The sequence below is a fragment of the Streptomyces sp. UC4497 genome, assembly GCF_054871485.1.
This window is the reverse complement of the sequence record NZ_JBTYHB010000037.1, coordinates 1-82822: the sequence shown is the minus strand read 5'-3', so window position 1 is coordinate 82822 and position 82822 is coordinate 1. Positions and strand designations below refer to the sequence as shown.

Below are 82822 nucleotides of genomic sequence, written 5' to 3'. Positions count from 1 at the left end.
GGGACCGGGGCGCCCTTGAGGCGGGCGAGGGCCGCCGCGGCGGAACGGGGGTCGCCGTGTCGGCCCTCGTGGGCGATCAGGAGGTTCTCGGCGGCCTCGATGTCGTAGCAACGGTCGACGCGGACGCCGGCGGCGAGCAGGTGCGGGTAGACGGCGTGCGTGTCGCGCCAGACCCAGCGGGTGACCTCCGGTCGGGTGCGGACGGCCTCGGCGAGGTCCGGTTCCCGGACGACGGGTCCTGCGGGCAGCCCGTCCGGGCCCAGCGGGGCGAGGTCCGCTCCGCCGTGCTCGGTGGGGGCGAGAGCCCATCGTTCGGTCACGTAGCCGAGTGTCACATTCAGCACTGACAACGATGGGTGACCATCATCAAGCCCCTGCGGCGATTGAGCAGCGGGGTCCGGGGCAGAGCCCCGAGACCGCAACGCCTTCGCGGCGAGTCAGCTGTCGCCGCCCTCGTCGATCAGACGCCTGACCTCGCGGTCGATCAACCCCAGCCGCGCCTCCGCCACCAAGGGGACCGCCCTGCGCTGGCGGCGGGCCTCGTGGATGTCGATGTCGACCGTCACGAGGCCCGGCTCCCACTGCGGCGCCTGCGCCACCGCCGTGCCGCGCGGGCTGATGACTCGGGAGCCGCCCCAGAAGGACGCCCCGTTCTCGTTGCCGACGCGGTTCACGAAGACGACCCAGCACTGGAGCATCTTCGCCGTGTAGGAGAGGAGGGTGTCCCAGTAGAGGGTGGTGTCCATGGCCTCCGGGTCGAGCGTCGCCGCGCTGTTCGCGGGGACGAACAGGACCTCCGCGCCGTCCTGCACCGCCAGCCACGGAAGCACCGGCTGCCACGCGTCGTTGCAGACCAGCGTCGCGGCCCGGCCGTGGTCGCCGGGCAGGTCGTACGCGCGGGAGTGCTGGCCGGGGCTGACGTGCTTGCGCTCCTCCCAGGCCAGGTAGTTCGGGAGGTACAGCTTGCGGTGGGCGTGCAGCAGGGCGCCGCCCGAGTAGTACGCGGAGGTGTTGTACGCGCGCAGGCTGGTGTGTTCGTGCAGGCCCACCATGACGTCGGGGCCGTCCGGCGTCGTGAGGCCGAGCAGGCGCGGGTCGTTCGTGGCGATCGACGTGTCGGACTTCAGGCCGCCCAGGTGGTAGCCGTGCAGGCTCAGTTCGGGGAAGACGACCAGGTCCGCTCCCTGGTCCCCGGCCTGCGCGATCTGTTCGCGGGCCGTGTCCAGGTTGGCGTCCACATCGCCGAGTTCGCAGTCGGTCTGCGCCAGTGCCACTCTCATGCCCCCGAGCCTGTCATGTCACGGTGACCCCCGGCATCTCGGCCGTCCCGGCAAGGCCGCAACCATGGGGACGGGCAAGATCGTCGTCGTACAGGTACAGGTCGAACAGACCGTCGTCGCGCTGAAGGGACCAACTCCTGCCGTGTCCACCACTCGCCGCGCTCTACTGACCACCGCGACCGCCCTCGGCGTCACCGCGCTCACCGGTACCACCGTCGCCCACGCGGCGACCGGCACCGCCCACCCCGCCGGCGGCCGCTTCACCGCCCTGGAGCGCCGGCACGGCGCCCGCCTCGGCGTGTTCGCGCACGACGTCCGCACCGGGCGCACCGTCCGGCACCGCGCCGACGAACGCTTCCCGATGTGCTCCACGTTCAAGACGCTCGCCGTCGCCGCCGTGCTGCGCGACCTCGACAAGAACGGCGAGTTCCTGGCCCGCCGCATCCACTACACGCAGGCCGACATCGACCGCGCGGGCGGCGCCCCGGAAACCGGCAAGGCGGAGAACCTCGCGAACGGGATGACCGTCGACGAGCTGTGCGGCGCCGCGATCTCGTACAGCGACAACACCGCGGCCAACCTCCTCATGGAGCACCTCGGCGGCCCCACCGCCGTCACCCGCTTCTGCCGCTCGGTCGGCGACCGCACGACCCGCCTCGACCGCTGGGAGCCCGAGCTGAACTCGGCCGAACCGGGCCGCGTCACCGACACCACCACGCCCCGCGCGATCGGCACGACGTACGCCCGCCTCGTCCTCGGCCGCGCCCTCGCCCCCGCCGACCGCGACCGGCTGACGAAGTGGCTGCTCGCCAACACCACCAGCGCCGAACGTTTCCGCAAGGCCCTGCCCGCGGACTGGGTGCTCGGCGACAAGACCGGCACCGGCTCGTACGGCACCGCCAACGACGTCGGCATCGCCTGGACGCCGGACGGGGCGCCGGTGATCCTCTCCGTTCTGTCGACCAAGCCGGACAAGGACGCCGAGGGCGACAGTCCGCTCGTGGCGCGGGCCGCCGAGCTGATCGTGGAGTCGCTCGGCTCCTGACCTGTTCCGCGGGGCTGAGATCATGGGCGTATGAGCGGTACGAGCATTGACAGCACGGTCGAGCGGGCCTTCGCCGCCGCCCTCCACGACGGCGGCGATCTCGACACCGGCGCGTCCCTGCTCGCCGCCGACCCCTCCTCCGACACGGAACTCGCCCTGCGGGGGCGGGAGTTCGTGCGGCGGGCGTGGGAGCGCGGCTGGCAGCCGGCCGACGTGCTGCGGATGGTCGTACGGGCGGAGGGTCTTGACGCGGCCCACGAACGGCTCGCGGCCCGCCTGATCCGCACCGAGACCGAGCGGTACGAGCACCTGCCGCCGCGCTGGGCCGCCCAGCTCGCCGAGCTGCCGGCCGAGGAGCCCGCGCGCACGGACCGGTTCACGGGCGCCACCACCGCCCTGGAGCTGTACCGGCTGCTTGCGCGGCTGCCCGCCATCGAGCCGGTCGGCCCGGTGCCGGGGGAGTCGATCACCGTCCCCGTGGCGGGCGAGCCGCGTGCCCTGGCGAAGATCCGTGCGCTGCTCGCCAAGGCGGAGCGGACCGGGTACCCGCCGGAGGCGGAGGCGCTGTCGGCGAAGGCGCAGGAGCTGATGGCCCGGCACTCGGTCGACGAGGCGCTGCTCGCCTCCCGTACGCACGCGAAGGACGCGCCCAGCGCCTGCCGGATCGGTGTCGACGCCCCCTACGAGACGGCGAAGGCGGTCCTCCTCGACGCGGTGGCGGGCGCCAATCGCTGTCGCGCGGTGTGGAACTCCGCGTTCGGGTTCTCGACCGTGGTCGGCTTCGAGCCTGATCTGGAGGTCGTCGAGGTCCTCCATACGTCGCTGCTCGTGCAGGCCACCGCCGCGATGACGCGCGCGGAGGCCGAGCAGCGGGCGGGCGGCAGGAAGCGTACGAAGACCTTCCGGCAGTCGTTCCTCGCCGCGTACGCGCACCGGATCGGGGACCGGCTCGCCGCCGTCGCCGAGCGGGTGACGGGTGAGGCGGGCGAGGCGGGTGAGGTGCTGCCGGTGCTCGCCGCGCGGGACGTCGCGGTCACGGGGCGGGCCGAGGAGATGTTCCCCGAGACCGTGACGACGCGGATGAGGGGCGTCACCGACGGGGCGGGCTGGGAGGAGGGCGTCGCCGCGGCGCAGCGGGCCCGCCTCGAAGGGTGAGCCGTCAGGCTGCCGCGCGCTCGACGCGGTCGAGCAGTCGGTGGTGCCGGACGGCGTGCGCGAAGTCGGGGACGACGGACGTGCCGTCGGCCAGGTCGCGGTGGAGCTGGGCGTAGGCGGCGCCGACGTTGTACGCCTCCGTGCCGCGCAGTTCCGCGAGCTCGGGCTCGAAGTAGCGCTCGGGGACGGCGATTTCGGTGCGCTCGGTGGCGGAGCCGCGTGCCCCGGTGAGGGTGTAGTCGCCCATCTGGAGGTGGCCGTGGTCGCCGGTCACGACCAGGTCGCCCTCGGTGCCGTTGATCTCCCAGAGGAAGTCGGTGCCGCGCGACGTGCCGCCCCGGTAGTGCACGGAGGCCACCGCGCCGGAGGCGAGCACCCCGCCGAACACCACCTGGTCGGGGACGTCGGACCGGAGGATCTCGCCGGTACGCGGGTCCTTGAGCTCCCGGCGGCGGGTGGCGGTGACGGCGCCGATCCGCGCGGCCTCGTCGAAGTCGCCCAGCACCGAGATCAGTCCGTCCAGCGTGTGGCCGAACGGGATGGTCAGCATGTTCGCCCCGGTGGACCGGTCCAGGAGATACGCGCTGCCCTCCGGCACCTCCGCTCCCCAGCCGCGCCCGGACGCCACCAGGCTGGTGGACAGCACCTCGCCCACGTAGCCGTCCGCGATCAGGTCGCGCAGGTGGCGTACGAGCGGGGCGGAGCGTGCCTGGAGGCCGGTGAAGGTGCGCAGTCCGCGCTCCGCGGCGAGGGCTGCGAGCTCCTCGGCCTCGGCGAGATCGACGCCCAGCGGCCACTCGGAGAACACCGCCTTCCCCGCGGCGAGGGCGGACTCGATGATCTCCCGGTGGTCCGGCACCTTGACGGTGACCACGACGAGGTCGACCTCGTCGGACGCGGCCAGCTCGGCGGCGGTGCCGAAGGAGTGGGCGATGCCGTACTTCTCGGCGGCCGCCCTCGCGGATTCGGCGCTGCTCGCGGAGAGCGCGCGCACATCGAAACCCTTGAGTCGGCGCAGCGCGGGCAGGTGGGCCCTGGCGGCCCAGCCTCGCTTGGCGGAGAGACCGACGATGCCCACGCGGACCGGGGGCTGCTGGGAGGAGGGCATGACGGAGCTCCTTCGTGAGGCACTAGAGTGTTCGACGAGTAACGAACGCTCGGAGTGTACGCAGATCATCGAACACTCGACAAGGGTGGACACCGGAAACGCAAGGGCGTGGGTGGGCACCGGGAACCGGGAGGACGACATGGTGGCCACGCGGCCAGCGGCAGACGGAACGGCGAGCCATCGGGCGGCGCCGGTGCATGTCGAACCGGCGGACGTCTCCCTGGAGGCCGCGCTCGTCGCGCTCGCCGACCCGGTGCGCCGCATGCTCGTGCGCGGGCTGGCCGGGGCCGCCGACTGGGAGCACACCTGCGGCACCTTCGACGTGCCGGTCACCAAGGCGACGCTGAGCCGGCACTTCTCCGTGCTCCGTGAGGCGGGCCTGCTCGAGCAGCGGGACGCCGGGCCCCGGCGCCTCAACCGGCTGCGCCGCGCCGAGTTCGACACCCGTTTTCCCGGCCTCCTGGACCTGGTGCTCCGCGAAGGGGACTAGGGGGCGGGTGGGCCTCGCCGTCCGGAACGGCTGATGCCCGTATTCTGGCGAAATGAGCTGGTTCCGGGCGTTGAAGGTGACCACGCGCTCGGGCCTGACCGTGGAGCGCAAGCGCCTCGAACCGCTGATCGCTCTGCGCGGTGCCGCGGGGCTCGCGATCGTGCTCGCGGTGAGCCTTACGTTGTTCGGTCCCGCGGTGGCGGCCGGTTCGGCCTTCGGTGCGTTCCAGGCGGCGATCGCCACGTTCCAGCGGAGCTGGCGGCCGCGTCCCGAGCTGGCGCTCGCCTCCGGCGCGAGCCTCGGCATCTCGACGTTCCTCGGCTATCTCACCGGCTCCCACCTCGTCTTCTTCCTGCCGCTGCTCGCGTTGTGGACGTATCTCGCCGGTCTCGCCTGGGCGGCGGGGCCGACCATCGGCATCATGGCCTCGTCGAACGTCGCGATGATGCTCGTGACCATCACCCTGCCGACGACGATCGCCGAGGCGGCGGGACACGCGGCGATGATGGCCTTCGGCGGCCTGGTCCAGGCGGCGCTGGTGATCCTCTTTCCCGTACGCAGATGGGGGGCGCACCGCGACGCGCTCGCCGACGCGCTCGCGGCTGAGGCCGATTACGCGCGGCGGTTGCGGCACGATCCCGTCGCCGCGTTCGATCCGGAGCCGCTGATGCTGGCGCGGAGCGCGGCCGCGCTCACGCCTCGGCAGGCCCGGACGCGGCCCGCGCAGCTGCACGGTGCGCGGGGGCTCGCGGAGCGGATCCGGCCGGTGCTGGCCTCCTTGGCGGATCCGGCGGTCGGGGTGCCGGAGGAGGGGGTGGAGCGGGACCGTGTGCGTGAGCTGCTTGCCGCGGCGGGGGCGATTCTTGACGCCGCGGCGAGGGCCATCCGGCACGGGTCGCCGGTGAAGATCCCGCCGGGGGCGATCGCGACGTTCCGGTCCCCGGATACCGGGGCGATCCTGTCGGGGCCGTCGCAGCGGGCCGCGAGTCGCCTCGGGTCCCTCCTGAAGGACGTCCTGGAAACGGCAGGCGGCGTCCGCCCGTCCGGCGCCGACGACCCCGCACCCACGCCACGGGGCTCCGCCCCGGACCCCGCTGCTCAATCGCCGCAGGGGCTTGAAAATGCCCATCCGCCGCAGGGGCGTGAGGGTGCCGCTCCGCCGCCGGGGGCTGATGATGCCGCTGCCCCCGCCTTGGGCAATCTGCCGCCTGGGGCGGCAGGGTGGGCAAGGCGGCCCACGGTGCCGCGCGCCGATGACGAGGGCGCCGACCCTGGCACGGCGTCCGCTCCCACGCCTCGGGGCTCTGCCCCCGACCCCGCTGCTCAATCGCCGCAGGGGCTTGAAAGTGCCCATCCGCCGCAGGGTGCCGAGAATGCTCAGCCCCCGCAAGGGCCTGGGAACGCCCAGCCTCCGCAGGGGCCTGGAAACGCCCAGCCCCCGCAGGGGCTAGAAAGCGCTCGGCCGCCGCAGGGTGCCGAGAATGCTCAGCCCCCGCAAGGGCCTGGGAATGCCCCTCCGCCGCAGGGACTTGAAAGCGCTCGGCCGCCGCAGAGGCCGGACGCGCCCGCACGGCCCCTGCGACGCCCCAGCATCTTCCAACTGCTCCCCGTCGCCGCGCGAGCGATCCGGCGGGAGGTGCGGCCCGGGTCGCCGATCTTGCGGCATGCGAACCGCGTGGCCGCGGTCGCCGTCGCCGGGTATCTCATCGGCGACGTCCTGCCGTACGGCCACGGCTACTGGGCGCCGATGTCCGCCGTGATGGTGATGCGCCCCGACTTCTCGCAGACGTACTCACGCGCGGTGGCCCGGTTCGGCGGCACGCTCGTCGGCGTCACCGTGGCGACCGCGATCCTGCAACTGGCGCACCCCGGCACGTATCTCTCCGCCGTGCTCGCCGTGGTGTGCGCGGGGCTCATGTACCTGCTGATGCGCACGGGGCAGCTCGCCGCCCAGGGCTGCGTCGCCATGTACGTCGTGTTCCTGCTCGGCATGGGCGGGCAGGAGTGGAGCCAGACCGTCCCGGAGCGTGTCGTCCTCACGCTCGTCGGCGGCGTCCTCGCCATGCTGTCGTACGCCCTGTACCCGGCCTGGGAGACCCCGCGCCTGCGCACCCGGCTCGCCGACTGGCTGGCCGCGCTCGGCGAGTACGCCGCCGCCGTCGTCGCCCACTACGCGAGCCCGGCGGGCAAGATCTGCCCGGACGTGCGCGAGGCCCTGCTGAAGGCCCGTGACGCGCACATCGCCTGGGAACAGGCCGCGGCCCGCGCCAAGACCGAACCCGTACGCCACCGCGGCCTTTCCAACGCCGCCGCCGACGAGGCCGCGCACGCCCTGCACCACATCGGCCGCGTCGTGATGCTGATGGAGGCGCACCTGCCGGAGCGCGGCGCGACCCCCGTGCCCGCCGCGGACGCGCTCGCCGACGCGCTGCGCACCGCGACCCGCGACGGCGCCCAGGCCATCCGCGAGCGCCGGATCCCGCGCTGGACGCCGGTCCGCGAGGCCCTCGACGCCTGGGACGGCGAGGGCGTCCCCGACCGGGTGGTGCGCCGCGGGGCGGGGCTGTTCCTCGAGACGCTGGAGGAGCTCTCCGACGCGCTCGACACCGACGTACCGCCGATGACCCGGGAGTCGACCGACCAGAGGTGACTCAGAACTGACTCTGAACCGACTCAGAGGTGACTCAGTTCGTTGGGAGGCCGCTGGGCAGGGAGGTCGGCAACTCGCCGTCCTTCGACTTCTTGAACGTGTCGCTCTGACCCGCGTCCCACGAGACCCGCATCGTGCTGCCGTCGTTGGACTCGACCGTGCCCTTCGTACGGTCGGTGTTCCCGTCCGCGCACCTGAGCGTGAGCGTCGGCTTGCCGGAGCCCGCCAGGGTCCCGGTGCACAGGTGCCCGTCGGAGGTGGTCAGCGCGGCCTGCTTCGCGCCGACGACCAGGACGACGGGCTTGCCGCCGGTGGACGCCTTCCAGATGCCCTCGGCGTCCTTCACGGAACTGCTCCCGGACCCGGCCGACGGACTCCCGGACGACGGGCCGTCGGACGGTGAACTCCCGCCCGACGAGGCGCTCTTACTCGGGTCGTCCGAGCCCGCGGCCTTCCCGCCGCCACCGTCGTCGTCACCGCCGCCGCTGCACCCGCCGAGTGCGAGCACCGCCACCACGGCGGCAGCGCCCACCCCGAACCGCACGGTCCTGCTGCGCACAACGTCTCCCAACCTCAGTAGGTCCTCAGAACGGGAACTGCGAGCGTCCCCGCTGCACCGAAATCCACTTCTGCGTGGTGAACGCCTCCAGCGTCGCCTCGCCGTTCAGCCGCCCGATCCCGGACTGCTTCTGCCCGCCGAAGGCGACGAGCGGCTCGTCGTGCACGGTCCCGTCGTTCACATGGAACATGCCGGTGTCGATCCGCTGCGCGAAGTCCACCCCGCGCTCCACGTCGCTCGTGTGCACGGCGCCGCTCAGCCCGTACGGGGTGTCGTTCACGATCCGCACCGCCTCCTCGTCCCCGTCGAACGGGATGAGCAGTGCGACAGGACCGAAGATCTCCTGCCGCAGGACGGGGGAGTCGGCGGGCAGCCCGGTGAGCACGACCGGTTCGACCATGTTCCCGTCCACACCCCCGCGTACGAGAGCGCTGGCGCCTTCGGCGACCGCGGTGGCGACGACGCTCGAAATCGCCTCCGCCTGCGTGGAGTTGATGACCGGGCCGATGACGGTCTCGGGGTCGCGCGGGTCGCCCGCCTTGAGGGAGGAGACCTTCGCCACGAACTTCTCCGTGAACTCCTTCTCCACCTTGCGGTCCACGAGGATCCGGTTCGCCGCCATGCAGACCTGGCCCTGGTGGACGTACCGGCTGAAGACCGCGGCGTCCACCGCGTAGTCGATGTCGGCGTCGTCGAGCACGGTCAGCGCGCTGTTGCCGCCGAGTTCGAGGATCGACTGCTTGAACTGCGCGGCGCAGACCGTCGCGACATGCCTGCCGACCTGGTCGGAGCCGGTGAAGGAGATGACCTTGGGCACCGGGTGGGTCAGGAACGCGTCGCCGATCTCGGCGATGTCGGTGATGACGACGTTGAGCAGACCGGCCGGCAGGCCCGCGTCCTCGAAGAGCTTCGCGATCAGCGAACCGCCGGTGACCGGGGTGTTCTGATGCGGCTTGAGGACCACGCCGTTGCCGAGCGCGAGCGCGGGCGCGACGGACTTCAGCGACAGCAGGAACGGGAAGTTGAACGGCGAGATGACCCCGACGACCCCGACCGGCACCCGGTAGAGCCGGTTCTCCTTGCCGTCCACGGGCGAGGGGATCACGCTGCACTGCGGGCGCAGCGCCAGCTGGACCGACTCGCGCAGGAACTCCTTGGCGAGGTGCAGCTCGAAGCCGGCCTTGACCCGCGTACCACCGAGCTCGTCGATGATCGCCTCGGTGATCGCCTCCTCGCGGTCCTCCAGGAGGCGCAGGGCGCGCTCGAAGACGGCGCGGCGCGCGTACGCGTTGGTGTCCGCCCAGTCCTTCTGGACCCGCTCGGCCGCGCGGTACGCCTCGTCGACCTCTTCGGCGGAGGCGACGGTGATGGAGGCGAGCTTGTCCCCGTTGTAGGGATTGAAGTCGATGATGTCCCACGCCCCGCGTCCGGGACGCCACGAGCCGTCGATGTACTGCCGGTCCAGTTCCGTGAAGTAGGACATGTAATCCCTTGCTGCAGCTCCGGGCACCACTGATGTGACGTCATCGTACGGCCCGGTAACCGCAGTTAAGGAAGGGAATTCATCAACTCACAGGCCACTCACGCCAATTCGGACAGCGCGTCACGCAGCAGTCGCACACTGTCCTCGGGCGAGGGGCACTGGTCCGAGAGTTCCGTCATCGCTTTCCCGTACTGCGCCACGTCCTCGCGCTTGTCCAAATACAGCGCGCTGGTGAGCTGTTCGAGGAAGACGACGTCCGAGAGATCGGATTCCGGGAACGTGAGAATGGTGAACGTGCCGGACTCGCCGGGGTGCCAGCCGTGGCTGAACGGCATGATCTGAAGCGTCAGATGGGGGAGCGAGGCCAGCTCGATCAGGTGCTCCAGCTGTCCGCGCATCACCTTGCGGCCGCCCTGTACGCGCCGCACCGTGGCCTCGTCGAGCACGATGTGCACCTCCGGCGCCCGCTCGTCGACCAGCAGCTTCTGCCGCTCGATGCGCAGGGCGACCCGCCGCTCGATGTCCTCGCGCGCGGCGCCCTTCATGCCCTGCTCGACGACCGCGTGTGCGTAGTCCTCGGTCTGCAGCAGACCGTGCACGAACTGGGCCTCGTAGCCACGGATCTGGGTCGCGGCGCCTTCGAGCCCGAGGTACGTCGGGAACCAGCCGGGCAGCACGTCGCTGTAACTGTGCCACCAGCCCGCGACGTTGGCCTCTTTCGCGAGCGAGAGCAGCGCAGAGCGCTCCGCCTCGTCATCGACTCCGTACAGCGTCAGCAGGTCGGCGACATCGCGCGTCTTGAAGCTCACCCGTCCCAACTCCATGCGGCTGATCTTCGATTCGGAGGCACGAATCGAGTAGCCGGCGGCCTCGCGGGTGATCCCGTGCGATTCCCGCAGGCGCCTCAGCTGTGAGCCCAGCAGGATGCGTCGCACCACCGAGCCTCCACCAGAGTTCAGCGCCTGGGGCGACCCCCATGCCTCCCCAGCGGTCACGTCTCTTCATCCTCCCCATTGGTCCACGGCCGAAGTCTGCCATTAAAACGCTCCCGTCTGTACTCGTTCGGTTACAGAAACGGAAAGATCACGAACTACCTGCGCAAGAAGTCGTAGGAAGAAATCCGCGAGAAGCGGTACGGGGGCCCTCAAGTCGGGCGCGTGCACGTGCATCTGCCCTTGCATCCGCTGTACGCATTCGGAACGATGGCGCCACCACCACCGCTCGCTGCGTACTGCGAAAATGGGGAGTACCTCGCATGGGGACGAACGGATCGACCATGCTTGAGCCTTTAGATGCATGGAGGCAGAGCCTGCCTCCGGTCGACCCCTCGGCCGTCTCCAGTACCGCGTCCTGCGCTCTGCCCGCCCGCTATGAAGCGGTGCGCTGCGCACGGGAGTTCAGCCGCAGAACGCTCGCCGACTGGGAGGCGTTGGAGCGCTTCGACGATATTTGTCTCGTCGTCTCCGAACTGGTCACCAATGCCCTGCGGCACGGCCTTCCCGCGGACACCCCGCGCAGCCACGATCCGCCCGTGCGGCTCCACTTGATGCATTGGTCTTCGCGCGTAGTGTGCGCGGTGCGTGATCCCAGTGACGAGAGTCCGGCCGCCCAAGAGGTGGACATCGACGCCGACTTCTCGGCGGAGTCGGGGCGCGGACTGTTCCTCGTCGACTCCTTCGCCGACAGCTGGGGCTGGCACCCCTTGGCCGGAACGCTGAGCGGAAAGGTCGTCTGGGCGCTCTTCAGGCTGTGAGAAAGGTCATTGACGCTCCGTCAGGCCCCGGCCGTCAGATGGTCGAATTCCCCGTCCTTCACGCCGAGGAGCATCGCCTCTATCTCCGCGGGCGTATAGACGAGCGCGGGCCCCTCCGGAAAGTTCGAGTTGCGCACGGCGATCCTTCCGCCGGGCAACTTCGCGAACTCCACGCAGGATCCCTGCGAGTTGCTGTGCCTGCTCTTCTGCCAGACCACTCCGTGCAACTCCGTGGCCGCCATGCCGTTGTACACGTGGTGCACGGTTCGCTCCCCGGTGGTGCTGTCAGTGCTGTAACAGTGAATGATTCTGCGGACAATGAGAAAGCCGGGACAGCGGTGATCAACTGCCCCAACTTCCCAGGATCATAGCTGCGTTCATATGCCCCTGCATGGGCAGATGCACGTGCACGCGGGGTGTTCTCGCAGTTACAGCTCGGAAAGCGCCTGCCCCGGCCCCCGCATTACATGCGAACGCCAACCACCGTCCATGATCTTTCGAGCCACCGGCAGGACCGGGTCGGCCGGATCGAATCCTTCATGAAGCAAGAAAAGGCGCCTCCCACGGCCTTCGGCGTACAGCACCCAAGGGGTCGTCCAGTCCGCGGGATTGGCCGAATCCCGATCCGCCCACCGCGGAGATCACTCAGCTTCTTCCGCCGGAACCGCCCGTAGGGATGCAGCCGGCCTCGCCGGAGAGGGTGGGTCGGGTCGCGTCGAAGCGGTTCGCCATGGCCCGGCCGGGTGGTGCGCGCGCCCCGGCGCTTGACCGGCGGCGGGCCACTGTGCCCCGGCGTCTACGCTGGAGCGCATGTCAGCGATCCGTCTGCTGGTTCTCGGGGCCGTACGCCAGCACGGCCGCGCGCACGGCTATCAAGTACGCAACGACCTGGAGTACTGGGGCGCCCACGAGTGGTCGAACGCCAAGCCGGGCTCGATCTACCACGCGCTCAAGCAGATGGCGAAGCAAGGGCTGCTGCGCGCCCATGAGGTCGCGCCCTCCACGGTCGGCGGCCCGCCGCGCACCGAGTACGAGCTCACGGATCAGGGGCAGGAGGAGTACCTCGCCCTGGTCCGCGCGTCCCTGACCTCGTACGACCAGCGGCCCGACATCCTCACGGCGGCGCTCGGCTGCATGGTGGACCTGCCGCGCGACGAGGTCGTGGGTCTGCTCAAGGAGCGGGTGCGCGGCATGGAGGAGTGGCGGCGCTCCGTCACGGAGTACTACACGCCCGAGGACGGCCCCGAGCAGCTGGGGCACATCGGCGAGATCATGAACCACTGGGTCTTCTCCGCCGACACCGGCGCGCAGTGGACCAAGGGCCTGATCGACCGCATCGAGGGCGGCGCCTACACCTTCGCGGGCGAGGGTGAACCCTTTGTCGGCGTGCTCGCGGAGGGGCAGGAGAACCCGTTCGCGGCGGGGGAACGACCCGCGGAGCGCGACGGCTAATCAAGTTTGACGAATGGGTCCGCCTCGGTTACCTTCGTCCATCTAGTCAAATTTGAATACGTGCGTGTGGCAACGAACGGAGGGAGCCGGATGACGGACGCGATCGTCGCCGAGGGAGTGCGGAAGCGGTACGGGGAGAAGGCGGCACTCGACGGCCTCGACCTGGTGGTGGGCCGGGGCACCGTGCACGGCGTGCTCGGGCCGAACGGGGCGGGCAAGACCACCGCCGTACGCGTCATGACGACGCTGCTGAGGGCCGACGAGGGCCGCGTCGAGGTGGCGGGCCACGATGTGCGGCGCACCCCGGACGCGGTCCGCCACCGCATCGGCCTGCTCGGCCAGCACGCGGCCCTCGACGAGGAGCTGAGCGGCCGGCAGAACCTGGAGATGTTCGGCCGGCTCCACCACCTGGGCGCCCGGCGCGCGGGCGTGCGGGCCGACGAACTCCTGGCCCGCTTCGGCCTCGGGGACACCGGCCGCAAGGCGGTCAAGGCGTACAGCGGCGGCATGCGGCGCCGCCTCGACCTCGCCGCGTCGCTCATCACGGAGCCGGAGGTCCTCTTCCTCGACGAGCCGACGACCGGCCTCGACCCGCGCGGCCGCGCCGAGGTCTGGGACGCGGTGCGCTCACTGGTCGGCGGCGGCACCACGGTGCTGCTGACCACGCAGTACCTGGAGGAGGCGGACCAGCTGGCCGACCGGGTCTCGGTGGTCGACCGGGGCCGGGTCGTGGCGGACGGCAGCCCGGACGAGCTGAAGGCGAAGCTGGGCGGCGACCGGATCGACGTCGTGGTCCGGGGCGCGGCGCAGCTGCCGCTCGTCGCCTCGATGCTGCCCCCGGGCGCCACGGTCGACGCCGACCGCCGCCTGGTGAGCGCCCCGGTGACCGACCGGATGGCCGCGCTCACCGACGTCGTACGAGCCCTTCAGGAGGCCGGTGTCGAGGCGGAGGACGTGGCGCTGCGCCGCCCCACGCTCGACGAGGTGTTCCTGCATCTGACGGAGGTCCCCGCATGAGTACACCCGCGGCCTTGGCGGTCACCGACTCCTGGACGATGACCCGGCGCGAACTCGCCCACTGGGCACGGCAGCCGGTCCAGATCGTGGTCGGCCTGGTCTTCCCCGTGATGCTGCTCGTGATGTTCGGCTACCTGATCGGGGGCGGCAAGGGCGTCGAGGGCGGCTCCGACGGCTATGTGGCCTTCCTCGTCCCCGGCATGCTCGCGCTGACCATGGCGTTCGGCCTGGAGTCGACGATGGTGGCGGTCACCCAGGACCTCAACAAGGGGGTGATCGACCGGTTCCGTTCCATGCCGATGACCAACGGGGCGGTCCTCGTGGGCCGTTCGGTGGCGGACATGCTGCAGTCGACGGCGTCGATCGTGGTCATGGCCGGCGTCGGCCTCGCCATCGGCTGGCGTGTGCACGGCTCGTTCGGCGCGGTGCTCGGGGCCTTCGGCCTGCTGCTCCTGCTGCGCTTCGCGATGCTGTGGATGGGGATCTACCTGGCCATGGTGGCGGGGAAGCCGGAGATGGTGCAGGCCGTGCAGATCCTGGTGTGGCCGGTCGGGTTCCTCTCCAACGCCTTTGCGGTGCCGTCCACCATGCCGGACTGGCTGGGCACGGTGGTGGAGTGGAACCCGATGTCGGCCACGGCCTCCTCGGTCCGCCACCTCTTCGGCAACCCAGGCGGCGCCGACGAGGTGCTGCTCGCGGTGGCGTGGCCGGTGGGGCTCGTGGCGGTCTTCTTCCCTCTGGCGGTACGGAGGTTCGCGCGGCTGAGCCACTGAGCTCAGTGGTGGAACCCGGTGGCCGCACCCTTGTCCGGAACGGTGGGGTGCGGCTGCTTGCGCAGCTCCGGCAGGAGCTGGCCGAGGTCCTCCAGCAGGAGTTCCGCCAGGTCGGACGAGAACCCGTTGCGGCACACCACCCGCAGCACCGCCAGATCCTCCCGGTGCGCCGGGAAGGTGTACGCCGGCACCAGCCACCCCCGCTCCCGAAGGCGGCGCGACACGTCGAACACGTCGTACGCCTTCACCTCCGGCGTCGTGGTGAACGCGAACACCGGCAACTCGTCGCCCCGCGTGAGGAGTCGGAAGTCGCCGAGCGCCTCGATCCGGTCGGCGAGCCCGCGCGCCACCTGCCGCGTCGCCTGCTGGACGGCCCGGAAGCCCTCCCTGCCGAGGCGTAGGAACGTGTAGTACTGCGCGACCACTTGGGCTCCCGGCCGCGAGAAGTTGAGCGCGAAGGTCGGCATGTCGCCGCCCAAGTAGTTGACCCGGAAGACGAGTTCCTCCGGAAGCGCCTCCGCGTCGCGCCACAGCGCCCACCCGACTCCCGGGTAGACGAGCCCGTACTTGTGCCCCGACGTGTTGATCGACGCCACCCGCGGCAGCCGGAAGTCCCACACCAGATCCGGGTCGAGGAACGGCGCGACCATCGCGCCCGACGCCCCGTCCACGTGCACGGGGATGTCGAGACCCGTCTTCGCCTGCAACTCGTCGAGCGCGGCGCACAGTTCGGCGATCGGCTCGTACGAGCCGTCGAAGGTGGAGCCGAGGATGCCGACGACGCCGATCGTGTTCTCGTCGCACAGCTCCGCCGCCGCGGCCGGATCGAGATGGAACCGGTCGCCCTCCATGGGCACCTGCCGCGCCTCCACCTCCCAGAAATTGCAGAACTTCTCCCAGCACACCTGCACGTTCACGCCCATGACGAGATTGGGGCGGGCCTCGCGCGAGGGGTAGCGGTCGGCGTTCCTGTGCGCCCAGCGCCGCTTGAGCGCCATCCCGGCCAGCATGCACGCCTCGCTCGACCCGGTGGTCGAGCACCCCACGGTGGCGGAGGGGTCGGGCGCGTTCCACAGGTCGGCGAGCATGGCGACGCAGCGCCGCTCCAGCTCCGCCGTCCGCGGGTACTCGTCCTTGTCGATCATGTTCTTGTCCCGGCACTCGTCCATGAGGACGCCCGCCTGGGGCTCCATCCACGTGGTGACGAAGGTGGCGAGGTTGAGCCGCGCGTTCCCGTCCAGCATCAGCTCGTCACGGACGAGTTGGTACGCGGTCATGGGCGCGAGCGGGCCGTTCGGCATCCGGTGCTTGGGCGGGGCGTCCGTCATCCCGGCCGTCGGATTCGCCTCCCCGTAGAAGGGGTTGACGGCGACGGGGCGCTCGTCGGGTTTGCCGTAGCGGTCGGCCGGGCTCTGATGCAGAGGTGACATGAGGGGCAACTCCTTTGCGAGCAACGGAAGTTGTACGGTTGTCAACGCTTCAGCGGATCGCCGATCCGTCCTCAGACAGTTGCATCTGGGGGCGTCCCGTCACCAGTAGCCAGGCGGGCAAAGATGCGATGCACATGAGGGCGATGATCGCGGGGGACGCGACCAGGACGGCCGCCGTGAAGAGGCTGACCCAGCCCTGCCGGGTGACCGCGAGCAGCACCCCGAGCACCCCGGCCGCGATGCCGACCGACGGATTCACGCCGGGTACGAGCGCGTGGGCGAAAAGACCGAAGGCCGCGCCCACGAAGACGGCGGGGAAGATCCGCCCGCCCCGGAACCCGCACGTGGCGGCGATGAGCAGCGCCGCCAGCTTCACCACGGTCATCAGGGCGAACTCCCCGGCCGACCAGCCGTCCGGCGACGCGGCGATCTCCTTGACCTCCGCGAGCCCCTTGAACAGCGTCAGTTCGCCGCCGAGCGCCCCGAGCAGGCCGAGCACGAGCCCGCCCAGCGGAAGCGTCAGCATCGGGTGGCCGAGGCGGCCGAAGGCGCGGTGCGCGTAGGGGAAGGCGTAGACGGCGGCCATCGCGAACACCGCGGCGGCGCACGCGATGACGATCGAGGCCAGGAGGTCGCGCCAGTCGGGATCGCTCAGGGCCGGCAGGCCCAGGTCGAAGGAGGGCGAGGCGATCAGGCCGGTGGTCATGGAGCCGGCTGCCGCCGCGAGCAGCGGCCCGAACATGTTGTCCCACAGCGAGCCCTTCATCGGCATCGCCTTCCCGGCCAGCGTCTCCGAGACGAGCAGCGCGGCCGCGATCGGCGTACCGAACAGGGCGCCGATGGTCCCCGCCGTCGCGAGGCTCACCCACATCGCCGCCTGCGAGTTCGGCACCAGCTTCTTGCCGAGCCAGAACGCGAGCCCCACGTTCACCGCGATGATCGGGTTCTCCGGGCCCAGGCTCGGCCCGCCGGCCAGCATCAGCGCCGCGGCGAGCGCGAGCCCCGGCAGCACGTACGGCGGCAGCGGGGCCTCGCCGCCGAGGCCCATCGTCGCGGGGTCGGGGCCCGCGTGCCCCGGCACCTTCCAGACCACGAGCCCGACGAGGACGCCCGTGACGGTGAGCATCACGATGATCCACAGCGAGGAGTAGCCGCCGATGCCGAGCGCGTCGGGCAGGTCCTCCCACACCAGGTCGGCCAGCTTCTCCGCGATCCAGTCGAGCGCGAGGAACAGCACGCTGCAGCCGACGCCCACCACCAGCGCGGGCAGGACGAGCGGCAGCAGGGCGCGAGCGGACACGGCGGGCGGGGGCGGCGATTCGATCTCGGTATGCGTGCTCACGGCGCCACCTTAGGCGGACATAAACGGCATAACACCCCGAAAACCCGCCGACGCAATCGACTTGCACCTCACGTCACGTGAGGCCCCAAGCTGAATCACGTACGAGAAAGGAGGTACGGCGGATGAGCCACTCCGTGGGTCAGGTCGCCCGTTTCGCCGGAGTCACGGTGCGCACCCTGCACCACTACGACGAGATCGGCCTGCTCGCCCCGAGCGAGCGCAGCACCGCGGGACACCGCCGGTACGGCGAGGCCGACCTCGACCGGCTCCAGCAGATCCTCTTCTACCGGGAGCTCGGCTTCCCGCTCGACGAGATCCAGGCCCTGCTGGACGACCCGGAATCCGACCCGCGCGAACACCTGCGGCGCCAGCACGACCTGCTGACCGCCCGCATCGAGAAGCTCCAGAAGATGGCAGAGGCCGTCGAACACGCCATGGAGGCACAGAAGATGGGCATCCAGCTCACACCGGAAGAGCGCTTCGAGGTCTTCGGGGACAAGGACCCCGAGGAGTACTCCGAGGAGACCGAGCAGCGCTGGGGCAACACGGCGGCGTACGCCGAGTCGCAGCGGCGGGTCGCGACGTACTCCAAGGAGGACTGGCTGCGCATGAAGGCCGAGAACGACGACTGGCTCGCGCGCTACGCGGCCCTCGTCGCGGCCGGCGAACCGGCGGACGGCGAGCGCGCCATGGACCTGGCCGAGGAGCACCGCGACCAGATCTCGCGCTGGTTCTACGACTGCCCGCACGAGATGCACGCCTGTCTCGGCGCCATGTACGTGGCCGACGAACGGTTCAAGGCGTACTACGACGCCCTCGGTGAGGGCCTCGCCGACCACCTGAGCGCGGCGATCCACGCCAACTCGGTGCGGAACGGCTGAACCACAGGTATGCCACAGTTTCCGCACAGTGCATCCTGAGGGGGCCACTGGAACCTGGCGAGGACGATCGGCGTTGATAACTTTGCACCGCCATTGCCTTGCCCTGCCTTAGCCACCGAAGCCCCTCAGGAGTCCGGACCCGTGATGACGCTTGCTCTAGGACCAAGCTGGCTGGACCCGGACTATCTGCTGAACACGTTCGGCATCTGGGGCCTGCTGCTCATCGTGTTCGCCGAGTCGGGCCTGCTGATCGGCTTCTTCCTGCCGGGCGACTCGCTGCTGTTCACCACGGGTCTGCTGATCACCTCGAAGCAGCTGGACTTCCCGCTGTGGGGTGCCATCGGGCTGATCTGCCTCGCCGCGATCCTGGGCGACCAGGCGGGCTACATGTTCGGCAAGAAGGTCGGACCCTCGCTCTTCAAGCGCGAGGACTCCCGGCTCTTCAAGCAGGAGAACGTCACCAAGGCGCACGAGTTCTTCGAGAAGCACGGGCCCAAGTCCCTGGTCCTGGCCCGCTTCGTGCCCATCGTCCGTACGTTCACGCCGATCATCGCGGGCGTCTCGGGCATGAAGTACCGCTCGTTCCTCACGTTCAACGTGATCGGCGGCGTGCTGTGGGGCGCGGGCGTGACGTTGCTCGGCTCCTGGCTCGGCAACATCGAGTTCGTGCACAAGAACATCGAGGCGATCCTGATCCTGATCGTCCTGGTCTCGGTGGTGCCGATCGCGATCGAGTTCCTGCGGGCCCGCGGCAAGTCGAAGAAGGAGGCCGCCCGGTCCGCACAGGCCGGAGAGGCCGCACCCGCGCCGACGCGCCGCCGGCACGCGAAGCGCTAGACCCGGCCGACGAGGGGCCCTAGAAGCCCCTGGTGCGCTTGGCCGCGCGCCGGCCCGCGGCGCCCGGCCCCTGCAGGAACAGGCGGGAGACCTCGCCACCGAGGTTCACGCCGATCGCGATGGCGAGGGCGAGCGCCGCCGCCTTGGACAGCGACAGCAGGCCGCCGTTCACGTCGCTGTGGGCGATCGCCAGCAGACCGAAGTACGTCGCCGAACCGGGCAGCAGCGGGCCGATCGCGGCCGTGACGTACGGCAGCGCCGACGCGAACTGGTACCGCGAGAAGAGCTGCCCGAACAGGCCGACGAGCCCCGCCGCCGCGGCCGTCGCGGCCACCGGCGAGATCCCGCCCTGGTAGTGCAGGGCCCCGAAGATCAGCCCCGCGACCCCGCCGTTGAGCGTCACGGCGAGCACGGTCGCCCGCTCCTGCTGCAACAGCACGGCGAACGCCAGCGACAGCGACATCGAGGCGACGATCTGCCAGACCGGCCGGTTGCCGGCCTGCAACGCCGCCTCCGGGTTGAGCGAGGCGTTCAGCTGCACGCCTACGTAGAGCATCAACAGGACACCGATGACGATGCCCACGAAGAAGTACATGACTTCCAGGAGGCGGGCGGCCGCCGTGATGTAGAAGCCGGTCAGACCGTCCTGCACACCGGCCACGAGCGCCCGCCCGGGCAGCAGTGCGAACAGTCCACCGGTGATCACCGCGGACGACTGCACGTCCACGTAGCCGTTCGCGAGGGTCAGCAGGATGCCGATCGCGGCGGGCGGCATCGCGGCCACCGTGAACTGGTAGAACTCCGGGAACCCGCGCCCCGCGCAGAGCCACGCGAGCCGGTCGCCGAGCATGGCGCCGATCGCGGCGACCAGGAACACCAGCAGGTCACCGCCGACCAGGATCGAGGCGGACCCGGCGAGCAGCCCGCTCGCCCCGGTGAGCGCCCAGCCCGGGTAGGGGTGCCGGTTACGGCGGATCTCGGCGAGGCGCCGGTAGGCCTCCTCCAGGGAGACCTCGGTCTCCTCGTCGCTGATGTCGTCGACGAGCCGGTACACGGCCGCGAGGCGCGTGTAGTCGGTGCCGCGGCGCCGCACGGTGCGCGAGGCCGTCACCGGGTCGTCCACCAGGGACGGCTGGAAGCTGATCGACAGCAGAGTGAACGTTACTGTCGGCTCGCAGCGGTCGAGCCCGTAGGACCGGCACACGGCGAACATCGCCGCCTCCACGTCCTCGGCGCCCTCACCACCGGCCAGCAGCAGCTCCCCGATACGCAGCGTCAGGTCGAGCACGCGCGGAACGGCCGGGCCGGTCTCGTCGTCGTGCTTCTGCACCAGCTCGGGGGCGGGCCGCTCGGCGACCGGCATCCGCAGCATGGTGCGCATCCGGTCCTGCCAGGGCGCCTCCTTGGTCAGCCTGACCATGGGGATGCCCTGCGGGGGAGTGAACGCGGGCGGCGACTCGCGGGCGCTGTACGTCCGCGGCGGCGTGAACGCCGAGCCCTCCGTGTCCACCGGCTCCGGTGCCTGCACGCTCAGCCCATTGGGCACCGCGAACTCCGAAGTCGTCGAAGAGTCCTCTTCGACCACTGGAGGCGGCGTGATGATCCCGATCGGCTGTGTGAACGCGCTGCGTGCCTCGTCGGACTGCGGCTTGCGATCCTCGGGGGCCTCGGACTCCCGCTCCGTCACCTCTGTCGTTCCTCGCCCTTCACATCGCTGCGTATCGCTGTACTCCCCGTAAGCCTCAGTATGCGCACAGACACGCGAACGGGCCGCCCCAGGGGGGCGGCCCGGATGTGAACGCTGGGGGCTCAGTGGCCGCCGTTGTCCTGCGCGCGCTTGTAGGAACGCTCGATCTCGGCCTCGGCCTCGGTACGGCCGACCCAGTCGGCGCCCTCGACGGACTTGCCGGGCTCCAGGTCCTTGTAGACCTCGAAGAAGTGCTGGATCTCCAGGCGGTCGAACTCCGAGACGTGCTGGATGTCGCGCAGGTGCTCCATCCGCGGGTCCGTCGCCGGGACGCACAGCAGCTTGTCGTCGCCGCCGGCCTCGTCCGTCATCCGGAACATGCCGATCGCGCGGCACTTGATGAGGCAGCCCGGGAACGTCGGCTCGTCCAGGATGACCAGGGCGTCCAGCGGGTCGCCGTCCTCGCCGAGGGTGTCCTCGACGTAGCCGTAGTCCGTCGGGTACGCGGTCGACGTGAACAGACGACGGTCGAGGCGGATACGACCGGACTCGTGGTCGACCTCGTACTTGTTCCGCGATCCCTTCGGAATCTCGATCAGGACGTCGAACTCCACCGGTGGCTCCTCAATGATCAACACAAACGTCTGGTGGTTAAGTGTCCCCTACGCAGATGTGTGATCGCGAAAGGGGCTGGTCCGCGGTGCCGGAGCCGAAGGCTTCGCAGCTCGTGAAGAGTGCGGCGAAGACTGTTGCCGGATCCAAGGCCAAGCACGTCACGGTGGGCGCGACGGCGGTGGGTCTCGCCCTCGCGGCCGTCGTGACGGTCGCGGCCGGTCCCTGGGACGCTTCCGGTCAGCGTAAGGCCGAGGCCGACCGGGCCGCCTCCTCGGAGACCGGAGGTGGCGCAGATCACGGCCGTGCGGCCGAGGCGGCGCCGCGCGCTCCCGTGGTCCTCGCGGCCCCCGGCGCGGCCGTGCCGGGCCCCACGAAGAGCGCCCTGGCCGATGTGCTCGACCCGCTCCTGAAGGGCTCCGCGCTGGGCGGCCGGCGCACGGCCGCGGTCGTCGACGCCGTCACCGGAAAGAGGCTCTACGGAAGGTCGCCGGGTGACACCCTCACCCCGGCGTCCACGACGAAGCTGGCCACGGCGGTGGCGGCCCTCTCGGCCGCGGGCCCCGACCACCGCATCGCCACCCGTACGGCCCTGGAGAAAGGCTCCAAGAAGCTGATTCTGGTGGGCGGCGGCGATCCGACCCTGACGGCCCGCGGGAAGAATCCTTACGGTGCCGCCGACCTGGGCACTCTCGCCGACGAGACCGCCAAGTCGTTGAAGAAGCGGGACACCACCGAGGTGGCCCTCACGTACGACACCTCGCTGTACTCGGGCCCCGACATCCACCCCATCGGCCCCAACGAGAACCTCGCCCGGGTCACGTCCCTGATGGCCGACGAGGCCCGCACCGACGACTCCGACAGCGGCCCGGCCACACGCGAGGTCGACCCGGCGGCGGCCGCGGCGAAGAAGTTCGCGGACCTGCTCGGCGACCGCGGCATCAAGATCAAGGGCGACCCGGCCTCCGGCAAGGCGTCCGGCAAGGCGTCCGGCAAGGCGGTGAAGCTCGCGAAGGTGTCCTCGCCGCCGCTCTCCGCGCTCGTCGAGCGGATGCTGACGCACAGCGACAACGACATCGCCGAGGCGCTCGCCCGGCAGACCGCGATCGCCGCGGGCACGAGCCACGACTTCGACGGCGCGGGCAAGGCCGTCGAGAAGCAGCTCGGAAAGCTCCGGCTGCCGCTCAAGGACACCCATTTCGCCGACGGCAGCGGCCTCGACCGCGCCGACAAGGTCTCCGCCGACCTGCTCACGGGACTGCTCGCCAAGGCCGCCGACCCGTCCCGCCCGGAGCTGCGCTCCGTCCTCACGGGCCTGCCGGTCGCCGGCTTCACGGGAACCCTCGCGAGCCGCTACGAGGACGCCGCCGACGCCTCCGGAACGGGCCTGGTCCGCGCCAAGACCGGCACCCTCACCGGCGTCAACACGCTCGCAGGGACGGTCGTCGACGCCGACGGACGCCTCCTCGTCTTCGCCTTCATGACGGAGGGCGCCACGGACCCCAAGGCCGCCCAGTCGGGCCTCGACCGCCTCGCCTCCTCGGTCGCCAACTGCGGCTGCAGGTGAACCCTTAAGGGTTTCCAGGGGCCGAAGTGGGGCGGCACTCCGGGGCCGACCCCTCTTCCCGTACGCGGGGGGTCACGTACCGTTGACGCATGACGAGCCTCGGCGGTGCTGCATCTTCGGGAATGGTCGACTGGAATCTCGCGGTGGCGACCGCGACCCGACTTGTACGACCAGGACCGGAGATCAGTCGTGACGAGGCCCGGGCCGTCGTCGCGGAGCTGCGCCGGCACGCCAAGGCCTCGGAGGAGCACGTGCGCGCGTACACGCGCATGGCCACCGACGCCGACCACGACACCCCGGTGCTCGTGGTCGACAGGCCCGGCTGGGTGAAGGCCAACGTCGCGGGCTTCCGCGAGGTGCTGCGGCCGCTGCTCGACAAGATGAACGAGCGGCGCGGTTCGGGCCCCGGGCCCGCGATGCTCGGCGCGGTCGGCGGCAAGGTCACGGGCGTCGAACTCGGCATGCTGCTCTCGTTCCTGTCCTCCCGCGTCCTCGGCCAGTACGAGACCTTCGCCCCCGCCACCCGCGACCTGCCCGCCGCGCCGAACGGCGGCGGAAGGCTCCTGCTCGTCGCGCCGAACATCGTGCACGTGGAGCGCGAACTCGACGTGGAACCACACGACTTCAGGCTCTGGGTCTGCCTCCACGAGGAGACGCACCGCACCCAGTTCACGGCCGTGCCCTGGCTGCGCGACCACCTCGAGGGCGAGATCCAGTCATTCCTGGAGGAGACCGAGGTCGACCCGACGACGTTCCTGGAGCGCGTCCGGGAGGCCGCCCAGTCGCTCGCCGGCGGGCGCCCCGAGGGCGAGGAGGACGACGGCGGCCGCTCGCTCGTCGAGCTGGTGCAGACCCCGGCGCAGCGCGAGATCCTCGCCCGCCTCACCGCCGTCATGTCGCTGCTCGAAGGGCACGCGGACTACGTGATGGACGGCGTCGGACCGGCCGTCGTGCCGTCCGTCGAGGAGATCCGCGAGAAGTTCCAACAGCGCAGGCAGAAGGGTGCCTCCCGGCTCGACCTGGCCCTGCGCAAGCTGCTCGGCCTCGATGCCAAGCTGCGCCAGTACCGCGACGGCGAGAAGTTCGTACGGGCCGTCGTCGAGGAGGTCGGCATGGACGGCTTCAACCGCGTGTGGACGTCTCCCAACACGCTTCCGACGAAGGCGGAGATCGCCAAACCGGCGGACTGGGTCGCGCGGGTGCACAACAAGTCGGACGGCGCTCACGAAGCCCCGTAAGGCACGCCCATAATTGCTCAGGATCACCCATCCGAGGGACCGTAGGCCGTGGGCTGGCGTGCAATGCTCGGGGAACCGCTCGGCTCTGTCACCATCGACACACTCTGCGTGACCGATCTCACCCGGTCACCGTTGAGCGAATGAGCCGGGTCAGCCGGCGCTGGTCCGGTTCGAGTTTCCCAGCAGCGCCCACTCCCCCCAGACAACGGAATGAAGGGAACCGGACATGGGTCCCCATCCTGCGGTCGCGGCGATACGCCTGGCGGTCCGCCGCGTCCTCCACGACATCCTCAACGACTCCGGCCCGGACGCCGAGCCCACGGTGCTCGTCGCCTGCTCCGGCGGAGCCGACTCCATGGCCCTCGCCTCCGCCCTCGCCTTCGAGGCCCCCAAACTCGGCATCCGCGCCGGTGGCATCACGGTCGACCACGGCCTGCAGCCCGGCTCCGACGCCCGCGCCGAGGACGTCGTCCTGCGCCTGACCGCCCTCGGTCTGGGGCCCGTCGAGTCCGTCGCCGTCGACGTGGGCCGTGACGGTGGCCCCGAGGCGGCCGCCCGCGACGCCCGCTACGCCGCCCTCGACGCCGCCGCCGAACGACACGGCGCCGCCGCCGTCCTGCTCGGCCACACCCGCGACGACCAGGCCGAGACGGTCCTGCTCGGCCTCGCCCGCGGCTCCGGCATCCGCTCCCTGTCCGGGATGGCCGCCATGTCCGGGACCGGCGGCCGCTACCGACGCCCCTTCCTCACGCTCGACCGGCAGACCGCCCGCAAGGCCTGCCTCGTCCAGCACCTGCCGGTCTGGGACGACCCGCACAACACCGACCCGGCGTACACCAGGTCCAGACTCCGCCACGAGGGTCTGCCCGCCCTGGAGAAGGCGCTCGGCAAGGGCGTCGTCGAGGCCCTCGCCCGTACGGCCCAGCTGTCGCGCGACGACGCCGACGCGCTCGACACCTGGGCCCGCGACGCCGCCGAGTCCGTACGGGACGCGGCCGGACTCCTCGAATGCGCCAAGCTGTACGCCCTGCCGCCCGCCGTCCGCCGCAGAATCCTGCGCCGCACGGCCATCGAGGCAGGCGCCCCCGCCGGTGCGCTGTTCGCCCGGCACATCGAGGAGGTCGACCGCCTGATCACGGGGTGGCGGGGCCAGGGAGAGATCAATCTGCCGGGCAAAGTTCTCGCTCAGCGGCAGGGTGGCAGACTGGTGATCCGGCAAGGCTGACTCGACTCTCACGTCGCGGCGGCCGGTGGGACGACCGAAAGTGATGCGGGTGGACGCGAAAGACATGGGCACCGACCTTCAGTCGGTGCTCATCACCAAGGAAGAGATCGACGCGAAGCTGGCCGAGCTGGCCGCGAAGGTCGACGCGGAGTACGCGGGCAAGGACCTGCTGATCGTCGGGGTGCTCAAGGGCGCCGTGATGGTCATGGCGGACCTGGCTCGCGCCCTGTCCACCCCGCTCACCATGGACTGGATGGCGGTGTCCTCGTACGGCTCGGGCACCCAGTCCTCCGGCGTCGTGCGGATCCTCAAGGACCTCGACACCGACATCAAGGACAAGCACGTCCTGATCGTCGAGGACATCATCGACTCCGGTCTGACGCTGTCCTGGCTGCTCACCAACCTCGGCTCGCGCGAGCCCGCCTCCCTCGAGGTGTGCACGCTGCTGCGCAAGCCGGAGGCGGCCAAGGTCGACATCGACGTGAAGTGGGTCGGCTTCGACATCCCGAACGAGTTCGTGGTCGGTTACGGCCTGGACTACGCGGAGAAGTACCGGAACCTGCCGTTCGTCGGCACCCTCGCGCCGCACGTCTACGGCGGCTGAGGAGTCGTCAGCCTGATCGCCGGGGACGGGAACCCTCGCGGGTCTCCCGCCGTTGGAGCATGCGAAGGGCAGATTCCCGGTCGTCCCCTGCGGCTTCGGGTGACAATGCTGGGGTACCGTCCGAAGAACAGTTCTTCAAACAGCTACAACAGCACCAAGAGCTCCAAACAGCCTTATCAAACTCACTATGGCAGGAGGGACGGGGCGGCACCGCTCCGTATGGATGGACGTGAAGCGATACTTCCGTGGGCCGGTCATGTGGATCGTGCTGGCCGTCCTTGCCGTGGTCGTGTTGATGCAGGTCGTCGGTTCGTCCGGCGGCTACAAGACGGTGGACACCGGCCAGGTAATTCAGGCCATCAACGACAACAAGGTGGAGTCGGCCAAGCTGACCACCGGCGATGAGAGCACGATCAAGGTCGAGCTGAAGGACGGCCAGAAGGTCGACGGCTCGAACAAGATCCAGGCCAGCTACATCGGCGACCAGGGCGTCGACGTGGCCAAGAGTCTCCAGGCCAAGTTCGAGGACAAGCAGATTCCGGACGGCTACACCGTCTCGCCGTCGAAGCAGAACCCCTTCGTGGGGATCCTGCTCTCGCTGCTGCCCTTCGTTCTCATCGTCGTCGTGTTCCTGTTCCTGATGAACCAGATGCAGGGCGGCGGCTCCCGAGTCATGCAGTTCGGGAAGTCCAAGGCCAAGCTCATCACCAAGGACACCCCCAAGACGACGTTCTCCGACGTCGCCGGCAGCGACGAGGCCGTCGAGGAGCTCCACGAGATCAAGGAGTTCCTCCAGGAGCCGGCCAAGTTCCAGGCTGTCGGCGCCAAGATTCCCAAGGGCGTACTCCTGTACGGCCCGCCCGGAACGGGCAAGACCCTGCTCGCGCGCGCTGTCGCGGGTGAGGCGGGCGTCCCGTTCTACTCGATCTCCGGTTCCGACTTCGTCGAGATGTTCGTCGGTGTCGGTGCCTCCCGTGTCCGTGACCTCTTCGAGCAGGCCAAGGCGAACGCTCCGGCGATCGTCTTCGTCGACGAGATCGACGCGGTCGGCCGGCACCGTGGTGCCGGACTCGGCGGTGGACACGACGAGCGCGAGCAGACGCTCAACCAGCTGCTCGTCGAGATGGACGGCTTCGACGTGAAGGGCGGCGTCATCCTGATCGCCGCCACGAACCGGCCGGACATCCTCGACCCGGCGCTGCTGCGTCCCGGCCGTTTCGACCGCCAGATCGCGGTCGACCGTCCGGACATGCAGGGCCGTCTGGAGATCCTCAAGGTTCACCAGAAGGGCAAGCCGGTCGCTCCGGACGTCGACCTGTCGGCCGTCGCCCGCCGTACGCCGGGCTTCACCGGTGCCGATCTCTCCAACGTGCTGAACGAGGCCGCGCTCCTTACGGCCCGCTCGGACCGGAAGCTGATCGACAACATGATGCTCGACGAGGCGATCGACCGTGTGGTCGCGGGCCCGCAGAAGCGGACCCGGATCATGTCGGACAAGGAAAAGAAGATCACCGCGTACCACGAGGGCGGTCACGCCCTGGTCGCGGCGGCCTCGCCGAACTCCGACCCGGTCCACAAGATCACGATCCTGTCCCGCGGCCGTGCGCTCGGGTACACGATGGTGCTCCCGGACGAGGACAAGTACTCGACCACGCGCAACGAGATGCTCGACCAGCTCGCCTACATGCTGGGCGGGCGCGCGGCCGAGGAGCTCGTCTTCCACGACCCGACCACGGGTGCCGCGAACGACATCGAGAAGGCCACCAGCACGGCCCGCGCGATGGTCACGCAGTACGGCATGACCGAGCGGCTCGGCGCGATCAAGTTCGGCGGCGACAACTCGGAGCCCTTCCTGGGCCGCGAGATGGGTCACCAGCGCGACTACTCGGAAGAGGTCGCCGCGCTCGTCGACGAAGAGGTCAAGAAGCTCATCGAGACGGCGCACAACGAGGCCTGGGAGATCCTGGTCGAGAACCGCGACGTTCTCGACAACCTGGTCCTCGCGCTGCTCGAGAAGGAGACGCTGAACAAGGAGCAGATCGCCGAGATCTTCGCTCCGATCGTGAAGCGCCCGGCCCGCCCCGCGTGGACCGGCTCCAACCGCCGCACCCCCTCGACCCGCCCGCCGGTGCTCTCCCCCAAGGAGCTCTCACTGACGAACGGGGCGAACGGAACGGCGCCCGCCATCGAGACCACCACCCCGGTGGACACGGTGAAGGAAGAGCGCCCCGAGAGCTGACCCGGCCCTCATTGGGCAGGCCAGACCCGGAATGCAGGCCGCGTCCCCCACGCTTTACGGTGTGGGGGACGCGGCCTTTGCGCTGCCGCGCGGGATGTAAGTAGAGAAAGAGGCACCTGATGACCGACCCGGTGACGCTGGACGGCGAGGGCTCGATCGGCGAGTTCGACGAGAAGCGGGCCGAGAACGCCGTGCGTGAGCTGCTCATCGCGGTCGGCGAGGACCCGGACCGCGAGGGCCTGCGGGAGACCCCGGGGCGGGTCGCCCGCGCGTACAGGGAGATATTCGCGGGCCTGTGGCAGCAGCCCGAGGACGTCCTGACGACGACGTTCGACCTGGGGCACGACGAGATGGTCCTGGTGAAGGACATCGAGGTGCAGAGCAGCTGCGAGCACCACCTGGTCCCCTTCGTCGGGGTCGCCCACGTCGGCTACATCCCGTCCGCCGACGGCAAGATCACGGGCCTGTCGAAGCTGGCCCGGCTGGTCGACGTGTACGCCCGCCGTCCGCAGGTCCAGGAGCGTCTGACGACGCAGATCGCGGACTCCCTGATGGAGATCCTGGAGCCGCGCGGCGTCATCGTCGTCGTGGAGTGCGAGCACATGTGCATGACGATGCGCGGGGTGCGCAAGCCCGGCGCGAAGACCATCACGTCGGCGGTGCGCGGTCAGCTGCGCGACCCCGCGACCCGCAGCGAGGCGATGAGCCTGATCATCGGGCGCTGATGCGCTGATGCGCTGATGCGCTGATGCGCTGATGCGCTGATGCGCTGATGCGCTGATGCCCGGTTCCGGGACGGCGGGCGGCGGGCCCTAGGTGGCCGGTGCCGCCTCTTCGGGGTCCTCGTCCTCCGGGAGCTTGCAGATGCGCTCCAGGAACATGGCCGCCGCGACGACGCCGATCCCGGCGAGCACCGAGAGCCCAGCGAAGATCGCCTGGTCGCGGCGGGCCGGGACGTCCAGGGACTCCAGCAGGAAGACGCCGGTGCCGCCGTACATGCCGGCCACGAGCGCCGCGACCAGCGCGCTGGCCTGGCCGAAGACCAGGGCGCGCGCCGCCATCATGGGGTCGACGCCCTTGGCCTCGGGGCGCCGCTCCCGCTGCGCGCGCAGCCGGGAGCGGATGGACAGGGCCGTCGCGAGCAGCACGACGGCGATCACGGCGAGCACGATGGGCGCGGCCAGCGGGACCTTCGGCAGCGTGCCGAGCGAGTCCCACAGGCGGGCGCCCGCCCAGGACAGCACTCCGGCGACGGCGAAGAGGCCGACCAGCGTCCTGATGCGCAGTTGCTTCATCCCGGTTGGTCGCCCCTCGTCCGTCATGGCCCTGTTGCCTGTGGCCGTAAACCGTGTCCGGTAGACCCTAACGATTACTCGGGGAGACGGAGTTCCAGGTCGGCGCGCGGCGCGACGCCCTCGCGGGTCACGGCGTCGAGCAGCTCGGAGACCGGGCCCCGGCCCGGAAGCTGCGCCTCCGGCTCCACGTCGTGCCAGGGGACGAGCACGAAGGCCCGCTCGTGGGCCCGCGGGTGGGGGAGCGTGAGGTACGGGTCGTCCGAGACCACATCGGCGTACGCGACGATGTCGACGTCGATGGTGCGGGCGCCCCAGCGCTCGTCCCGTACCCGGTGGAAGGCCTCCTCGACCGCGTGCGCGCGCTCCAGGAGCGAGGACGGCGGCAGCGTCGTCTTCAGGACGACGACGGCGTTGAAGTACGAGGGCTGGCTCTCCGGGTCGACGCCCCAGGGCTCCGTCTCGTAGACGGGCGAGACGGCTTTGACGCGGACGCCGGGGGTGTCCTCCAGGGCATCGACGGCGCCCTGGAGGGTCTCCAGGCGGTTGCCCAGGTTCGCGCCGAGGGAGATCACGGCGCGCTTGGGGTTCGAGAGCGTGGTGTCGGCGGCGTCGACCTGCTCCATCACGGAGGTCGGCACCGGCTGGACGGTCGGGTCGAACGGAGTTTGGTTCATACTCGGCTCCGGGTGATGGTGACGGTCACGTCGTCGAAGGGCACGGTGATCGGTGCGTCCGGCTTGTGGACGCAGACCTCGACCTCCTGGACGCCTTCGTGCTTCAGGCATGTCTGGGCGATGCGCTCGGCGAGTGTCTCGATGAGATCCACGGGGTCGCCCGCGACAACGGCCACGACCTCCTCCGCCACGATGCCGTAGTGCACGGTCTTCGCCAGGTCGTCGTCGGCCGCGGCCGCTCGCGTGTCCAGGCCGAGCACCAGGTCGACGATGAAGGTCTGGCCTTCCTCGCGTTCCTTCGGGAAGACGCCATGGTGCCCACGGGCCTTGAGGCCGCGCAGCGCGACACGATCCACGCGAATCACTCCTGCAGTCGTCGTTGAAGGCCGGGCCCATCGATGTGCGGTCGATGTCCCGGCCTCGATCGAATCTACCTGCGAGCACTGACACCACCGGCCCGCGGGGGCTATGACTGATCCCACCCGGCACACCCGCCCCACGGTGCGCTCGCTGCTGGTAGCCGCCCATACCCAAGGGGTCGGGAGCGCAACCTCGCATCGGGGTTTCGTGCTCTGTGAGGGCGCGTACCCACTCAGGCGGGTGATCCGCCGTCGTCGGCGTTGTTCATCTCGTCGGATTCGTCATCCGCGTCGGCGAGCACGGGGGAGGCGTGGTGCGACCAGATCTTCCAGCCCTCGCGGGTGCGCCGGAACACGTTGGTGGCGACGACGCGCTGGCCGACGAGCGGGCCGAGCTCGTCGCCGTCCTTGGGGGCGGGGCCGCCGCTGAGGATGTTCTCCGTGCAGGTCACCAGGGCGGTGTCGGCGACGACGCTGATCTGCACGTCGGTCAGGAAGAACTGGATGTACTCCGTGTTCGCCATGATCAGCGCGTACGAGCGGAGCACCTCGCCCCGGCCCGTGAGCACCGGCCAGCCGGGGTGCACGCAGCTGACGGAGGTGTCCTCGGCCTCGTCCGGGTCGGCGTCCTCGGCGTACTCGACGTCCTCGGGGGCGAGCCACAGGGCGGTGAGTTCCTCGAACGCGCCGCGTTCGACGGCTTCGTAGTAGGTGCGGTTGGCGGTGTCGACGGCTTGGACGTCGGCCTCGGTCACTGGGCTCCTTCGACCGCGCGTGCCACGCGGACGGCATCGGCGGTGGCCCGCACTTCGTGGACGCGGACGGCCCAGGCGCCCGCCTGCGCGGCGAGCGCGGAGACGGCGGCGGTGGCGGCGTCGCGCTCACGGGCGGGCGGCGGGGCGCCCTGCTCGCCGGCCAGGACGTGGCCGAGGAACCGCTTGCGGGAGGCCGCGACGAGGACCGGGTGGCCGAGCGCGTGCAGCCGGTCGAGGTGGGCGAGCAGGGAGAGGTCGTGCTCGGCGTTCTTGGAGAAGCCGAGGCCCGGGTCGATGACGATGCGGTCGGGGGCGATGCCGCCCTCGATGGCGGCCTCCACGCGCGCGTGGAGCTCGTTCACGACTTCGGAGACGACGTCCTCGTAGGTGCCGGGCACATTGGTGCCCTCCAGGAGGCCGCGCCAGTGCATCACGACGAAGGGCGCTCCCGTCGCGGCGACGACCGGGACCATCTCCGGGTCGGAGAGGCCGCCGCTCACGTCGTTGACCAGGGAGGCGCCTGCGGCGAGGGACTGCTCGGCGACGGAGGCGCGCATGGTGTCGACCGAGATCGTCACGCCTTCGGAGGCGAGCCCTCGTACGACGGGGATGACGCGCCTGAGCTCCTCGTCCTCGTCGACGCGGCTGGCGCCCGGACGGGTGGACTCGCCGCCGACGTCCACGAGGTCGGCGCCCTCGGCGACCAGGTCGAGGCCGTGCTTGATCGCGGCGGTCGTGTCGAACCAGCGGCCGCCGTCGGAGAACGAATCCGGCGTCACATTGACGACACCCATGACCGCGCAGCGGTCCCAAACGGGGAGGTTGGCTACGTGGCCCCGGCGGACCTGCGACGTGCTCATGGCCTCAAGCCTAGGCCCTTCGCGGCCTGCGGGATCTCGCGGCTTCGGCGGCCTGGGAAGGTGCCGCCGCTCTCGCGGCGGGGCCGCGCGGTGAGGCCGGTCTCGCGGGTCCAGACCGCGCACCCCGTCTCGGAGCAGTCCATGACGGCCGGTGTCCAGGAGTGGGTCCGCGCCTCGTCCATGAAGCGCTCCATGGCCCCCGGCCACGCCTCTACGTCGCCCATGGGGTCGCCCTTGGCCAGCATCACGCCCGACACGACCCGGTAGCGGACCGCCGCCTTGCCGCTGGGCGAGAACACGATCCCCTTGTCGCGGGCGGCCGGGCCCTCGGGGCGGAACGCGAGGTAGAGCGTGGTCAGCGCGGTGACCAGGCCGAGGGTGCCGAGCGAGAGGGCGACGGTGTGCGCCGTGCCGCCTACGTAGACGAGCGGACCCTCCATGCCGAGCAGACCGCACAGGACGTGCTCCAGGCGGTCCACGAGGCTCGGGGCGCCGACGAGCCGCTCCGGGTGCGCGCTGACGACGGCGAGGCCGATCAGCAGTGAACCGGCGCCCAGGAGCACGAAGTTGGACAGGGCGCGCCAGCGGCCGCGCGGGTCGGGCGGCGCGTCGAACCGCTTCCGGTCGCGTATCAGGAGCCACAGCGGCACCAGGGCCAGGGCGACGCCTACGACCCCCACGGGCGAGTCCCGGTACACGAACTGCCCGGCGGCGCCGAGCGGCAGCAGCACCAGGACCGCCCACCAGGCCCGCCGGTTGTGGCGCCGCAGCATGCGCGTGAGCAGGACGATCAGCACTCCGCTGCCGAGCGCGAGTGCCGCGGCGTACGGGCCGTACGTGCCCGGCAGCGCTTCCGTGACGCCGCCCGTACGGCTGCGTGCGAACCGTGGCAGGACGCCGGCCACGATGTCCGTGCAGCCGGCCAGGAGGCAGGCGCCCGCGATCCGCCGCATCCCCGCGCCTCCTGCCGCCGCTCGCACCGCGAGACATGTGAACACGGTGCGAATGCCGCATCCGTGACGTACGACCTGTAGGACGGAAGCGGAGCGACCGGGGTTCACTCGTGAACGGCGAACCCCGGTGGGGCTTTCCGATGGGGCTTCACCGGGACAGCCGGTGGGGCCTCACTGGGGGAGGAGCGGTTCCACCGTCTCCAGCTCGACCTCCGCGCGCGTGATGTCCCGCGCGTCCGCGGCCGTGGAGCGGCGCAGCGCCTCGTGCAGCCGGGCCGGGGTCAGCACGCCGAGGAAGCGCCCCTCGCTGTGTTCGTCGATGACGGCGATCCAGCCCGCGTCGTGCTGGAGCATCGTCGCGAACGCCTGCTTGAGCGGGGCGCCCACCGGCAGCCAGGCCTCCATGCGGCGCGCGTGGTCGCGCACGGTGTCGCCCTTGTTCGCGGCCACGCGCGCGTGCTCGGCGGAGATCCAGCCGTGCAGGTTGTTGTCGTTGTCCAGGACGACGGCCCAGCGGGCGTCGAGCTCCCTGGGTAGCGGGTCGTCGAGGTGGACGACGGGCGGTTGCTCCAGGTCGCCCTCCTCGATGGGCGTCACCGAGAGGCGCTTGAGGCCGCGGTCGGCGCCCACGAAGTCGGCCACGTAGTCGGTGGCGGGTGTGCCGAGGACCGCGGAGGGGGTGTCGTACTGCTCGATGCGACCGTCTCCGTAGACGGCGATCCGGTCGCCGAGGCGGACGGCCTCCTCTATGTCGTGCGTGACGAACAGGACGGTCTTGCCGAGCGTCTGCTGGAGGCGCAGGAACTCGTTCTGCAGGTGCTCGCGCACCACGGGGTCGACCGCTCCGAACGGCTCGTCCATCAGCAGCACGGGCGGGTCGGCCGCCAACGCCCTCGCCACGCCCACGCGTTGCCGCTGACCGCCGGAGAGCTGCTCGGGGTAGCGCTCGCCGAACACCTTCGGGTCGAGGCCCACCAGGTCGAGCAACTCCGCCGCCCGCTCGCGAGCCTTGGCGCGCTTGACGCCCAGCAGGTGCGGCACGGTCGCGGTGTTGTCGAGGACCGACTTGTGCGGGAACAGGCCGACCTGCTGGATCACATAGCCGATGCGGCGGCGCAGTTGGACCGGGTCGACCCCGGATATGTCGTCGCCGTCGAGGAATATCCGGCCCGCGGTGGGTTCGATGAGCCGGTTCACCATCTTCATCGTCGTGGTCTTGCCGCAGCCCGACGGGCCGACGAGCGTGACCAGTTCGCCCTCGTTCACCTCGAAGGACAGATCGTCGACGGCGGTGGTGCCGTCCGCGTACCGCTTGCTGACGTGCTCGAACCGGATCATGGGACCCCATTCTGCCGGGACGCGGCCGGGTTGGGGATGCCCCGGTGAGGCAGTCATGTGAACGCGGTGTTGCGCCTGGCGGCCGGGGCTCGGCCGTTGTCAGTGGGCCGGGCTAGGGTCATTGGCGGTCGAGAAACGTGCATGCGGGTGTGCGGCCGGCTGACATACGTTCGGGGAATCGGGGGAGGTGGCCGGCGTGAGCGAGCAGAACTGCCTGGTGGCCAATGACTGGGTGTGCGGGGAGTATGTGCGCACCCGCAGCCAGGAGTTGGTCGACGCGACCGTCCAGCACCTCGGCATCACGGTGGCGGCGGTGGTGATCGGCGTCATCGTCTCCCTCCCGCTCGCGCTCCTTGCCCGGCGCGCCCGCGTCTTCGCGGGGCCGGTGCTCGGCGTGACCACGGTGCTCTACTCGATCCCGTCGCTCGCGATGTTCTCGCTGCTGCTGCCCCTGTTCGGGCTCTCGGCCTCGCTGGTGGTCACGGGGCTCGTGCTGTACTCCCTGACGATCCTCGTGCGGAACATATTGGCGGGCCTTCAGGCGGTCCCGGAGGAGGCGCGGGAGGCCGCGCGCGGGATGGGGTACGGGCCGCTGCGGCTGCTGTGGGAGGTCGAACTGCCGCTGGCGCTCCCGGCGATGCTGGCCGGGGTGCGGATCGCGACGGTCTCCACGGTGGCGCTGACGACGGTCGGCTCGATCGTCGACTACGGCGGGCTCGGCACGCTGATCGTCGGGGGTCTGCAGAGCGACTTCAAGGCGCAGGTGCTCACGGCGTCCGTGCTGTGCGTACTGCTCGCGATCGTGGCTGACCTGCTGCTGCTCGGTGTGCAGCGGTGGTTGACGCCGTGGACGAGGGTGGGGGCGCCCGCCCGGGGCGGGTTCCGAATACGGGGGCTCCGCGGCCGCGACGACGTGGCGCGCGTCGAGCCGGAGAAGGTGGCATGAACGCGATATCGGGGGCCTACGACTGGCTGGCCACGGGTGCCAACTGGCAAGGGGAGAAGGGGGTGTGGCACCGCCTCGCCGAGCACCTGTACTTCTGCGGTGTCGCGCTCGCCGTCTCCTGCCTGATCGCCCTGCCGCTGGCCCTGTGGCTCGGGCACAAGGGCAAGGGCGGCGCGCTCGCGATCAACATCTCGAACGTGGGGCGCGCGATACCGACGCTGGCAGTCCTCGTGCTGCTCACGCTCACCCCGCTCGGCCGGCACGGCGATGTGCCGACGCTGATCGCGCTGGTGCTGTTCGCGGTGCCGCCGCTGCTCACCAACGCGTACGTGGGGATGCGCGAGGTCGACCGGTCGGTGGTGGAGGCCGCGCGCGGCATGGGCATGAGCGGCCGCCAGGTCTTCGCCCGCGTCGAACTGCCGCTGGCGTACCCGCTGGTGATGACCGGGCTGCGGTCCGCGACGGTGCAGGTGATCGCGACGGCGACGTTGGCGGCGATGGCCGGGGAGGGTGGGCTCGGGCGGATCATCACGGCGGGGTTCAGCCTTCAGAACACGCCGCAGGTGGTCGCGGGGGCGGTGCTCGTGGCCGCGCTCGCGCTGGCCGCGGAGGGCCTGTTCGTCGCGGCGGGGTGGGCCTTCGACCCCATGCGGAGGCGGGCGTGACCCAGTGGCCGGGGCCCGGTTCCGGGGCCTGGGTGCGAGGGCTTGTGTTTGTTGTCAGTTCCGGCAGTGCGACGAGGAGAGCGATGAACAGCAGAACGCGTCGAGTGGCCCTGGCGGCCGTGACCGTGGGTGCGCTGACCGCGGGGCTGACCGCGTGCGGTGGCGGCGACAGCCTCGAGAGCAAGGACGATGCGAGCGCGTCGGGTGGCGGCGGCGGGAAGGGCAAGGTCGTCATCGGCGCCGCGCGTTTCACCGAGGCCAAGGTGCTCGGTGAGCTGTACCGGCAGATATTGGCCGACGCCGGGTACGACGCGTCGGTCAAGACGGTGGAGAACCGCGAGATCTACGAGCCGCAGCTCGCCAAGGGAGCCATCGACGTGGTGCCCGAATACGCGGCGACGCTCGCCGAATTCCTCAACCTGAAGAAGAACGGGCCCAAGGCGAAGCCGGTCGCGTCGAGCGATGTCGATGCCACGGTGACCGCTCTGCGCAAGCTGGCCGAGCCGCAGGGGCTGAAGGTTCTGGACGCGGGAGAGGCCGTCGATCAGAACGCGTTCGCGGTGAGCAAGAGCTTTGCCGAGAAGCACAAGTTGAAGACTCTTTCGGATCTTGGCAAGTCGGGCGAGAAGGTGAAGATCGCGGCCGGTGACGAATGCGAGACCCGGCCGTTCTGCGCGCCGGGACTCAAGAAGTCGTACGGGATCGATGTCACGGGAATCGATCCCAAGGGTGTCGGCACCACGCAGTCGAAGCAGGCGGTGAAGAGCGGCACGGACCAGCTGGTCCTGACGACCACGACCGACGCGACGCTGGAGAACTTCGACCTCGTTCTTCTTGAGGACGACAAGAAGCTGCAGAACGCGGACAACATCGTTCCGGTTGTGAACGCCAAGGATGCGGGCGACAAGAAGATTGCCGATGTCCTCGGGAAGTTGACGAAGGCGCTCACGACGGATGATCTCGTCGAGCTGAACCGGAAGGTCGACGCCGAGCGGCAGAAGGAAGGCGATGTCGCGAAGGAGTATCTGGAGTCCAAGGACCTCATCGCTAAATGATCTTGATCGGCGCGTGTCGCCGGAGTGAGGGGCGATCGGTATCGGTCGCGGTAAGTGGCCTTGCCTGTACGGGGGTTAGGTGTTTTCTGTGACAGGTGTGTCCGAATTTTGCCGGGCGGGGCTTCGTGATTTGCCTACGCGCGGTAAGTTTCTGGCCATGCCACGTGGACGCCACCGCCATTCTCCGCCCCTGCACCGCCTCCTGCCTCCGACGGTGATCGCCGGTGTGCCTCTCGTCTGCGCGGGGGCCGCCTGGCTGTCCGAGGATCCGCTCGTTCTGCGGGGCGTCGCCGCTGCGGCCGCCGCGGCGGCGGTGATCGGCGCCGTGGTGATGCGCCGCTGGGACCGGCTCGCGGGCAAGCGGGTCGCCGAGCTGACGCGCGGCGCCGCGAGCGAGCGGTGGCGGCACGAGGAGGCCGTGGCGGAGCTGGAGGGCGACCTCGACGAGTCGCGTGAGCTGCGCACCCGCCTGGAGGGCAAGCTGCGGTCGAAGCGTGCCGAGCTCGCCGCGCTGCGGGGCGAGCACGCGGCGCTGCTGCGGCGGTACGCGAACGCGGAGACGGAGCGGGCCAGCGCGCTCGAGGGCCGGCGACGGCTCGCGATAGAGGCTGCCGCCCCGGCGAGGGCGCTGCCGCCCGTGCCCCCGGCCGTGCCGGGCCGGCCGACCCCGGAGATGTACCGGAAGGCCAATGTCGCGCTCAAGCGTCTCGCGCGGCCCGAGCCGGCGGCGCACGCGGCGGAGGAGGCCGATTCCCAGGGGAAGTCCGAGGCGGCGGCCGGTCACTTCACCGTGCCTGCCGCCGCGATGGTCGTACCCGCGGCACCCGCGCGGAAGGTCCCCCAGGGCGGTTTCGACTTCTTCGGCGCGGGGCGCTCCCTGCAGGGCGGGGAAGACCTGGCGGACGTCGTGGGCGAGGAGCTGGCGGCGGAGGTCGCGGCCGAGTCCCGGCCCGAGGCCGAGGGCAGCGACAACGTCTCCGAAGAAGACGCCGAGCGTGAGCAGCAGGTCATCGACCTGACCGCGCACGACGAGACGGAGCAGATCGACATGGGCGAGCTGAGGTCGGCACTTCAGGCATGACGCTTCAGGCGTGAGGCTTCAGGCGTGACACGTCAGGCATGAGATCGAGCGGGTGAGGGGCGAGTCGGCGGGCAGCCGGCTCGCCCCTCAGTCGTTCACCCGGCTCCCGGTCAAGGAACCCTCACGTCCCCGCCATCCACCGGTCCGGCCGCGCGTCGCGCCGACTCGTACGGGAGCGGTCCGCCTGGGCGCGCAGGAGGTCGGACGCCTCGTCCACGTCCCTCAGGCGGGCCGTCACCGTCTTGTTGGCGCCCGTGTCCAGGTGCAGATCGGCGACCCGCCAGTGCCGCTCCCAGGGCCCCTGAGTGACGCGCACGCTCTGTACCTTGGCGTGCGGGACGAGCGCGAGGCGGCGTTGCAGCAGCCCGTGGCGCGCGGCGAACACCGTCTCCGTGACCGCCACTCCGTAGCTCCGCCACCACACCGGCACGCACCAGCGCCCGCGCCGCGGCACCCCCGCGAAGTCGGCCGGCTTCGGCACCGTGACCCCCGGCAGGATCCGCGCGACGACGTCCTCGGCGTCCTCACGCGGCGCCACGGGGACGAGCGCGGTGTTCGAGGACCCGGCGACGTGCAGCTCGACGCGGACCCAGCCGCGGCGCCGCCACAGCAGCGGCTCGACGATCCGTACGGTCTGTACCCGTCCCGGCGGCACCGTCTCGTGCACCCGGTCGAGCAGCCCGTGGTCGATGTGCAGCCCGTCCTGGGACTCGCTGACCGTCCAGTCGTACTCCTTGATGAACCGGCCCGCGCTGTTGGTGAAGGCCCCGCCGACCAGCGGCACCGCGACCGCGATCACTGTCCACAGGTTGTGGGTGGCGAACCACAGGAGCACCGGGACGGCGACCGCGGCGAGCAGCATCGCCCAGGGTGCGCCCGTCAGGAGCAGCGCCACCGCGAGCATCCGCGGGGGCGTGTGCAGGATCGGCCGCGCCGGCGCCTCGCCCACGTCCTGCGCCGACTCGGGCGCGAATCCGGCGGCCCGGGCGAGGAGTTCGGCACGCAGCTTCCCGGCCTCGCGCTCTCCCAGGAAGGCGAGCTCGTCCTTCTTTTCGGCTCCTACTACGTCGAGTTTCAGTTTGGCCACGCCTACGAAGCGGGCCAGGAGCGGCTGCGTGACATCCACCGCCTGGAGGCGGTCGAGCCGGATGTGGGCGGTGCGGCGGAACAACAGGCCCGTACGGATGCGCAGTTCGGTGTCGGTCACGGCGAAGTGCGTGAACCACCAGGTGAGGAATCCGTACAGGGCGGCCGCCGGAACCAGTACACCGATGCCGATCAGGAGCACGGCGGTGCTGAGGTTGGCGAGCTGGCGCTGCGCCTGGTCCATGTCGTGGACGGCCCAGCCGAGCAGGATCGCGATGGGCGCCCACGCGCGGCGCAGCGGCGTGACGGGGTGCAGACGCCGCTCTCGCACGTCCTGAGCGGGCTGGTGGGCCGGGGCGTCGTCGGGGACGCGGGAGGCCGTCACAGGCCCGCCGATCGGGCCTCGCCGAGTTCGGTGAGGCGGTCGCGCAGCCGCTCGGCCTCCGCGGGCACGAGGCCGGGGATCGTCGCGTCGGTGGCCGCGGCGGCGGTGTGCAGTTGCAGGCTGGACAGGCCGAACTTCCGCTCCAGCGGCCCGGATGTCACCTCGACCAGCTGCATCCGCCCGTACGGCACGATCGTCTCCTGGTGCCACAGGATGCCGCGGCTGATCAGCAGGTCGTCGGCCCGCTCCGCGTACCGCCACGAGCGCCAGTTGCGGCCGAGCATCACCCAGCCCCACAGCAGCACCGCCAGGGGCAGCAGCCCGAACGCGGCCCAGGGCGGCCCCGCGAGGATCCACAGCAGCACCCCGACCGCCGCGGCCAGCGGCACCAGCCACAGCACGAGCAACAGGCGGCGCAGCTTCAACAGGCCGGGTGGCAGGCCCGTCCATGCGGGTTCGGCCTCAGGGGGAGTGCCCGCGACGCCCGAAGTCCCCGTTGCCCCTGTTTCCATGCGCCCACCCTACGTAGGAGACACTGTCGGCATGACGCCCACGACTCAGGCCACGGTCGGCATCGGTGGTGCCGCGGAGAGCACCGACATGGTGCTCAACATCGGTCCGCAGCACCCTTCCACCCATGGTGTGCTGCGCCTGCGTCTCGTGCTCGACGGCGAGCGCATCCAGCACGCGGAGCCGGTCATCGGCTACATGCACCGTGGTGCGGAGAAGCTCTTCGAAGCGCGCGACTACCGACAGATCGTGATGCTCGCCAACCGCCACGACTGGCTGTCCGCGTTCTCGAACGAGCTGGGCGTCGTGCTCGGCGTCGAGCGGATGCTGGGCATGGAGGTACCGGAGCGCGCCGTGTGGCTGCGGACGCTGCTCGCCGAGTTGAACCGGGTGCTCAACCATCTGATGTTCCTGGGTTCGTACCCGCTCGAACTAGGTGGAATCACGCCCGTCTTCCACGCCTTCCGGGAGCGCGAGGAACTCCAAAACGTCATGGAGGAGGTCTCCGGCGGGCGCATGCACTACATGTTCAACCGCGTCGGCGGCCTCAAGGAGGACCTGCCGCTCGGCTGGACGACCCGCGCGCGCGAGGCCGTCGCGTCCGTGCGCTCCCGCATGGACGTCTACGACAACCTCGTCCTCGGCAACGAGATCTTCCGGGGCCGTACGCGCGGGGTGGGCGTGCTGTCCGCCGAGGCCGCGCACGCCTACGGAGTCAGCGGACCGATCGCCCGCGCCTCAGGCGTCGACTTCGACCTCAGGCGCGACGAGCCGTACCTCGCCTACGGAGAGCTGCAGGACACCCTGAAGGTCGTCACGCGACAAGAAGGCGACTGCCTGGCCCGGTTCGAGTGCCTCCTGGAGCAGGCGCACAACGCGCTCGACCTCGCCGACGCCTGCCTCGACCGGATCGCGGACCTCCCGCAGGGCCCGGTCAACCAGCGCCTCCCGAAGGTCCTCAAGGCACCCGAGGGCCACACGTACGCGTGGACGGAGAACCCGCTCGGCATCAACGGCTACTACCTCGTCTCCAAGGGCGAGAAGACGCCGTACCGGCTCAAGCTGCGCTCCGCCTCGTACAACAACATCCAGGCGCTGACCGAGCTGCTTCCGGGGACGCTCGTCGCCGACATGGTGGCGATCCTCGGGTCACTGTTCTTCGTGGTCGGCGACATCGACAAGTAGGCCGTCGCTCGGCAGGCGCACGGGTTCGACCAGCCAGCCGAAGTCGCCGAGCCCGCCCCGCGCGGTCAGCTCCGCCGCCTCTCCCGCTCCCGCGAGCGCCCGGACGTACGCCGCCGGGTCCTGCGAGGCGAGGGCCAGCGGCGGGCGGCCGCCGGTGACGCCGAGGGCCCGGAGGGCGGCGCGCTGCGTGAGGAGGCGGGCGCCCGGGGTGGTCGCGCATGCGTCCAGCGCCACGTGCGCCGTGATGTCGCAGGAACCGTCCGGTACGGGAGGCGTCTCGCGGCCCTCGCGAAAGCCCGTGAGCGTGCCGAAGGGGGGCCGGGAGGCGCGGGTGTGCGCGTAGTCCACGGCGACCGCCAGGCCGCGCTCCAGGGTGCGTACGGCCGCCGCCCAGGCCTCGTCGCGGGTCCTGCCCACCTCCGCGCGCAGGCCCGGCTCCGGCGGCAGCGGCCACCACTGGCGCAGCCAGCCCGCCGACGCCTCGTCGAGCGGCGCCGCGTCGAGGGACTCCGTGCCGTCCTCGCGTACGAGGACCAGCCGGGCCGTGCCGTCGGCGTCCGCCTCGACGACCTCCAGGGGCACGTTGTCGAGCCACTCGTTCGCGAAGAGGAGTCCGGTGACACCGGTGGGCGGCTCGGCCCGCCACTCGATCCGGTGGTCGAGCCCGGCGGGAGGTTCCGCCTTCTCCACCGCGTAGGCACGCACGCGTAGCGCCACTTTTTCCGGCAGCACCTGTAGGACGCGCGAAACCAGCTCGCCGCGGCCCGCCGCCATGTCGACGAACGCCAACCCGTCGGGTTCGCCGAGAGCCGCGTCCACCCGGCACAACAGCTCGGCGACGGCCCCGGCGAACAGCGGCGACGCATGCACCGACGTGCGGAAATGCCCCGCAGGACCCTCGGGCCTGCGGTAGAAGCCGGCCGGTCCGTACAGCGCCTCTTCGGTGGCCGCGCGCCACCCGCGCGGTGCCCCCTGTTGTCCGTTCTCCACACCTGAAGGCTAAGTGCGCCGGGCGCACGCGCCGTGGGGGTCTCCACCTTCAGGAGTACGCGCGCCGGGTCCGGATCGACCCTCCGGTTGACCCCTGCGCGCTGCACGCATACCTACTCTGGGTTACGTGCAGCGCGTCTACGACTTCCTCCGCAGACATCCGACGTGGGTCGACGGCTTCTGGGCCGTGATTCTCTTCGGCATGTCCGTGACCATGGTGGGCGCGGGCGGGGCCGGCGGTGCGTCGTACGGGAACGAGACGGCGCTACTCGTCAGCGCCGGCCTGATGTCCGTGGTGGTCGCGCTGCGCCGCCGGATGCCGGACAAGATGCTGCTGCTCGCGGTGGTCACGGGCCTCGGCCAGCTGGTGTTCGACGCGAAGATCAATCCGTCGGACTTCGCGATGCTGGTCATCATCTACACCTGCGCGGTGAACGGCCCGCGCTGGGCGTCCCGCCTCGGTCTGATCGGCGGCCTGTTCGCGGCGCCGCTCTCCCAGCTCCGCTGGCCCACCGTCGGCGACATCAGCACCACCGGCCAGATCCTCATCACGGTCTTCCAGATGGTGCCGTTCGCCCTCGCCTGGGTGCTCGGCGACTCGCTGCGCACCAGGCGCGCGTATCTGGCACAGCTGGAGGAGCGCGCCAACCGCCTGGAGAAGGAGCGCGAGGCGCAGTCGAAGGTCGCGGTGGCGGCCGAACGGGCGCGTATCGCACGCGAGTTGCACGATGTCGTCGCGCACAACGTGTCGGTGATGGTGGTGCAGGCCGACGGCGCCGCCTACGTCCTCGACCAGGCGCCCGACCAGGCCAAGAAGGCCCTGGAGACCATCTCCGGCACCGGCAGGCAGGCGCTCGCGGAGATGCGCAGGCTGCTCGGCGTGCTGCGCACCGGCGAGCACGAGGAGGCCGGCGAGTACGTTCCGCAGCCCGACGTCGAGCAGATAGAGGAGCTCGTCGACGAGGTGCGCACGGCGGGCCTCCCGGTCGACTTCAGGGTGGAGGGCACCCCGCGCCCGCTGCCCAGCGGCGTCGAGCTGACCGCGTACCGCATCGTCCAGGAAGCCCTCACCAACACCCGCAAGCACGCCGGTCCGAACGCGGGCGCCAGCGTCCGCCTCGTCTACTTCGACGACGGCCTCGGCCTGCTCGTCGAGGACGACGGCAAGGGCGCCCCGCACGAGCTGTACGAGGACGGGGGCGCGGACGGCCGCGGCCACGGCCTCATCGGGATGCGCGAGCGCGTCGGTATGGTCGGCGGCACGCTGGACGCGGGACCACGGCCCGGCGGTGGCTTCCGTATCAGCGTGCTGCTGCCTCTCAAGCCCGCCCATTGACACGTACAAGTCCACCGATGACGCGTACAGATGACACGTACAAGTCCACCGACACGTACAAGTGAGGACCGCCCGATGTCGATCAAGGTCATGCTCGTCGACGACCAGGTGCTGCTGCGCACCGGCTTCCGGATGGTGCTCGCCGCGCAGCCGGACATGGAGGTCGTCGCCGAAGCGGGCGACGGCGTCGAGGCGCTGGAGGTGCTGCGCTCGACCTCCGTGGACGTGGTCCTCATGGACGTCCGCATGCCGAAGCTCGACGGGGTCGAGACGACGCGGCGGATCTGCGCGGAGGCCGACCCGCCCAAGGTCCTCATCCTGACCACCTTCGACCTCGACGAGTACGCGTTCTCGGGGCTCAGGGCGGGGGCCTCCGGCTTCATGCTCAAGGACGTGCCCCCGGGGGAGCTGCTCACCGCGATCCGCGCCGTGCACAGCGGCGACGCGGTGGTCGCCCCGTCCACGACCCGGCGGCTGCTCGACCGGTTCGCCCCGATGCTGCCCAGCGGTCCCGACCAGCCGCAGCACAAGCGGCTCCAGCGGCTCACCGAGCGCGAGCGCGAGGTCATGGTCCTGGTCGCCCAGGGGCACTCGAACGGTGAGATTGCCGCGCGCCTGGTGCTGTCCGAGGCCACGGTGAAGACCCATGTGGGCCGCATCCTGACCAAGCTCGACCTGCGCGACCGGGTCCAGGTCGTCGTCCTCGCCTACGAGACGGGGCTCGTCCGGGCGGGCGGCGCCGGGGCCTGAGCCCCGACCGACCGGGCCCGGGCGGTCAGCGCAGCACCCCCTCGATGAAGTCCCCGCCGAGGCGCGAGACCACGCTCAGGTCCAACTGGTGCTGCACATAGCGGCCGCGCCGCCGCGTCGTGATCAGCTCGGCCTTCTTCAGCACCGACAGGTGCCGGGATATCTCCGGCGCGGACATGCCGTGCGCGTCGGCCAGCTCGCTCGTCGTGTACGCGCCGCGGGCCAGGTGCCGGCACAGCCGCATGCGCGTGGGGTGGGCGAGCGCCGACATGCGCCGCGTCAGCTGCTCCACGGAGGGCGGTGTCGTGAGCCCGGGGGAGGCGATCGGGTACGTGATCATCGGCTGCCAGCCGCTGCGGTGCAGCACCCACAGATGCGGCCACCCCAGGCTGGTCGGCGTCAGGATCAGATTGCCACCGCCCGTCTCCGTACGCCCCACGGAGATCTTGTCGACGACGACCGTGCGACCCGCCTCGTCGAGCGCGACCGCGGAGGAGGTCGCCGCGAGCGCTTCCCCGAGGCCCTTGCGGCGCAGCACCTCCGTCTTGTGCCGCGCGTCGGCCGCCAACTGGTGCCGCACACGCGCCCATACGTCCGAGAAGAATGCCTCGTCGCAGTCCTGCAGCAGCTCGCGGAACCACGACCTGACGGCGGGCGGGTCCTCCAGCAGGCGCTGGGTGAAGCGGACTTGGGGCGCCCCGCGCGCGGCGGCGAGTTCGAGCGCGCGCTCGCGGGTGCCCGGATCAGCGAGCCGGTTCACCGCGCGCTCCGCGTACTGCGACTGGCACGTGAACTCCAGTGCGGCATCAACGAATTGCTCGTCGGAGAGCTTGTCGAGCAGGTCGAGCTCCTCGGCGAGCGTGGCGCCGGGCAGGGTGCGCCGCCCCGGCATTCCGGCGGACGGCGTGAAGACGTCCGAGAACGTCGTCCGCCACAGGAAGTCCGCCTCGCACATCCGGTCCGCGAGGCACGGGTCCAGGCACGCCGTCACGCTCGTCGTCCACCCCTGCAGCCCCGGGTGGTGGGCGGGCTCCGACAGCGCGTGCAGCGCCATGCCCAGCTCGGCCAGGGGTGAGGGCACGACATGGATCCGCTCGGGCGCCAGGCCCGTGATGTCGATGCTCACGCTCATGACCCCATGGTGCACGCCGCCACTGACAGTCGGGCCGTCGATTGACGACTCCCGTCAATCGACGTGACCGGGCGGCGGCGCCGGACGCAATCTCGTACCCATCGGCCCCGAACGGCAGCAAACAGGCTGATTCCGGGGCACAGCGCGACAATCGAGATGAAGGGCGAGGTGTTCGACATGAGCTTCACCCAGCAGTACGCCATCGACCTCTACCGGGCCGCCCAGCGCGGCGAAGCGGCTCCGCCGGCGCCCGGTCTGAACGACGTCGCCGCCCTCCGGGAGCTGCGCGACTACCGCCGGTTCAAGGCGGTCGTGGCCGGCCGCCCGGCCCGCGGCCGGATCCGGGCGGCCCTGACCCGCCGGCTGTCGGGACGCCGCGGCCACCCGGCCGGTTGCTGACCCCGCCCCCTACGCGGGGATCCGCCCCACGAAGTCCGCGACGGCCGCGCGGACGTCGTCCGGGCCCCACTCAAGACCGGCCCCGGCGACCGTGACCTCCGTGGTCGCGAACCCCGGCACCGAACCCTCCTGCGACCAGTGCGCGAACAACGCCGTCCGCGCCTCCTCCGCCTGCGCGATCCCGGCCTCCGTGAGCGCCTCGGCGTCGTAGGGCAGCCAGACCCGGAACTGGTGCGTGTGCGGCACCTCGGGGAACACCCGCGCCCCGGCGACACCGGCCTCGGCGAACCCCTCCCGCAGCGCCTGCGCGACCACGCGCGCGTGCGCCACGTACTCGGGAAGCCGCGGCAGCTCCCGCTCAAGACCCGCCAGCGCCGCGATCGCCTGCGGGAACTGCTGGAAGACCTGGCCTCCGTAGCGGTGCCGCCACGTCCTGGCCTCGCCGACGAACGACTCCGGGCCCGCGAGCACCGCGCCGCTGAGGCCGCCGAGCGACTTGTAGAACGACACGTAGACGCTGTCCGCGAGCTCCGCGATCTCGTCCAGCGGGCGCCCGAAGTGCACCGTGGTCTCCCACAGGCGGGCCCCGTCGAAGTGGATCACGGCGTCACGCGCGCGTGCCGCCTCGCAGACCTCCTCCAGCTCCTCCCAGGTGGGCAGCACGAACCCGGCGTCCCTGAGCGGCAGTTCGAGCATCAGCGTCCCGAACGGCTCGTCCAAGTCGTGCACGTCCTCGGCGTCGATCTGCCGCGCCGCGCGCGTGGGGTGCACGGTGCGCAGCCCCGTCACCGTGGTCAGCGCCTCGCGCTCGTGGACCTCCGGGTGCGCCAGCGGGTGCAGGGCCACCGTGGAATTGCCGGTACGCCCCGCCCAGCAGCGCAGCGCGACCTGCTGCGCCATGGTGCCGGTGGGGAAGAACGCGGCCGCCTCCTTGCCGAGCAGCGCGGCGACCCTCGCCTCCAGGTCGGCCACGACGCCGTCCCCGTAGATGTCGACGTCGCCCGACAGATCGGCCTCCGCCGCGGCGGCGGACAGGCTCTCCCACCGCTCACCCAGCGTGGCCTCCCGCGGCCCGCTGGCCAGCCTGCGCTTGGCGCCCCGCAACGCGGTGATCAGCCGTTCGTTCTGCGTCTTCTCGGGCGTGGCAGTGTTCTCGGCGGTTCCGTCCATCTGTCGATCATGGCGCACCCACGTGCGCTTGCCCACAGCCTGTGGACAGCCAGGGCCCGCGCCCACAGATAGCGTTAACATGACGAGAAATCGTCCGGTACCCCGAGCGGACTGGAACGGAAGGCCATCGCCTCGTGACGACACCCCCTCCTCCGAACCCACGATTCGAACCCATGGACCCGAAGGACCGCCCCGCCCGCCTCACCGTGGGCGTCGTCGGTGCGGGCCGCGTCGGACCCGCGCTCGCCGCGTCCCTGCAACTGGCCGGGCACCGCCCCGTCGCCGTCTCCGGAGTCTCCGACGCCTCCGTGCGCCGGGCGGCGACACTGCTGCCCGACGTGCCCCTGGTGCCGCCCGCCGAGGTCCTCGCGCAGGCCGACCTGGTGCTCCTCACCGTCCCCGACGACGTCCTGCCGGGCCTGGTCGAGGGGTTCGCCGAGACCGGCGCCGTACGCCCTGGTCAGCTGCTCGTGCACACCTCGGGACGGTACGGCGCGAAGGTCCTCGAACCGGCGCTGCGCGCGGGCGGGCTGCCGCTCGCGCTGCACCCCGCGATGACGTTCACCGGCACCGCCGTCGACGTCCAGCGGCTGGCAGGCTGCTCGTTCGGTGTCACCGCGCCCGAGGAGCTGCGGCTGGCCGCGGAGGCCCTGGTCATCGAGATGGGCGGCGAGCCCGAGTGGATCGCGGAGGAGAACCGCGCGCTCTACCACGCGGCCCTCGCGCTCGGGGCTAACCACCTGGTCACCCTGGTCGCCGAGTCCATGGAACTGCTCCGCGAGGCGGGCGTGGGCGCTCCCGACCGGATGCTGGGCCCGCTGCTCGGCGCGGCGCTCGACAACGCGCTCAGGTCCGGCGACTCGGCCCTCACGGGCCCGGTGGCGCGCGGCGACGCGGGCACCGTCGCCGCCCACATCACGGAGCTGCGCAAGCACGCCCCGCAGACCGTCGCCGGCTATCTCGCGATGGCCCGTGCGACCGCCGACCGCGCGCTCGCGCACGGACTGCTGAAGCCGGAGCTCGCCGAGGACCTGCTGGGCGTCCTCGCGACCGGTGCGGAGGAGACCCGATGAGCCCCACGAGCCCCACGGACTCCATACAGGCGAGCCCTACGAAGACGTCGCACACGCGGCTCGTCCACAAGGGCGAGGACATGCGGGCCCGCACGCGTCCCGGAAGGCGCGTCGTCGTCATGACGATGGGCGCCCTGCACGAGGGCCACGCCACCTTGATCCGCGCGGCCAGGGCCCGCGCGGGGACGGACGGCGAAGTGGTCGTCACGGTCTTCGTGAACCCGCTGCAGTTCGGCGCCGGCGAGGACCTCGACCGCTATCCGCGCACCCTGGAAGCGGACGTGAAGATCGCCGAACAGGCGGGCGCCGACGTCGTGTTCGCGCCGTCCGTCGACGAGGTCTACCCGGGCGGACAGCCCGAGGTCCGCATCACGGCGGGCCCCATGGGGGAGCGCCTCGAAGGCGCCTCGCGCCCCGGCCACTTCGACGGCATGCTCACCGTGGTCGCCAAGCTGCTGCACCTCACGCGCGCGGACGTGGCCCTCTTCGGCCAGAAGGACGCGCAGCAACTCGCCCTGGTGCGCCGCATGGTGCGCGATCTGAACTTCGACGTGGAGATCGTCGCCGTGCCCACGGTCCGCGAGGACGACGGGCTCGCGCTCTCCTCCCGCAACCGCTACCTGTCCCCGGCCGAGCGCCGCACCGCGCTGGCCCTCTCCGACGCCCTGTTCACGGGCCGCGACCGGCACGCGGCGCAGGAGGCCCTGCGCGCGCGTGCCGCCGAGAGCCCGACCCCGCGCGCGCGGGCCAAGGCGCTCGGGAAGATCGGCGAGGCCCGTGCCGCAGCCGACGCGCACGCCGTCGCCACGGCGTCCCCGGGCCGCCCCTCGGCCGTCCTCGCGGCGGCCCGCCTGATCCTCGACGAGGCCAAGCGGCTCCAGCCGCCGGTCGAGCTCGACTACGTGGCGCTCGTCGACCCGCGCGACTTCACCGACGTGACCGACGGCTTCGAGGGCGAGGCCGTGCTCGCGGTCGCCGCGCGGGTGGGCGCCACCCGCCTCATCGACAACCTGCCGCTGACCTTCGGAGGCCACTAGTGAGCAGCACCGGCATAAGGCTCCACGCCCCCACCCCCGGCTGGAACATCGAAGCGGACGTCGTGGTCGTCGGCTCCGGAGTCGCGGGCCTGACCGCGGCCCTGCGCTGCCACGCCGCGGGCCTGCGCACGGTCGTCGTCACCAAGGCCCGCCTCGACGACGGCTCCACGCGCTGGGCGCAGGGCGGCGTCGCGGCGGCGCTCGGCGAGGGCGACACCCCCGAGCAGCACTTGGACGACACCCTGGTCGCCGGCGCCGGACTCTGCGACGAGCAGGCGGTGCGCACTCTCGTCACCGAGGGCCCCGACGCCGTCCGCCGCCTCATCGAGACCGGCGCGCACTTCGACGAGTCCACCGAGGGCGACCTCCAGCTGACCCGCGAGGGCGGCCACCACCGGCGCCGCATCGTGCACGCGGGCGGCGACGCGACCGGGGCGGAGATCTCCCGCGCGCTCGTCGAAGCAGTACGCGCGCGCGGGCTGGAAACCGTCGAGAACGCCCTGGTGCTCGACCTGTTGACGGACACCGAGGGCCGCACGGCCGGCGTCTCCCTGCACGTCATGGGTGAGGGCCAGCACGACGGCGTCGGCGCGGTCCTGGCCCCCGCCGTCGTCCTCGCGACCGGCGGCATGGGCCAGGTCTTCTCCGCGACCACGAACCCGCACGTGTCCACGGGCGACGGCGTGGCCCTCGCCCTGCGCGCGGGCGCCGAGGTCAGCGACCTGGAATTCGTCCAGTTCCACCCGACCGTGCTGTTCCTGGGCGCGGACGCCGAGGGCCAGCAGCCGCTCGTCTCCGAGGCCGTACGCGGCGAGGGGGCGCACCTGGTGGACGCGGACGGCGTGCGCTTCATGGTGGGCCAGCACGAACTCGCCGAGCTGGCGCCCCGCGACATCGTCGCCAAGGGCATCACCCGGCGCATGCTGGAGCAGGGCACCGATCACATGTTCCTGGACGGGCGGCACTTCGGCGCCGACATGTGGGAGAACCGGTTCCCCACGATCCTGGCGGCCTGCCGCGCCCACGGCATCGACCCGGTCACCGAGCCCATCCCGGTCGCCCCCGCCGCGCACTACGCCTCCGGAGGCGTCCGCACCGACCTGTACGGGCGCACCACGGTGCCGGGCCTGTACGCGTGCGGGGAGGCCGCCTGCACGGGCGTCCACGGGGCGAACCGGCTGGCCTCCAACTCCCTTCTGGAAGGCCTCGTCTACGCCGAGCGCATCGCGGACGACATCGAGCGGCAGCACGCGGAGAACGGCCTCCACGCGCGCGTACCCGCGCCCGTCGAGCACCCGCGGACCCCGGAGCACCCCCTCCTGCCCCCGGAGGCCCGCTTCGCCATCCAGCGCGTGATGACGGAGGGGGCGGGCGTCCTGCGCTCCGCCGACTCCCTCGCCGAGGCCGCGGCCCAGCTCGGCCGCATCCACGCCGAAGCGGTCAACTCCCTTACGGAGAACGGCAAGACGTCCGAGCCGGGGGTCGACACCTGGGAGGCCACCAACCTCCTGTGCGTGGCCCGCGTCCTGGTCGCCGCCGCGCGCCGTCGCGAGGAGACCCGCGGCTGCCACTGGCGCGAGGACCACCCGGACCGCGACGATGCCACGTGGCGCCGCCACATCGTCGTACGCCTGAATCCGGACCGGACTCTGGCCACGTACACCACACCCACAGCAGACTTTCCGGCAACGGCAGAAAACCCTCAGGAGCAGTGACCGACGTGAGCGCCACCCCCGACCTCCCCCTCGCCGACAGCGGCGGCTGCGGCGACAACTGCGGCTGTGCGCAGGGCAACGACGAGAACGGCACCGACGTCATGGAGTGCGGCCTCGACCCGTCGCTCGCCCAGCTGCTGGTCGACGCGGGCCTGCACCCGGTCGAGATCGAGGACATCGCCCACATGGCGATCACCGAGGACCTGGACGGCGGCGTGGACGTCACGACCGTCGCCACGATCCCCGAAGAGGCCGTCGCCACCGCCGACTTCACGGCCCGCGAGGCGGGCGTCGTGGCGGGCCTGCGCGTCGCCGAAGCGGTCATCTCCGTAGTGGCCGCCGACGAGTTCGAGGTCGAGCGGCACGCGGAGGACGGCGACCGGGTCGAGGCGGGCCAGAAGCTGCTCTCCGTCACCACCCGCACCCGCGACCTGCTCACTGCCGAGCGCACGGCGCTCAACATCATGTGCCGCCTCTCCGGCATCGCGACCGCCACGCGCGCGTGGGCGGACGTTCTGGACGGCACGAAGGCGAAGGTCCGCGACACCCGCAAGACGACCCCCGGCCTGCGCTCCCTGGAGAAGTACGCGGTCCGCATGGGCGGCGGCGTCAACCACCGCATGTCCCTCTCGGACGCGGCCCTGGTCAAGGACAACCACGTAGTGGCGGCCGGCGGCGTCGCCCAGGCCTTCCAGGCCGTGCGTGACCGCTTCCCCGGTCTGCCGATCGAGGTCGAGGTCGACACCCTGCACCAGCTGCGCGAGGTCCTCGACGCGGGCGCCGACCTGATCCTCCTGGACAACTTCACGCCGGGCGAGACCGAGGAGGCGGTGGCGATCACGGACGGCCGCGCGCTCCTGGAGTCGTCGGGCCGCCTCACGCTGGAAAACGCTGCTACGTATGCGAAGACGGGCGTCGACTACCTCGCCGTGGGCGCGCTCACCCACTCCTCGCCGATCCTCGACATCGGCCTCGACCTGCGCGAGGCGGACGCCTGATGCTGCTCACCATCGACGTGGGCAACACCCACACCGTCCTCGGCCTGTTCGACGGCGAGGAGATCATCGAGCACTGGCGCATCTCCACGGACGCGCGCAAGACGGCCGACGAACTCGCCGTCCTGCTCAAGGGCCTGATGGGCATGCACCCGCTGCTCGGCGACGCCCTGGGCGACGGCATCGACGGCATCGCGATCTGCTCGACCGTCCCCTCGGTCCTGCACGAGCTGCGCGAGGTCACCCGCCGCTACTACGGCGACGTACCCGCCGTCCTGGTCGAACCCGGCATCAAGACCGGCGTGCCGATCCTCATGGACAACCCCAAGGAGGTCGGCGCCGACCGGATCATCAACGCGGTCGCGGCCGTCGAGATGTTCGGCGGCCCCGCGATCGTCGTGGACTTCGGCACGGCCACGACCTTCGACGCGGTGTCCGCGCGCGGCGAGTACGCGGGCGGCGTGATCGCGCCCGGCATCGAGATCTCCGTCGAGGCGCTCGGTATGCGCGGCGCCCAGCTGCGCAAGATCGAGCTGGCCAGGCCGCGCAGCGTCATCGGCAAGAACACGGTCGAGGCGATGCAGGCGGGCATCGTGTACGGGTTCGCGGGCCAGGTCGACGGGGTCGTGAACCGGATGGCGAAGGAACTCGCGGACGACCCGGACGACGTGACCGTCATCGCGACGGGCGGGCTCGCGCCGATGGTCCTCGGCGAGGCCACGGTCATCGACGAGCACGAGCCGTGGCTGACGCTGATCGGGCTGCGCCTGGTGTACGAGCGGAACGTCTCGCGGCTCTGAGAGGTGGCCCCGGGCGTGCCGCCAAAGCACCCCGGGCATTCCGTCGAGGCACGCCCGGAAATTGCCGGTTAAGCCGATTTGTCCGTAATAGGCCGTACCGTCATTTCATGCCCACGCCCTACGGAAACCGCGGCGGCCTGGCGTTCGGTGCAGAAGAGCTGCGTGTGCTCCGACGCGCCCTCGCCCTCGCCCTCCATCCCAGCCCCGCCTCGGACGAGGATGTCCGGGCCTGCCTGCGACTCGCGGAGTCGCTCGACGAAGCGAGCCGGGAAGGCATCCGCATGCGCGCCTTCCTCCGCTCCGACCTCGACCGCTACCGGGCCGCCCTGCCCGGCTCCGCTCCCGGCTATCTGAGCCTCCTCGAGGAGGCCCTGGCGGCGGGCCACAAGCCCGGCGCCGAGGACCTCGCGGCGCTGCGCGCACTGCCCGCGAACCCGGCCGCGGCGGCCCTCCTCGCCCGCTGCCACGACCTGGCGGAACAGGGCGTACGCGACAAGTTCGACGCGCTGTACCGGACCCGCGTCCCGGCCTCTCGCACCCACCTGCTCGCCCTGCCCGGCGGCCTGTCGGCGGCGGACGGCGGCAAGCCCGCCAAGCCGGCCCCCGAGACCCCGCAGCGCCCGGTCCCCACCCCCGCCGAGGTCTTCCCCCCGAAGCGCCGCCCCGCCCAACCTCCGGCCCCATCGCAGCGACTGGCCGTCGGGTAGCTACTCTGGGGGCATGGACTACGTCTCCGCGCTCGTGCCCCCGGTCGTGATGGCCGCGTTCTTCATCGGTCTGATCGTGACCATCGTGAAGTCGCAGGGCGGCGACAAGAAGAACAAGGAAGACGCGGCCGTCGACGCCGCCATCGCGCGCGCCGAGTCCGCCCGACAGGGTGGCGGCACGCAGCGGGACGCGACCGCCTGAGGGCGGGCGCGACCAGTACGGAATCGGCAGTGAGGGGCGCCCAGGTGGGCGCCCCTTTTGTCATTGCTCGGCGATCGTCGCCACGTCCCACGTTGAATTACCGACTTCTCCCACTATTGTGCTTCTCGTGCCGCGCCCCTTGGGAGAACTCGAAGACGCAGTGATGACGCGGGTGTGGAAGTGGAACCGCCCGGTCACCGTGAGGGAAGTCCTGGAGGACCTCCAACAGGAACGGTCCATCGCCTACACGACCGTCATGACCGTATTGGACAATCTCCATCAGAAGGGCTGGGTGCGCCGCGAAGCGGAAGGCCGGGCCTATCGATATGAGGCGGTCTCCACACGCGCCGCGTACTCGGCAGCGCTGATGAACGAGGCCTGGGCGCAGAGCGACAACCCCGCAGCCGCCCTCGTCGCGTTCTTCGGGATGATGTCGCCGGCACAGCGCGAGGCACTCAGGGATGCCATGCGGATCGTCTCGCCCGAACTACCGGCTGAAGTCCCCTCGGCCCCCGAGGAAGCGGGCGACGGAGCCGGGCGATAGCGTCCGGACATGCCAGCAGAGCTCCCCGAAGTCGCGTCACCCGTCGAATCGACCCGTAAAGCAGTCACCGTACGCAGGGCGAGGACGGCCGATGTGCCGGAGGTGCGCCGCCTGCTCGACGCGTACAGCCGACAGGGGATCCTGCTCGACAAAGCCACTGTGACGCTTTACGAGGACATCCAGGAGTTCTGGGTCGCGGAACGCGACGACAACGCGGCCGTGGTCGGCTGCGGCGCACTGCACGTCATGTGGGAAGACCTCGCGGAAGTCCGCACGCTCGCGGTGGATCCGCAGGTCAAGGGCTCCGGTGTCGGACATCTGTTGCTTGAGAAGCTGTTGCAGACCGCGCGTTGGATCGGTGTTCGGCGAGTTTTCTGCCTCACGTTCGAAGTCGAGTTCTTCGCCAAGCACGCCTTCGTGGAGATCGGTGAGACACCTGTCGATACGGTCGACACCGATGTCTACAGTGAGCTGCTGCGTTCCTATGACGAGGGCGTAGCAGAGTTCCTCGGTCTCGAACGAGTGAAACCGAACACCTTGGGCAACAGCCGGATGCTTCTGCATCTGTGATCGCCGCCGGGCGTTATTCCGGCATGCGTGCTTGCAACGGTTCCCTATGTCCGAATCGCGCATGTTTTTGGTCCGGGCGGGCAGTGTTCAACTCCTGGATCTCTACCCGATCTCAGCCAGGGGTTTGTGTTTTTCGGGCAAAAGCGGTTTGCTTTCCGACGTACTGCAGTACTGCATATAACAAGGGGACGGCGAATCAGCGGCCGTGGTCGCGGGGCCGCCCTTCAGATTTCGATGAAAGGAAATCCGGTGGCACAGAAGGTTCAGGTCCTTCTTGTCGATGACCTCGACGGTGGCGAGGCGGACGAGACCGTGACGTTCGCGCTCGACGGTAAGTCGTACGAGATCGACCTCACCACCGCCAATGCGGACAAGCTCCGTGGCCTCCTCGAGCCGTACCTCAAGGGCGGTCGTCGCACCGGTGGCCGTTCGAGCGGCCGGGGCAAGGCGCGCGCCACGTCCGGCGGCGGCAACCAGGACACCGCGCAGATCCGCGCGTGGGCGAAGGAGAACGGCTACGAGGTCAACGACCGCGGCCGGGTTCCCCAGTCGATCCGTGAGGCCTACGAGAAGGCCAACGGCTGACGGGACGGCCGCATTGGTCGCTTTGTTGACGTGGTCGCCGGCGCAGCCGCGCCGCGACGCAGCCGGGCCCGGTGGCAGTGAGTCGCCGCCGTGTCCACGAGGCGTACGAGATCGGGGGCGCCCCCACCGCCCCCCACGACCGACCAGGTCGAGACGGCCGTCAGGCTCGTCAGGGCCGGTAGCACCGGTTCCACCTCGCAGCCGGGCTCGGGGGGCCGCACCCAGACGGCGGCCTCCTGCGAGCCGGACCATCCCGGAGGCGTCGGCGCGTCCATGAGACCGCCCGCCCCGACGGCCACGAGGTCCAGGGGCAGCGCCCCCCACTCCAGCCAGTCGAGCAGCCCCGGCAGCTCGTCCGCGCTGCCCGCGGCGACCAGCAGCCGCATCGTTTCCCCGCGCACGGCCACCGGTGACCGGGGATCGAGTCTGCGCAGCATCGCGAAGCCGGCGTCGGCCGGCACCTCCAGGACGTCGAAGCGCAGCCCGGTGTGGAGCAGTGTGCCGTCGGGGCCGGGCGCGGTCGCCCAGCCGAGCTCGTCCTCGTACCACCGCCGCACCGGATCGCGTCCGGTGTCGGTCAGCGGGTGCCGGGGAGCGGGAACGGTCGTGCCGGAGGTGGTGACCATGCCAGGAGCAACAGCCACCGACGCTCCGGGGTTACGCACCGTCGCCGACTGCATGCGTAGTGTGTCCGGAAAAGGGGCGTACGGGAGCGCTGGGCGGCGCAAAGTTGTTCGCCCGTAGCGGAGGGAACCGGGGTGCGCCGCATGGAGTGTCAGTCCGTACGGGTAAGACATCCCTAGTGGGAGGGGCGACACGTGCAGGACGGGCAGTCTGCGTTCGCCATCGGCGTACTGATGGTGGGGGTATCTGCCTGGCCTGCGGGAACATCGTCTCGCACCATCGGGTTGGAGCAGTTGTCGGCGTTCGGGGCAGGAGACCATGAACGGGTGTCGGCAGATGGAATGAGCGGTCCCCGCTTGCGGGACTAAGCTGCGGAAGGACAGGGAGGGGACCGACCCCTAACTGCCTGACCGCTCTGAGGAGCGATTAACGATGTTCGAGAGGTTCACCGACCGCGCGCGGCGGGTTGTCGTCCTGGCTCAGGAAGAAGCCCGGATGCTCAACCACAATTACATCGGCACCGAGCACATCCTCCTGGGCTTGATCCACGAGGGCGAGGGTGTCGCCGCTAAGGCCCTGGAGAGCCTCGGGATTTCGCTCGAGGCGGTCCGCCAGCAGGTGGAGGAGATCATCGGTCAGGGCCAGCAGGCCCCGTCCGGGCACATCCCCTTCACCCCCCGTGCCAAGAAGGTCCTGGAGCTGTCGCTCCGCGAGGCCCTTCAGCTGGGCCACAACTACATCGGCACGGAGCACATCCTGCTCGGCCTGATCCGTGAGGGCGAGGGCGTCGCCGCCCAGGTCCTGGTCAAGCTGGGCGCAGACCTCAACCGGGTGCGGCAGCAGGTCATCCAGCTGCTCTCCGGTTACCAGGGCAAGGAGACCGCCGGCGCCAGTGGCGGTCCTGCCGAGGGCACGCCCTCCACGTCCCTGGTGCTCGACCAGTTCGGCCGCAACCTGACGCAGGCCGCTCGTGAGTCCAAGCTCGACCCGGTCATCGGGCGCGAGAAGGAGATCGAGCGCGTGATGCAGGTCCTGTCGCGCCGTACCAAGAACAACCCGGTCCTGATCGGTGAGCCCGGCGTCGGCAAGACGGCGGTCGTCGAGGGCCTGGCCCAGGCGATCGTCAAGGGCGAGGTGCCCGAGACGCTGAAGGACAAGCACCTGTACACGCTTGACCTCGGCGCGCTGGTCGCGGGCTCCCGCTACCGCGGTGACTTCGAGGAGCGCCTCAAGAAGGTGCTCAAGGAGATCCGCACCCGCGGCGACATCATCCTGTTCATCGACGAGCTGCACACGCTGGTCGGTGCGGGTGCCGCCGAGGGCGCCATCGACGCGGCTTCGATCCTGAAGCCGATGCTGGCCCGCGGTGAGCTGCAGACCATCGGTGCGACGACGCTCGACGAGTACCGCAAGCACCTGGAGAAGGACGCGGCCCTCGAGCGCCGCTTCCAGCCGATCCAGGTCGCGGAGCCGTCGCTGCCGCACACGATCGAGATCCTCAAGGGTCTCCGTGACCGCTACGAGGCCCACCACCGCGTCTCGATCACGGACGAGGCCCTCGTCCAGGCCGCGACGCTGGCCGACCGGTACATCTCGGACCGCTTCCTGCCGGACAAGGCGATCGACCTGATCGACGAGGCCGGTTCCCGGATGCGCATCCGCCGGATGACCGCGCCGCCGGACCTCCGCGAGTTCGACGAGAAGATCGCGGGCGTGCGTCGCGACAAGGAGTCGGCCATCGACTCCCAGGACTTCGAGAAGGCGGCCTCTCTCCGCGACAAGGAGAAGCAGCTGCTCGCCGCGAAGGCCAAGCGCGAGAAGGAATGGAAGGCCGGCGACATGGACGTCGTCGCCGAGGTCGACGGCGAGCTGATTGCCGAGGTCCTCGCGACCGCCACCGGCATTCCGGTCTTCAAGCTGACCGAGGAGGAGTCCTCGCGTCTGCTGCGCATGGAGGACGAGCTCCACAAGCGGGTCATCGGCCAGAAGGACGCCGTCAAGGCGCTCTCCCGGGCGATCCGCCGTACGCGGGCCGGTCTGAAGGACCCGAAGCGTCCGGGTGGTTCGTTCATCTTCGCGGGCCCGTCCGGTGTCGGTAAGACGGAGCTGTCCAAGGCACTCGCCGAGTTCCTCTTCGGTGACGAGGAGGCGCTGATCTCCCTCGACATGTCGGAGTTCAGCGAGAAGCACACGGTGTCGCGTCTCTTCGGTTCGCCCCCCGGCTACGTGGGCTACGAAGAGGGCGGTCAGCTGACGGAGAAGGTGCGGCGCAAGCCGTTCTCGGTGGTTCTCTTCGACGAGGTCGAAAAGGCCCACCCGGACATCTTCAACTCGCTGCTGCAGATTCTGGAGGACGGTCGACTGACCGACTCCCAGGGTCGTGTCGTGGACTTCAAGAACACGGTCATCATCATGACGACCAACCTTGGAACCCGTGACATCTCGAAGGGCTTCAACCTCGGCTTCGCGGCCCAGGGCGACTCGAAGTCCAACTACGAGCGCATGAAGAACAAGGTGTCGGACGAGCTCAAGCAGCACTTCCGTCCCGAGTTCCTCAACCGTGTCGACGACGTCGTCGTCTTCCCGCAGCTCAGCCAGGAGGACATCCTCGAGATCGTCGACCTGATGATCACGAAGGTGGACGAGCGCCTCAAGGACCGCGACATGGGCATCGAGCTCTCGCAGTCCGCCAAGGAGCTGCTGTCCAAGAAGGGCTACGACCCCGTGCTCGGCGCGCGTCCGCTGCGGCGCACGATCCAGCGCGAGGTCGAGGACAGCCTGTCGGAGAAGATCCTCTTCGGCGAGCTGCGCCCGGGCCACATCGTGGTCGTGGACACGGAGGGCGAGGGCGAGAACAAGACCTTCACCTTCCGCGGCGAGGAGAAGTCGGCGCTGCCGGACGTCCCGCCGATCGAGGACGCGGCTGCCGGTGGCGGCCCGAACCTGAGCAAGGAGGCGTAACCCCTCCGGGGCGAGCCTGATACGGGTGGGCCCGAGCTGTTCCTGACGGAACGGTTCGGGCCCACCCGTTTTTTCAGGCCGGGGCGAGGGCGACCTCGGCGTGGGGGAAGAGGCGGGCGTACGGGGCCAGGTCCTGCGGTGCCTCGCGGGGAACGTAGAACGTGACCCTGCGTACGGCCGGGAAGCTCGGGGCGTGGGCGGCGAACGGGGCCGGCCCCTGGGGAAGATAGACCTCCAGGGACGAGATGCGGGGGAACGGGGGCAGTGGGGCGGTCGGCAGGTCTTCGGCGACGAGGAAGAGCTCGCGGAGCGTTCGGTGGGCTGCGGCCAGGTCCCAGTCGTCCTGGTCCAGCGGGCCGACACCGCGGCCCAGGCTCAGGAAGGTCAGCTCCGGGAAGGCGTTGAGCCCTCGTAGGCGCGTGGTGGCGAGGGAGCCGCCGGAGAAGTAGAGGCGTTCGAGCGGGGCGGACGCGGGCAGGTGCTCGACCAGTGAGCGGCCCGGAACCGACTGCAGCACCGAGAGCGAGCGCAGGCCCGTCAGCGCGCTCAGACCGCGCAGCTCCGGCAGCCCGGTGAGCACGTTCAGGGTGAGGTGGCGCAGGGGGAGCCCGGCGAGCGGGGCCAGATCGGTGATCCCCGGGCAGCCGGAGAGCACCAGGAGTCCGAGCGCGGGGAGCCCGAGCAGCGGACGCAGGTCGTGCACGGCGGGGTTGTTGCTCAGGATCAGATCGGTCAGGGGCCCCGGAGCGACACCGGCGATGAGGTCCTCGAGCGGGAGGTCGTAGTCGACGTGGAGCCGGCTCCAGTGGGGCAGGCGCCTCGCGGAATCCCACTGGTCCGGGTTCTTCACGAGCAGGTCGACGCCCCCTGGGTCGACGTGGGCGAGGACCTCGTCCGCGTACTCCTGCGCGTCGAACCGATGCCAGGTGCCCACCAGCTGACGCCGTACGTCCAGTGCGGGATGCGAACGGAACCTCTTCAGGACCGGGAGCGCGCCCTCCCGCCCAAGCCGGGACGCGGTGACCACCACCGCGTGCGCCTCCGCATCGCTCAACCCCTCCGGTCCCGGCAGCAGCTCCAGCACGAACGGCCCCGCCTCGGCGAGCTGTTCCGCCTCGAATTTGTCGCGCGGCGGAATCAGTCCCGCCGCCCGCGCCCGCACCTCCTCCACCACCTCCTGGTCCACCGAAGACGCGTCCTGGAGGGAGGCCAGGGCCAGGAGGGTGAGGCGGGGGACGTCCGCTGCCAGTAACCCGCGGAGCAGCCGGCCCCGTTCGCGCGTACGCGCATGCGCCACCGCCATCCGCAGCACGTCCTCCCACTGCGTGTCCTCGGCGTGGCCGAGGAGGACGTCGAAGTGGCCCTCCTCGACGGCGTAGCGGGCGCCCAGGTGGTCGAGGAACGTGCGGTGGGCGAAGTCGACGATGCCGGGGGCCGGGCTGCGCAACACTCCGCTGCGGAGCAGGAGATGGCGCAGGATCGTCGCCGCGTCGCCCTGCGCGGACGCCGCGGGGACGGACGGCAGGGCGCGTTCCAGGAGCGTCAGCGCCGTGTCCTCGTCCATTTCGGTGCGGCCGGCCAACACCAGGGAGTACGCGAGGCGTTGGAGGAGTTCGACCTGGTCCTCGGTCTCCAGGTCGATGCCGTCGAGCCCGCCCATGCCGCGCTGCCGGTCCCGTTCGGTGAGGATCATCTGGAGCGCGGCGTCGTAGAGGGCCTTGCGGCGCGGGGGAAGGTAGCCGCGGCGGGCCCGGTGCAGGGCGCAGATGAGGCCGCACATCAGCGGGTTGGTGGCCAGGCGCGCGAGGTCCGGCTTGGTGCGCAGCGTGTCGAGCAGCGGCTCCTCGTGCTCGGGGGCGCGCGCCGCGGCGTGCCAGCGGCGTACGAAGGCCGTGACGCGGGGGCGGTCCATCGGGGCGAGGGCGAGTTCCGTGAAGCCGTCACCGGCCAGCCAGTCGGGGCGTACGGCGGTGGGGCGAGCGGTGAGCAGCCAGCGGTTGCCCGGGTAGCCGCGGACCAGGGCAAGGAGCCAGTCCCGTACGCGGGCGCGGTCGGCGGACGGCACCTCGTCGAGGCCGTCGACCATGACGAGCGCGCGCCCGTCGGACAGGACGCGCTCCGCCCAGCCGTCCGGCGGCGAGTGCGGGCAGTCGGTACCGGCGAGGAAGTCGGCGGGGGCCGGGAGCCGGGCGGCCCGGATCAGGGTGCGCAGCGGCAGGACGTACGGGATGCGCTCCTCGGCGGTGAGGGCGAGCCACTGGATCAGGGTCGTCTTGCCGGAGCCCGCCTCGCCGCGCAGCAGAACGCGCTCGTGGCCCGGCCCGGTGAGCGCGTCCTCGGCGGCGAGCCGCACGGTGACGGGTGCGGTGGCGCCGGGCCCTTCGCCCGGTTCGGGGGCGGTGTCCCGGGTCGCTTCGAGGCTCAGGTAGGCGACGTCCAGGGGCCAGTGGTCGGCGGTGTCCCGGGCGTCGAGGCCGAAGATCGTCAGGTGGTTGTGGCGGATGGCCAGATAGCTCCGGTAGCGCTCCTCGAAGGCGCGGTCCCGGCCCGGGCCGTCGCCGCGGGCGAGCAGCGCGTCCATCTTGGCGAGGGCCTCCGCCTGCCCCCGGCTCTGCTCCACCAGCGTCCGCGCCACGAAGGTCGACCGCTGCGTGAAGAAGTGCAGGATGTGGACGCAGGACCACTCCGTGAGCGAGTCGAGGAAGTACGTCGCGTCGGCCGAGAGCTCCGGTGTGGGTGCCGCGCGGCGCAGGGCCTGGGCCAGGGCGCGCGGGCCGAGGCGGACCGCCTGGACGTCGTCCATGGTCAGGTCGCCGAGCGCGTGCAGGGTGCGGGTCAGGGCGAGGACGACCGGTTCCTGCTCCTCGTACGGGAACGGGGGCTCGGCGGGCCCGGCCACCGCCGCGTCGACCAGCTTGCGGGCGAGCCGTTCGAGGTCCGCCTCCGTGAGGGTGTGCTTCTCGCCGCGGAAGGAGACCAGGCCGGAGATACGAACCGGCTTGTCCGTCAGGCCCGCTCCCGGGCCTTCCTGGACGAGGAGTTTCTTGAGCGCCGGGGCGATCACGCTCGATGCCAGACGGGTGCCGAGGACAGCGGGATCCATGGTTCGGGAGCGTAGCCCCGGTCACATCCGCGAGGGGTTGGATCTTGCCGGTCGGTGACTTGCCGCACAGGACGTGCGTCACGTACTAACGGAAATAGTGGGATGAGGGTGGTCTAGGTGGGTCGTTACATGGTTGAGAAGTTCTGGTGATTTGTCTGTTTGGTGGGAGAGGTGCGCCTGCCCGGTCCGGGCGTACGTCGATGAAGTGGGCTTAAACCAGGGATGAGGGCATAAATCGGGCGACTTTCGTCCCGACCTGGAAGTGGTTCGATCCGGACGACTCTCGGGGTGGGCCTACGAGGACATGTCGTAGATGGGCGTTTTGGGTGGCGATGGGGGGTGGGGTTACCAAGGGATGGCCGGCCCGGCAGCACGAGGCAGTGCGCCGGGCCCCTTCATGTCCCATTTCGAGAGGTCTGCCCATATGTCGAAGCGCACCCAGTCCCACCGCCCCGGTACGTCGATGCTCCGCAAGCGTGCCGCCGTCGTGGCTGCCGGATTCGGAGTGTCGGCGCTGCTCGGGACCGGGGCCGCGGTCGCCGACTCCGCAGACGCCACCGCCCTGCCCGGTATCGCCGCCTCCTCCGTCGAGGCCCAGGCCACCGCCCAGGCCAAGGCCGCCGACAACGCCGCGAAGGCGAAGAAGGAGGCCGAGGCGAAGAAGAAGGCCGCCGAGGCCAAGAAGAAGGCGGCCCAGGAGAAGAAGGCCAAGTCCTGGATCGACCCGGTCAAGCACTACGAGCTCTCCGCCGGTTACTCGCAGGGCGGCGCCATGTGGGCCAGCGGCCACCACTCCGGCCAGGACTTCGCCGTGCCGGTCGGCACCGACGTGATGGCCGTGCACGGCGGCACCGTCGTCAAGGCCGGCGGCAACGGCGCCGGTGACGGCGCCGCGTACGGCAACGCCATCGTCATCAAGCACAGCGACGGCACGTACTCGCAGTACGCGCACCTGTCGCGGATCGACGTGAAGGTCGGTGACACCGTCTCCACGGGCAGCCACATCGCGAAGTCCGGCGACACCGGCAACTCCAGCGGCCCGCACCTGCACTTCGAGATCCGCACGACGGCCGACTACGGCTCGGCGATCAACCCCGTCTCCTTCCTGAAGAAGGAGGGCGTGAGCGTCTGACGACGCCCACCGCACCGGCCCGTCAGCTCTGATGGGCCCGGACGACCAGGTCGGAGGCGACCTCGAGGATGGCCTTGCGCTTCTCCTCGGGGTCGCCTTCGACGTCTTTGAGGACGAACATTCCGGCGTGCATCGAGAACAGCGCACTGAAGCAGCGGACCCGGTCGGTCAGCGTGACGTCCTCGGGGAGCAGATGGTCCAGCAGGGACGTCATCCGCTCCTTGAAGTTCTCGCCGATGCTCAGCTCGCGCATCGTCGCCTGGTTCTCCTGCATGAAGCGGAAGAGCGGGGCGGCGTGGGCCAGCGCCTCCGAGTAGTGGCCGAGGATCTCGAGCTTGACCTCCAGTGTCGACGGCTGCTCGGCGGCCCACGTGATCAGGTCGTCGATCGGCCTCATCAGGTCCGTGAACAGACTGACGACGATGTCTTCCTTGGTCTTGAAGTGGTAGTAGAGCGCGGCCTTCGTCACACCGAGGCGCTCGGAGATCTCCCGCAGCGACGTCTTCTCGTAGCCCTGCTCGGCGATGAGCTCCAAGGTCACGTCCTGAATGCGCTGGCGGGTATCCCCGCGGCGCTGCTGCGGCTTGTTGCTGCCCGTGACCATCGCTCGCTGCCTCTCGTGCCCTTGTCGAGCCCTTGGGAAAAAACTTACTTGACGCCCGGCTAGTTGGCGCTCTACTTTCCCCATTGTAGGTAACTAGCCGGGCGACAAGTAAGTCCCGGGTGACGCAGGGGGAGTGGGGACCATGACACAGGCGGCGGCGCAGCCCGGGACAGCGGATCAATCGGATCAGTCGTCGGTGAAACAGCCGCGCAGTGTGCGTGTCGTGCTGCTCGCGCTGATGATCGCCATGCTGCTCGCCATGCTCGACAACATGATCGTGGGCACCGCGATGCCCACCATCGTCGGCGAGCTGGGCGGGCTCGAGCATCTGTCGTGGGTCGTCACCGCGTACACGCTCGCGACGGCCGCCTCCACTCCCATCTGGGGAAAGATCGGCGACATGTACGGCAGGAAGGGCGCCTTCCTGACCTCCATCGTGATCTTCCTGCTCGGCTCCGTGCTCAGCGGAATGGCCCAGGACATGGGGCAGTTGATCGGTTTCCGGGCCGTGCAGGGGCTCGGCGCCGGCGGGCTGATGGTCGGGGTCATGGCCATCATCGGCGATCTGATCCCGCCCCGTGAGCGGGGCAAGTACCAGGGCATGATGGCCGGCGTGATGGCGCTGGCCATGATCGGCGGGCCGCTCGTCGGCGGCACCATCACCGACCACCTCGGCTGGCGCTGGGCCTTCTACATCAACGTGCCGATCGGCATCGTCGCCCTCGTGGCGATCACCGCCGTGCTGCATCTGCCGAAGAAGCGGTCCGGCGGGTCCATCGACTATCTCGGCGCCGCGCTGCTCACCGTCGGCATCACCTCGATCGTGCTCGTGACCACGTGGGGCGGGAGCGAGTACGCCTGGGACTCCGCCGTGATCATGGAGCTGATCGGGATCGGCGTCGCCGCGCTCGTCGGCTTCGTGTTCTCGCAGACCAAGGCGGCCGAGCCGATCGTGCCGCTGCACATCTTCCGCAACCGCAACTTCACGCTGATGTCCGTGATCGGCTTCATCACCGGCTTCGTGATGTTCGGCGCGGTGCTCTTCCTGCCGCTGTACCAGCAGTCCGTGCAGGGCGCGTCCGCGACCAACTCCGGGCTGCTGCTGCTTCCGATGCTGCTCGCGATGATGGTCGTCTCGCTGATCGCGGGCCGGGTCACCACCAACACCGGCAAGTACAAGGTGTTCCCGGTGGCGGGCAGCGTCCTGATGATCGTCGGCCTGTTCCTGCTCGCGCAGATGGACACCCAGACCTCGCGGTTCACCTCCGGGCTCTACATGGCCGTGCTCGGCGCCGGGATGGGCTGCCTGATGCAGATCACGATGCTGGTCGCGCAGAACAGCGTCGAGATGAAGGACATGGGCGTCGCGTCCTCGTCCACCACCCTGTTCCGGACGCTCGGCTCGTCGTTCGGCGTCGCCATCATGGGCGCGCTGTTCAACAACCGGGTGCAGGACGTCATGGCGGAGAAGGCGGGGGCGCTCGGCGGGAAGATCACCGAGCAGTCGGCGCAGCTGGACGCGGCGAGCCTGGCGAAGCTGCCGGAACAGGCGCGGGAGGCCTACCAGTTCGCGGTCTCCTCCGGCACGCACTCCGCGTTCCTGCTGGGCTCCGTGGTGGCGCTCGGCTCACTGATCGCGGCGGTCTTCGTCAAGGAGGTCGTACTGCGGGGCGCCGCGCCGACCGCCGGTCCCGAGGACGCCGTGCCGAGTGACGAGGCCGCGGTGAAGGCCGGCTGACCCCGGCTCCGGTTCGGTTCGAGCGGTCCCCGGTGCTACGGCGCCGGGGACCGCTCCGTCGTGGAGGGTGCGGTTCAGTCGTGGAGGGCGCGGTTCACCGGCCGGTCGGCAGGTTCGCTCCGCCGGTGCAGTCCAGGACCACGCCCGTGAGGAACCCGTTCGTGGCAAGGGAGTTGATGGCCTGCGCGACCTCCTCGGGGCGGCCGACGCGGCCCACCGGGGTGGTCGCCGCGAGCCCCGCGAACAGTTGCTTGCGCTGCTCCTCGGGGACCCGGCCCCACCAGGGGGTGTCGATGACGCCGGGCGACACGGCGTTGATCCGGCGCGGGGCGAGCTCGACGGCGAGCGGCGGGATCATCGCCTCCAGCGCGCCGTTGATCGCGGCCAGGCCCGAGGTGCCGGGGAAGGCCGCGCGGGCCGAGGCCGCCGTGATGAGGGTGACCGACGCGTGCTCGGTCAGCCGCGGCAGCGCCGCCTTCAGGATGCGCACCTGCGGCCAGAACTTGGCGTCGAAGCCGTGCGCCAGGTCGTCGAGGTCGAGGTCGGCGAACGGGCCGCTGCCCGCCGCGCCGCTCACCGCGACGACGAGGTGGTCCACGGGCGCCGTGGTGGCGAAGAAGGCCTCGATGTCGCCCTGATCGGTGGCGTCCATGCGGTACGTGGTGGTCTTGCCGCCGATCCGCGCGGCCGCCTCGTCGAGCTTGGCCCGGTCGCGGCCGGTGATGGTGACCTCGGCGCCCTGTGCGGCGAACAGCGCGGCGGTGGCCTCGCCGATGCCGGAGCTGCCGCCCATGACGACCGTGTGGGTGGGTGTGCCGGAGGGTGTTGCAGCAGTCATGGTGACCCTGTCCTCTTGGTCCCGGAGTTCCCTGGGTATTTGACGAGACCGTCGGTCTCGATAGAGTGAGTGTTACCGAGACCGGGAGTCTCGTCAAGAGGTTCCCGGCGGAAACGCCGTCGGAACTCCTGAACTCTCTTACGGAGAAGGTGAGTTGTATGCCACCTGAGCGGGCCCACACCGGACGCCGGCGCAACGAGGAGGCGCGCCGCGCCGTCCTCGACGCCGCCCTGCGACTGCTCGCGGACGCGGACGGCGCGGCGGTGAGCGTGGACGCCATCGCGAAGGAGGCGGGCGTCGGCAAGCAGACGCTGTACCGGTGGTGGCCCTCGAAGGGCGCGGTGCTCCTCGACGCGCTAACGGACCGCGCCGACGCGGAGGTGCCCGCCCCCGACTCCGGCGCGCTGCGCGGGGACCTGCGGGCGGTGGTCGCCGCGACCTTCGCGGGGGCCCAGCGCGACCCGGTCGCCCCGGCCCTGCGCACGCTCGTGCGGGAGGCCGCGAACGATCCTCATCTGGCCGACCTGATGCGGGAGTTCACGGGGGCGCGGCGGGCCGCGCTGCGCGAGGTCCTGGAGCGGGGGCGGGAGCGCGGCGAGCTGGCGGACGATTGTGACGTGGAACTGATGGTGGATCAGATCTACGGGGTCTTCTGGTACCGGTTCCTGCTGGGGCACGCCCCGTTGGGGGAGTCGGAGGCGGTGCGGCTCGCGGACTCCCTTGTACGACAGGGGAGTTGACCGGGGAGAGGGCCGGAGCCGGGGATTACTTGCCGCCCGGCAGCCGCACCATCGGGAAGCTTCCCGTGTTCGTCGGCGCGTGTTCCGGGAGCCACAGCACCGCCACGGCGCCCTCGGCGGGGGCGTCGTGGTCCGCTCCCTGGGGGCGGATGTTGCGGAACGTGAGGCGGGCGCCGAGCACCCGGGCCTGGCCCGCCGCGATCGTCAGACCCAGACCGTGGCCGTGGCCCGCGCGGTCGGCGGCGCCGGTGCGGAAGCGGCTCGGCCCCTCCTCCAGGAGGTCCTCCGGGAAACCGGGGCCGTGGTCGCGCACCCGGAGCACCCGGCCCTCGACGCTGACCTCGATGGGCGGTCGGGCGTGCTTGGAGGCGTTGGCCAGCAGGTTGAGGAGGATGCGCTCCAGGCGGCGCGGGTCCGTCGTCACCTCGGACTCGTGGATCACCCGGACGGTGACGCCGTCGCCCGCGCGGGCCGCGATCCGGCGCTCCACGAACTCGCCGAGCATGATGTCCTGCAGCTCCGCCCGCTCGGCGGCGCTGTCGAGCCGGGCCACTTCCAGGACGTCCTCGACGAGCGTACGCATCGCCTGCGCGCGGTCCTTGACGAGTTCGCTCGGCCGCCCCGGAGGCAGCAGTTCGGCGGCGGTGAGCAGTCCGGTGACCGGCGTGCGCAGCTCGTGCGCGATGTCGGCGGTGACCCGGCGCTCGGCCTCCAGGCGCTGCTTCAGGGCGTCGGCCATCGCGTCGACGGCCTGCGCGAGATCGTCCGTCTCGTCGAGTACGACACCGCCGATGGCGCGGCGGACGCGGACGTCGCTCTGGCCCGCCGCGACATCGCGGGCCGCGCTCGCCGCCTTGCGCAGGCGGCGGGAGAGCTGGCCGCCGATGAGGACGCCGAGCGCGCTGCCGCCGAGCACGACGGAGATCGAGCCGATGAGCAGCGCCTTGTCGAGGTCCTTCATCACGGTGGCGCTGCGGTCGGCGAACCGGGTGTGCACCGAGAGGATCCCGCCGTTGCTGAGCGGGACCGCGGCCCAGATGTCGGGGACGCCGCTGGCCGACTCCGAAATGTAGGTGACGCGGCGGCCCTCGCGGGCCTTCGCGCGCAGATCGGGCGGGAGCGCCGGGTCGTCCACCTTGAAGCCGACGGGCAGATTGCCGCCGCGCGCCTCGTACTGCCGCTGCACGAACTGGATCCGCTCGTCCTGCACGTCCCGCGCGTTGTCCAGCATCGAGACGCGGGCCGCGTTGTGCACGACGAGGCTGAGCGCCACGGCGACGAGCGCGCCCACGAAGGCGATGGCGACGCTGATCTTCCAGCGCACGCCGGTGCGCAGGCCGTGCGGGATCCAGGACGGGATCCAGGACGGGATCCAGGAGCGGGCGGATTTCCGGGCGCCGCCCGATGTCCCGGCGGCGGCCGGCTTCTTCGCGGCACCGGTGGCACCGGTGGCGCCTGTGGTGCCCGAGGCACCCGTGACGCGCGGCGCCGGGACGGCGGACGCCGAAGCGGAAGTCGCCGAAGCCGCGGCCCCCGACCCGGTCCTCGTCGTGCCCCTCCTCATACGCTCAGGTCCCATCAGCCCGGTCAGGCCTTGAGCTTGTAGCCGAAGCCGCGGACCGTCTCGATCCGGTCCTGGCCGATCTTCGTACGCAGCCGCTGCACATGGACGTCGACGACGCGGGTGTCGCCGCCCCAGCCGTAGTCCCACACACGCTCGAGGAGCTTGTCGCGGGACAGTACGGAGCCGGGCGCGGAGGAGAACTCGAGCAGCAGGCGCATCTCGGTGGGCGTCAGGGCCACCGGCTCCCCGCCCTTCCTGACCTCCATGCCGTCCGTGTCGATCTCCAGGTCGCCGAAGCGCAGCGCCCCGTGGTCGGGCGCGGTGCTCTCCTCGGCCGCGCCGGAGGCTGCCGCGGCGCCGCCCGCGTGCCCGAAGCGGCGCAGCACGGCGCGGATCCGGGCCACGAGCACCGCCCCGTCGAACGGCTTCGTCACGTAGTCGTCGGCCCCCGCCTCCAGGCCGAGCACGACGTCGATGGAGTCCGCGCGCGCGGAGAGCATGATCACCGGAACCGTCGACTCGTCGCGGATGCGGCGGCACAGGGAGACCCCGTCGAGCCCCGGCACCATCACGTCGAGCAGCGCGATGTCCGGCCGGTTCGAGCGGAACGCCTCCAGGCCCGCGAGCCCGTCCGGCATCGCGGTGACCACGAAACCGTCGCGCTCCAGGGCCAGCTGGGTGGCCTCGCGGATGACGTCGTCGTCCTCGACGAACAGGACGTGCGTCGGCTCGCCCTTGCGTTCACCGCCCATGCCGGCCATCCGTTCTCTCCTCCACCACGTGTCTCGTCACTCAGCCGTCGCCGTCCGAAGGTGCGGGGCTCGCCCCGTCCACCGCGTTGCTGTAATCGTTGTGCGTGCGGCTCTCCTGGGCGAATCCGTGGCCGCTCCACCGGTACGTGAGGATCTCCTCGCCAGACGGTGAGGCGACCGAGTCACCCTTCTCGTACACCTGCTTGGTTACCACGAGATCACCCCGGTCGATCTCCGCGTACACCGGGGGTTCTTCGTCCCTGAAGACATTCTTGTACGTGCCGCCCTCGTCGCGGTACACGTACGTGCCGATGCCGACCGCGTCACCGCAGGTCATCACGTTGACCACGACGTCGCTGCGGGAGCTGCCGGTCAGGGTTCCGTAGCTCACGTCGACCGGGTACTCGTCCGCCACGCACGGCTTCAGGTCGCGCTTGATGTCCGCGCCGACCTTCGGGTCCTTCTTCACCATCCGCACGGCTTCGGCGGAGCTCGGGGCGCTCGGGGAGGCGGAGGCCGAGGGGCTCGCGCTGCCCGCCGCCGTCGACCCGACCGGGTCCGTGCGGGCGGGGCCCTCGTCGCGGGCGCCGGTGCCTCCGGTCGAGCACGCGGCGAGGCCGCCGGCGAACAGACCGAGGGCGGCGAGCCCGGCGATCGCCGCGCCCCCCGCCTTCATGCCCCGCTTCAGGGTGGAACGCCCCCGCATCAGGGACGTACGAATCCCAGAGGCCCGTATGCCTAGGCCGCGCAACGCTCCCGCTCCTCACGTTCGAGCGCGCGGCCGGCCAGTTCCTCGCGCTCCCGCTTCTCCAGCTCCTCACGGAGCCGGGCGAGGGCCCGGTGCAGCGTGCTCTTCACGGTTCCGGCCGACATTCCGAGAGCGGCGGCCGTCTCCTCTGTGGACATCTGCTCCCAGTGTCGCAGCACCACGACGCTGCGCTGCTTCGGAGCCAGCACCTTCATGACGTCCATCAGCAGGGCGCGGTCCGCGTGCTGCTCCGTCGAGTCGTCGATCGAGGACTCGGGCAGCTGCTCGGTGGGCACTTCCTCCAGCTTGCGCGCCCGCCACCACTCGGTCCGCGTGTTGATCATGACGCGGCGCAGATACGCGTCGGCCAGGCGCTTGTCCGCTATGCCGCCCCACCGCCCGTACGTCCGTACGAGCGCGGTCTGCAGCAGGTCCTGGGCGTCGACCGGGTCGGGCACGAGACGCCGGGCGCTGCGCAGCAGAGCGTCCTGCCGCGTCCGCACGTACTCTTCGAACCCGAGCACCTCACCGGCGTGCGCCATGATCAACTGCCTCCCGCTTCCCGCAATCCCCGTGGTCCGCACAGGTTGTGTGCGGTTACGAGGAAGAAGTTACGGAGGAGTTGTCACGGCGTTGTCCGTTCCGGCCAGCGGCGAACGCACGACTACCCGTCGGTTGTGTAACGAAGGCGGCCGTCCGGGTCTCCGCGCCCGGCTCAGCCCTGCGGAAGCCGGTAGAGGCCGCCCGCGAGAGGCTCCACCAAACCGTCGTCGACCAGACCGTCCAGGGCCCTCGCCCGCTGCACCGGCTCGTCCCACACGCGGTCGAGCGCGGCCTGCGGAACCGGGGCGACGGCGTCGCGCAGCACGGCGAGCAGCTTGCCGCGGACCTGGCGGTCCGTGCCCGCGTACGTCTGGCCGCGGCGGGGCGGGCCCTCGTGCGCGGGCTTCCCGGAGAGCCGCCACGCGCACATCGCGGCGATCGGGCAGCGGTGGCACTCCTCGTTCTTGGCGGTGCACACCAGGGCGCCCAACTCCATCGAGGCGGCGGCCCACTTGGCGGCGGTGTCCTCCTCCTCGGGCAGCAGCGCGCGGGCCAGCTTCCGCTCGGCGGCGGTCGTCGCGTTCGGCGGGTACTGCACGCCGGCGACGGCGCGGGCGAACACCCGTCGCACGTTCGTGTCGAGCACCGCGTGCCGCTGGCCGTACGCGAACGAGGCGACGGCGGCCGCCGTGTACTCGCCGATGCCGGGCAGCGCGAGGAGCTGCGCGTGGCCGGTGGGTACGTCGCCGCCGTGGCGTTCCGTTATGGCGACGGCGGCGCCGTGCAGACGCAGGGCGCGGCGCGGGTAGCCGAGCCGGCCCCACGCGCGGACGGCCTCGCCGGGGGCCTCAGCGGCGAGGTCGGCGGGGCGGGGCCAGCGGGCGAGCCACTGCTCGTACACCGGGAGCACGCGGTTGACGGGCGTCTGCTGGAGCATGAACTCGCTGACCATCACGCCCCACGGGCCCGCGTCGCGGCGGCGCCAGGGGAGGTCGCGGGCGTGCTCGGTGAACCAGTCGATGACCGGTGCGTGGAGATCGGTGTTCGCGGCGTTCTCGGGATTCTTCGTGAGCGCAGTCATGGCACCTCCGATCCTGCCATGGGTGGGGGCGGGGGTGGGGGAGCGTGGTGTGTTGTGCGGGGGTGGGGTTGGCGTGTGTGGTGAGTGGGGGCGCGGGGACCTGACGATCGGCAGGGGTGGGCGGGGCCCGCCCGCTTGTAGCGTCGGGGGCGTGGAGGATCGACGACGTACCTTGCTGGTCGGGCTGTCGCTCTGGGGCGCGCTCGCCCTTCCGGTGCTCGCCGTCGAGTGGCTGCACCTGCACGAACCGGACAGCACCTGGCAGCAGCTCACCGGAATCGCCGCGCTCGGCGCCGCCACCGCGCTGCACCGCCGGTTCCCCGCCACCGCCTTCCTGCTCGTGGCCGTCCCTGGCCTCGCCGTCGCCTCGTCCCTGTTCACGCTCTCGTACGGCGGCGCGCTCGCCGTCTTCGCGTACCTCATGGGGCTGCGGTCGCCGGCCGTACGTCCCTCGCTCCTCGCCTTCGGGGCGCTCGCCGTCGCCGGCACCGTCAAGATCAGCATTCGGCAGGTCGACCCGGCCGCCGAGTGGCTGGTGCTCATGGGGACGTTGCTGTTCGGCGCCGTGTTCCCCTGGCTCATCGGGCGGTACTGGCGGCAGAGCGGGGAGCTGACCGCCGCCGGCTGGGCCAGGGCCGAGCAGTTGGAGCGCGAGCACCGGATCGTCGCGGACCGCGCCCGGCTGCGCGAACGGGCCCGGATCGCGCAGGACATGCACGACTCCCTGGGCCATGAACTCAGCCTCATCGCACTGCGCGCCGGCGCCCTCCAGGTCGCCCCCGGCCTCGCCGACCAGCACCGCACGGCCGCCGCCGAACTGCGCTCCGCCGCCTCCGACGCCACCGACCGGCTGCACGGGATCATCGGCCTGCTGCGCGAGGAGGACGACGAGCAGGCCCCGCTCGCCCCGCCCGGCGAGACCGTCGCGGAACTCGTCGACCGGGCCGCCGAATCGGGCCTCCCGGTGCACCTGGTGAGCGCCCCCGTGGATGTCCCAGAAGATCGCACCGCCTACCGCGTCGTCCAAGAAGCCTTGACCAACGCCGCCAAGTACGCGCCGGGCGCCCCCGTCACCGTAGAGGCGCGGCAGGACGGCGCCGCCACCACCGTCACCGTCACCAACGCCCGCCCGGTCGACGCGCCCGCCGCGCCGTCCGGCAGCGGCACCGGACTGCTCGGCCTGCGGGCCCGGATCACCGCGCTCGGCGGCAACTTCGACGCCGGCCCGCACGACGGCGGCTTCCGGGTGAGCGCCCGCCTTCCCGCGCCCGGCGCCCCGCTCGGTGGCATCCCCGTCGACGCCGGTTTCGGGCACGCCCGCCGCACCGCCAGACGCCGCGTGGGCCTTGCCTTCGGAGCGGCCGCGGTCGCGGGAACCGTCCTGATCGGCGGGGCGTTCACCTGGTACGCGTACACGAAGACGCACGCCGTCCTCACCCCGCAGGCGTACGCGCAGCTGGGCGTCGGCGCGCCCCTCGCCGACATCGAGTCCCGGCTGCCCGAGCGCACGATCAGCGACCCGCCCGTCGAGCGCGCGCCCACGCCACCGCCCGCGCACGCGGACTGCCGCTACTACCGGGCGAGCGGTGAACTGTTCGTGTCCGTCGAGCACTTCAGGCTCTGCTTCGCCGACGACACGGCGCACACCCTCGTCGACAAGGCGGTGATCCCGAAGGCGGGCACCGCCGACCAAGTGAAGGAAGAGGAGCGTGAATGGGCGCGCTGAGCGAACCGGGCGCCGGCAGACGGATCCGGGTGCTGCTCGCCGACGACGAGGCGATGATCCGGGCCGGGGTCGGCGCGATCCTCGCGGCGGGCGGTGACTTCGAGATCGTCGCGGAGGCCGCCGACGGGCGGGAGGCCGTGTGCCTCGCCCAGGCCCACCGCCCGGACGTGGCGCTCCTCGACATCCGCATGCCGCGCCTGGACGGCCTCGCGGCGGCGGAGGAGATCACGGCGACGGTGCCCGGCACGGCCGTGGCGATGCTGACCACGTTCTCCGAGGACGCGTACGTGGCGCGGGCGCTCGGCGGCGGCGCGACCGGCTTCCTGCTCAAGTCCGGAGATCCGCACGAACTGATGGCGGGCGTACGGGCGGTGGCGGACGGCGCCGCGTTCCTGTCGCCGAAGGTGGCCCGGCATGTCATCGACGGGCTCGGCGGCGGGCGGCTGACCCGTGAGGCGGCCGCCCGGCAGCGCGTCGGGGCGCTCACCCCGCGCGAGCGCGAGGTGCTCGGCCTGGTCGGCGCGGGCCTGTCGAACCCGGAGATCGCCGACCGGCTGCACCTCGTGGAGGGGACGGTGAAGGCGTACGTCAGCGCGGTCCTGGAGCGCCTCGAGGTCAAGAACCGCGTGCAGGCGGCCGTCGTGGCGTACGAGGCGGGGCTGCTGACGAAGGGGTCCTGAGGCCGAAAGACACGTAGGGGTCCTGAGGCCGAAAGACGTAGCGGGCCCCGATCAGCTTCGGGGCCCGCTACGTCTGTCCGTCTTCAGAAGGTTCAGCGCCGGTGCGCCCCACGCCGCGAGCGGCCCTCGGGCGTCGAGCCGTACCCGCCCCCCGCAGGACCCGGCCCGGCGAACCACCGCACGAGCCCGTTCCCGGACCCCCGCATCGCCTCGGTCACCCGCGCCCCCGGCCGCGTCAGAAGGCGTACGACGAGGAACGCGACCAGCGTGCCGAGCAGCAGGCCCACCGCGACGTCGTGCGGGTAGTGCACGCCCACGAAGACGCGCGAGAACGCCATGAGGAGCGCCATCGGCACCGTGAACCAGCCCACCTTCGGCCAGGCCAGCGCGAGGCCCACGGCCGCTGCCGCGGCGATCGTGGCGTGGTTGGAGGGGAAGGACCAGTCTCCGTAGACCGGGCAGTCGATCAGGGACGGCAGGGCGCCCGAGACGGCACGGCAGGGCCGCTCCTCGTCGATCCCCGACTTGACCACCTCGCTGATCACATACGCGACCGCGGTGGCCAGCGGCGCGAGCACCGCGACGGCGAAGGCCTTCGGGTCGTTGGCCCGCGCCCGCCACCAGGCGACGACGAAGAGCACGGCGAACAGCAGCAGACCCAGTTCCGTCCACACCTCCATGAGGTGCTGAAACCACGAAGGGGTGTCGTGGGCGAAATCGGTGATGCCGCGATACAGGTCGGAGTCGATGGTTCCCATGGTGACGGACAGTATGCAATACCCAAGGCTTGTCACATCCAGCGATGGTCCCGGCCCGCACCTGACGATCGACAGGGGTCCCGGAGCCCGTTCGGCGGCGCGCGCGTGATGATGATCCGGAAAACTTGCTGTGCGAGGCGGCGGGTAGCACCGGACAACGGCCCGATCTCTCGTAAGGTTTGAGCCGTGGGATCTCTGCGCAATCCGATCGGGCCGCTCCCCTCCTCCATCTATTGGCGACGGAGGGCTGTTCTGCTGTCCGTGGTGGCGCTGCTCGCGCTGCTGATCGTCTGGATCGTCACCTTGGGCGGTGGCGGCGGGAACAACGGCGCCAACGGCCCGGGCGGCAAGAATCCGACGGAGTCCATCACGCCGGGGCCCTCCGGCACGGGGCCCGCGATCAGCGAACACCCGGGCGGACGCGACGAGTCGGGCGGTTCCGGCGGCTCGGGCTCGGGTTCCGGCGGTTCCGGTGGTTCGGGTGGTTCCGGTGCGGGGTCCGGTGGTTCGGACGATGCCGCGGGCGGCGACTCCGGTGACGGCGGCGGCAGCGGCAGTGGCAGTGGCGGCGGGGGTACGTCCTCCGGGGACCAGGTCCCGGCCGGCTCCAGCCTCCCGGACTGCACGGCGGGCGGCGTGACCCTGAAGGTGCGCAGCGTCCACAACTCGTACGCGCCCGGGGACAAGCCGAAGCTCCAACTCGTCGCCAAGAACACGGCGGACAAGTCCTGCAAGGTCGACCTCGGGCCGAAGACCGCGGTGGTCACGATCACCAAGGCGGAGGCCGACAAGCCGTTCTGGTCCTCCGACGACTGCCCGGCCGGGGCGGGCAGCATGGTGCTGCGGGCCCCCGCGGGCGGCACGGTGCAGCGGGACTACACGTGGGACCTGCGGCCGAGCGCGCCCCAGTGCGCGACGCCCTCGGCGGGAGCTGCGGGGCCGGGGACCTACCTCGTCGAGGTGAAGGCGGCGCAACTCCCCGAGGCGCAGACGTCGTTCGTCCTCAAGAAGGACTAGGTTCGACGCCCTCCGGCGCGGCGCCTCGGGGCTCTGCCCCGAAACCGCGCGCCGGGTGGCATGACCAGCGGAGCTACACGTACCGCTCAAGGATCGACGACTCCGCCAACCGCGACAGGCCCTCACGCACGCTCCGCGCCCGCGCCTCGCCCACCCCGTCGACCGTCTGAAGGTCGTCCACACTCGCCGCCAGCAACTTCTGCAGGCCGCCGAAGTGCTCCACGAGGCGGTCGATGATGGCGCCGGGAAGGCGCGGCACCTTGGCCAGGAGCCGGAACCCGCGCGGGGACACCGCCGAGTCGAGTGCCTCGGGGGAGCCGGTGTAGCCCAGGGCCCGTGCCACTATCGGCAGTTCGAGCAGTTCCGCGTGGCTGAGCGCGTCCAGCTCGACCAGCGCCTCCGGGACCGTGCGGGAACGCTTGGCGGTGGGCTCGGGCACGTAGTCCCGCGCCACCAGCTCGCGCTCCGGCTCCACGCCCGCGATCAACTCGTCGAGCTGCAGCGCCAGAAGGCGGCCGTCCGTGCCCAACTCGACGACGTACTCGGCGATCTCCGTGGCGATACGCCGCACCATCTCCAGGCGCTGCGCGACCGCCGAGACGTCCCGGACCGTCACCAGGTCCTCGATCTCCAGGGCGGAGAGCGTGCCCGCCACCTCGTCGAGGCGCAGCTTGTAGCGCTCCAGGGTCGCGAGGGCCTGGTTGGCCCGGGACAGGATCGCCGCCGAGTCCTCCAGGACGCGGCGCTGACCGTCCACGTACAGGGCGATCAGACGCATCGACTGGGAGACCGAGACGACGGTGTAACCGACCTGCTTGGAGACCCGGTCCGCCGTGCGGTGCCGGGTGCCGGTCTCCTCCGTGGGGATCGTGGGGTCCGGCACCAACTGGACGCCGGCCCGCAGGATCTTGTCGAGGTTCGAGGAGACGACGATGCCGCCGTCGAGCTTGCACAGCTCGCGCAGGCGCGTGGCCGTGAACTCCACGTCGAGGATGAAGCCGCCCGTGCACATCGACTCGACCGTCTTGTCGGAGCCGAGGACGATGAGGCCTCCGGTGTTGCCGCGGAGGATGCGCTCCAGGCCGTCGCGCAGGGCGGTTCCGGGCGCGACGGCGCTCAGCGCGGCGCGCATCAGACTGTCCGCACCGGAGCTTCCGCCGGACTTGCCGGGAGTTGCCGCCCGGTCATTGGCTGCCACTGCACTCCTCCGGATCGCAGACTTTGGGGTGCCCTGGGGCTCGGGGTCCACGTCCCTCGCGTTCGCACGCACGGGCGAGACCAGGGCAAAGTCTACCGGCGCTGCTCCGGCTCCCGTGGGGCCTCTCGCCGACGACCCTTCGGCAGCACCCGCAGAGCGTCCCCTATATCGGCGACTTCCAGGACCTTCATACCGGCCGGAACCTTTCCAGGATCGGCCGGAACGAGCGCGTGTGTGAACCCGAGCCGGTGCGCCTCCGCGAGCCGGCGCTGCACGCCCGTGACCCGCCTGACCTCGCCCGCGAGGCCTACTTCTCCGATCGCCACAAGGTTCTTGGGCAGCGGGGTGTCGCTCGCGGCGGAGGCGAGGGCGAGCGCCACGGCCAGGTCGGCCGAGGGCTCGGTCAGCTTCACGCCGCCGACCGTCGCGGAGTAGATGTCCCGCTTGCCCAACGCGCTGATCTTCCCGCGCTGTTCGAGCACGGCCAGCATCATCGAGACGCGGGAGGTCTCCAGGCCGGACGTGGTGCGGCGGGGCGAGGGGATCTGGGAGTCCACGGTGAGCGCCTGGACCTCGGCGACCAGCGGGCGGCGGCCCTCCAGGGTGACGGTCAGACAGGTGCCGGGCACCGGCTCGGCGCGCCGGGTCAGGAACAGGCCGCTGGGGTCTGCGAGGCCCGTGATGCCCTCGTCGTGCAGCTCGAAGCAGCCGACCTCGTCCGTCGTCCCGTAGCGGTTCTTGACGCCGCGTACGAGGCGCAGGCGCGCGTGCCGGTCGCCCTCGAAGCTGAGGACGACGTCCACCAGGTGCTCCAGGAGGCGCGGCCCCGCGATCGTGCCTTCCTTGGTGACGTGTCCGACGAGGAGCGTGGACATGCCGCGTTCCTTGGAGGCGCGGATGAGAGCCCCGGCGACCTCGCGCACCTGCGAGACCCCACCGGGCGCCCCGTCGATCTCCCCGGACGCGATCGTCTGTACGGAGTCCAGGATCAGCAGCGACGGCTTCACCGCGTCCAAGTGGCCGAGGACGGTGGACAGATCGGTCTCGGCGGCCAGGTACAGGTGGTCGTCGATCGCGTGGATCCGGTCGGCGCGCAGGCGGACCTGGGAGGCCGACTCCTCGCCCGTCACGTAGAGGGTCTTGTGCTCCTCACTGGCCGCCTTGGCCGCCACGTCGAGCAGCAGCGTGGACTTGCCGACGCCCGGCTCGCCCGCGACCAGCACCACGGCGCCGGGCACCAGGCCGCCGCCGAGCACCCGGTCGAGCTCGGGCACGCCGGTGGTCCGGGCCGTCGCCTGCTTGCCGTCGACCTGGCCGATGGGCAGCGCCGACGTGGTGACGCGGCCCGGTGCGGTGGTGCGCACGGTGGGCGCGCCGTACTCGTCGATCGTCCCCCACGCCTGGCACTCGGGGCAGCGGCCCAGCCACTTGGCCGTCTGCCAGCCGCATTCCGTGCAGCGGTAGGACGGACGGTCCTTGGATTTCGTACGGGCAGCCATGAACGAAACCGTAGCGGGCAGGACTGACAACGGGTGGGCGCGGCCCGTGCCAGCACTCCTGAGCCGCTCGGGGGACCACCCTCGGCCCACCTCCGAGCCGCTCCTGGTCCACCCCCGAAGTCGCCCCGCGTAGCCGCGCTGGCCACGGAATGACGGGTTCCTGTCCTCTTTTGAGGGATCGTTTCACCCGTAAGGATTAAATGTGCTCAAGGGGGAGGAAGCCCCCGCGTGGTGAGCCTACGGTCGCACGGTGATGAGCAGCAGGCCGGAAACTCCCACACAGACCACCGGCGCACACCGGGCGCACCGCGCCGGGGCGAGGCGGCAGGAGCCGCGTACCGCCCCGCAGCGCCCGCCCGCCCGCTACGAGTCCTGTCTGGACGGCCTGTTCACCTATTGCCTCTCCGTGCTCTGCGATCACGACGAGGCGACATCGGCGCTCGGTGACGCCCTCGCGCTCGCCGAGCGGCGCGGCTCCCGCGCCCCCGCCGGTGACTCGCCGGCCGAGCGCAGGGCCTGGCTCTACGCGCTGGCCCGCTGGTCCTGCCTGCGCCGCCTGGCGGAGGCCAATCGGCGGCGTCAGAGCGCGCAGGAGGGCGGCAGGACACAGGACGGTCTCCTCCAGGAGGAGCGCAGGCGGCAGCTCGCCCAGCTCGCCTGGCCGGAAGCCGCGGGCACGACCCCGGAGCAGCGCGAGGCCCTGGAGCTGGCGGTGCGCCACCAGCTGTCGCCGCGCGAGGTCGCCGCCGTCCTCGGCACCGACCCCACCGTCACCCGCGAGCTGCTCTCGGCCGCGGCCTGCGAGGTCGAGCGGACGCGTGCCGCCCTCGCCGTCGTCGAGACCGGCACCTGCCCCAGCGTCGCCCGCCTCACCGGGGACAACCAGGTGCTCCTCTCGGCCGCCCTGCGCCGCGAGCTGGTCCGGCACGTCGACGACTGCCCGCGCTGCCGCCGCACCGCCGAGCGCGCCGCGCCCCGCGCCTGGCCGGGCACCACGGTGACACCGGCCGCGCTACCCCTGGTGGAGGCCCCGCGGGCGGCCCTGCACCACGCGATGCACAACCGGCCCCCGGGCGCCCCGCGCTTCGACCGGCGCGGCTACCCGATGGACCCCAAGGACCGGGCGGCCCGCCGCGACCGGCTGCGCTCGCGTGCCGTGACGACGACCGTGGTCGCCACCGTGGTCGCCGCCCCGGTGCTCGCCCTGTGGGCCGCCTACCGGGGCGCCCCGCTGACCGGCGAGGCCGCGGACGGCCGCTCCGTGACGGCCAGCGAGGACGGCACGGCCGACAGCCTCGACGGCGAGCGCACCGGCGGCGCGTACGAGAACGCGGGGAACGCGCGGACGGGCCCCGACCCGAGCTTCACCGCGGGCAGCCGCTCGCCCGACGTCTCCGTAGAGGTCACATCGCCGCCCACGCGCGCGGGGCGCGGCCCCGGCCGCATCACCGTGGAGGCGCAGCCCAGCGGGAACTCGACGGCGATCACGCTCACCGCCTCGGGCCGCACGCCCGTCGACTGGACCGCTTCCACGGACGCGTCATGGCTGTACCTGAGCCAGGCCTCGGGAACGCTGCGCCCCGGCGAGTCGCTCACCATCCACGTGTACGTGGACGAGTACCGGGAGCCGCGCGGGCACTGGACGGCGCACGTCTGGATCGACCCCTCCGGGGCGGTCATCTCCCTTGAGGGGTACGGGGGTTCCGGCTCCGGTGGAGGTGGCGGCGGCGGCACTTCGCGGCCCCAGCCGTCCCACTCCGTCCCGTCGTCCCCGAACCACCCGAGGCCGACGCCCACGCCGACGCGCCCCTCGCCCGACCCGACGCCGACCGAGAGCTCGACGCCGAGCCCGAGCGACCCCGAGCCCTCCGACTCGGCGACCCCGACCGACCCGGGGTCGCCCTCGGAGACCGGGGGTTCGGGGTCTCCCTCAGGGACTCCCTGAGGCCCGCCCCCGGACCCCGGATGCGTGCGTTACGCCGGGTCGGCCGGGTGCGGGGCGATGAGCGGGAGGCCCTTGGGCGCGGCCGCGAGGCGCTCCTCGCACAGCTCGACCAGCTTGTCGTAGCCGGCCTTGCCCATCAGCTCCGTGAGCTCGGGACCGTAACTGACGTAGACCGGGTCGCCCGCGCCGTGCGCCGAGGTCGCCGACGTGCACCACCAGTGCAGGTCGTGGCCGCCCGGGCCCCAGCCACGGCGGTCGTACTCACCGATCGAGACCTGGAGCACCTTGGTGTCGTCGGGCCGCTCGATCCACTCGTACGTACGGCGGACCGGGAGCTGCCAGCAGACGTCCGGCTTCGTCTCCAGGGGCTCGCGGCCCTCCTTGAGCGCCAGGATGTGCAGCGAGCAGCCCGCGCCGCCCTTGAAGCCCGGCCGGTTCTGGAAGATGCACGAGCCCTCGTACGGGCGGGTCTGACGCTCCCCGTCCTCGTCCGTCGACACCCAGCCGGTCTCGGTGCCGATGTCGTGGTGCTGCCAGATGTCCGGCGTGAGGCGTGCCACGTTCTCCGCCACCCGCTTCTCGTCGTCCTCGTCAGAGAAGTGGGCGCCGAGCGTGCAGCAGCCGTCGTCGGCGCGGCCCGCCTGGATGCCCTGGCAGCCGCTGCCGAAGATGCAGCTCCAACGAGAGGTCAGCCATGTCAGATCGCAGCGGAAGATCTGCTCGTCGTCCGCCGGATCAGGGAACTCGACCCACGCGCGCGGGAAGTCGATGGGCTTCTCGTCCGCCTTGGCCCGCTGCTTCGGTTGCTTCTGGAGGTCCTTCTGCTCCTTCTGCTTCTTCAGCTCCTGCTTTGCCGACTTCGTCTTCTTGTCGCTCTTGTCGGCCTTGGCCTTTTTCGTCTTTGGCACCGTTCCAGAGTAAAGGCGTTGCCGCCTTCTACAGGACCTTCCTGGACGGGCACGCCGTACAGAGCAGTAGCGTTCCCTACATGAGACTCGGTGTCCTCGACGTGGGTTCGAATACGGTCCATCTGCTGGTGGTGGACGCACACCCCGGCGCCCGCCCGCTGCCCGCGCACTCGCACAAGGCCGAACTGCGGCTCGCCCAACTCCTCGACGACCGCGGGGCGATCGGGCAGGACGGCGTGGATCTGCTGATCGGGACGGTCAGAGAGGCCATGGAGGCCGCCGAGGACAAGGGCGTCGAGGAGCTGCTGCCGTTCGCGACGTCGGCGGTGCGCGAGGCCAGCAACGCCGACGACGTCCTCGCGCGCGTCAAGGACGCCACGGGCGTCGAACTGCGGGTGCTCAGCGGCGAGGAAGAGGCACGGCTCACGTTCCTGGCGGCCCGCCGCTGGTTCGGCTGGTCCGCGGGCAGGCTGCTGGTGCTCGACATCGGCGGCGGCTCCCTGGAGATCGCGTACGGCATCGACGAGGAGCCCGACGCCGCGGTGTCGCTGCCGCTCGGGGCGGGTCGGCTGACGGCCGGCTGGCTGCCGGGGGACCCGGCGGATCCGGACGACGTGAAGGCGCTGCGGCGGCATGCGCGGGCGCAGATCGCGCGCACGGTGGGGGAGTTCGCCCGGTTCGGGGCGCCGGACCACGTGGTGGCCACGTCGAAGACGTTCAAGCAGCTCGCCCGCCTCGCCGGAGCGGCCCGCTCGGCGGAAGGCCTCTACGTACAACGGGAGTTGAAGCGGAAATCCCTGGAGGACTGGGTACCGCAGCTCGCCGCGATGACCGTCCAGGAACGCTCCGAACTCCCGGGAGTCTCCGAGGGCCGCGCGGGCCAGCTGCTCGCCGGAGCGCTGGTGGCGGAGGGCGCGATGGACCTCTTCGCCGTCGAAACCCTAGAAATCTGCCCCTGGGCCCTCCGCGAGGGCGTCATCCTCCGCCACCTGGACCACATGCCGACGGACTCGGGCCCCGGTGGCGATTGAGCATTTTCAGCCCCTCCGGCGTTTGAGGAGCGGGGTCCGGGGCGGAGCCCCGA

76 protein-coding genes and 3 pseudogenes are annotated in these 82822 nt (G+C 71.0%); 43 read left to right on the top strand and 36 right to left on the bottom strand.

The features are described 5' to 3' along the window. Both ACYSUO_RS34810 and ACYSUO_RS34805 read right to left on the bottom strand, forming a co-directional pair. Positions 1 to 320 (bottom strand): annotated as a pseudogene (locus ACYSUO_RS34810) (bifunctional 3'-5' exonuclease/DNA polymerase); the annotation flags it as partial. Positions 321 to 437: 117 nt separating this feature from the next. Beyond that, positions 438 to 1280: a nitrilase-related carbon-nitrogen hydrolase gene (locus ACYSUO_RS34805; RefSeq protein ID WP_461780201.1), complete on the bottom strand. Its 843-nt coding sequence runs from the start codon at positions 1278 to 1280 to the stop codon at positions 438 to 440. A 64-nt stretch (positions 1281 to 1344) separates the two neighbouring features. Here ACYSUO_RS34805 and bla point away from each other — a divergent pair, with 64 nt between their 5' ends. Further along, positions 1345 to 2325, top strand: a complete 981-nt coding sequence (gene bla, locus ACYSUO_RS34800) for a class A beta-lactamase (RefSeq protein WP_461780200.1) — start codon at positions 1345 to 1347, stop codon at positions 2323 to 2325. 30 nt (positions 2326 to 2355) lie between these two features. Then, positions 2356 to 3480, top strand: coding sequence for a DUF2786 domain-containing protein (locus tag ACYSUO_RS34795; protein ID WP_461780199.1), 1125 nt, complete (start codon positions 2356 to 2358; stop codon positions 3478 to 3480). Between the two features lie 4 nt (positions 3481 to 3484). Here the strand turns inward: ACYSUO_RS34795 and ACYSUO_RS34790 are convergent, their stop codons facing one another. Continuing rightward, entirely contained in the window at positions 3485 to 4588 is a 1104-nt protein-coding gene (locus tag ACYSUO_RS34790; protein ID WP_461780198.1) for a Gfo/Idh/MocA family protein, read from the bottom strand. 139 nt (positions 4589 to 4727) lie between these two features. Between ACYSUO_RS34790 and ACYSUO_RS34785 the strand changes: the two genes are divergently transcribed. Together ACYSUO_RS34785 and ACYSUO_RS34780 are read left to right on the top strand one after the other, a co-directional pair. After that, on the top strand, positions 4728 to 5078 hold the full coding sequence (locus ACYSUO_RS34785) for an ArsR/SmtB family transcription factor (protein ID WP_461780207.1): 351 nt from the start codon (positions 4728 to 4730) through the stop codon (positions 5076 to 5078). A gap of 52 nt (positions 5079 to 5130) precedes the next feature. Further along, complete coding sequence (locus tag ACYSUO_RS34780) at positions 5131 to 7728, top strand: FUSC family protein (RefSeq protein ID WP_461780197.1); 2598 nt, start codon at positions 5131 to 5133, stop codon at positions 7726 to 7728. Between the two features lie 34 nt (positions 7729 to 7762). On the opposite strand, the gene ACYSUO_RS34775 is transcribed toward ACYSUO_RS34780, so the two are convergent. From ACYSUO_RS34775 to ACYSUO_RS34765, 3 genes are all read right to left on the bottom strand, one after another. Further along, a complete protein-coding gene (locus tag ACYSUO_RS34775) occupies positions 7763 to 8287 on the bottom strand; it encodes a hypothetical protein (RefSeq protein ID WP_461780196.1) in 525 nt (174 codons plus the stop codon). Between the two features lie 25 nt (positions 8288 to 8312). Further along, complete coding sequence (locus ACYSUO_RS34770; RefSeq protein ID WP_461780195.1) at positions 8313 to 9770, bottom strand: aldehyde dehydrogenase family protein; 1458 nt, start codon at positions 9768 to 9770, stop codon at positions 8313 to 8315. A gap of 98 nt (positions 9771 to 9868) precedes the next feature. After that, the gene (locus tag ACYSUO_RS34765) at positions 9869 to 10765 is read right to left on the bottom strand and encodes a helix-turn-helix domain-containing protein (protein ID WP_461780194.1); all 897 of its coding nucleotides are present in this window, start codon (positions 10763 to 10765) and stop codon (positions 9869 to 9871) included. Positions 10766 to 11025: 260 nt separating this feature from the next. Between ACYSUO_RS34765 and ACYSUO_RS34760 the strand changes: the two genes are divergently transcribed. Further along, complete coding sequence (locus tag ACYSUO_RS34760) at positions 11026 to 11523, top strand: ATP-binding protein (protein WP_461780193.1); 498 nt, start codon at positions 11026 to 11028, stop codon at positions 11521 to 11523. A gap of 20 nt (positions 11524 to 11543) precedes the next feature. On the opposite strand, the gene ACYSUO_RS34755 is transcribed toward ACYSUO_RS34760, so the two are convergent. Next, on the bottom strand, positions 11544 to 11786 hold the full coding sequence (locus ACYSUO_RS34755; protein WP_266711349.1) for a DUF397 domain-containing protein: 243 nt from the start codon (positions 11784 to 11786) through the stop codon (positions 11544 to 11546). A gap of 547 nt (positions 11787 to 12333) precedes the next feature. On the opposite strand from ACYSUO_RS34755, the gene ACYSUO_RS34750 reads away from it, so the two are divergent. The 3 genes from ACYSUO_RS34750 (at position 12334) to ACYSUO_RS34740 (ending at position 14765) form a co-directional block, all read left to right on the top strand. Beyond that, entirely contained in the window at positions 12334 to 12975 is a 642-nt protein-coding gene (locus ACYSUO_RS34750; RefSeq protein WP_461780192.1) for a PadR family transcriptional regulator, read from the top strand. A 90-nt stretch (positions 12976 to 13065) separates the two neighbouring features. After that, positions 13066 to 13992: an ATP-binding cassette domain-containing protein gene (locus ACYSUO_RS34745; RefSeq protein WP_461780191.1), complete on the top strand. Its 927-nt coding sequence runs from the start codon at positions 13066 to 13068 to the stop codon at positions 13990 to 13992. Further along, a complete protein-coding gene (locus ACYSUO_RS34740) occupies positions 13989 to 14765 on the top strand; it encodes an ABC transporter permease (protein WP_461780190.1) in 777 nt (258 codons plus the stop codon). Before ACYSUO_RS34745 ends, ACYSUO_RS34740 begins: the two co-directional genes overlap by 4 nt. A 2-nt stretch (positions 14766 to 14767) precedes the next feature. On the opposite strand, the gene ACYSUO_RS34735 is transcribed toward ACYSUO_RS34740, so the two are convergent. Both ACYSUO_RS34735 and ACYSUO_RS34730 read right to left on the bottom strand, forming a co-directional pair. Further along, positions 14768 to 16195, bottom strand: a complete 1428-nt coding sequence (locus tag ACYSUO_RS34735; protein ID WP_461780189.1) for a glutamate decarboxylase — start codon at positions 16193 to 16195, stop codon at positions 14768 to 14770. A gap of 49 nt (positions 16196 to 16244) precedes the next feature. After that, positions 16245 to 17537 (bottom strand): ion channel protein, encoded by a 1293-nt coding sequence (locus tag ACYSUO_RS34730; protein WP_461780188.1) that lies wholly within the window; start codon positions 17535 to 17537, stop codon positions 16245 to 16247. A gap of 122 nt (positions 17538 to 17659) precedes the next feature. Between ACYSUO_RS34730 and ACYSUO_RS34725 the strand changes: the two genes are divergently transcribed. Continuing rightward, positions 17660 to 18418 carry a MerR family transcriptional regulator gene (locus ACYSUO_RS34725; protein ID WP_461780187.1) on the top strand — a complete coding sequence of 253 codons (759 nt, stop codon included), beginning with the start codon at positions 17660 to 17662 and terminating at the stop codon, positions 18416 to 18418. Between the two features lie 141 nt (positions 18419 to 18559). Then, positions 18560 to 19225 (top strand): annotated as a pseudogene (locus tag ACYSUO_RS34720) (DedA family protein); the annotation flags it as partial. A 49-nt stretch (positions 19226 to 19274) separates the two neighbouring features. Here the strand turns inward: ACYSUO_RS34720 and ACYSUO_RS34715 are convergent. Beyond that, a complete protein-coding gene (locus ACYSUO_RS34715) occupies positions 19275 to 20942 on the bottom strand; it encodes a threonine/serine exporter family protein (RefSeq protein WP_461780186.1) in 1668 nt (555 codons plus the stop codon). 122 nt (positions 20943 to 21064) lie between these two features. Beyond that, a complete protein-coding gene (locus ACYSUO_RS34710) occupies positions 21065 to 21556 on the bottom strand; it encodes an inorganic diphosphatase (protein WP_266711337.1) in 492 nt (163 codons plus the stop codon). A gap of 56 nt (positions 21557 to 21612) precedes the next feature. Between ACYSUO_RS34710 and dacB the strand changes: the two genes are divergently transcribed. The 6 genes from dacB to folE all read left to right on the top strand — a co-directional run bounded on the left by dacB (position 21613) and on the right by folE (position 29152). After that, positions 21613 to 23121, top strand: a complete 1509-nt coding sequence (dacB, locus tag ACYSUO_RS34705; protein WP_461780185.1) for a D-alanyl-D-alanine carboxypeptidase/D-alanyl-D-alanine endopeptidase — start codon at positions 21613 to 21615, stop codon at positions 23119 to 23121. Between the two features lie 89 nt (positions 23122 to 23210). Beyond that, complete coding sequence (locus ACYSUO_RS34700) at positions 23211 to 24359, top strand: zinc-dependent metalloprotease (protein WP_461780184.1); 1149 nt, start codon at positions 23211 to 23213, stop codon at positions 24357 to 24359. A 226-nt stretch (positions 24360 to 24585) separates the two neighbouring features. Further along, on the top strand, positions 24586 to 25584 hold the full coding sequence (tilS, locus tag ACYSUO_RS34695; RefSeq protein ID WP_461780183.1) for a tRNA lysidine(34) synthetase TilS: 999 nt from the start codon (positions 24586 to 24588) through the stop codon (positions 25582 to 25584). Positions 25585 to 25627: 43 nt separating this feature from the next. Continuing rightward, positions 25628 to 26188: a hypoxanthine phosphoribosyltransferase gene (gene hpt / locus ACYSUO_RS34690; protein ID WP_266718689.1), complete on the top strand. Its 561-nt coding sequence runs from the start codon at positions 25628 to 25630 to the stop codon at positions 26186 to 26188. A 223-nt stretch (positions 26189 to 26411) separates the two neighbouring features. Next, complete coding sequence (gene ftsH / locus ACYSUO_RS34685) at positions 26412 to 28427, top strand: ATP-dependent zinc metalloprotease FtsH (protein WP_461780206.1); 2016 nt, start codon at positions 26412 to 26414, stop codon at positions 28425 to 28427. 119 nt (positions 28428 to 28546) lie between these two features. Then, the gene (gene folE / locus ACYSUO_RS34680; RefSeq protein ID WP_461780182.1) at positions 28547 to 29152 is read left to right on the top strand and encodes a GTP cyclohydrolase I FolE; all 606 of its coding nucleotides are present in this window, start codon (positions 28547 to 28549) and stop codon (positions 29150 to 29152) included. An 87-nt stretch (positions 29153 to 29239) separates the two neighbouring features. Here folE and ACYSUO_RS34675 read toward each other — a convergent pair whose 3' ends face one another. From ACYSUO_RS34675 to ACYSUO_RS34645, 7 genes and pseudogenes are all read right to left on the bottom strand, one after another. Continuing rightward, positions 29240 to 29722 (bottom strand): DUF3180 domain-containing protein, encoded by a 483-nt coding sequence (locus ACYSUO_RS34675; RefSeq protein WP_461780181.1) that lies wholly within the window; start codon positions 29720 to 29722, stop codon positions 29240 to 29242. Between the two features lie 74 nt (positions 29723 to 29796). Continuing rightward, positions 29797 to 30396 carry a 2-amino-4-hydroxy-6-hydroxymethyldihydropteridine diphosphokinase gene (gene folK / locus ACYSUO_RS34670; RefSeq protein ID WP_461780180.1) on the bottom strand — a complete coding sequence of 200 codons (600 nt, stop codon included), beginning with the start codon at positions 30394 to 30396 and terminating at the stop codon, positions 29797 to 29799. After that, positions 30393 to 30752 (bottom strand): dihydroneopterin aldolase, encoded by a 360-nt coding sequence (gene folB, locus ACYSUO_RS34665; protein WP_267070060.1) that lies wholly within the window; start codon positions 30750 to 30752, stop codon positions 30393 to 30395. The genes folK and folB overlap by 4 nt, the downstream gene beginning before the upstream one ends. Positions 30753 to 30988: 236 nt before the next feature. Then, positions 30989 to 31510, bottom strand: a complete 522-nt coding sequence (locus ACYSUO_RS34660) for a nuclear transport factor 2 family protein (protein ID WP_461780179.1) — start codon at positions 31508 to 31510, stop codon at positions 30989 to 30991. Beyond that, a complete protein-coding gene (gene folP, locus ACYSUO_RS34655) occupies positions 31507 to 32370 on the bottom strand; it encodes a dihydropteroate synthase (RefSeq protein WP_461780178.1) in 864 nt (287 codons plus the stop codon). Before folP ends, ACYSUO_RS34660 begins: the two co-directional genes overlap by 4 nt. 86 nt (positions 32371 to 32456) lie before the next feature. Continuing rightward, positions 32457 to 33323, bottom strand: a pseudogene (locus tag ACYSUO_RS34650) (phosphatidylglycerol lysyltransferase domain-containing protein); the annotation flags it as partial. Between the two features lie 171 nt (positions 33324 to 33494). Continuing rightward, entirely contained in the window at positions 33495 to 34661 is a 1167-nt protein-coding gene (locus ACYSUO_RS34645; protein ID WP_267070062.1) for an ABC transporter ATP-binding protein, read from the bottom strand. Between the two features lie 196 nt (positions 34662 to 34857). Between ACYSUO_RS34645 and ACYSUO_RS34640 the strand changes: the two genes are divergently transcribed. The 4 genes from ACYSUO_RS34640 to ACYSUO_RS34625 all read left to right on the top strand — a co-directional run bounded on the left by ACYSUO_RS34640 (position 34858) and on the right by ACYSUO_RS34625 (position 38408). Continuing rightward, positions 34858 to 35607: an ABC transporter permease gene (locus ACYSUO_RS34640; RefSeq protein WP_461780177.1), complete on the top strand. Its 750-nt coding sequence runs from the start codon at positions 34858 to 34860 to the stop codon at positions 35605 to 35607. After that, on the top strand, positions 35604 to 36272 hold the full coding sequence (locus ACYSUO_RS34635) for an ABC transporter permease (RefSeq protein ID WP_461780176.1): 669 nt from the start codon (positions 35604 to 35606) through the stop codon (positions 36270 to 36272). The genes ACYSUO_RS34640 and ACYSUO_RS34635 overlap by 4 nt, the downstream gene beginning before the upstream one ends. Positions 36273 to 36355: 83 nt before the next feature. After that, positions 36356 to 37327 (top strand): ABC transporter substrate-binding protein, encoded by a 972-nt coding sequence (locus ACYSUO_RS34630; RefSeq protein ID WP_461780205.1) that lies wholly within the window; start codon positions 36356 to 36358, stop codon positions 37325 to 37327. A 157-nt stretch (positions 37328 to 37484) separates the two neighbouring features. After that, positions 37485 to 38408, top strand: a complete 924-nt coding sequence (locus tag ACYSUO_RS34625; protein WP_461780175.1) for a hypothetical protein — start codon at positions 37485 to 37487, stop codon at positions 38406 to 38408. Between the two features lie 121 nt (positions 38409 to 38529). Here the strand turns inward: ACYSUO_RS34625 and ACYSUO_RS34620 are convergent, their stop codons facing one another. Beyond that, on the bottom strand, positions 38530 to 39879 hold the full coding sequence (locus ACYSUO_RS34620) for a PH domain-containing protein (protein WP_461780174.1): 1350 nt from the start codon (positions 39877 to 39879) through the stop codon (positions 38530 to 38532). After that, complete coding sequence (locus ACYSUO_RS34615) at positions 39876 to 40391, bottom strand: PH domain-containing protein (protein WP_461780173.1); 516 nt, start codon at positions 40389 to 40391, stop codon at positions 39876 to 39878. The genes ACYSUO_RS34620 and ACYSUO_RS34615 overlap by 4 nt, the downstream gene beginning before the upstream one ends. A 31-nt stretch (positions 40392 to 40422) precedes the next feature. Between ACYSUO_RS34615 and ACYSUO_RS34610 the strand changes: the two genes are divergently transcribed. Continuing rightward, a complete protein-coding gene (locus ACYSUO_RS34610) occupies positions 40423 to 41574 on the top strand; it encodes an NADH-quinone oxidoreductase subunit D (protein WP_461780172.1) in 1152 nt (383 codons plus the stop codon). On the opposite strand, the gene ACYSUO_RS34605 is transcribed toward ACYSUO_RS34610, so the two are convergent. Next, entirely contained in the window at positions 41539 to 42564 is a 1026-nt protein-coding gene (locus ACYSUO_RS34605) for an SAM-dependent methyltransferase (protein ID WP_461780171.1), read from the bottom strand. The genes ACYSUO_RS34610 and ACYSUO_RS34605 overlap by 36 nt on opposite strands. Before the next feature lie 127 nt (positions 42565 to 42691). On the opposite strand from ACYSUO_RS34605, the gene ACYSUO_RS34600 reads away from it, so the two are divergent. Both ACYSUO_RS34600 and ACYSUO_RS34595 read left to right on the top strand, forming a co-directional pair. Further along, a complete protein-coding gene (locus ACYSUO_RS34600; RefSeq protein ID WP_461780170.1) occupies positions 42692 to 43900 on the top strand; it encodes a sensor histidine kinase in 1209 nt (402 codons plus the stop codon). Between the two features lie 75 nt (positions 43901 to 43975). Further along, complete coding sequence (locus tag ACYSUO_RS34595) at positions 43976 to 44650, top strand: response regulator (protein WP_426902995.1); 675 nt, start codon at positions 43976 to 43978, stop codon at positions 44648 to 44650. 25 nt (positions 44651 to 44675) lie between these two features. On the opposite strand, the gene ACYSUO_RS34590 is transcribed toward ACYSUO_RS34595, so the two are convergent. Further along, a complete protein-coding gene (locus ACYSUO_RS34590; RefSeq protein ID WP_461780169.1) occupies positions 44676 to 45782 on the bottom strand; it encodes a DUF5937 family protein in 1107 nt (368 codons plus the stop codon). Positions 45783 to 45959: 177 nt separating this feature from the next. On the opposite strand from ACYSUO_RS34590, the gene ACYSUO_RS34585 reads away from it, so the two are divergent. Beyond that, positions 45960 to 46181, top strand: a complete 222-nt coding sequence (locus ACYSUO_RS34585) for a hypothetical protein (protein ID WP_461780168.1) — start codon at positions 45960 to 45962, stop codon at positions 46179 to 46181. A 9-nt stretch (positions 46182 to 46190) separates the two neighbouring features. Here the strand turns inward: ACYSUO_RS34585 and ACYSUO_RS34580 are convergent, their stop codons facing one another. Further along, complete coding sequence (locus ACYSUO_RS34580; RefSeq protein WP_461780167.1) at positions 46191 to 47351, bottom strand: threonine aldolase family protein; 1161 nt, start codon at positions 47349 to 47351, stop codon at positions 46191 to 46193. A gap of 173 nt (positions 47352 to 47524) precedes the next feature. Between ACYSUO_RS34580 and ACYSUO_RS34575 the strand changes: the two genes are divergently transcribed. The 10 genes from ACYSUO_RS34575 (at position 47525) to ACYSUO_RS34530 (ending at position 55579) form a co-directional block, all read left to right on the top strand. Then, a complete protein-coding gene (locus ACYSUO_RS34575) occupies positions 47525 to 48424 on the top strand; it encodes a Rossmann-like and DUF2520 domain-containing protein (protein ID WP_461780166.1) in 900 nt (299 codons plus the stop codon). Positions 48425 to 48504: 80 nt separating this feature from the next. Continuing rightward, positions 48505 to 49461, top strand: coding sequence for a pantoate--beta-alanine ligase (gene panC / locus ACYSUO_RS34570; protein WP_461780204.1), 957 nt, complete (start codon positions 48505 to 48507; stop codon positions 49459 to 49461). Beyond that, positions 49461 to 51176 (top strand): L-aspartate oxidase, encoded by a 1716-nt coding sequence (locus ACYSUO_RS34565; protein WP_461780165.1) that lies wholly within the window; start codon positions 49461 to 49463, stop codon positions 51174 to 51176. The genes panC and ACYSUO_RS34565 overlap by 1 nt, the downstream gene beginning before the upstream one ends. Next, the gene (gene nadC, locus ACYSUO_RS34560) at positions 51173 to 52174 is read left to right on the top strand and encodes a carboxylating nicotinate-nucleotide diphosphorylase (protein ID WP_461780164.1); all 1002 of its coding nucleotides are present in this window, start codon (positions 51173 to 51175) and stop codon (positions 52172 to 52174) included. Before ACYSUO_RS34565 ends, nadC begins: the two co-directional genes overlap by 4 nt. Further along, positions 52174 to 52971 (top strand): type III pantothenate kinase, encoded by a 798-nt coding sequence (locus tag ACYSUO_RS34555; protein WP_426903002.1) that lies wholly within the window; start codon positions 52174 to 52176, stop codon positions 52969 to 52971. The genes nadC and ACYSUO_RS34555 overlap by 1 nt, the downstream gene beginning before the upstream one ends. A 107-nt stretch (positions 52972 to 53078) precedes the next feature. Next, positions 53079 to 53678, top strand: a complete 600-nt coding sequence (locus ACYSUO_RS34550) for a hypothetical protein (RefSeq protein WP_461780163.1) — start codon at positions 53079 to 53081, stop codon at positions 53676 to 53678. Positions 53679 to 53691: 13 nt separating this feature from the next. Beyond that, entirely contained in the window at positions 53692 to 53880 is a 189-nt protein-coding gene (locus tag ACYSUO_RS34545; protein ID WP_461780162.1) for a hypothetical protein, read from the top strand. A gap of 127 nt (positions 53881 to 54007) precedes the next feature. Beyond that, a complete protein-coding gene (locus tag ACYSUO_RS34540) occupies positions 54008 to 54424 on the top strand; it encodes a BlaI/MecI/CopY family transcriptional regulator (protein WP_461780161.1) in 417 nt (138 codons plus the stop codon). 9 nt (positions 54425 to 54433) lie between these two features. Beyond that, complete coding sequence (locus ACYSUO_RS34535) at positions 54434 to 54994, top strand: amino-acid N-acetyltransferase (RefSeq protein WP_266711307.1); 561 nt, start codon at positions 54434 to 54436, stop codon at positions 54992 to 54994. A 249-nt stretch (positions 54995 to 55243) separates the two neighbouring features. After that, complete coding sequence (locus ACYSUO_RS34530; RefSeq protein ID WP_266711306.1) at positions 55244 to 55579, top strand: histone-like nucleoid-structuring protein Lsr2; 336 nt, start codon at positions 55244 to 55246, stop codon at positions 55577 to 55579. On the opposite strand, the gene ACYSUO_RS34525 is transcribed toward ACYSUO_RS34530, so the two are convergent. Continuing rightward, entirely contained in the window at positions 55558 to 56205 is a 648-nt protein-coding gene (locus ACYSUO_RS34525) for an SCO3374 family protein (RefSeq protein WP_461780203.1), read from the bottom strand. The genes ACYSUO_RS34530 and ACYSUO_RS34525 overlap by 22 nt on opposite strands. Before the next feature lie 430 nt (positions 56206 to 56635). On the opposite strand from ACYSUO_RS34525, the gene ACYSUO_RS34520 reads away from it, so the two are divergent. Next, positions 56636 to 59164: an ATP-dependent Clp protease ATP-binding subunit gene (locus ACYSUO_RS34520; protein ID WP_461780160.1), complete on the top strand. Its 2529-nt coding sequence runs from the start codon at positions 56636 to 56638 to the stop codon at positions 59162 to 59164. Positions 59165 to 59237: 73 nt separating this feature from the next. Here the strand turns inward: ACYSUO_RS34520 and ACYSUO_RS34515 are convergent, their stop codons facing one another. Then, a complete protein-coding gene (locus ACYSUO_RS34515; protein ID WP_461780159.1) occupies positions 59238 to 62267 on the bottom strand; it encodes an NACHT domain-containing protein in 3030 nt (1009 codons plus the stop codon). Between the two features lie 424 nt (positions 62268 to 62691). Here ACYSUO_RS34515 and ACYSUO_RS34510 point away from each other — a divergent pair, with 424 nt between their 5' ends. Continuing rightward, positions 62692 to 63399 carry a M23 family metallopeptidase gene (locus ACYSUO_RS34510; protein WP_461780158.1) on the top strand — a complete coding sequence of 236 codons (708 nt, stop codon included), beginning with the start codon at positions 62692 to 62694 and terminating at the stop codon, positions 63397 to 63399. Between the two features lie 22 nt (positions 63400 to 63421). Here ACYSUO_RS34510 and ACYSUO_RS34505 read toward each other — a convergent pair whose 3' ends face one another. Then, positions 63422 to 64003: a TetR/AcrR family transcriptional regulator gene (locus ACYSUO_RS34505; protein ID WP_461780157.1), complete on the bottom strand. Its 582-nt coding sequence runs from the start codon at positions 64001 to 64003 to the stop codon at positions 63422 to 63424. Positions 64004 to 64145: 142 nt separating this feature from the next. Here ACYSUO_RS34505 and ACYSUO_RS34500 point away from each other — a divergent pair, with 142 nt between their 5' ends. Then, on the top strand, positions 64146 to 65741 hold the full coding sequence (locus tag ACYSUO_RS34500) for an MDR family MFS transporter (protein WP_461780156.1): 1596 nt from the start codon (positions 64146 to 64148) through the stop codon (positions 65739 to 65741). Positions 65742 to 65835: 94 nt separating this feature from the next. On the opposite strand, the gene ACYSUO_RS34495 is transcribed toward ACYSUO_RS34500, so the two are convergent. After that, a complete protein-coding gene (locus ACYSUO_RS34495; RefSeq protein ID WP_461780155.1) occupies positions 65836 to 66579 on the bottom strand; it encodes an SDR family oxidoreductase in 744 nt (247 codons plus the stop codon). 158 nt (positions 66580 to 66737) lie between these two features. Here ACYSUO_RS34495 and ACYSUO_RS34490 point away from each other — a divergent pair, with 158 nt between their 5' ends. Next, positions 66738 to 67319: a TetR/AcrR family transcriptional regulator gene (locus ACYSUO_RS34490; protein WP_404002453.1), complete on the top strand. Its 582-nt coding sequence runs from the start codon at positions 66738 to 66740 to the stop codon at positions 67317 to 67319. Positions 67320 to 67344: 25 nt separating this feature from the next. Here ACYSUO_RS34490 and cseC read toward each other — a convergent pair whose 3' ends face one another. From cseC to ACYSUO_RS34465, 5 genes are all read right to left on the bottom strand, one after another. Beyond that, positions 67345 to 68883 carry a two-component system sensor histidine kinase CseC gene (gene cseC, locus ACYSUO_RS34485; RefSeq protein ID WP_461780154.1) on the bottom strand — a complete coding sequence of 513 codons (1539 nt, stop codon included), beginning with the start codon at positions 68881 to 68883 and terminating at the stop codon, positions 67345 to 67347. A 23-nt stretch (positions 68884 to 68906) separates the two neighbouring features. Beyond that, positions 68907 to 69635 carry a two-component system response regulator CseB gene (gene cseB / locus ACYSUO_RS34480; RefSeq protein ID WP_461780202.1) on the bottom strand — a complete coding sequence of 243 codons (729 nt, stop codon included), beginning with the start codon at positions 69633 to 69635 and terminating at the stop codon, positions 68907 to 68909. Positions 69636 to 69675: 40 nt separating this feature from the next. Next, a complete protein-coding gene (locus ACYSUO_RS34475) occupies positions 69676 to 70311 on the bottom strand; it encodes a hypothetical protein (protein WP_404271551.1) in 636 nt (211 codons plus the stop codon). A 62-nt stretch (positions 70312 to 70373) separates the two neighbouring features. Continuing rightward, positions 70374 to 70925: a SigE family RNA polymerase sigma factor gene (locus ACYSUO_RS34470; RefSeq protein WP_461780153.1), complete on the bottom strand. Its 552-nt coding sequence runs from the start codon at positions 70923 to 70925 to the stop codon at positions 70374 to 70376. A 173-nt stretch (positions 70926 to 71098) separates the two neighbouring features. Continuing rightward, on the bottom strand, positions 71099 to 72007 hold the full coding sequence (locus tag ACYSUO_RS34465) for an HhH-GPD family protein (RefSeq protein WP_404271552.1): 909 nt from the start codon (positions 72005 to 72007) through the stop codon (positions 71099 to 71101). Between the two features lie 151 nt (positions 72008 to 72158). Here ACYSUO_RS34465 and ACYSUO_RS34460 point away from each other — a divergent pair, with 151 nt between their 5' ends. Further along, positions 72159 to 73733: a sensor histidine kinase gene (locus ACYSUO_RS34460; protein WP_461780152.1), complete on the top strand. Its 1575-nt coding sequence runs from the start codon at positions 72159 to 72161 to the stop codon at positions 73731 to 73733. Continuing rightward, positions 73721 to 74413, top strand: a complete 693-nt coding sequence (locus ACYSUO_RS34455; RefSeq protein WP_461780151.1) for a response regulator — start codon at positions 73721 to 73723, stop codon at positions 74411 to 74413. The genes ACYSUO_RS34460 and ACYSUO_RS34455 overlap by 13 nt, the downstream gene beginning before the upstream one ends. 92 nt (positions 74414 to 74505) lie before the next feature. On the opposite strand, the gene ACYSUO_RS34450 is transcribed toward ACYSUO_RS34455, so the two are convergent. Continuing rightward, the gene (locus tag ACYSUO_RS34450) at positions 74506 to 75171 is read right to left on the bottom strand and encodes a phosphatase PAP2 family protein (protein ID WP_461780150.1); all 666 of its coding nucleotides are present in this window, start codon (positions 75169 to 75171) and stop codon (positions 74506 to 74508) included. 186 nt (positions 75172 to 75357) lie between these two features. On the opposite strand from ACYSUO_RS34450, the gene ACYSUO_RS34445 reads away from it, so the two are divergent. Next, positions 75358 to 76188, top strand: coding sequence for a hypothetical protein (locus ACYSUO_RS34445; protein ID WP_461780149.1), 831 nt, complete (start codon positions 75358 to 75360; stop codon positions 76186 to 76188). 73 nt (positions 76189 to 76261) lie between these two features. On the opposite strand, the gene disA is transcribed toward ACYSUO_RS34445, so the two are convergent. Continuing rightward, on the bottom strand, positions 76262 to 77386 hold the full coding sequence (gene disA, locus ACYSUO_RS34440; RefSeq protein ID WP_266711290.1) for a DNA integrity scanning diadenylate cyclase DisA: 1125 nt from the start codon (positions 77384 to 77386) through the stop codon (positions 76262 to 76264). Between the two features lie 92 nt (positions 77387 to 77478). Continuing rightward, the gene (radA, locus tag ACYSUO_RS34435) at positions 77479 to 78885 is read right to left on the bottom strand and encodes a DNA repair protein RadA (protein WP_461780148.1); all 1407 of its coding nucleotides are present in this window, start codon (positions 78883 to 78885) and stop codon (positions 77479 to 77481) included. 250 nt (positions 78886 to 79135) lie between these two features. Between radA and ACYSUO_RS34430 the strand changes: the two genes are divergently transcribed. Then, a complete protein-coding gene (locus ACYSUO_RS34430; RefSeq protein WP_461780147.1) occupies positions 79136 to 80830 on the top strand; it encodes a BACON domain-containing protein in 1695 nt (564 codons plus the stop codon). Between the two features lie 29 nt (positions 80831 to 80859). Here the strand turns inward: ACYSUO_RS34430 and ACYSUO_RS34425 are convergent, their stop codons facing one another. After that, positions 80860 to 81738 carry a hypothetical protein gene (locus ACYSUO_RS34425; protein WP_461780146.1) on the bottom strand — a complete coding sequence of 293 codons (879 nt, stop codon included), beginning with the start codon at positions 81736 to 81738 and terminating at the stop codon, positions 80860 to 80862. Positions 81739 to 81818: 80 nt separating this feature from the next. On the opposite strand from ACYSUO_RS34425, the gene ACYSUO_RS34420 reads away from it, so the two are divergent. Further along, positions 81819 to 82769, top strand: coding sequence for a Ppx/GppA family phosphatase (locus ACYSUO_RS34420; protein ID WP_461780145.1), 951 nt, complete (start codon positions 81819 to 81821; stop codon positions 82767 to 82769). Positions 82770 to 82822: the final 53 nt, after the last annotated feature.

Coding starts and splice junctions, on each gene's coding strand:
- ACYSUO_RS34420 (WP_461780145.1), top strand. CDS start 81,819: ATGAGACTCGGTGTCCTCGACGTGGGTTCGAATACGGTCCATCTGCTG.
- ACYSUO_RS34645 (WP_267070062.1), bottom strand. CDS start 34,661: ATGATCCGGTTCGAGCACGTCAGCAAGCGGTACGCGGACGGCACCACC.
- folK (WP_461780180.1), bottom strand. CDS start 30,396: ATGAACCAAACTCCGTTCGACCCGACCGTCCAGCCGGTGCCGACCTCC.
- ACYSUO_RS34625 (WP_461780175.1), top strand. CDS start 37,485: ATGCCACGTGGACGCCACCGCCATTCTCCGCCCCTGCACCGCCTCCTG.
- bla (WP_461780200.1), top strand. CDS start 1,345: ATGGGGACGGGCAAGATCGTCGTCGTACAGGTACAGGTCGAACAGACC.
- ACYSUO_RS34490 (WP_404002453.1), top strand. CDS start 66,738: ATGCCACCTGAGCGGGCCCACACCGGACGCCGGCGCAACGAGGAGGCG.
- ACYSUO_RS34475 (WP_404271551.1), bottom strand. CDS start 70,311: ATGAAGGCGGGGGGCGCGGCGATCGCCGGGCTCGCCGCCCTCGGTCTG.
- ACYSUO_RS34495 (WP_461780155.1), bottom strand. CDS start 66,579: ATGACTGCTGCAACACCCTCCGGCACACCCACCCACACGGTCGTCATG.
- ACYSUO_RS34615 (WP_461780173.1), bottom strand. CDS start 40,391: ATGGAAACAGGGGCAACGGGGACTTCGGGCGTCGCGGGCACTCCCCCT.
- ACYSUO_RS34500 (WP_461780156.1), top strand. CDS start 64,146: ATGACACAGGCGGCGGCGCAGCCCGGGACAGCGGATCAATCGGATCAG.
- ACYSUO_RS34575 (WP_461780166.1), top strand. CDS start 47,525: ATGGACCCGAAGGACCGCCCCGCCCGCCTCACCGTGGGCGTCGTCGGT.
- ACYSUO_RS34590 (WP_461780169.1), bottom strand. CDS start 45,782: ATGAGCGTGAGCATCGACATCACGGGCCTGGCGCCCGAGCGGATCCAT.
- ACYSUO_RS34760 (WP_461780193.1), top strand. CDS start 11,026: ATGGGGACGAACGGATCGACCATGCTTGAGCCTTTAGATGCATGGAGG.
- ACYSUO_RS34505 (WP_461780157.1), bottom strand. CDS start 64,003: ATGGTCACGGGCAGCAACAAGCCGCAGCAGCGCCGCGGGGATACCCGC.
- ACYSUO_RS34580 (WP_461780167.1), bottom strand. CDS start 47,351: ATGGACGGAACCGCCGAGAACACTGCCACGCCCGAGAAGACGCAGAAC.
- ACYSUO_RS34465 (WP_404271552.1), bottom strand. CDS start 72,007: ATGACTGCGCTCACGAAGAATCCCGAGAACGCCGCGAACACCGATCTC.
- ACYSUO_RS34635 (WP_461780176.1), top strand. CDS start 35,604: ATGAACGCGATATCGGGGGCCTACGACTGGCTGGCCACGGGTGCCAAC.
- ACYSUO_RS34700 (WP_461780184.1), top strand. CDS start 23,211: ATGACGAGCCTCGGCGGTGCTGCATCTTCGGGAATGGTCGACTGGAAT.
- ACYSUO_RS34450 (WP_461780150.1), bottom strand. CDS start 75,171: ATGGGAACCATCGACTCCGACCTGTATCGCGGCATCACCGATTTCGCC.
- cseB (WP_461780202.1), bottom strand. CDS start 69,635: ATGGGCGGTGAACGCAAGGGCGAGCCGACGCACGTCCTGTTCGTCGAG.
- radA (WP_461780148.1), bottom strand. CDS start 78,885: ATGGCTGCCCGTACGAAATCCAAGGACCGTCCGTCCTACCGCTGCACG.
- ACYSUO_RS34535 (WP_266711307.1), top strand. CDS start 54,434: ATGCCAGCAGAGCTCCCCGAAGTCGCGTCACCCGTCGAATCGACCCGT.
- hpt (WP_266718689.1), top strand. CDS start 25,628: ATGCGGGTGGACGCGAAAGACATGGGCACCGACCTTCAGTCGGTGCTC.
- folP (WP_461780178.1), bottom strand. CDS start 32,370: ATGAGCACGTCGCAGGTCCGCCGGGGCCACGTAGCCAACCTCCCCGTT.
- ACYSUO_RS34805 (WP_461780201.1), bottom strand. CDS start 1,280: ATGAGAGTGGCACTGGCGCAGACCGACTGCGAACTCGGCGATGTGGAC.
- ACYSUO_RS34725 (WP_461780187.1), top strand. CDS start 17,660: ATGAGCCACTCCGTGGGTCAGGTCGCCCGTTTCGCCGGAGTCACGGTG.
- ACYSUO_RS34520 (WP_461780160.1), top strand. CDS start 56,636: ATGTTCGAGAGGTTCACCGACCGCGCGCGGCGGGTTGTCGTCCTGGCT.
- cseC (WP_461780154.1), bottom strand. CDS start 68,883: ATGAGGAGGGGCACGACGAGGACCGGGTCGGGGGCCGCGGCTTCGGCG.
- panC (WP_461780204.1), top strand. CDS start 48,505: ATGCGGGCCCGCACGCGTCCCGGAAGGCGCGTCGTCGTCATGACGATG.
- ACYSUO_RS34790 (WP_461780198.1), bottom strand. CDS start 4,588: ATGCCCTCCTCCCAGCAGCCCCCGGTCCGCGTGGGCATCGTCGGTCTC.
- ACYSUO_RS34785 (WP_461780207.1), top strand. CDS start 4,728: ATGGTGGCCACGCGGCCAGCGGCAGACGGAACGGCGAGCCATCGGGCG.
- ACYSUO_RS34795 (WP_461780199.1), top strand. CDS start 2,356: ATGAGCGGTACGAGCATTGACAGCACGGTCGAGCGGGCCTTCGCCGCC.
- ACYSUO_RS34470 (WP_461780153.1), bottom strand. CDS start 70,925: ATGGCGCACGCCGGTGAGGTGCTCGGGTTCGAAGAGTACGTGCGGACG.
- ACYSUO_RS34780 (WP_461780197.1), top strand. CDS start 5,131: ATGAGCTGGTTCCGGGCGTTGAAGGTGACCACGCGCTCGGGCCTGACC.
- ACYSUO_RS34735 (WP_461780189.1), bottom strand. CDS start 16,195: ATGTCACCTCTGCATCAGAGCCCGGCCGACCGCTACGGCAAACCCGAC.
- ACYSUO_RS34510 (WP_461780158.1), top strand. CDS start 62,692: ATGTCGAAGCGCACCCAGTCCCACCGCCCCGGTACGTCGATGCTCCGC.
- ACYSUO_RS34630 (WP_461780205.1), top strand. CDS start 36,356: ATGAACAGCAGAACGCGTCGAGTGGCCCTGGCGGCCGTGACCGTGGGT.
- ACYSUO_RS34455 (WP_461780151.1), top strand. CDS start 73,721: ATGGGCGCGCTGAGCGAACCGGGCGCCGGCAGACGGATCCGGGTGCTG.
- dacB (WP_461780185.1), top strand. CDS start 21,613: ATGTGTGATCGCGAAAGGGGCTGGTCCGCGGTGCCGGAGCCGAAGGCT.
- ACYSUO_RS34595 (WP_426902995.1), top strand. CDS start 43,976: ATGTCGATCAAGGTCATGCTCGTCGACGACCAGGTGCTGCTGCGCACC.
- folE (WP_461780182.1), top strand. CDS start 28,547: ATGACCGACCCGGTGACGCTGGACGGCGAGGGCTCGATCGGCGAGTTC.
- ACYSUO_RS34750 (WP_461780192.1), top strand. CDS start 12,334: ATGTCAGCGATCCGTCTGCTGGTTCTCGGGGCCGTACGCCAGCACGGC.
- tilS (WP_461780183.1), top strand. CDS start 24,586: ATGGGTCCCCATCCTGCGGTCGCGGCGATACGCCTGGCGGTCCGCCGC.
- ACYSUO_RS34610 (WP_461780172.1), top strand. CDS start 40,423: ATGACGCCCACGACTCAGGCCACGGTCGGCATCGGTGGTGCCGCGGAG.
- ACYSUO_RS34550 (WP_461780163.1), top strand. CDS start 53,079: ATGCCCACGCCCTACGGAAACCGCGGCGGCCTGGCGTTCGGTGCAGAA.
- ACYSUO_RS34555 (WP_426903002.1), top strand. CDS start 52,174: ATGCTGCTCACCATCGACGTGGGCAACACCCACACCGTCCTCGGCCTG.
- ACYSUO_RS34740 (WP_461780190.1), top strand. CDS start 13,989: ATGAGTACACCCGCGGCCTTGGCGGTCACCGACTCCTGGACGATGACC.
- ACYSUO_RS34585 (WP_461780168.1), top strand. CDS start 45,960: ATGAGCTTCACCCAGCAGTACGCCATCGACCTCTACCGGGCCGCCCAG.
- ACYSUO_RS34545 (WP_461780162.1), top strand. CDS start 53,692: ATGGACTACGTCTCCGCGCTCGTGCCCCCGGTCGTGATGGCCGCGTTC.
- ACYSUO_RS34675 (WP_461780181.1), bottom strand. CDS start 29,722: ATGAAGCAACTGCGCATCAGGACGCTGGTCGGCCTCTTCGCCGTCGCC.
- ACYSUO_RS34525 (WP_461780203.1), bottom strand. CDS start 56,205: ATGGTCACCACCTCCGGCACGACCGTTCCCGCTCCCCGGCACCCGCTG.
- ACYSUO_RS34515 (WP_461780159.1), bottom strand. CDS start 62,267: ATGGATCCCGCTGTCCTCGGCACCCGTCTGGCATCGAGCGTGATCGCC.
- ftsH (WP_461780206.1), top strand. CDS start 26,412: ATGGACGTGAAGCGATACTTCCGTGGGCCGGTCATGTGGATCGTGCTG.
- ACYSUO_RS34770 (WP_461780195.1), bottom strand. CDS start 9,770: ATGTCCTACTTCACGGAACTGGACCGGCAGTACATCGACGGCTCGTGG.
- ACYSUO_RS34745 (WP_461780191.1), top strand. CDS start 13,066: ATGACGGACGCGATCGTCGCCGAGGGAGTGCGGAAGCGGTACGGGGAG.